The 115,343-nt window shown below is 44.5% G+C and carries 90 protein-coding genes, 1 tRNA gene and 3 pseudogenes (2 of these 94 cut by a window edge); 56 read left to right on the forward strand and 38 right to left on the reverse strand.

Features of this window, described 5'->3' with window-relative positions; genetic code table 11:
• Positions 1 to 269: the final stretch of a polysaccharide deacetylase family protein gene (locus NSU15_RS01100; protein ID WP_339288801.1), read on the forward strand. 646 nt of this gene lie to the left of the window's left edge; the window shows 269 of its 915 coding nt (coding positions 647-915); its start codon lies off the left edge, out of view; it ends in the stop codon at positions 267 to 269.
• A 37-nt stretch (positions 270 to 306) separates the two neighbouring features.
• Here NSU15_RS01100 and NSU15_RS01105 read toward each other — a convergent pair whose 3' ends face one another.
• Complete coding sequence (locus NSU15_RS01105; protein WP_042123381.1) at positions 307 to 723, reverse strand: hypothetical protein; 417 nt, start codon at positions 721 to 723, stop codon at positions 307 to 309.
• Positions 724 to 1,009: 286 nt separating this feature from the next.
• Between NSU15_RS01105 and NSU15_RS01110 the strand changes: the two genes are divergently transcribed.
• The 4 genes from NSU15_RS01110 to NSU15_RS01125 all read left to right on the forward strand — a co-directional run bounded on the left by NSU15_RS01110 (position 1,010) and on the right by NSU15_RS01125 (position 7,694).
• Complete coding sequence (locus NSU15_RS01110) at positions 1,010 to 1,387, forward strand: hypothetical protein (protein WP_339288802.1); 378 nt, start codon at positions 1,010 to 1,012, stop codon at positions 1,385 to 1,387.
• A 263-nt stretch (positions 1,388 to 1,650) separates the two neighbouring features.
• A complete protein-coding gene (locus NSU15_RS01115) occupies positions 1,651 to 5,955 on the forward strand; it encodes a bifunctional 2',3'-cyclic-nucleotide 2'-phosphodiesterase/3'-nucleotidase (RefSeq protein WP_339288803.1) in 4,305 nt (1,434 codons plus the stop codon).
• Positions 5,956 to 6,095: 140 nt separating this feature from the next.
• Positions 6,096 to 6,179 (forward strand) — tRNA-Leu (locus NSU15_RS01120).
• 120 nt (positions 6,180 to 6,299) lie between these two features.
• Positions 6,300 to 7,694 (forward strand): MATE family efflux transporter, encoded by a 1,395-nt coding sequence (locus tag NSU15_RS01125; protein ID WP_339288804.1) that lies wholly within the window; start codon positions 6,300 to 6,302, stop codon positions 7,692 to 7,694.
• A 57-nt stretch (positions 7,695 to 7,751) separates the two neighbouring features.
• Here the strand turns inward: NSU15_RS01125 and NSU15_RS01130 are convergent, their stop codons facing one another.
• The 4 genes and pseudogenes from NSU15_RS01130 to NSU15_RS01145 all read right to left on the reverse strand — a co-directional run bounded on the left by NSU15_RS01130 (position 7,752) and on the right by NSU15_RS01145 (position 11,614).
• Entirely contained in the window at positions 7,752 to 9,092 is a 1,341-nt protein-coding gene (locus NSU15_RS01130) for an FAD-dependent oxidoreductase (protein ID WP_339288805.1), read from the reverse strand.
• 175 nt (positions 9,093 to 9,267) lie between these two features.
• A pseudogene (locus tag NSU15_RS01135) lies at positions 9,268 to 9,521 on the reverse strand (SDR family oxidoreductase); the annotation flags it as partial.
• A 7-nt stretch (positions 9,522 to 9,528) separates the two neighbouring features.
• Positions 9,529 to 10,896, reverse strand: coding sequence for a HAMP domain-containing sensor histidine kinase (locus NSU15_RS01140; protein ID WP_339288806.1), 1,368 nt, complete (start codon positions 10,894 to 10,896; stop codon positions 9,529 to 9,531).
• Positions 10,874 to 11,614, reverse strand: coding sequence for a response regulator transcription factor (locus NSU15_RS01145; RefSeq protein ID WP_339288808.1), 741 nt, complete (start codon positions 11,612 to 11,614; stop codon positions 10,874 to 10,876). The genes NSU15_RS01140 and NSU15_RS01145 overlap by 23 nt, the downstream gene beginning before the upstream one ends.
• Before the next feature lie 159 nt (positions 11,615 to 11,773).
• Here NSU15_RS01145 and NSU15_RS01150 point away from each other — a divergent pair, with 159 nt between their 5' ends.
• Positions 11,774 to 12,433, forward strand: coding sequence for a hypothetical protein (locus NSU15_RS01150; RefSeq protein WP_042123397.1), 660 nt, complete (start codon positions 11,774 to 11,776; stop codon positions 12,431 to 12,433).
• Positions 12,434 to 12,559: 126 nt separating this feature from the next.
• Here the strand turns inward: NSU15_RS01150 and NSU15_RS01155 are convergent, their stop codons facing one another.
• Positions 12,560 to 13,498 (reverse strand): DMT family transporter, encoded by a 939-nt coding sequence (locus NSU15_RS01155; RefSeq protein ID WP_042123399.1) that lies wholly within the window; start codon positions 13,496 to 13,498, stop codon positions 12,560 to 12,562.
• A 140-nt stretch (positions 13,499 to 13,638) separates the two neighbouring features.
• On the opposite strand from NSU15_RS01155, the gene NSU15_RS01160 reads away from it, so the two are divergent.
• Positions 13,639 to 14,982 (forward strand): PLP-dependent aminotransferase family protein, encoded by a 1,344-nt coding sequence (locus NSU15_RS01160; protein WP_339291201.1) that lies wholly within the window; start codon positions 13,639 to 13,641, stop codon positions 14,980 to 14,982.
• A gap of 129 nt (positions 14,983 to 15,111) precedes the next feature.
• Here the strand turns inward: NSU15_RS01160 and NSU15_RS01165 are convergent, their stop codons facing one another.
• From NSU15_RS01165 to NSU15_RS01180, 4 genes are read right to left on the reverse strand one after another with little or no spacing between them, the layout of a single operon-like run.
• The gene (locus tag NSU15_RS01165; protein WP_339288811.1) at positions 15,112 to 16,209 is read right to left on the reverse strand and encodes a polysaccharide deacetylase family protein; all 1,098 of its coding nucleotides are present in this window, start codon (positions 16,207 to 16,209) and stop codon (positions 15,112 to 15,114) included.
• A gap of 21 nt (positions 16,210 to 16,230) precedes the next feature.
• Positions 16,231 to 17,535, reverse strand: a complete 1,305-nt coding sequence (locus NSU15_RS01170) for a 6-phospho-beta-glucosidase (RefSeq protein WP_339288812.1) — start codon at positions 17,533 to 17,535, stop codon at positions 16,231 to 16,233.
• Positions 17,525 to 18,538 (reverse strand): BadF/BadG/BcrA/BcrD ATPase family protein, encoded by a 1,014-nt coding sequence (locus NSU15_RS01175; protein ID WP_339288813.1) that lies wholly within the window; start codon positions 18,536 to 18,538, stop codon positions 17,525 to 17,527. Before NSU15_RS01175 ends, NSU15_RS01170 begins: the two co-directional genes overlap by 11 nt.
• Positions 18,539 to 18,569: 31 nt before the next feature.
• Positions 18,570 to 19,559 (reverse strand): LacI family DNA-binding transcriptional regulator, encoded by a 990-nt coding sequence (locus tag NSU15_RS01180; protein WP_042123408.1) that lies wholly within the window; start codon positions 19,557 to 19,559, stop codon positions 18,570 to 18,572.
• Between the two features lie 348 nt (positions 19,560 to 19,907).
• Here NSU15_RS01180 and NSU15_RS01185 point away from each other — a divergent pair, with 348 nt between their 5' ends.
• Positions 19,908 to 20,666 (forward strand): hypothetical protein, encoded by a 759-nt coding sequence (locus tag NSU15_RS01185; protein WP_339288815.1) that lies wholly within the window; start codon positions 19,908 to 19,910, stop codon positions 20,664 to 20,666.
• Here NSU15_RS01185 and NSU15_RS01190 read toward each other — a convergent pair.
• From NSU15_RS01190 to NSU15_RS01200, 3 genes are read right to left on the reverse strand one after another with little or no spacing between them, the layout of a single operon-like run.
• Positions 20,661 to 22,010: a Mur ligase family protein gene (locus NSU15_RS01190; RefSeq protein WP_339288816.1), complete on the reverse strand. Its 1,350-nt coding sequence runs from the start codon at positions 22,008 to 22,010 to the stop codon at positions 20,661 to 20,663. The genes NSU15_RS01185 and NSU15_RS01190 overlap by 6 nt on opposite strands.
• Positions 22,011 to 22,024: 14 nt before the next feature.
• Positions 22,025 to 23,239: a hypothetical protein gene (locus NSU15_RS01195; protein WP_339288817.1), complete on the reverse strand. Its 1,215-nt coding sequence runs from the start codon at positions 23,237 to 23,239 to the stop codon at positions 22,025 to 22,027.
• Positions 23,139 to 23,615, reverse strand: a complete 477-nt coding sequence (locus NSU15_RS01200) for a hypothetical protein (protein ID WP_052414414.1) — start codon at positions 23,613 to 23,615, stop codon at positions 23,139 to 23,141. Before NSU15_RS01200 ends, NSU15_RS01195 begins: the two co-directional genes overlap by 101 nt.
• A 429-nt stretch (positions 23,616 to 24,044) precedes the next feature.
• Here NSU15_RS01200 and NSU15_RS01205 point away from each other — a divergent pair, with 429 nt between their 5' ends.
• The 4 genes from NSU15_RS01205 (at position 24,045) to NSU15_RS01220 (ending at position 28,396) form a co-directional block, all read left to right on the forward strand.
• On the forward strand, positions 24,045 to 25,427 hold the full coding sequence (locus tag NSU15_RS01205) for an ABC transporter substrate-binding protein (protein ID WP_076116403.1): 1,383 nt from the start codon (positions 24,045 to 24,047) through the stop codon (positions 25,425 to 25,427).
• 161 nt (positions 25,428 to 25,588) lie between these two features.
• Complete coding sequence (locus tag NSU15_RS01210) at positions 25,589 to 26,431, forward strand: sugar ABC transporter permease (protein WP_042123416.1); 843 nt, start codon at positions 25,589 to 25,591, stop codon at positions 26,429 to 26,431.
• Positions 26,431 to 27,264: a carbohydrate ABC transporter permease gene (locus NSU15_RS01215; protein WP_042123418.1), complete on the forward strand. Its 834-nt coding sequence runs from the start codon at positions 26,431 to 26,433 to the stop codon at positions 27,262 to 27,264. Before NSU15_RS01210 ends, NSU15_RS01215 begins: the two co-directional genes overlap by 1 nt.
• Before the next feature lie 100 nt (positions 27,265 to 27,364).
• On the forward strand, positions 27,365 to 28,396 hold the full coding sequence (locus NSU15_RS01220; RefSeq protein WP_076116405.1) for a LacI family DNA-binding transcriptional regulator: 1,032 nt from the start codon (positions 27,365 to 27,367) through the stop codon (positions 28,394 to 28,396).
• Between the two features lie 393 nt (positions 28,397 to 28,789).
• On the opposite strand, the pseudogene NSU15_RS01225 reads toward NSU15_RS01220, so the two are convergent.
• The 7 genes and pseudogenes from NSU15_RS01225 to udk form a co-directional block, all read right to left on the reverse strand.
• Positions 28,790 to 29,902: pseudogene (locus NSU15_RS01225) on the reverse strand (endospore germination permease).
• Positions 29,903 to 29,923: 21 nt separating this feature from the next.
• Positions 29,924 to 31,138 (reverse strand): annotated as a pseudogene (locus tag NSU15_RS01230) (Ger(x)C family spore germination protein).
• Positions 31,139 to 31,168: 30 nt separating this feature from the next.
• The gene (locus NSU15_RS01235; RefSeq protein ID WP_339288821.1) at positions 31,169 to 31,399 is read right to left on the reverse strand and encodes a hypothetical protein; all 231 of its coding nucleotides are present in this window, start codon (positions 31,397 to 31,399) and stop codon (positions 31,169 to 31,171) included.
• Between the two features lie 24 nt (positions 31,400 to 31,423).
• On the reverse strand, positions 31,424 to 32,536 hold the full coding sequence (locus tag NSU15_RS01240; protein WP_339288822.1) for an endospore germination permease: 1,113 nt from the start codon (positions 32,534 to 32,536) through the stop codon (positions 31,424 to 31,426).
• 14 nt (positions 32,537 to 32,550) lie between these two features.
• The gene (locus NSU15_RS01245; protein WP_339288823.1) at positions 32,551 to 33,759 is read right to left on the reverse strand and encodes a Ger(x)C family spore germination protein; all 1,209 of its coding nucleotides are present in this window, start codon (positions 33,757 to 33,759) and stop codon (positions 32,551 to 32,553) included.
• Positions 33,760 to 33,762: 3 nt separating this feature from the next.
• The gene (locus NSU15_RS01250; protein WP_339288824.1) at positions 33,763 to 35,355 is read right to left on the reverse strand and encodes a spore germination protein; all 1,593 of its coding nucleotides are present in this window, start codon (positions 35,353 to 35,355) and stop codon (positions 33,763 to 33,765) included.
• A gap of 149 nt (positions 35,356 to 35,504) precedes the next feature.
• Positions 35,505 to 36,140, reverse strand: a complete 636-nt coding sequence (gene udk / locus NSU15_RS01255) for a uridine kinase (RefSeq protein ID WP_076116417.1) — start codon at positions 36,138 to 36,140, stop codon at positions 35,505 to 35,507.
• Positions 36,141 to 36,297: 157 nt separating this feature from the next.
• On the opposite strand from udk, the gene NSU15_RS01260 reads away from it, so the two are divergent.
• Complete coding sequence (locus NSU15_RS01260) at positions 36,298 to 37,410, forward strand: beta-eliminating lyase-related protein (protein ID WP_339288826.1); 1,113 nt, start codon at positions 36,298 to 36,300, stop codon at positions 37,408 to 37,410.
• Here NSU15_RS01260 and NSU15_RS01265 read toward each other — a convergent pair.
• From NSU15_RS01265 to NSU15_RS01280, 4 genes are read right to left on the reverse strand one after another with little or no spacing between them, the layout of a single operon-like run.
• Positions 37,384 to 38,700, reverse strand: coding sequence for a glycosyltransferase family A protein (locus tag NSU15_RS01265; protein ID WP_339288827.1), 1,317 nt, complete (start codon positions 38,698 to 38,700; stop codon positions 37,384 to 37,386). The two genes, NSU15_RS01260 and NSU15_RS01265, sit on opposite strands and share 27 nt — an antisense overlap.
• 19 nt (positions 38,701 to 38,719) lie before the next feature.
• Entirely contained in the window at positions 38,720 to 40,267 is a 1,548-nt protein-coding gene (locus tag NSU15_RS01270; protein ID WP_339288828.1) for a sugar isomerase, read from the reverse strand.
• On the reverse strand, positions 40,242 to 41,369 hold the full coding sequence (locus NSU15_RS01275) for a polysaccharide pyruvyl transferase family protein (RefSeq protein WP_339288829.1): 1,128 nt from the start codon (positions 41,367 to 41,369) through the stop codon (positions 40,242 to 40,244). The genes NSU15_RS01270 and NSU15_RS01275 overlap by 26 nt, the downstream gene beginning before the upstream one ends.
• Positions 41,366 to 42,397, reverse strand: a complete 1,032-nt coding sequence (locus tag NSU15_RS01280) for a glycosyltransferase (RefSeq protein WP_339288830.1) — start codon at positions 42,395 to 42,397, stop codon at positions 41,366 to 41,368. The genes NSU15_RS01275 and NSU15_RS01280 overlap by 4 nt, the downstream gene beginning before the upstream one ends.
• 227 nt (positions 42,398 to 42,624) lie before the next feature.
• Between NSU15_RS01280 and NSU15_RS01285 the strand changes: the two genes are divergently transcribed.
• Positions 42,625 to 43,851, forward strand: a complete 1,227-nt coding sequence (locus NSU15_RS01285) for a Zn-dependent hydrolase (protein ID WP_339288831.1) — start codon at positions 42,625 to 42,627, stop codon at positions 43,849 to 43,851.
• A 282-nt stretch (positions 43,852 to 44,133) separates the two neighbouring features.
• The gene (ald, locus tag NSU15_RS01290) at positions 44,134 to 45,267 is read left to right on the forward strand and encodes an alanine dehydrogenase (protein WP_076116432.1); all 1,134 of its coding nucleotides are present in this window, start codon (positions 44,134 to 44,136) and stop codon (positions 45,265 to 45,267) included.
• A gap of 636 nt (positions 45,268 to 45,903) precedes the next feature.
• On the opposite strand, the gene NSU15_RS01295 is transcribed toward ald, so the two are convergent.
• Positions 45,904 to 46,044 (reverse strand): hypothetical protein, encoded by a 141-nt coding sequence (locus tag NSU15_RS01295; RefSeq protein ID WP_339288833.1) that lies wholly within the window; start codon positions 46,042 to 46,044, stop codon positions 45,904 to 45,906.
• 158 nt (positions 46,045 to 46,202) lie between these two features.
• Between NSU15_RS01295 and NSU15_RS01300 the strand changes: the two genes are divergently transcribed.
• Positions 46,203 to 47,462 (forward strand): helix-turn-helix domain-containing protein, encoded by a 1,260-nt coding sequence (locus NSU15_RS01300; RefSeq protein WP_339288834.1) that lies wholly within the window; start codon positions 46,203 to 46,205, stop codon positions 47,460 to 47,462.
• A 78-nt stretch (positions 47,463 to 47,540) separates the two neighbouring features.
• On the forward strand, positions 47,541 to 48,269 hold the full coding sequence (locus NSU15_RS01305; protein ID WP_339288836.1) for a protein-glutamine gamma-glutamyltransferase: 729 nt from the start codon (positions 47,541 to 47,543) through the stop codon (positions 48,267 to 48,269).
• Positions 48,270 to 48,356: 87 nt separating this feature from the next.
• On the opposite strand, the gene hflX is transcribed toward NSU15_RS01305, so the two are convergent.
• Complete coding sequence (hflX, locus tag NSU15_RS01310; RefSeq protein ID WP_076116436.1) at positions 48,357 to 49,622, reverse strand: GTPase HflX; 1,266 nt, start codon at positions 49,620 to 49,622, stop codon at positions 48,357 to 48,359.
• Between the two features lie 490 nt (positions 49,623 to 50,112).
• Between hflX and NSU15_RS01315 the strand changes: the two genes are divergently transcribed.
• Entirely contained in the window at positions 50,113 to 50,916 is an 804-nt protein-coding gene (locus tag NSU15_RS01315) for a hypothetical protein (RefSeq protein WP_139328427.1), read from the forward strand.
• Positions 50,917 to 51,017: 101 nt separating this feature from the next.
• Here NSU15_RS01315 and NSU15_RS01320 read toward each other — a convergent pair whose 3' ends face one another.
• Both NSU15_RS01320 and NSU15_RS01325 read right to left on the reverse strand, forming a co-directional pair.
• Complete coding sequence (locus tag NSU15_RS01320) at positions 51,018 to 54,038, reverse strand: DEAD/DEAH box helicase (RefSeq protein ID WP_042123450.1); 3,021 nt, start codon at positions 54,036 to 54,038, stop codon at positions 51,018 to 51,020.
• Positions 54,035 to 55,678, reverse strand: a complete 1,644-nt coding sequence (locus NSU15_RS01325; RefSeq protein ID WP_339288837.1) for an SWIM zinc finger family protein — start codon at positions 55,676 to 55,678, stop codon at positions 54,035 to 54,037. The genes NSU15_RS01320 and NSU15_RS01325 overlap by 4 nt, the downstream gene beginning before the upstream one ends.
• Before the next feature lie 453 nt (positions 55,679 to 56,131).
• Between NSU15_RS01325 and NSU15_RS01330 the strand changes: the two genes are divergently transcribed.
• The 4 genes from NSU15_RS01330 to clpB all read left to right on the forward strand — a co-directional run bounded on the left by NSU15_RS01330 (position 56,132) and on the right by clpB (position 61,213).
• Positions 56,132 to 56,599 carry an Hsp20/alpha crystallin family protein gene (locus NSU15_RS01330; RefSeq protein ID WP_042123453.1) on the forward strand — a complete coding sequence of 156 codons (468 nt, stop codon included), beginning with the start codon at positions 56,132 to 56,134 and terminating at the stop codon, positions 56,597 to 56,599.
• Positions 56,600 to 56,779: 180 nt separating this feature from the next.
• Positions 56,780 to 57,787: a DnaJ C-terminal domain-containing protein gene (locus NSU15_RS01335; RefSeq protein ID WP_339288839.1), complete on the forward strand. Its 1,008-nt coding sequence runs from the start codon at positions 56,780 to 56,782 to the stop codon at positions 57,785 to 57,787.
• Positions 57,788 to 57,939: 152 nt separating this feature from the next.
• Complete coding sequence (locus tag NSU15_RS01340) at positions 57,940 to 58,509, forward strand: hypothetical protein (RefSeq protein ID WP_339288840.1); 570 nt, start codon at positions 57,940 to 57,942, stop codon at positions 58,507 to 58,509.
• A gap of 61 nt (positions 58,510 to 58,570) precedes the next feature.
• Positions 58,571 to 61,213: an ATP-dependent chaperone ClpB gene (gene clpB, locus NSU15_RS01345; protein WP_042123457.1), complete on the forward strand. Its 2,643-nt coding sequence runs from the start codon at positions 58,571 to 58,573 to the stop codon at positions 61,211 to 61,213.
• A 77-nt stretch (positions 61,214 to 61,290) separates the two neighbouring features.
• Here the strand turns inward: clpB and NSU15_RS01350 are convergent, their stop codons facing one another.
• The gene (locus NSU15_RS01350) at positions 61,291 to 62,994 is read right to left on the reverse strand and encodes a glycosyltransferase (RefSeq protein ID WP_042123459.1); all 1,704 of its coding nucleotides are present in this window, start codon (positions 62,992 to 62,994) and stop codon (positions 61,291 to 61,293) included.
• A gap of 204 nt (positions 62,995 to 63,198) precedes the next feature.
• Between NSU15_RS01350 and NSU15_RS01355 the strand changes: the two genes are divergently transcribed.
• From NSU15_RS01355 to NSU15_RS01385, 7 genes are all read left to right on the forward strand, one after another.
• Positions 63,199 to 63,330, forward strand: a complete 132-nt coding sequence (locus NSU15_RS01355) for a hypothetical protein (protein ID WP_283936234.1) — start codon at positions 63,199 to 63,201, stop codon at positions 63,328 to 63,330.
• A gap of 87 nt (positions 63,331 to 63,417) precedes the next feature.
• Positions 63,418 to 65,034 (forward strand): ABC transporter substrate-binding protein, encoded by a 1,617-nt coding sequence (locus NSU15_RS01360; RefSeq protein ID WP_339288841.1) that lies wholly within the window; start codon positions 63,418 to 63,420, stop codon positions 65,032 to 65,034.
• 70 nt (positions 65,035 to 65,104) lie between these two features.
• A complete protein-coding gene (locus tag NSU15_RS01365) occupies positions 65,105 to 66,055 on the forward strand; it encodes an ABC transporter permease (RefSeq protein WP_042123467.1) in 951 nt (316 codons plus the stop codon).
• A 4-nt stretch (positions 66,056 to 66,059) separates the two neighbouring features.
• Positions 66,060 to 66,905, forward strand: coding sequence for an ABC transporter permease (locus NSU15_RS01370; protein ID WP_042123469.1), 846 nt, complete (start codon positions 66,060 to 66,062; stop codon positions 66,903 to 66,905).
• 15 nt (positions 66,906 to 66,920) lie between these two features.
• Positions 66,921 to 67,940 carry an ABC transporter ATP-binding protein gene (locus NSU15_RS01375; RefSeq protein WP_042123470.1) on the forward strand — a complete coding sequence of 340 codons (1,020 nt, stop codon included), beginning with the start codon at positions 66,921 to 66,923 and terminating at the stop codon, positions 67,938 to 67,940.
• On the forward strand, positions 67,933 to 68,850 hold the full coding sequence (locus NSU15_RS01380; protein WP_231574002.1) for an ATP-binding cassette domain-containing protein: 918 nt from the start codon (positions 67,933 to 67,935) through the stop codon (positions 68,848 to 68,850). Before NSU15_RS01375 ends, NSU15_RS01380 begins: the two co-directional genes overlap by 8 nt.
• Positions 68,851 to 68,884: 34 nt before the next feature.
• Positions 68,885 to 69,334 (forward strand): hypothetical protein, encoded by a 450-nt coding sequence (locus NSU15_RS01385; RefSeq protein ID WP_076116450.1) that lies wholly within the window; start codon positions 68,885 to 68,887, stop codon positions 69,332 to 69,334.
• A 78-nt stretch (positions 69,335 to 69,412) separates the two neighbouring features.
• Here NSU15_RS01385 and NSU15_RS01390 read toward each other — a convergent pair whose 3' ends face one another.
• Entirely contained in the window at positions 69,413 to 69,598 is a 186-nt protein-coding gene (locus tag NSU15_RS01390; RefSeq protein ID WP_339288843.1) for a hypothetical protein, read from the reverse strand.
• Between the two features lie 268 nt (positions 69,599 to 69,866).
• Here NSU15_RS01390 and NSU15_RS01395 point away from each other — a divergent pair, with 268 nt between their 5' ends.
• Together NSU15_RS01395 and NSU15_RS01400 are read left to right on the forward strand one after the other, a co-directional pair.
• On the forward strand, positions 69,867 to 71,051 hold the full coding sequence (locus NSU15_RS01395) for a polysaccharide deacetylase family protein (protein WP_339288844.1): 1,185 nt from the start codon (positions 69,867 to 69,869) through the stop codon (positions 71,049 to 71,051).
• Between the two features lie 168 nt (positions 71,052 to 71,219).
• Positions 71,220 to 72,236, forward strand: coding sequence for an AI-2E family transporter (locus tag NSU15_RS01400; RefSeq protein WP_339288845.1), 1,017 nt, complete (start codon positions 71,220 to 71,222; stop codon positions 72,234 to 72,236).
• Positions 72,237 to 72,357: 121 nt separating this feature from the next.
• On the opposite strand, the gene NSU15_RS01405 is transcribed toward NSU15_RS01400, so the two are convergent.
• Entirely contained in the window at positions 72,358 to 72,747 is a 390-nt protein-coding gene (locus NSU15_RS01405) for a hypothetical protein (RefSeq protein WP_339288846.1), read from the reverse strand.
• Between the two features lie 254 nt (positions 72,748 to 73,001).
• On the opposite strand from NSU15_RS01405, the gene NSU15_RS01410 reads away from it, so the two are divergent.
• From NSU15_RS01410 to NSU15_RS01425, 4 genes are all read left to right on the forward strand, one after another.
• Positions 73,002 to 78,884: an S-layer homology domain-containing protein gene (locus tag NSU15_RS01410; RefSeq protein WP_339288847.1), complete on the forward strand. Its 5,883-nt coding sequence runs from the start codon at positions 73,002 to 73,004 to the stop codon at positions 78,882 to 78,884.
• A gap of 453 nt (positions 78,885 to 79,337) precedes the next feature.
• Positions 79,338 to 81,098 carry an adenylate/guanylate cyclase domain-containing protein gene (locus tag NSU15_RS01415; RefSeq protein ID WP_339288849.1) on the forward strand — a complete coding sequence of 587 codons (1,761 nt, stop codon included), beginning with the start codon at positions 79,338 to 79,340 and terminating at the stop codon, positions 81,096 to 81,098.
• Positions 81,095 to 82,834, forward strand: a complete 1,740-nt coding sequence (locus tag NSU15_RS01420; protein WP_339288850.1) for a FecR family protein — start codon at positions 81,095 to 81,097, stop codon at positions 82,832 to 82,834. Before NSU15_RS01415 ends, NSU15_RS01420 begins: the two co-directional genes overlap by 4 nt.
• Positions 82,835 to 82,869: 35 nt before the next feature.
• Entirely contained in the window at positions 82,870 to 84,339 is a 1,470-nt protein-coding gene (locus NSU15_RS01425) for a stalk domain-containing protein (RefSeq protein WP_339288852.1), read from the forward strand.
• Between the two features lie 60 nt (positions 84,340 to 84,399).
• Here NSU15_RS01425 and NSU15_RS01430 read toward each other — a convergent pair whose 3' ends face one another.
• From NSU15_RS01430 to NSU15_RS01440, 3 genes are read right to left on the reverse strand one after another with little or no spacing between them, the layout of a single operon-like run.
• Entirely contained in the window at positions 84,400 to 85,317 is a 918-nt protein-coding gene (locus NSU15_RS01430) for a metal ABC transporter substrate-binding protein (RefSeq protein WP_339288853.1), read from the reverse strand.
• Entirely contained in the window at positions 85,314 to 86,156 is an 843-nt protein-coding gene (locus NSU15_RS01435; protein WP_042184200.1) for a metal ABC transporter permease, read from the reverse strand. The genes NSU15_RS01430 and NSU15_RS01435 overlap by 4 nt, the downstream gene beginning before the upstream one ends.
• On the reverse strand, positions 86,149 to 86,895 hold the full coding sequence (locus NSU15_RS01440; protein WP_076116460.1) for a metal ABC transporter ATP-binding protein: 747 nt from the start codon (positions 86,893 to 86,895) through the stop codon (positions 86,149 to 86,151). The genes NSU15_RS01435 and NSU15_RS01440 overlap by 8 nt, the downstream gene beginning before the upstream one ends.
• 380 nt (positions 86,896 to 87,275) lie before the next feature.
• Here NSU15_RS01440 and NSU15_RS01445 point away from each other — a divergent pair, with 380 nt between their 5' ends.
• From NSU15_RS01445 to NSU15_RS01500, 12 genes are all read left to right on the forward strand, one after another.
• Positions 87,276 to 87,842 (forward strand): MarR family transcriptional regulator, encoded by a 567-nt coding sequence (locus tag NSU15_RS01445; RefSeq protein ID WP_231574209.1) that lies wholly within the window; start codon positions 87,276 to 87,278, stop codon positions 87,840 to 87,842.
• 27 nt (positions 87,843 to 87,869) lie between these two features.
• Positions 87,870 to 89,333, forward strand: a complete 1,464-nt coding sequence (locus NSU15_RS01450) for an aryl-sulfate sulfotransferase (RefSeq protein WP_339288855.1) — start codon at positions 87,870 to 87,872, stop codon at positions 89,331 to 89,333.
• Positions 89,334 to 89,345: 12 nt separating this feature from the next.
• The gene (locus tag NSU15_RS01455; RefSeq protein ID WP_339288857.1) at positions 89,346 to 90,377 is read left to right on the forward strand and encodes an ABC transporter substrate-binding protein; all 1,032 of its coding nucleotides are present in this window, start codon (positions 89,346 to 89,348) and stop codon (positions 90,375 to 90,377) included.
• A gap of 11 nt (positions 90,378 to 90,388) precedes the next feature.
• The gene (locus NSU15_RS01460; RefSeq protein WP_339288859.1) at positions 90,389 to 91,165 is read left to right on the forward strand and encodes an ABC transporter ATP-binding protein; all 777 of its coding nucleotides are present in this window, start codon (positions 90,389 to 90,391) and stop codon (positions 91,163 to 91,165) included.
• A gap of 18 nt (positions 91,166 to 91,183) precedes the next feature.
• On the forward strand, positions 91,184 to 91,960 hold the full coding sequence (locus NSU15_RS01465; RefSeq protein WP_042123488.1) for an ABC transporter permease: 777 nt from the start codon (positions 91,184 to 91,186) through the stop codon (positions 91,958 to 91,960).
• Between the two features lie 205 nt (positions 91,961 to 92,165).
• Positions 92,166 to 93,278 (forward strand): extracellular solute-binding protein, encoded by a 1,113-nt coding sequence (locus tag NSU15_RS01470; RefSeq protein WP_339288860.1) that lies wholly within the window; start codon positions 92,166 to 92,168, stop codon positions 93,276 to 93,278.
• Positions 93,279 to 93,369: 91 nt separating this feature from the next.
• On the forward strand, positions 93,370 to 94,293 hold the full coding sequence (locus NSU15_RS01475) for an ABC transporter permease subunit (RefSeq protein ID WP_339288861.1): 924 nt from the start codon (positions 93,370 to 93,372) through the stop codon (positions 94,291 to 94,293).
• Positions 94,290 to 95,093, forward strand: a complete 804-nt coding sequence (locus NSU15_RS01480; RefSeq protein ID WP_042123491.1) for an ABC transporter permease subunit — start codon at positions 94,290 to 94,292, stop codon at positions 95,091 to 95,093. Before NSU15_RS01475 ends, NSU15_RS01480 begins: the two co-directional genes overlap by 4 nt.
• On the forward strand, positions 95,090 to 96,133 hold the full coding sequence (locus NSU15_RS01485; RefSeq protein ID WP_339288863.1) for an ABC transporter ATP-binding protein: 1,044 nt from the start codon (positions 95,090 to 95,092) through the stop codon (positions 96,131 to 96,133). The genes NSU15_RS01480 and NSU15_RS01485 overlap by 4 nt, the downstream gene beginning before the upstream one ends.
• A 5-nt stretch (positions 96,134 to 96,138) precedes the next feature.
• Positions 96,139 to 97,014 (forward strand): alkaline phosphatase family protein, encoded by an 876-nt coding sequence (locus NSU15_RS01490; protein WP_339288865.1) that lies wholly within the window; start codon positions 96,139 to 96,141, stop codon positions 97,012 to 97,014.
• A 95-nt stretch (positions 97,015 to 97,109) separates the two neighbouring features.
• Positions 97,110 to 97,427, forward strand: a complete 318-nt coding sequence (locus NSU15_RS01495) for a hypothetical protein (protein ID WP_339288866.1) — start codon at positions 97,110 to 97,112, stop codon at positions 97,425 to 97,427.
• 112 nt (positions 97,428 to 97,539) lie between these two features.
• Positions 97,540 to 97,776 (forward strand): hypothetical protein, encoded by a 237-nt coding sequence (locus NSU15_RS01500; RefSeq protein ID WP_339288867.1) that lies wholly within the window; start codon positions 97,540 to 97,542, stop codon positions 97,774 to 97,776.
• A gap of 71 nt (positions 97,777 to 97,847) precedes the next feature.
• On the opposite strand, the gene NSU15_RS01505 is transcribed toward NSU15_RS01500, so the two are convergent.
• Entirely contained in the window at positions 97,848 to 100,160 is a 2,313-nt protein-coding gene (locus NSU15_RS01505; protein WP_339288868.1) for a UvrD-helicase domain-containing protein, read from the reverse strand.
• A 292-nt stretch (positions 100,161 to 100,452) separates the two neighbouring features.
• On the opposite strand from NSU15_RS01505, the gene NSU15_RS01510 reads away from it, so the two are divergent.
• The 3 genes from NSU15_RS01510 to NSU15_RS01520 are packed head-to-tail and all read left to right on the forward strand — an operon-like array spanning position 100,453 to position 103,054.
• Entirely contained in the window at positions 100,453 to 100,809 is a 357-nt protein-coding gene (locus NSU15_RS01510) for a hypothetical protein (protein WP_339288869.1), read from the forward strand.
• 32 nt (positions 100,810 to 100,841) lie between these two features.
• Positions 100,842 to 101,678 (forward strand): DUF6492 family protein, encoded by an 837-nt coding sequence (locus NSU15_RS01515; protein ID WP_042123503.1) that lies wholly within the window; start codon positions 100,842 to 100,844, stop codon positions 101,676 to 101,678.
• An 11-nt stretch (positions 101,679 to 101,689) separates the two neighbouring features.
• Positions 101,690 to 103,054 carry a sugar phosphate nucleotidyltransferase gene (locus NSU15_RS01520; protein ID WP_339291204.1) on the forward strand — a complete coding sequence of 455 codons (1,365 nt, stop codon included), beginning with the start codon at positions 101,690 to 101,692 and terminating at the stop codon, positions 103,052 to 103,054.
• 85 nt (positions 103,055 to 103,139) lie between these two features.
• Here the strand turns inward: NSU15_RS01520 and NSU15_RS01525 are convergent, their stop codons facing one another.
• On the reverse strand, positions 103,140 to 104,018 hold the full coding sequence (locus NSU15_RS01525) for a Cof-type HAD-IIB family hydrolase (protein WP_339288870.1): 879 nt from the start codon (positions 104,016 to 104,018) through the stop codon (positions 103,140 to 103,142).
• Positions 104,019 to 104,290: 272 nt separating this feature from the next.
• On the opposite strand from NSU15_RS01525, the gene NSU15_RS01530 reads away from it, so the two are divergent.
• Positions 104,291 to 105,532, forward strand: coding sequence for a DUF445 domain-containing protein (locus tag NSU15_RS01530; RefSeq protein WP_339288871.1), 1,242 nt, complete (start codon positions 104,291 to 104,293; stop codon positions 105,530 to 105,532).
• Positions 105,533 to 105,623: 91 nt separating this feature from the next.
• Here the strand turns inward: NSU15_RS01530 and NSU15_RS01535 are convergent, their stop codons facing one another.
• Entirely contained in the window at positions 105,624 to 106,757 is a 1,134-nt protein-coding gene (locus NSU15_RS01535) for a glycosyltransferase family 4 protein (protein WP_339288872.1), read from the reverse strand.
• Between the two features lie 182 nt (positions 106,758 to 106,939).
• Between NSU15_RS01535 and NSU15_RS01540 the strand changes: the two genes are divergently transcribed.
• Complete coding sequence (locus NSU15_RS01540; RefSeq protein WP_339288874.1) at positions 106,940 to 107,716, forward strand: YheC/YheD family protein; 777 nt, start codon at positions 106,940 to 106,942, stop codon at positions 107,714 to 107,716.
• On the opposite strand, the gene NSU15_RS01545 is transcribed toward NSU15_RS01540, so the two are convergent.
• Positions 107,709 to 108,524 (reverse strand): hypothetical protein, encoded by an 816-nt coding sequence (locus NSU15_RS01545; protein WP_042123515.1) that lies wholly within the window; start codon positions 108,522 to 108,524, stop codon positions 107,709 to 107,711. The two genes, NSU15_RS01540 and NSU15_RS01545, sit on opposite strands and share 8 nt — an antisense overlap.
• 280 nt (positions 108,525 to 108,804) lie before the next feature.
• On the opposite strand from NSU15_RS01545, the gene NSU15_RS01550 reads away from it, so the two are divergent.
• The 4 genes from NSU15_RS01550 to NSU15_RS01565 all read left to right on the forward strand — a co-directional run.
• Positions 108,805 to 111,006 (forward strand): PAS domain S-box protein, encoded by a 2,202-nt coding sequence (locus NSU15_RS01550; RefSeq protein WP_339288876.1) that lies wholly within the window; start codon positions 108,805 to 108,807, stop codon positions 111,004 to 111,006.
• Positions 111,006 to 111,629: a C39 family peptidase gene (locus tag NSU15_RS01555; protein ID WP_052414426.1), complete on the forward strand. Its 624-nt coding sequence runs from the start codon at positions 111,006 to 111,008 to the stop codon at positions 111,627 to 111,629. The genes NSU15_RS01550 and NSU15_RS01555 overlap by 1 nt, the downstream gene beginning before the upstream one ends.
• Before the next feature lie 121 nt (positions 111,630 to 111,750).
• Positions 111,751 to 113,706 (forward strand): type I pullulanase, encoded by a 1,956-nt coding sequence (gene pulA, locus NSU15_RS01560; RefSeq protein WP_339288878.1) that lies wholly within the window; start codon positions 111,751 to 111,753, stop codon positions 113,704 to 113,706.
• Positions 113,707 to 114,049: 343 nt separating this feature from the next.
• Positions 114,050 to 115,343, forward strand: the 5' portion of a protein-coding gene (locus NSU15_RS01565; RefSeq protein WP_339291206.1) for a glutamate synthase subunit beta. Its footprint extends 191 nt past the window's final position; 1,294 of the gene's 1,485 nt are visible here — the first part of the coding sequence; its start codon is at positions 114,050 to 114,052; its stop codon lies off the right edge, out of view.

The raw sequence follows: 115,343 nt of genomic DNA on the forward strand, positions 1-115,343 counted from the left end.
AATCCATTATCGCCAAGATGTATTCGCTACCTGATGGTGTTAGTGAAACCTATATTCATCCCGGAATAGACGATCAGTGGATGCTTGCAAATATACCACATTGGGAGAAGCGAGTCTGGGAATACCGTCTACCTTTTGATGATGATTTTACCTATGCGATTCGTGATGCTAATGTTGAATTGACGGACTATCGATATGTACAGGAGCATTTAAAGCGCCCACGGGTAAAATCTGCGGGAAGGCTTTTGAAGAATCTGATAAGTTCATGAGGATAAATAAAAAGACACCTTGAGGGGTGTCTTTTGACTATCCCATTAAACCCTTCAGTCCATTCAAGAATGGGGAAATCGATTTAATCATATTGTAGCCCATTTTCACAACCGGCATTGTTCTTTGGATCATCCCTACGAAGCCCATAATTCTACCGAATCCTGAAGCGCCTGAACCTGCAGCCTCGGCAGCCCCCGCAGCTCCTCCTCCCATTCCGAACAGTGAGCCAAATAACGGCATGAGTCCAGATACATTCGCCTTCTGGCGGGAGTGAGTGTGTCTTTTTGACTTTCTATTTTTACTTTTATTTTTACGTGGTTTGGACAGGGTCAATCCATCCTTATCGAGGCCAGTTATCCATCCTACATACGTGCGTCCATCATGAAGCGTAACACACACGGGTCTACCCTTGAGCTGTTCAGCTCGCTTGCGAATCTTTGCTCTGTTTGACATACGTGGATCACCTCATTGGTCTATTTAATTCTATATTACTCAGATATTCTGGTGTTGCTTGTGCTGGTTCATCATAAATTGGAAAAGAAAGTCCAAAAAATTGATGAAGAGAGGCTGTACATAAATATCCATCTCAGACTGGGACAATGCTAAGGTCATCGATTTTCATTTGGGATCTTATATTTGAGGGAATGGCTTGAAAGAGGACAATAGATAGATTAAAAGGAAAAAAAAGGTGTTCTTCCGCTTATAAAACCCGAATACCAATTAGCATGGGGGTGGGAGGATGTTATCTGCATGGATTGGGAGTATTACTTTTGCGGGAGCGGTGATTCTTTACATATTACTGTCTTTAGGATTACCTTATGGTGAATTTGCAATGGGTGGCAAACATAGAATCATGCCCTCACAGATGAGGATTGCGTGTGCGATCTCAGTTGTTATACAACTGATTGCAATCTTCTACTTACTGCAGGCAGGTCATGTGATTTCAATTGGTTTACCGTTTGATAGGGGCATATGTTATTTTTTCGCAGTCTATTTAATTCTCAATACCGTTATGAATTTATTATCGGACAGTAAAAAAGAAAGGCTTGTGATGACACCTTTATCTTTAGTCACTGCTATTTGTTTTGGGCTTACAGCTATCATGCATGGGTCTTGAGAAAGATATCATGAGACCAGGATTCGACGCATCTAGACTTTAAATTAGTGATTATTTTAGGACGCATCTGTATAAGATGTGTTTTTTTGTATGTCTAGAGACTCTTGATCTATTAAATTAAAACATGACTTAGGTCTTTCTTCACACGTTAATAAATTTAACATAGTTTTAAATTGATTTTACAATACTATGCTTTTTCGTTACATCTGTGTGATATAATATCACAGAAACTATGTAAAAATGATAGGGAGGACTTATAATTTATGGGATGGAAGACACGATGGAACAAGCCACTCGCTTCTGTACTGGCAACTGCAGTGCTTTCTTTGCAGGTGTTTGGAGGAATTGGTTTGGGTGCGACTTGGGGTACAGACAAAGCTGAAGCAGCATCCTCGGCTACAGCCAAGCTCCGGTTAATGAGTACCACAGACGTGCACACCAATGTCTACGGCTGGGACTACTTTAAGAATGCGGCCTCTACAACTGTAGGGCTCGATCGAACAGCTACGTTAGTTACTTATGCTAGAAGCGAATATCCTCTTAATAATCTTTTGCTCGACAACGGGGATCTGATTCAAGGTACACCACTCGGGACTTACATTGCAAACGAAAGTAAACTGATGGAATCAGAGACCAAGCTCCACCCTATGATTGCGGCTATGAATATTATGGAATATGATGTTGCCACTTTTGGTAATCATGAATTTAACTATGGGTTGGAATTCTTAAATCGTACTATTAAAGGTTATAGTAATAATCCATTAACTGGTGCTGATTTCCCTTATGTAAATGCCAATATATATATTGATGATAAAGATGGTAATCCAGACAATGACAAAAATGCTTTCGACCCTTATGTCATTATCGACAAAACAATAATGGACAGCGATAACCAACCTCAGGTAGTTAGGGTTGGTATACTAGGCCTTGTGACCCCTCAAATTATGGAGTGGGACAAGGTTAATCTGGAAGGTCGAGTTATTACTAAGGATATTGCAGAAACTGCAGCGAAATTTGTTCCTGCCATGAAGAACGAGGGAGCCGATGTTATCGTAGCAATGGCGCATACCGGCTTCGATGCAACTGCAGTTGCGGGTACTGATGCAGAGAATGCTATCAATCTGTTAAGTAAAGTTGATGGTATTGATGCGATTACCTTCTCGCACACTCACAAGGTGTTTCCGACAGGTGAGGATAAAACCCTAGACGCTTCTTTCAAAGATCCATTAACGGCATTGCCGTATAATAACGCTCAATCCGTTGTTGATAATGTTTATGGCCATATTAATGGTACTCCAGCTGTGCAAGCAGGTTATGGCGGGGGTTACTTGGGTCTGATTGATCTTAATCTGGTGCAGGAAGGCGGCAAATGGACAGTCGATAAAAAGAACTCTAAAGCTTCGACCCGCTCCATAGCCGATGCTAAACCGGATGCTGCCGTTGACGCTGCTGTGGCAGCAGATCACCAAGCTACTATTGACTATACAGGTCAAGAGCTAGGCGTTACTACTGCTCCGATGAACAGCTATTTTGCAATGGTTCAGGACGATCCTACCGTGCAAATTGTGACCAATGCCCAGAAGTGGTATGTAGAGAAGTATATTGAAAACAACCTTCCACAGTATAAAAATCTTCCGATTCTCAGTGTGGGTGCTCCTTTCAAGGCTGGACGTAACGGCCCATCGGAGTACACGAGTATTGAAAAAGGTCCGTTGACTATCCGCAGCGCAAGTGACTTGTACCTGTATGACAACACGCTAAAAGCTATTAAAGTTAAAGGCTCTGTTGTTAAGGAATGGGTTGAAATGAGTGCGGGTGCGTTTAATACCATCAAAGTGGACAGTGCAGCACCACAAAGCCTGCTTAATGACAAATTTGCTGTGTATAACTTCGATGTTATTGATGGCATTAAGTACACAATTGATGTAACCAAAGCTGCAAAATACACTCCTTCTGGTGAGATTAATGATGCCTTGTCGAGTCGTGTGAAGCAAATTACTTATAAAGGTAAAACTTTGGATCCGAACCAAGAGTTCATTGTTGTGACTAACAACTACCGCGCAAGTGGTGGAGGGAACTTTCCGGGTGTGAAAGGTTCAGAGATGTTGGTGGATTCACAAGATGAGAATCGCCAGATCCTCATGGACTACATCAGAGAAGTAGGTACCATTGATCCTTCTGCGGATGGGAACTGGTCTTTGGCTCCTATCTCGGACGATGTGAATATCACCTTTACTTCTTCACCAGAAGCGGCAAAAGTTACGCCAGCCAACATTACGGACACTGGTGCAAAAGATATTAAGGGATTTAGTATTTATAAATTGGCTCTCCCGGTTAAGGATGTAGAAGTTCACCTTCTGGGAATCAATGATTTCCACGGCCAACTGGATACAGTTTCTACAGTGAGCAATAAGAATGTGGGAACAGCCGCTATTCTTGCGACTTATCTGAAAGAAGCACAGGCTAAATATGATAACTCTCTACTCTTCCATAACGGAGACTCCGTAGGTGCATCTGCTCCAGTATCTTCACTTGAGCGCGATGAGCCAACGATTGAGTGGATGAACATGATGAGATTTGATGTGGGCTCCCTAGGAAACCATGAATTTGACCAAGGTGTCGATGCATTAATGACACAATTGAAAGGCGGTGTGGACCCTAAGAACAAGAACGTTACCCATAAGGGTACAAAATTTGATTATGTTAATGCCAATGCAGTGGATGCCAATACTGGTGATCCAATTATTAAGCCTTATGTAATCAAAGAAGTCGGTGGTGTGAAGATCGGATTTATAGGTCTTGTAACGAAATCTACGCCTAGTAAGGTTGCACCTTCTGGTACAGTAGGTGTACGTTTCCTCACCTCTGAAGAGGAAGTAGCAGCTGTTGAGAAATATGCGAAGGAGCTTCAATCTAAAGATGTTGAGACGATCATCGTGCTTGCACATGATCCGGCGACTACTAAAGATGGAGCGACTACAGGTGAAGCGGCTGATCTGGCCAAAGCGCTTCCTGCCGATTCCCCAGTTGACGTTATTGTTGCTGGTGATAACCATGCGCTGGCAAACGGAACGGTAAACGGTAAGTTGATTGTACAAGCCTACTCTTACGGTACAGCATTTGAAGATATTAAGCTGATCATTGATCCTAAAACAGGTCATGTGAAGGAGAAGTCTGCTGTAGTGACCTCCACCTTCCATGACGGCGTAACACCGGATCCGGAAAGTGTGGCACTGGTCAATACTTACCTTGAGAAGCATCCTGAACTTACTCAACCAGTGGGTACAACAGACGGAACTATCACTCGTACCGATGCTTACAACAATGAGGCTGCACTTGGTAACCTGATCGCTGACGCTATGCGTACTGCTGATTTCGGCGATGGCGCTAAGGCTGCTGATTTCGCTTTTATGAATCCGGGTGGTATCCGTGCGGATCTTCCAAAAGGTCCTGTAACCTTCGGCGATCTGGCGAAAATTCAGCCATTCGGCAATACGCTTGTGAAGCTGACGCTGACTGGAGCGCAAATCAAAACGTTGCTGCAACAGCAATGGAATGTAAAAGCTGATGGAACACCCGATATCAAAACGCTGCAAATTTCTGGACTGAAATATACAGCCAATATGTATCTTCCGGTAGCAGATCGCATTGCCAATCTTACGCTAACTAATGGAACACTAATTAATCCTACGCAGAAGTATACAGCTGTAGTAAACAACTTTATGGCTGCAGGTGGGGATAATTACAAGGTTCTGACTGAAGCTAGTGACTCATTGGCTGGGCCTATTGATTTGGACGTATTCTACGACTATATTGTGAACACATTTGATAGAAAAGAGATTAAAGCAGCTATTGAAGGTCGGATTGTTAACAATTTGAAGGGAGTAAATCCTACGCCGACACCTAGTCCAACGGCACCAACAACAGCACCAACAACAGCACCAAAACCAACAGCAACACCAGCGCCATCAACAGCACCAACAGCAACACCAACACCAGCGCCAACTACTGCTCCAGCAGCAAGCTTCAAAGATCTGGGTAAGGTAGCTTGGGCGCAAGAAGCTATTCAAGCATTGGCTGCTAAGGGCATTATAAAAGGATTGGATGCAAATACTTTTGCGCCAACTAAAACAGTGACTAGAGCAGAGTTTATTACAATGCTGGTACGCGCACTGAATCTGACGGGTTCGGCAACAACCAGTTCATTCAGCGATGTTAAACAAGGAGTTTGGTACACGGATTCTATCGCTATTGCGGTGAAGGCCGGACTTGTACAAGGATCTGGTGATGGTAAGTTCGAACCGGGTCGTCAAGTGACCCGAGAAGAGATGGCTATTATGATTGCTAATGCATTGAAGGATAAACTACAGCCGATTGATAAGAATGCAGCGCTGGGCAAGTTTGCAGACAAGTCCAGTATTGCTCCTTACGCTCAGGACGCAATAGCACAACTGACCCAATTGGGGATCGTTAACGGTGTTGAAGGTGGCAAATTTGCACCTAAGGGCATAGCTAACCGTGCTCAAGCGGCAGTCATTATCTACCGTATGCTTGAACAAGCTTCATAATCCGATAGTTCTTCTGAAAAAGTGTATCGATGATCCCAAATAGGGACTCGGTACACTTTTTCTTTTTACATTAGGTATTGCCCTTTGTGCTAATATATGATAATTTAGTTCTGCACTGCATGTTTGTTTTTATATTTTGTGCGGTCGTGGCGGAATTGGCAGACGCGCACGGTTCAGGTCCGTGTGGGTTAATCCCCGTGGAGGTTCGAGTCCTCTCGACCGCATACCTAAGTGTATATAAACTAGCTGTACTTTTGAATTGCTCTTCAACCTGAAGAGCCTTTTTCTATTTATAAGGATATTTCAAATTTGGATAACTCTAATGTAAAAGAAGTGAAGCGAAGATGGAACCTAATGTAAATGTCAATACGAAGCGAAGTGTGCGGTTTCTTGAGAAGTATTTTTCAGGAGAATCGTTAGATTATCGCCATATGATTGCTTTATTCATTCCTATTCTGGTAGATCAGGCCTTTATAGTGGGGCTTAATCTAGTGAATACAGCCATGATCAGCTCGTCCGGTGTGGCAGCTATCAGTGCGGTGAACATGATCGATTCCCTTAATCTTTTTCTCATTAGTGTGTTTATCGCGGTATCAACAGGTGGTACGGTTGTCGTAGCGCAGTATAAAGGAAGCGGTAATAGTCTTATGGTATCAAAAGCTACCGCAGGCGCCACTTCATCGGTTTCCCTTATGGCTTTTATTATTGGTATGTTTGGTATTCTTTTTCATAATCCGTTGTTGAACTTATTATTTGGAGCAGCTTCGCCCGAGGTAATGCACAACGCCCGAATCTATTTGATTGGGAGCTGTATCTCCTATCTAGGAATAGCTGTGGTAGAGGCAGTGTGTGGTGCTCTTCGGGGAATCGGAAGAACGAGAGCCTCGCTTGCGCTATCGCTCATTATGAATTTAGTTTACGTCCTCTTGAATCTCGTATTTATTAACCTTTTGCATATGGGCGTTCTAGGAATGACCATTTCTATAAATATAGCTCGATATTTGGGCGCGATATGCGCTCTGTATTATCTGTTCCGGATGGACAATGAACTGCATATTCGAATTCGTGACTTACTGGTGGTTCAATTCTCCATGCTCAAAAAAATAATGTTCATCGGTATGCCGTTTGCGGCGGAGCAGATGTTCTTTAATGGTGGTAAGATTCTGACGCAAGTCTTTATCGTCAGTCTCGGTACTTACGCGCTTGCTACAAATGCTATCGCCTCTTCCTTTGCGGGGATTATGCAAATTCCGGGCAATGCGCTGTCTTTGACGATTATTACAGTGGTCGGACAATGTATGGGAAGCAATAATGTTAAGGATGCCCGGAAATTTATTAAATCGTTTCTCGTAGCCTCTTCCCTTTCCTTTGTGGTGATGGGATTGTTAGTTATGCCTTTCTTCCATCCGCTAGTTTCGATGTTCCATCCACCTGCGGAGATCGTGAGAGATATCTTTATAATTGTACTTATCAATACAATCGTACAAATACCGCTGTGGTCTGTTAGCTTCATAACACCATCAGCGCTTAGAGCAGCAGGAGATTCCAAGTTTACATCCAAGGTGTCTATGCTGAGTATGTGGTTGTTCCGCGTAGTACTCGGGTATATCTTAGGTATTGTTCTGGATTTCGGTCTACTTGGGGTTTGGTTAGCTATGAACTGTGAGTGGGGAATTAGAGGATTCATATTTCTACGGCGCTTCATGGGTAAGAAGTGGGTTCAGCATCGTGTTATATAGAAAAAGTAAAAGACACCCCCCAAAGGGTGTCTTTTTGCTTCCCATGCATGTAGTGTTTTATTCTTTGATCTGTGAGAACAAATCATTCAAAGCTTCGCTCATTGTAGGGTGAGTAAAGATATGATCTCTCAAAAAGGTGAAATCTTGCCCGGTTTGTATAGCCATACTCACGATATTAATCACTTCACTGGATTCCGCACAGAACAATGTAGCTCCGAGAATTTTATTGGTTTTTGCATCCACAATAGCTTTTAGGAAGCCTTCAGTTTCGTTAATTAAGCGGGCACGTGGAATAGCTGCCGAAGGCAACTTCGCGACTTTAATTTCAAGTCCTTGTTCGGTAGCTGCTTCTTCACTAATTCCTACTCTGGATAGTGGAGGATCTATAAATACGCTGTATGGAACAGCGATGCGGTCATTTGTGGTATGGGAATGATCGCCGAAGAGATCATTTCGTACGATTCTATAATCGTCTAATGATATATAGGTAAACTGTAATCCGCCTTTGACATCGCCAAGAGCCCATATATGGGGAACGGTGGTTTTTAGGGAAGGGTCCACCTTAATAGCGCCCCGATCTGTAACTTCTACACCGGCTGCTTCTAGATTTAATCCCTCAATGTTTGGTTTTCTACCTGTCGCAACCAGTACAGCATCGACTTTCAATTCTTGAATAGCGCCATCTATCGAAAAGGAGATAACTGTTCCATCTTTAACATCCTTCAGTCCTATAACCTTTGCCTTCAGTTTGACCTCAATGTTCTTCTTGGTAAAGGTTTGGAGGACGGCGTCCGCGACATCGCGGTCTTCTTTAGGAATGAATTTCGAGGAACCCTCCAGCACCGTAACCTGTGAGCCGAATTGACTGTAGATCGAAGCGAATTCCAAACCAATATAACCACCACCAATGATGGCTAGTTTCGTTGGGAGCTCCTTAAGATCCATAATGGACGTGCTGGTATAAACGAACTTACTATCTTGTATCCCGTCAATCGTTGGAATGATGGTCTCAGCACCCGTATTAATGAAGATTTTGTCGGCGGTTAAGATTTTCGTCTCACCGGCTTCCTTCACTTGAACTTCGTGATCTGATAAGAAGGAAGCTTCTCCATTAATAACTTCTATATTCTCGTTCTGATTTAGATTATCGTAATTTTTCTGGCGTAGAAATGAAATCAGTTGATCCTTGTTATGGATTGCTTCTTCATAAACTTTGCCTTGATGTGCTTGGTAAGCTAAGGATTTGGTAGGGATGCAGGCGATGTTAATGCAGGTTCCACCGTACATTTCCTTAGATCGTTCAATAACGGCTACTTTCCATTTTCGATTAGCTAGTTCTGTGGCAAGGGTCTTTCCGCCTTTACCGAAACCAATAATAATAGCGTCGAACTTGTTCATTTGAATACCTCCGGGTTACACAGGGTGTTATAAATTATGCGGTAAATAGCATGTTATCTTTATTATTACCCTTAATTCAAAGGCTATTAAACGAATAATAAGGAGATTTAAAGACAAAAAAAGATCTCCTCTAAAGGAAATCTCTTAATGATCAATAGGCTGGCTGGCGTATAAATTAGCGTAATTTAATCGATCCGCCATCGGCCATGATTGTTTGACCCGTAATATAGTCGAAGTCTTCGCTCGTTAGGAGAACAGCAACACGGCCGATATCACTTACCAGCTCACCCAGTCTTCTTAAAGGGATCTTGGAAATCATGCTTTGGTAGTACTCTGGGTTTGCTTCTGCCCATCGAATCATACCGCGAATGGTTCTTTCAAATAAGGTCATGCGGCTTGTATGAAATAGAAGGTAGGATAGAATCCGGTTAGCTGTCTAGGTAGGAGAGAGTACAGGGAATCCCATGGTGATCACTGCACCGCCATCCTTACGGTTCCCCGCTGTAATCAGACCTCCGGAGCGCTCTACGATCGCACGGGAGATGGCAAGTCCTAGTCCGGATTCGCCATCTTTCCCTTTAACAAATCGGTGGAACAGGTATGGAAGCAGGTCTTCTGAAATGCCAGGGCCATCATCGCTAACGGAGAGTAGAACCTGGTCATCCTTAACCGAAGCATGAATGTAGATATGCTGATTAGCATAACGAGTTGCATTGGAAACCACATTAAGCAGTGCCTGCAATAGCTTATCTCTATCGGCACGGACCGTAAGCGGCTCGCAATCATCGTAGGATACATGCAGGGTCAGCCCTTTTTTCATCAAAAGAGGGTTCATGCGTTCAATGGTTTCTACAATTATATCGTCCAGTGAGAGCTCGCTAGTTCTAAATATATTCTCCTCACTATCCAGCTTCGCAAGCAGGGTCATTTCCGTAACGAGTTTCTTCAGACGACTACTCTCGCTCATAATGATATCCAGACCCTTATCGATCGCTTCCCCCTCGAAGACACCATCCTTAATGCCTTCAGCATAACCAGAGATGGACATCAGTGGGGTCTTTAATTCGTGAGAGGCATTCTGAAAAAATTGCTTCTGTACGTGGTTAAATCGATTCAATTCACCAGCCATGTCATATACCGACTTAGCAACAGCGCCAATCTCTCCACCAGCCTTGATCAGCTTAACCTCTGAGAAGTGGCGCTCTTTTACTTTTTTCAGTTCTTGCTGCAGCTTCATTAGAGGCTGGATTAGCTTTTTCGTGATAAACAGGCCAAATAGGAGCATAAATGCCCCTGCAGCACCGAAAACGATTAGCAGTCTTTTGAACAGAGCTTGTTCAATGCTTGTTACTGCGCTCATAGGTGTAAGCAGAGTTAGTGTGCCTATTGGCGTAGCCTTCACTTCTGTTATATATCTTGCATCTGTTCCATTCCAAATATTCTGGAGGTCAGAGGCTTGACCAGCGACAAACTGCGCATTGGATTTTACCGCGACGGAACTCATACTCGATGAGGTGGACAATACTTTTCCTGTCTCATCACTAAGGATAGCCTCGACGCTTGCAGTGCCTACAGAAGAAGGCATGATCACGGGCAGCGCATGGAGTTCAGTCTCAAAGTCGCCACTGTATGTGCTCCCCTCAACTATAGTGGCTGACATGGCAGAGCTAATGGTTCGCAGTTCCGCCTTTTGTGTTCCGACAAAATGATTAAGCAGCACAAAATGGATCACGACAGCGGTAATAGACAGGAGCAGTACCAATACAACGCTTAAGGCTAAATTAATCTGATGTGCTAGCTTCATCGATCTCCACTCCCTCCTCAATACGCATACGATAGCCATGTCCCCATACGGCTTCAATCGGCAGCAGATCTAGTTTTTTTCGCATCCGTTTAATTAAATGGTCTACGGCACGGTCGCTTCCGAAATAGTCATCTCCCCACACATGGGTAAGCAGCTCATCTCTTGTAAATGCGCGGTTGGGAGAGGCTGCGAATACTTTTAGGAGGGTGAATTCTTTACTGGTGAGTTCAATCTCTTTCCCATGCCAGAACACACGTCTTTCATCCAATAATAGCTGTAGATGTGTAACCTCAATATGCGTAGGTGTGAGGGGGTTACTACTTGCAGGTTCTATTTGAGTACTCATTTTATACCACCGTTGTAGCTGGCGTTTAATGCGGGCAACTAGCTCCCGAGGGCTAAATGGCTTGACTAGATAATCATCACTGCCTAGCTCTAAACCTAAAATTTTATCCACTTCATTATCCCTTGCGGAGATCATAATAATCGGCACTTCGGCTTCATTGCGAATTCGCCGACAAAATTCGTACCCGTCCATGCCGGGCAGCATAACGTCGAGTACCCACATATCCGGTGGGCTTGTCTGCCATAAGGTCCATGCTTCTTCAGCGCTGCCAAGACCAATCGTGCGGTAATTTTCTTTTTGTAAATAAGCTTCTACAAGATTACGTATATGTTGATCATCATCTACTACGGCAATGAGATAGTTGGTATTCATTTAGTTAACCTCCAGATTATTCTTCTGCAATTATATCAATCCAGAGGGGAGTAGAGGGGGCTGCCATCGTTTTTCCACAAATTAACCAATGTTATGCCACACCGATTTTGTAAGCTTGGACTTGTAAGATCATTCGAATCGACGAGGAGTGTTGTATTTATGAATCAACAGATGATATTTAAAAAGTTAGCGTTATCCGCCCTACTGGTATCCGCAGTTGCTGCACCGACTGCAGCGAACGCAGCTAGCGGAGCTCAGGATCAAAGTGGAAAAACAACGGCTGCAGCGGTGGTTACTCCAGCAACTAAGGGAACAATTGCTACTCAAGTAACAATCTTTGATTGGGTAGATCCCCTTGAACTGGCTAAAACATATGCACCTAGTACTCTAGAAGACTGGAAGAAGACCTTGGATCAATATTACAAGGCTGCTGGATTTAGTGTAACCGCGGTTTCCGAGCTAGTACCTTCTGAGCAGGCAGAAGGGGTTGTGTTCTCGAAAAATATTGCATCAGCCGAAGCGCTGCCCGTGAGTTATATTGAAGCTGGTCGCAATGTTGAGGTATTGCCTAATGATGAGAAGATGGGGAGTGTCGTCTCTACTTCTATTAAAGGTGTAGCTGCAATTGCAGCAGTAGAAGTGAGTGAAGCTACAATTTCAATTCAAGAGTTTAGCGAGGCTGATAAAGCCTTTTTCAAAGCCCAAGAGGATCTGAATAGTGCTGCTAAAACCAAAGATGCCACTGTGATTAAGGAAGCTTTAGCTAAGCTGCTGGATCAATATAAAGAGAAAATCGAAGCATTTGAAACAGCTAAGTAACAGCGATTAACGCGGCTGGATACAGAGCAGAGAGAGTGAAAAGGGAAGAATAAAAGACACCTCGAGGGGTGTCTTTTTTTACGTAAATGTAAGGATCGATCGAAGGTGTACTTTAGCAGGCTTTCTCTAGTCCAGCCCAATCTCGCCCTTTACTTGAAGCTTTGCCTTCTTGCGCCAGTTGACTCCGATCACCCCGGCGATGATCATCACCGTACCGGTCCAATGATACCATTCCAGCTGTTCATTCAGCAGAAGCACGCCGCCAAGAATAGAGACAACCGTCGAAAGACTGCCGAAGATGCTCACGCGTGAAGCCTCCATTCGGGATAAAGCGTAGTTGGAGAGGAAGGAGGTCACGAGGGATGAGAGTACGCCGAGATAGATCATGGAGAATATGAACTTAGGCTCCTGAAAAGGTGTGAAATATTGATTCAAGGTTCCTGCTGAACCATGCTTAATGATTGATAGACCATTGAAAAATATAAATCCGAATAAAGTAATCATATAAGTGAGCTCTTTAGGACTCCAAGTTCGTGTCAGCTTTCGGGCCGCAACATTATAGCCGGCAAGGGATAGCGCTGAGATTAGGATGAGTAAGACGCCCCAGAGACTAGAGGAAGAAATACTCACACCCGGTATGGCAAAGATAAGAATGATACCTGCAACCGAGATTAAGGTGGAGATCTTTTGGAAGCCGCTTGTAGTTTCCTTTAAGAACATTGCCGCCAAAATAATGGTGAAGATGGGCATGGTCGCCTGAATAATACCCGCTACAGCTGATGTTGTATGCAGAAGTCCAAAGGCTTGGAGCGTAAAGTACAACGCTGGGTATAGTAGAGCAAGTGGGATGACCACTGCTGCCTTGGATATTCCAAACTTCACCCGCCCCCACCCTGGAAAAGTAAATAACGAAGCGGCGAGAAAAGATAACGTGAAACGATGAGCTAATGTATCGAATGGGTCCGAGACGGTTAGTGCCATTTTTACAAATATAAAAGAAAACCCGACAATAACAGCATTCAAGACAGCAGCTACTATCGCTTTTTGAGTAGAAGATATATTCATCAGTAAGACCTCCAAAGTGTTGCGCGCATTTAGGACCGGTCCTGTTATGTTCTTTATTCTAAGGCTAGAATAGCTGTGCTACAATGAAATTATTGTTCATCTGTACCGGTACAAAATAGACTCGGAGGAGGGTGAAGGAGATATATAAGTATTCGGAATTAATTAATGATCTGGAATTACAAATCGCAGAAGACACGTACCGAGAGGGTGACAAGCTGCCCTCTATTCGGGAGCTGGCACTGCGTTATGATTGCAATAAGAGCACAGTTATTCGTGCACTCCAAGACCTTCAAGATAAACATTTAATCTACGCTGCTTCAAAGAGCGGATATTATGTTATGAAACGAAGTGGGGAGCGGAAAGAAGAAGGTGCGCACTGGATTGATTTTGCGGCATCTGCACCGGACCCGGATATTTTCCCGTATCTGGATTTTCAACATTGTATTAATAAAGCGATTGATATGTACCGTAAGGATTTGTTTATCTATGGAACGCCGCAGGGGCTGCCGTCTCTTATCCGTGAAATGCAGCGACAACTGGCCTCTTACCAGGTGTTTGCTGATCCGAAGCAGATTTTCATCACCTCTGGCGTGCAGCAAGCGCTTGGGCTCTTGACCCGGATTCCTTTTCCGAATGGCAGGGAGCGTGTGCTGATTGAACAGCCGAGTTACCCGTTATTTATGGAGTATTTGAAGACGTACGGCATCGAGACCGAGGGAATACAGCGTTCGGATGACGGGGTGGATTTGAATGAATTAGAGCGTTTATTTAAAACAGGCGAGTTCAAGTTCTTCTATACCGTTCCGCGGTTTCATAACCCGCTCGGTGTTTCCTATACTCGTAATCAGAAGAAGGCGATTGCGCAGCTTGCAGCTACATACGATGTGTATATCGTAGAGGATGACTACATGGCAGATTTAGAGCAGGATGCGAAGCAAGATCCGATCTATGCTTATGACAATACTTCACATGTTATCTATTTAAAAAGCTTCTCCAAGATCATATTCCCAGGTCTGCGCGTTGGTGTGGCCGTACTTCCCGAGGTGCTCTGTGAGTCCTTTAACCGATTCAAAAGACTGATGGATATAGATAGCTCTATGCTGTCCCAAGCTGCTCTGGAGCTGTATTTAAAAAGCGGGATGTTTGAGCGCCATCGTAAAAAGATGCGTTCCTGCTACGGAAAAAGGTCCATGCTCCTCCATGATTCGATCGTGAGTGAGGTAAATGTAGCCTCTGAACAGTATTATTCCTATCGTCCTGCCAGTCAGTTAGGTGTGCATACATATCTGAAATTGGCGGATAACCTTAGAGCAGAGCAAATAATCAAACGGCTGCAAAAAAAGTCTATTCGAGTGGAGATGGCGGATAGCGGTTACCTGCCCTATTTTGCTAAAAAAGAGAGAATCCTAAAGCTCAACGTGTCTAGTGTAAAAGAGCCTGACATTCCCTCTGGCATTGAACAGGTCATTCGAGAAATAAGATAAAGTAGCGGTAATAGAGGCTATGACTAACTTTGGAGGAAAAATAAAAAAGCCTGCTAAAGTAGCAGACTTAAGGGAATGCGTTATATGAACTTCTAATCTTTCTCTGGCAATGGATATGGATGATTTCTCTTACTGATCTTCTACTATCTCTGACTGCCAGCCTAACTGTCTGCACATCTCGCTCATTTTGCGAATATTGAGTCTGGCTTCAATCTTGGTTAAGCCCAGTCTCATCGAAGTATCCGCAGCCCAGCGAAGTAAGTACACCAAGGTGTCAGCCTGCGCTTCTTTAGCTGCATAGTCTAATAGTACAAGGGTATTGTCCACAACACCTGCGCGTACATATCCCCAGTAGCTGCCATCAAATTGCTGTATAGTAAACAACTCGCGATCCTCTATAACTCCAACCTCTTCTAGCGGACTTTCCAGATGCTCCAGCCACTCTTTTTCAGAAGTGAAATGCAGTGTATATTGCGGAATATTCCACTCGGTAGTCTGGGTCGCGAGGTCGGTAAGCTGCTTGTTATTTTCTAAAGGAACCCATTTTTCCACGGGATGATCTAACGCTGCCGGAACGTCTACAACGATTTTCCAAGGTCTGTAGTTTACTTCTACGCCAATGGACCCTAGGATCTCAGGTACGCCGACACTTTCCAAACCTCTTTGCTTGGCGATCCGAATAAGTGCTCTCAAGGTATCCGGTGAACCCTTTGCAACATCATTACTATGCATGACTACAATGGTTCCATTTTCAAGTGTAGGTTCAACTCTGGCAACGATCTCGTCTGCAGAAATACCTGACCAATCTCCGCAATCAACGCCTTCAATATCCAGATAACCACCCCATTCTGTCAGCCAATCCAGATTCTCTTCCCGGAATGAGCAGTATGGAAAACGCATGAAGTTTGGAGACGGAAGACCTGTTGCGTCCTGATATGCCAGCTCGGTCAGCTTCAACTGCTCTAAGAATACGGCCTTTGGCACTTGAGCCATTCGCCGATGATGATACGTATGCGGAGCAAGTACATGACCACGGGAGAGGATTAGTCTCGCCTTATCAGGATGCTGCTCCATCCATTCCCCAGTGAAGAAAAAGGTGCCTACAGCCCCTTCCTCCTCCAAAACATCCAGCCACAATTCAACGGGAAGTTGGGAAGGTCCATCATCAAATGTAAACGCGCATAGTGCTTGGTTGATATCGCCTTTCCAAACCGCTTTAGCTGACATATTGACGCCTCTTTTCTATGGTTATTTGGTAAAGAAGTTCGGCAAGAACTCTTTATTGGCCTCCAGCATTTCATCCAGCATACGTACCGCTACATCTACAGATGGAACGAGTGGATGATGTACCATGGCCTGAAGAGCAAGTGCACGGTCACCGGTTACAGCGGCATCAATAGCTAGTTGCTCATAAGTTTTGACCGCATGAATGAGTCCCTTAGCCATCGGTGGAATCTTGGTCAGTGGTAGAGGCAGTGGACCGTTCTTAGTGACAACACAGTTGACTTCGATACTTGCATCTTCTGGAAGGAAGTCCAGTATGCCACGGTTAGCAACATTCAGGGTCTGGATGTCGTTTGATCCGTTATGGAGCGATCTCATGAGATTAACGGCCGCCTCTGAGTAGAAGGCACCGCCGCGTTGCTCCAGCTGTTTTGGTTTCTCGCTTAACTCCAGATTGGCGTATAGCTCAAATAGCTCTTCTTCTACGCGCTTCACGACTTCAGCACGATTGATGCCTTGCTTAAATGATTCCATCTGCTCTTCGAGCATGGCATCTGTCATATAGAAATATTTCAAATAGTAGGAAGGGACGGCACGAAGCGATTGTAAGAATTCAGGATTCCACTCTCGGGCAGGTACGTTCTTAGCACTGTAACCTTCTGTGAGCATGTCATCCAGCTTATCTTCACCTTCAACATCGATCCGAGTAATCCAGTGCAAGTGATTCAGACCCACAAATTCGGCATAAACACGGTCCGCAGCTACGTTATATTTGGCGGATACTTGCTTGATCAGACCGATAGGTGCGTTACAGAGACCGATACTCTTTACTTTGGAGTATTTCAGAACAGCCTCAGTGACCATTCCTGCAGGGTTGGTGAAATTGAGCAGCCAGGCGTTAGGAGCCAGCTCTTCGATGTCACGGCATACATCCAGAATGACAGGGATCGTACGCAGTGCTTTCATCATTCCACCAGGGCCCGTCGTTTCTTGACCGATAACACCATACTTAAGAGGAATAGACTCATCACGTGCGCGGGCATCGAGCATACCGACACGCATCTGAGTGCTGACGAAGTCTGCGCCTTCGATAGCCTTCCGGCGGTCTGTTGTAAGATGAACTTCAATCGGAAGCCCGGATTTCTCAACCATACGTTTAGCGAGATTTCCAACGATATTCAGCTTGCGGAGTCCAGGTTCAATGTCTACAAGCCAGAGTTCACGAACAGGAAGCTCCTTGTAATGAAGAATAAAACCCTCTACCAATTCGGGTGTATACGAAGAACCCCCACCGATAACTGCGATCTTTAATCCTTGTTTAGTTGCCAAGATCAATCACTCCTGTCTTATTAGTTTGTTGAATAGATTCATAGTCTTGGAATCCCCGCATTTTGTTAAAGGCTTCATTACTAAGGACTAGACCGTCTTGGTCCATCGCGGACCATACGGCACCTACTACAGGTTCTGTGGTAAGGGTTACCACAGTTGCTTGTGGAGCTGCGGCTAGTACAGCCTTCTCAATTGGTCCGCGAATCCAGCCGCGATCTCCACGGGTTAGCAGACTTCCTGCCAGAACCACATCGAAGGTATCCTGCTCCATGCCAAGCTTGTGTATGACTGCAGCAGCGGATTTTCCTAACTCAACGCCTTGCCGATTTAGAATCTCCAAGGCTACGGCATCTCCCTCAGCGGCTGCTTCAAAGAGCAAGCGTGCAGCATGTACAGGCACCTGTTTCCAATGATCGAGGAAATCATTAAACATATCCGCTACTTCCTCATAACCTAGCAAATTGAGCAGGAGACCGGTCAAGAGTGTAGGTTGTTCTCGTCCATCCCAAGCTCTAATGACAGAGCGAAAGACTTCAATGTTGAGTGCACCACCTCCGCCGAAATCCCCGTACATGTAGTCGAAGCCGCCACACTGATAGTGCTCTCCTTTCGGGTTTCTGCCTGCCGAATTAGTGCCCGTGCCACAGATTAGTGCAACTCCATAAGTGCGAGTCGTCCCTGCGCGTAATCCGATCATCGTGTCACAGTTGATTGTGTAATTGATAAATCCGATCTCGCGTATCATTGGGTGGAGAATGGCATAATCAGCCTCGCGATCGGCACCAGCAAGTCCTAGATAAGTGTGCTTGATGTCTTCTAATCGGAGTCCGGCTTCTGAGAGTGCTCCGAATGTGGCTTCTCGAATACTGTTGGCTGCCTCCTGGGCGCCAGTCTGGTGGTTACCGTTACCGCTCTTGCCTTTACCGAGAACATTACCAAGTTCATCGCATAGCAGAGCATAGGTTTTAGTACCTCCACCATCGATCCCTAAGTAGTAAGTCAAAGGTCATCACTCCTAGTGTATGGTATAGAATCTACTTGACTGCGGTAGATTCGCGTACAATAATTTTGGGGTCAATCCGCACGCCGGCTCCACGTTTCATCTTGCCGGAGATGCGTCTGAGCAGCATATCTGCGGCAGCCAGCCCGATTTTATCCGAAGGTTGACGTATCGTTGTAAGATATGGATGAAGCTGTGAAGCAATGTAATGATCATCATAGCCAATTACAGCTACCTCTTCGGGTACTCGAATGCCAGCTTCCATCAATGCGTTGATGACTCCAAGGGCGATATTGTCATCACCAGCGAATACTGCAGTAGGTAATTGTCCTTCATTTAGCCAACGCTTGCAGGTATCATATCCCATTCCAATATCGAAATCGCCATGCACAATCTCAAATGGAGTGAGATTTTTTTCTTCAAGCGCGTGCAGGAATCCAGCGCGTCGCTCCCGCGTACTGCGGAACATCTCCTGTCCACAGAGATGAGCGATTGACGTATGACCGAGTGATAACAGATGACTGGTAGCCATATATCCACCCTTGAAGTTGTCGATCGTGATGGAGTAGGTGTCATTTTCAGGCTTCTGATTATCTATCAACACATAAGGGATACCTCGTCGTTTCAATTCCACAATATAATTATCCTCTTCCACTGGAGACAGTAGAATCAAACCATCTACCCGATCCTCCTGAATCAGATAATGGCTATCATCCGATTCAATGCCTTTTGAGATGGATATGGCTAGATAATAACCGTGTAGCGCCAACACCTCATTTAGTTCTTTGACCACTGCATCGAAGAAGGAATCCTGCAAGGTGGTGACGATTAGACCGATGATTCCAGTCTTGCCGCTGGCCAAGCTCCGTGCCGCTGCATTAGGACGATAATCCAGCTCTTTAATGGCATCTAACACCTTCTGACGATTGTTTTCTCGTACCGATTCGGCTCCGTTTAGAACCCGGGATACGGTTACGACGGATAATCCGGATTTCTTAGCAACATCAAAAATACTAACCTTCATTTTAAGTTCTCCTTGCTTAAATATAAGCGCTTTAACTTTTGTCCAGATTATGATTATTCTCAAGTTTAAATGTAGTCTGTATGCATCCAAAAGTTTAAGCGCTTTAACTTTTGGATGCGCTTGTTAAATTCATCTTAGAGGATGACTTCTAATTAATCAATACTTATTTTGGATATGAAAGCGATATCGTAATTTACTAATTTGTGTGTAAGTATGTCAAATATGATGACATTCATTTGTGATTTTCGAGAGCGAGCGCTCGTGCTATGATTAGGCTTGATTATATTTTTTTAGAATCGAGGAAACTGAGTGACGACTAGACCCTACCTAAAAATGATCCAGCATTCCGTGAAATCCAGAGGTATCAGCTTTGAGGAAATCACACCGAATTTCGTATATAGAGCGACGGATGGAGTTCATTCGTTTGTAATGGTAGACGCGGAGATTGGTCTAAACAGCAGCGCTTCTACGATTATTGCCATGAGTAAATCTCTAACTTATGATGTCTTACGCAAAGCGAATATTCCGGCTGTAGAGCATGTCTATTTAGCACATCCGGACTCCAAATTCAGCAATTTAGACCCTTATCCAATAGCTAAGGATTATTTCCATAAGTGCAATGGAGAGGCTGTTGTGAAGCAAGATAACGGGGCACAGGGAAATCATGTGTACAAAATTAATGAGATAGCCGATCTGCACGAAAAGCTGAATTTATTATTTTCTTTACAGCTTAATGGGGCGATAGGCCCTTATTATGAAGCAGAGATAGAGTATAGAATCGTAACTTTTAATCATCTGGCGCGAGTATTCCTTGGGAAAAAAAGAGTTCATTCCTGGAAGCACAATTTGATTAATGGAGCTGTTACGATTGAGGTAAGTGATCAGGCCAAACGAGAGGCGCTGGCAGAGCTTGCTTCCCAGACCTCTAAAGCGATGGGCCTTGATTTCTGTTCCATAGATATCTTAGAGACAAATCAAGGCCTCAAGGTCATCGAAGTTAATCATAAGGTTATGTTAGATGAGTATTGTAAGCAGAACCCGAGCGAAGTGCCAGCTCTATCTGATCTTTATCGGGAAGTCATTCTCCGGCGCTTTGAGAAGCTATAAGCCGATATCGTGCAGCGATTGCCCGAATAATCGTTTGGCATTTCCGATGAAGGTTTGTGTGCCGACAATTACAATAATCTCGGAGGACGATCGAGCTTTTATGTGCGTAAGAGCATCCTCCAAATAGGGAAACTCAGAGCTTTTTTCGATAAAACGCTTGGCAACACGGAGTGCATCTGTAGGAAAAGAAAGATGACTGATGTCAGGCTTTGTGACGATCAATTGCTCCGAGACCGTACTCATCACTTCGATAACCCCAAGGTAATCTTTATCTTTAGGAACACCGATGATTGAAGTTACATCTCGACTGCGGTCGGGATTGACTAGTTGGATAAGCTCAGCCAAATAGGCTGCCGATTCCTTATGAATCGCTCCGTCAATAATCGTTAACGGATCATGACAGATCACCTCACAACGACCCGGCCATTGCAGTTTTGCAAAACAATTGATTACGAGCTCCCTATCCAGAGGACCGCCTGTAATATCCTCACATAGCACGACTGCAGTGGCGGCATTTAGAGCTTGAAATTGCCCCAATAACGGGATCGTTAAGGACGGGTAAATCGCTTGATTTGTCCGAACATCAAAAGTAGTTCCAATGGGTGTTATTGTAATAGAGTCAGCCCAGAACTGCTCCTCATAGTACTGTACAGAATTGGAGGTAAGGTTCTCCTTTATAGTCGCTAGTATGCTCGACTTCTGCCTGCTGATATAGGCTTTTGTAGCCTTGTTTTTGACGATTCCCAGCTTATGTAGCGTAATGCTATTCAGGTCAGGACCCAAATTAGCTACATGTTCTTCCATAATCGGAGTAATGACCGCCCAATCATTTTTCAGGACATTCGTGTCATCAAACCTTCCGCCTCTTCCGCATTCAATTACATTGAAATCGGTATGATTCTCCTTGAAGTACAACGCCGCTATAGCTAGACCTATCCCAACAGGACCTTGATATTCATCAGCACTAAGCTGATTTTCAATCGTTTGGAATCCCTCGTGAACCACATTTCCTAATCGTACAAAATTCTCTGTGGATATGGCCCGCCCGTTAATCCGAATTCTCTCGTTGAAATCGACCAGATGAGGGGAGGTGAACAAGCCCACTTTATAGCCTAGGTGACTTAACAAAGAAGAGATGAATCTGGAGGTGGAGCCTTTACCTTTACTGCCTGTGACTAGTATGTATTGTTGATCTCGATCCGGACTTCCGACTAGATCCAGCAAAGCTCTGGTTAATTCCGGTCTTCTAACTTGTTCATCCAAAGTTTCTGTGATGTTGTTAATGGCTCTTAGATAAGAGCTATAGATCATATCTTCTACCTGGGATTGTGAAGTGAATTTCACGATTATCGCTCCATTTAGTTAATTTTTGCTCGTTCTTCAGATAGCGTCGTGTAGATGATTATCGGAAGCAGTATCAGAGAAATAGCAATGGTCAGAGCGATGCTCCAGTTCAAATCCTTATACAGCTGAACTACAGTAAACAATAAAGCGATTACGGGCAAGACCAACTTGTTTAAGTGTTTTAAGAATAGGGAGTTCATGCTTCTCTTTACGGTAACCGATGTGCCGATACTGGGGATTTCCAGTTCATTCCGTGACAAAGCGGTGATTCCGATAAATAAGTGGCTGTCGATAAATTTAAGCTGCTCATTCTCCTCATTTAGCTTGATCAGTTGGGCTATATGCTCAGTGTCTATATCTAAGATGGGGACGGTGATTGTTTTGTTGTTATAGGTGACGACGATTTTGTCGGTCTCTTCCATACCCAGCAGCTTTCTAACATTGGGATGAATTCGGCATAGATTTTGATGTTCATCAAAAGGGTAGGGATGGCCTACTCTTAGTGTAAGCTCTCTTTTGCCAATAAAAAGATTTCCTAATGCGGTTAAAGGCCGTTTGATTCCCAGATGTATAAGTTTATGTATGCCTGGCTTGGACTGAGGACTTGTTCTTGCACGGGTAATAATTAGTTGATCATCCTCAGTGGCATGAGTCTCAAGCAGCAACATGATATATCTGTTGAAATACAGGGCATTCGGCTTGGCTGTGTCATCTTCTTTTAAAGTTAAGTTTACCCGAAAGCCATTTTTAGGATTAATAAGCTCGACATGGTTCGAATATTTACGGACAAGCGTTGGACAGGCTTTGACATAAGGCTTGGCAATCTCGTCCACTTTAGGAATTCCCCGAAGGATCGTGCTGTACTCAGGTTTGGTAATGGTTAATCCTGTTAGTGGGCAGTTTCCTAGCTTGTCCTTTGCTCTTTTCGACAATTGAATACTGCCTCTTGGGATATCACTTTTAGATAAAAGCAAACAGCTAACCTGAGCGCCATTCTCTGCTTTAAGCTCGACAAAGATATGGTGGACTAAGCCTAATTCGACTAACTCATCGGGGTTTATTGTGATTTCTTCCCGAGCTGTATAGCTCTGTTTCTCCAGTATAGTGAAGGTCTGCTCGATATTTATGTTAGGCGCCTCCCAATCGATTGATGATTTGTTCGAGGGAATGAATGGTTTTTTGGAATAAATCAAATGAATTCGGGTTACGATAATTTCGATTAATTTCAATCTGAAAACCTTGAACTAACAATTCTTTAGCCGAATACGAAGTGATCGTTCCGGGATGAGATGCAGAAAAGGTATGGTTTTGATGAACATTGGTAATACCATTATTGAAAAAAATACGTACGACTTCATTTATATTATTTTCCTGTATGGATGTTCCGTGTAATGTGCCTAAATCAATATCGAATTCTCTGTCTTTAGAAGCACCATGCAAGTCTATAACAAAGTTAATTTGATGCTCTTTGACAATTGTTCCAAGCGCAGCTTTATATTCTCCCCCAAGGATGTAATTTGGGTCTTCTTTGGAGAAGCTATTGGAATAAATACAGTGGCAATCTGTGAGCTTGTGTAACAGCAGCGCTAGCGAACCTGTATACATGTCTGCAGGTTTTACAGCATGTTCTCTATAGTGGTTAATGGCATGCGGAGCAGATACAAGTACGGGAAGGGTGCCAACTTCAATGGAGTAAGAGGGCTCTACCCCAATATCGCCAAAATAATTATTATTAGAGAATTGTAACTCATACTTTTCGATCAGAGATAAGATATGATATCACCTATTCCTATTTATTTTGAATCTATTATAACGTCTGAGGATTTGTGATGGCGATTTTTTCTAATAAAGTGGCTATTGAAATGTTGGAAACGGTGTGCTAATATTTCAATTGAAAACGTTACCGATAAGGATACCAGAAAAAAAGCGATCGTTACTTAAGTGAAATGAAAACGCTGACAACATTCTCGGTGGGTAATTTCGGAGACGTCTTTAAGCGAGGTAATTTAATAACAAGTACGAGGGGGAAGAAAAATGAAGAACATTAAAAAATATCTAGGGCTCATGTTGGTTATGTCTATGGTAGTAGTCTTGGCAGCAGGGTGCGGGAATAAAGAAAACAATACTGCATCTAATGATGGAAACGCTTCATCTGGTAAAAAAGGATCGGTTTACTTCTTAAACTTCAAGCCTGAAATTGCAGAAATATATGAAAAAATCGCTAAGGATTACGAAGCAGAGACAGGCGTTAAAGTAAAAGTCGTAACGGCTGCTGCAGGTACTTATGAAACCAAATTGAAATCTGAGATTTCTAAGTCAGATGCACCTACAATCTTCCAAATTAACGGACCTGTTGGTTATCAATCTTGGAAAGATTATACCTTGGATTTGAAGGATACTAAGCTGTACAGCTATCTGTCCGATAAAAGCTTGGCTGTAACAGAAGGTGAAGGCGTATATGGTATCCCTTACGTAGTTGAAGGCTACGGTATCATCTACAACGATGCAATCATGAAGAAATACTTTGCCTTGGCTGATAAAGCTGTATCCATCTCTTCCACGACTGAAATCAATAATTTCGAGACCTTGAAAGCAGTAGTAGAAGATATGACTGCTAAAAAAGATCAACTGGGTATTAAGGGTGTATTTGCTTCCACTTCCCTCGCTGCTGGTGAGCAATGGAGATGGCAGACTCACTTGGCTAACTTGCCGCTGTACTATGAATTCAAAGACAACACTGAGTTTGATAACACCGTACTTGCGGGTTTAGCTTCTAAAGAAGTTGAATTCAAATATAACGATAAATTCAAAAACATTTTCGATCTTTACATCAAAAACTCTGTGACTAAAGAAGCGCTTCTAGGTAGTAAATCTGTAGCTGATTCCATGGCTGAGTTCGCACTGGGTAATGCAGCTATGGTTCAAAACGGTAACTGGGCTTGGTCACAAATCAATGATGTAGACGGTAACGTAGTTAAAGCTGAAGAGATCAAATTCTTGCCTATCTACACAGGTATGGAAGGCGAGGAAAAACAAGGTCTGGCTGTAGGTACAGAAAACTATTTGGCAATCAACAGCAAAGCATCTGCTGAGAATCAACAAGCTTCTATCGCATTCTTGGAATGGTTGTTCTCCAGTGAAAAAGGTAAAGCTTATGTAACGAATGACTTAGGTTTCATCGCTCCATTCAACACTTTCGAAGATAGCGAAAAACCAGCAGACCCACTGGCTAAAGAAGTGTCCGCTTGGATGGAAAAAGATCTGACTTCCGTAGCTTGGACATTTGCAGCATTCCCAAGTGAAGAGTTCAAAAATGTCTTTGGTGATGCGCTCTTGCAGTACGCTCAAGGTAACAAAACTTGGGATGAAGTTGTAACGATCTTCAAGGACACTTGGAAGGCTGAAAAAGCAAAATAATAAAGGCATGGAAAGATGATTGAATATCCCTCAGTTGTTATATAGATACAAGCTTAGTGCCACTAGGTTCCTTAGGGACTTCAGTGGCACTAAGCAACAATTCGAGTGAATTTGATTACATCTGTTTAATCATTTTCCATTCTGAGATAGGAGAAGACTCCATGGAAAAATCGATAAAAAAATATTTTGCTCTTTTTGCATTACCGACCATAATAGCCTTTGGAATCGCTTTTGTTGTACCATTTCTGCTAGGTATATATTTATCCTTTACAGAGTTTACTACAGTCAATGATGCTAAATGGATAGGTTTTGGCAATTACGTTAAGGCATTCTCAAATCAAGAATTCCTAAATGCGCTGGGCTTTACGGTTAAGTTTACAGTTCTATCGGTTCTTACGATTAATGTGTTCGCTTTCATTCTGGCGATGTTGTTAACTAGAAAACTAAAAGGCACTAACGTATTTAGAACTATCTTTTTCATGCCTAACTTGATAGGCGGTATCGTATTAGGATACATTTGGCAGTTGATCTTTAATGGAATCCTGTATAAATTTGGTGTTACTTTGACCTCAGATGCTACTTATGGATTTTGGGGATTAATCATCCTTATGAATTGGCAATTGATAGGGTACATGATGATTATCTATGTTGCAGGTATTCAAAATGTGCCTAAGGATATAGTAGAAGCCGCAAGAATTGATGGAGCATCACGTTCTAAGATTTTACGTAATGTGACCATCCCGCTCGTAATGCCGTCTATCACCATTTGTTTGTTTTTAACCTTATCGAATTCATTCAAATTGTTTGACCAAAACTTAGCATTGACCGCTGGTGCTCCGTCTAAGCAGACATCCATGTTGGCACTGGACATCTACAATACATTCTACGCAAAAACAGGATGGGAAGGTGTAGGTCAAGCGAAGGCCGTCGTATTCTTTGCTTTAGTAGCCTTAATCGCCTTAGTACAACTTGTCATTACTAGAAGAAAGGAGGTTGAGAACTAATGCAACAGACTAGAGCAAAAGACTACTCCATTTTCACTATTTTGTTGGTCTTGGCCATTGCGTTCTTATCTCCGATCTTTATTGTTCTAATGAACTCCTTCAAAGGTAAGTTCTACATTAGTGATACGCCTTTCTTATTCCCTAATGAAACTACTTTTGTTGGTTTAAAGAACTATACTAGCGGTGTAGCGAAGATCGATTTCTTTAGTGCTTTCGGAATGTCCTTGTTTATCACCGTGTGTTCGGTTGCTGTAATCGTGTTATTCACTTCCATGACCGCATGGTATATTACTCGGGTGAAATCAAAATTCACGAACTTAATGTATTACGCATTTGTGTTCTCAATGATCGTACCTTTCCAAATGGTTATGTTCACAATGACTAAGACAGCCAATGTGCTGCATCTCGATAATCCGATTGGAATTATCTTGATCTATTTAGGATTTGGCTCAGGGCTATCCGTCTTTATGTTTAGTGGATTTGTGAAGTCCATACCGCTTGAAGTTGAAGAAGCAGTTATGATTGATGGATGTAATCCACCGCAAGCCTTCTTTAGAGTGGTATTGCCCATCCTAAAGCCTATTGCTGTAACCGTAGCAATCCTAAATGTAATGTGGGTATGGAATGACTTCCTGTTGCCGGATCTGCTGATCGGTACTGAATACAAAACAATTCCTATTGCGATACAGTACCTAAAAGGCGGATACGGATCGATTGATATGGGAGCTATGATGGCGATGCTTGTATTAGCTATTGTACCGATTATCATTTTCTACCTCACCTGCCAAAAATACATTATTGAGGGTGTTGTTGCAGGAGCTGTGAAGGGTTAAATAGAATATGTCTGTAGAAGCAAGTAGGGTGCTTTTCTTGTTGAGTCTTCTCTTCAAGAATCCCCTGCTTTCTTATTTAACGTGCAAAGGAAAGGTAGAAATGGAGAGATTGACTATTATAGATATCGCCAAATTATGTGGGGTTGGCGTGACTACAGTATCCAGAGCGATAAATAATCATCCAGACATTAATGAAGAAACAAAAGCGATGGTTATGAGAGTCATCAAAGAGAACCATTATGTACCAAATAACAGTGCAAGAAATTTAAAACGTTCAGATTCGAAAACGATTGCAGTATTGATTAAAGGGATTTCTAACCCCTTTTTTAGTCCGATGATCAAAGTATTTGAAAAAGAGATTCAGCGAAAAAGATACTCCTTCATTCTGCAACGAGTTGATGAGAATCAAGATGAGATCGAAGTAGCGATTGAGCTGGAGAAAGAAAAACGTTTGAAGGGAATTGTGTTCCTGGGGGGATTATTCTCACACTCTCAAGAAAAATTACAACAATTAACGGTTCCATTTGTTCTTAGTACGATCGGAATGACGGAAGAGTTTGATCTAAGTGATTATTCTTCTGTTTCTGTAGATGACTTTAATGAAAGCCTTAAGATCGTCGATTATTTATGTAACTTGGGACATCAGAAAATAGCAGTCATTACTGCACCTGAAGATGATGTGAGTATCGGTAAACTGAGATATGAAGGCTATAAAAAGGCACTTTCAGATCATGGAATAGCTTATAATGAACGGCTAGTACGGCGGATGAAAGAAGATATTGATAGCTACAGTATGGAAAACGGGTATGTGGTTACAAAAGAACTGCTGGAGTCAGGGGAAGAGTTTACTGCTATTTTCACCTTATCAGATAGTATGGCCATCGGCGCTTGTAAAGCAATATTTGAAGCGGGTAAGCGAGTACCAGAAGACTACTCTGTAGCTGGTTATGACGGACTGGATATTTCCTTCTATTATAATCCCTCCATTACTACCATCAAGCAGCCGGTAGTTGAAATTGCGGAAGCGACAATTAAGATACTTTTTGATCTCATTAATAAGAAGGTAAATCACGCGCATCAGATTTTCCCTGCAGAATTAATGGTTAGAGAATCTACGAGGTCTATATTGTAGTGTCAAAAGGTTTATATGTTTAAGTTTATTTACGAATCGGGGTGGGGAGATAGAACCGCAAGAGATTAAACTTAATGATATCAGCAGCATCACTCGGTTTCTCACCGCATTCGGTGACCCTACTCGGATTCGGATTGTTACGTTATTAGGCAATAAAGGTCGCCTGAACGTTGGGGAAATAGCAGCAGAATTCGAAATAAGCAGGCCAGCGGTCTCGCACCACCTCAAAATCTTACGGGATGCTCGCATTGTTGACTTTAAGAAAAGGGGGCAGGAGGTGTATTACTGGTTGGCTCGTGAGAGGGTTACAATGAATTTTAGGACGCTTGCCGATTTGGCGTCGTCGTTTCATTATGGGGACTAAGCCAGCTTAAGAAATCGGCTTAGTCCTATTTAGTTTCGAGATTTAAGGTCCTTGTTGAGTACATTTCGAAACATCCCCACACCTAATAATACCAAGGGTAGAAATACACCGAAGGTTATAATATAGTACACCCAGTAATTATCAAATAATGTGTTGTAATAAGTGTAATTTGGAGCAATAAGCGGTGCTAGTGCAACAAGGATCATTCCTGTAGGTAGAGTTAGCACTCGAAACTCTTTTAGGTTTAATAATTGAGACATTCCTAGAACAAAAGCGTAGAAGTACAAGGTTACTTCTATAAATAAGGTTAACATCCACAATAGAGCTATCAAGGCTTCAACCCGCTCAAAGAACCCACCAACCGATATGCGTCTTGCTATGTTATAACTGGGATATATATCTCTGGTCGTTAAATCCGGACCTAGTACTAATACGGAAACAGTGACTGTCAGGAAGATGATAATCCCACCTAGGAAACAGCCCTGTAATAAGGATTTTGTTATTTTTTTTTGTTGATTTACATAAGGGAGGAACATTAGAAAGACAACGGGTTCTAAGAAGGTGTAAGCCGAAATGGAGATGGACCCTCTTAGCACTGGCTTTATTCCGTCCTCTAATATGGGCAGCATTCTGACAATTTCCATTTGAGGTATAATGGCCACCGTCAGGACCAGAAATAGGACTATAACCATGGGAGTAAAGATCTCACCCGTTCGTCCGATGACCTCAATACCGAGTCGTGTTGCCATAATGACGATCAGTATAAATAAGATTAGAATGGCCGGGATAGGAGTTCCAGGTAACATTTTCGAGGTCACGAAATCAACCACTTCCCGCATACTTCCTACTGCAACGATGAGAAAATACATTAAGGTCAAAAGGGATAGAATAGTCCCTAACTATTTTCCGAAAACTTTTTGAATCACTTGGATAAGCGTTAGTTTGGGGTATAACTTTGCAACTCTGCTATACATATAGATGGCTAATAAACCTACGACCATTCCAATTAAGGAAGAAATCCAGGCATTTTGTTTGGCGTAGTGTGTAGTGGAAGGAGGGATTACTAGAATGGAATCCCCGATGGTAAGGAGCATAACAAGAATAGTTAGCTGACGAGTACTTATTTTTCCTTTTTCGAGCATGGCCTCATTCACTCCAATGTATTACTTCATCTTTTCTAAGAAAGAGTTAGTCACTTTTCCTAACTGGCGAATCTCCATGTTCACCTTTACGTTTACTGGCAAGTTAACAAAGGTTTGATCCCAATTATCACTCAGTTTCTTCCATTCTTGCGGGTTGGAGCGATGGATGGCTTCACCAAATCCAAAAATATCACTTTTATATTCTTGTTGTACCTTCTTAATTGTAGTTTCGAATAACTTTATCACTTTCTGGTTGGCAATTTGATTTAATTCTGCGATGGTTTTTGGGTTCGTCAGTTCTAGATTGCTGCATTATACCTCGCCTATATCTGCTTCTAAATATTGATTAATACTGATAGCAGGTTTTCCTTCCTGCACGCTGCCTTTAACTTTGGAGTGAGCTTCAAATACCTCAAGAGATATCCTTTTCCCTTCAGGACAGTTGATGTAGAACACCGTGTTATTCACTTTGTTCGTTAAATAGTTATACACCTTTGATTCCTCTTGATTTAGCCAACCGATTAATTTGTCATCTTTGAATACGGCTAACCCTGAGTATTTTAATTGTGTTGGTGAATCTACCGTTTCAACATTCTTTGGGGTCTCCCCCACATCTATATTCCCTTGGATAACAACCCCTGTTAAAACTGGATCTTTACCCTTAGCTACAAGATCTGTAATCAAATCTCCTAGTGTTACAGTAGATGTAGGCGCCCATTGCTTCTCCGATGTTTCCAAACTGGAGAACAAGCGTACAGCGGGAATCTTTTCGAGGCTAGTTAATATTTTCAGAGCATCTTCTGCCTTGGCGTCCTTTGACACCACTATAAAATAATCATTTCGAGTTGCGGTATCCCTTGACATGAAGTCAAGAACGTCACGTATTCCCCCCCTAGCCAGATCCTCGCTGAGGACTAAGATCCGCAGATGAGAGATATAGATTTTACGTGGACTTACGGTTGTGATTTTCCTAAGGGCTTCATATACGGTTTTTCCGGTCGTTTTATAAAGGTTAACGGGTGATTGAGGGCTCCCCCCTTTTGATCCAGCGATCTGGCTGGGTAAAACCACTTGTGCAGAAACTTGAAACTCATCTCCGACCTTATCTATACCGATACCTACGGCAATCGCGAGATCATTCATTTCCTCTCGACTCCAGCAACCCGTTAAGCCTATTTGCATGAGCACAAGAAGGCAAAGCAGAAGTGATCTTCGTTTCATGGTGTATTCCTCCATTAGATCTCTCGGGGCTAGTCCGACTAATTGTTAAGATAACCAGGCATTTACCATGTCGGCTACAGGCTTATAGATGAACACCATCCAAGCCAACGGATTGGAGATCGAGATATTCATTACGTAAATAAGACTAAAGCAAGTTCCCAGCAATAGAAGAAATGAAAATACCCACAGCTCCCGGATTAGCTTTTTCCTCCACATAAGGGGTACTTCAATAGCAATAATAACGGCTACAATGATGAGAATCCCTACTATACCCAATATTAACAACCTCCCAACCAATCTTTAGTTCCGAGATGCCAAGTCTTTGCTAAGTGCTTTTTGAAACATGCCCACACTTAATAACACCAAGGGTAGAAATATCCCGAAGGTAATGACATAGTACACCCAATAATTATCAAAAACTGCGTTGTAATAAGTGAAGTTCGGGGCAATGATGGGAGCAAGTGCAACTAAGATCATCCCTGTGGGTAAGGATAATACCCGATAATCTTTTAATTTCAATAATTGGGACAACCCCAGAACGAAAGCATATAAGTACAAGGTTACTTTTATGAACAAAGTTAACATCCACTCTAAAGCGATCATGGCTTCAACCCGTTCGAAGAATCCGCCAACAGATATGCGCCTTGCGATGTTATAACTGGGATATATATCTCTGTTTGTCAGATCCGGACCTAATACCAGTATAGAAACGAGAAGCGTAATGAAAATTACGATACCGCCTAGAATCGCTCCCTTAAAGAAGCTCTTTGTTATTTTTCCTTGCTGATTTACATAAGGAAGGATCATCAAAAAGACAACTGTTTCTAAAAAGGTGTAAGTAGTGATGGAGATAGACCCTCTTAGAACAGGCTTTATCCCGTCCTCCAAAATGGGTAGCATTCTTACTATTTCCATCTGAGGAATAATAGCAAAGGTCTGAATTAGAAATAAGAAAATGAACATGGGAATGAAGATCTCGCTAGCTCTTCCAATGACCTCGATACCCAGACGGGATGCCATAATTGCGATCAGTATAAATAACATTAAAATGGCTGGAATAGGGGTTTCAGGTAACATTTCTGAGGTCACGAAATCAGCGATTTCTCGCATGCTTCCAACGGAAACCATAAGAAAAAACATGATAGCCAGAAGCGATACAATCGTTCCTATCCATTTTCCAAAAGTCTTTTGAATGGCCTCTATAAGCGTTAAATTGGGATAGGCCTTTGCGAACTTGCTATACGTATAGACGGCTAATAGACCTGCGATCATCCCGACTAAAGTGGAAATCCAGGCGTTTTGTCTAGCGTAGTGAGTAGCGGAAGAGGGGATTATAAGAATAGAATCCCCAATAGTAAGGAGCATAACCAATATGGTTAGCTGACGGGCACTTATTTTTCCCTTTTCTAACATGGCTTCGTTCACTCCTATTTATTTGTCTTCATCTCTTGCAAGAAAGAATTAGTTACTTTTCCTAACAGACGAATCTTACAATCCATCTCGATGTTTACCGGCATATCAACAAAGGTTTGATCCCAATTATTCCTCAGCTTCTTCCAAGCCTGCGGGTTAGAGCGATGGATGGCTTCACCAAATCCAAAAATATCGCTTTTGTATTCTTTTTGCACTTTCTTAATCGTATTTTCGAATTGCTCTGACACTTCCTTGTTGATGCTTTGTTCTAATTCGGTAATGGTCTTTGGGTTTGTCAAGTCTAGATCTTTACATTGTACCTCTGTTAAATCTGCTTCCATATGTTGCTGAATACTGATTTCTGGCTTGCCATTCCGCATGCCGCCCTTTATCTTGGCGTGGGCATCAAATACCTTATAAGACGCCATTTTTCCATTGGGACATTTTCTGACGGCGAGCGATTCCTTCACCTGATTGGTTAAGTAGTTATACACCTTTGATTCCTCTTGGTTTAGCCAACCAATCAATTTGTCATCCTTGAATACCGCTAGCCCTGAGTAATTTAATTGTGTTGGAGAATCTATGGATTCTACATTTTTTAGGGATTCTCCTACGGCTACACTTCCTTCGATGACAAGGCCCGTTAATACAGGATTCTTCCCCCTAGTTACCAGTTCTGTAATGAGTGTTCCTAAGGTCACCGTTGATGTAGGTGCCCAAGTTTTCTTTGAGGTCTCTAGGCTGGAAAACAAGCGTACAGCGGGAATCTTTTCGAGATTGGTTAACACTTTCAGAGCATCCTCTGCCTTGGCATTCTTTGCTACCACAATAAAATAATCATTTCGAGTTTCAGTATCTCTTGACAGGGAATCTAGGACATCACTGATTCCCTCTTTAGCTAAATCTTCGCCAAGGACTAATATTCGAAGATGAGAGATATAAATTTGACGTGGGCTTCTCGTTGTGATTTTCCTAAGTGCTTCAGTTATAGTTCTACCGGTTGCTTTATAAAGGTTAACGGGTGATTGGGCAATGCTTCCTTTTGAACCGGCGATTTGACTGGGTAACACAACTTGTGCAGAAACTTGATATTGATCTCCTTGTTTATCGAAACCAAGGCCTACAGCAATTGCAATTTTGTTTAACTCCTGTCTGCTCCAGCAACTTGTTAGGAATATTTGAATGAGAATAAGAACGCAAATCAAAAGCGATTTTCGTTTCATGATTTATTCCTCCGTCAAATCTCCCGGTTTTTGCGGGGGTGTACTTTTTTCCCGAACGATATTTTTTTGATTGATTAGCCTAGGGCGGTTAAACATAGCCCACAAGGGCATTCGGAAGAAGACATCCTTTTGATCGGAAAGATTATAGGGTGCTAACGGGCTCATGTAGGGAATTCCAAAGGAGCGTAAGCTGCACATATGCAGAACTATCGCAATAACCCCGATAATGATCCCGAACAATCCAAAGGATGCAGCAAGGAACATCATCGGAAAACGAAGCATTCTAATCGTCAAAGAAAGATCAAAGGATGGTAGCACAAAGCTAGAGATCGCCGTTATAGCGACGACAATAAGCATCGCAGCCGAAACAATACCGGCATCCACCGCTGCAGTCCCAATCACCAAAGTACCTACAATGGATACAGATTGGGCTATAGTTTGGGGCATTCGTACACTCGCTTCCCTTATAATCTCAAAGGCAAGTTCCATTAACAGTGCTTCAATAAATGCGGGAAGTGGCACGCCTTCCCGTTGTGCAGCCAAACTGATCAGCAGGGTTGTGGGTAGCATTTCCTGATGGAAGGTAGTAATAGCTACATACAAAGATGGGGCTAGTAGTGAAACAAATATACTGAAATAGCGAAGCAGCCGAACTAGGGTGCTTACATCGGCGCGTTGATAATAATCCTCGGCCGTCTGCATGAAGGATACGAATAAGGTAGGAACCGTCATTACTATAGGCGTTCCATCTACTAATATGGCTACTTTGCCCTCCATAAGCGCAGCTGCAATAACATCAGGACGTTCTGTATGATGGATCGTTGGAAACGGAGAGTAGGTTTCATCCTCGATTAATTCTTCGATATAACCACTTTCCAGAATGGCATCCACATCGATTCGATCTAAACGTGAATGTACTTCTTTCACAATTCCTTCACTAACAATGCCATTGATATACATAATAGCTACATCAGTCTGGGTTACACGTCCAATTTGCTGTGTTTCTAACCAGAGATTGGGGTCCTTTATTTTTCGCCGAATTAATGCAGTATTCGTTCGTAAGCTTTCTGTGAAGGCTTCTTTAGGTCCGCGAATTACCGTTTCAGTGGAGCTTTCCGTTACACCGCGGTCTTTCCAGCCTCGCATTCCAATCGTGAATCCTTTGGTGTCTCCATCGATTAAAAGAATCACATCTCCGGATAGTAGAGAGGTAAATAAAGAAGTGAATTCGGTCACATCCTTGATATCACCTACAGTGAGCATGTGTCTTTTAAAAAAGGAATAGTTGTCACCGTCAGCTTCCAAGGTTGAATCAGGAATTTCTAAGATAAGAGACTCTAGAATGAAGTCCTGAATAGCTTTACTGTCTGCTAGTCCATCTGTATAGAAAATAGCGGCTTTGATCTGGTGTTCTAAACCAATAACGAAATCTCTGATCACAAGGTCAGTGCTATGGCCAAGGGTTGTTTTTATATATTGAATATTATCTTGTAGGCTTTTCTTGATAGGTTCCTTAGGTAAATCTTTAATGGGGTCGGGGTGCCCTAATGAAGGCTTTTTAAAAGCTTTTGTTATCGTTCTGTTCAGAAATCCCATAGTTGTTATCCCTCTTCCGCAAGCTGCTGTAATATAGCTATTACCATAATGCGGTGGGATTATTCTTTGAATAATCTACTGCGGCTTGGGGGATGAACACACAAAAAAGCCGCCGAGATTCTCTCGACAGCTAGGGCAGAACTTGATATTTAAGAACTAGAGGATGTCCAATCATTCGTCAGGTGTTTCTCAGTTAGTATGGAGAGCAACTGGATACCGACTTCATTATGGCCGCCTTCTGGGATGATCAAATCGGCGTATTTTTTGGATGGCTCAATAAAAGCTTCATGCATCGGCTTAACCGTGCTTAAATATTGGTGATGGATCGACTGGATGCTCCGACCGCGTTCCTCGATATCCCGGAGTACCCGGCGGAGGATGCGCACATCAGGGTCAGCATCAACAAATACTTTGATATCAAGCATATCGCGGAGATTCTCGTCGGACAGAACATGGAGTCCTTCGATGATTACAATATTGTTTGGTTTCAGTTCTACGGTCTCCGTAGTGGAGCGGGCATGAACTGTGAAGTCATACACTGGTGCATATGCGGTTTGATCTTCTCGCAGACATTTAAGATGCTCGATAAGCAGCTCGTTGTCGAAAGCGAAAGGATGATCATAGTTAATGGATTCACGTTCAGCAAAGCTGAGGTGCGAATGATCCTTATAGTAGTTATCTTGAGATATGAAAGTTACCTTTCCCGTTCCAAGACGGTCAATGACGGAGCGGGCTACGGTTGTCTTTCCCGAGCCGGTGCCGCCGGCGATACCAATGATGAGCATGTGATTCAATAACCCTCCCTAAGATTGCCGTTGCAATTCCAATATTGTAGCACAGCGCTCATGTTTTTTCACCTTAGATCGGGTAAAATTAAGATGGGATTTTTTGAAATTCGTCTATATTAGGGACAAGGTAAATACGGAAGGGGCAATTCTACCAATGAACGGAAAAAAATCAGTGCAAGAAGCCTTTAATGAAACGACTTATCGAATTGTAGGACATGGGAATAGAGATGTTCAAGTCTTGAAGGAAGCCTTTGAAGCTGTAGAGAACAGTACAGCATCTGATATTTACGGATCGGGAAAGGTTATTGAGGAATTCCAGGCGGAGATGGCGGAGCTTTTGGGAAAAGAAACCGCAGTCTTCTTTCCGAGTGGAACGATGGCACAGCAAATCGCCTTAAGAATATGGTGTGATGAACAAGGCCTCAAGAGAGTTGCTTATCATCCTTTATGTCATTTGGAGATCCATGAGCAGGATGGGCTGAAGGAATTGCATCATATCGAGCCAGTCCTACTGGCAGACAAAGATCGATTAATCACCTTAGATGATGTAATACATATGAAGGAAGATATCGCTTGTCTGCTGCTTGAATTGCCGCAGCGCGAGATTGGTGGACAATTACCGGAGTATAAGGAGCTTGAAGCGATTTCTGCACATTGTCGTGCTCGCGGAATTAAGCTGCATCTGGATGGCGCAAGATTGCTTGAGACACTCCCCTATTACGGTAAGACAGCTGCTGAGATCTGCGCCCTCTTTGATAGTGTCTATATCTCACTATATAAAGGAATCGGGGGAATTGCAGGCGCGATTCTTGCAGGCAACGAGGACTTTACGAAGCAATCGAAGATATGGAAACGGCGGCATGGTGGCGACCTAATCAGTCTGTATCCTTACATCATTTCCTCTGATTACTATTACCGGCAAAGAGTAGATAAGATGCACAAGTATTATGATGGGGCCAAGGAGCTTGCTGCCTTAGTTAATCAATGCCGCGCTGTGACGACATTACCTGCTGAACCGGTCTCCAACATGTTTCATATGCATTTTCAAATGTCTCGGGAGAACATCGAACCGATTCTGTCTTCTGTATATGAGACAACAGGAATCGGTTTAAGCGCAGCGATAAGACCAACGGGAGAACATACTTCTTATTGTGAGATCAGTATTGGAGACAAGTACGCCGACATCCCTAAAGAAGAGCTTAAAGAATTTTTTCTGCTACTCGATAAGCTAATGCATGAATTATCTTCCGAGCAGCGATCGAAGTAACGAAATCCGTAATAATTGTTTTTTAATAAGCTTTGTACGGAAATCACTCCTTAATTGATTGTAGATCGGTGGGCAATGGGTGAGCGCCCAATGGTACATGAATTTAAAGTCTGTAGCGTCTTTCGCAGAATTTAATAAATAGTATGAGATCGTATCATACGCATTATGGCTAAACCATTCTGTCATTTCCTGCTCGCTATAGCCATATTTCTGAATGGCCATATTCTTAATCAAGAGTTTCTCCTCCAGATTCTCAATTAAGAATCCCTGACTCAGATGAAAGGTAATGTTGTCACCATGTAATCTATACACGCCGGCAAGGGTATCTATGAAGCCAGCATCACCGACCAACAGAGAGCGCAGATAAATAGAAGCATCGTTGACCATATTCATACTCAGGATATCCATAGCCATTAAGGCCTCGCGCTTAAAGACAGTTGTTAGTGTGGAGGAGGGCTTCGGATATCCTTTTTTCTCGAAATTCATGAAATAATCTTGCTTCTTAATAATTTTACTTAGCTGTAGGCTGCTGATCTTCAGTTGTTTTGCCTTTGAATATTCAAGAAACACATTAGCAGCCACAAATGAGATTTCGGGATGAAGATTGTGAAAGTCCACAGCCTTACTTAAATAGTTCATGTCAATCAGATAGTCGTCATCATCTAGGAAAAGAACATACTCGCCATCACCATGAGCGGCAAAGGCTGAACGGCGATTATTACCGGGTCCGCTATTCTTTTCGTTTCGCATGTAGATTACCTGCGGCTCATCTCCGAAGCTTTGCTGCATTAACTCTTCCGTCCCATCTGTAGAACAATCGTCGATCACTGTGATCTCTTTATGAGGATAGTCTTGCTTTAAGATGCTTTGGATCGCTTGGTATAGAAATGCCTTTCTATTGTAAGTAGTGATAATGACACTGACCTTGGGATAATCGGCAAAGGAAACGAGTACTGGGTCTGAACTAGCCGTATCTGAGGACTGATATTTGAATGCAACTAACCCATGGATTAACCCGTCGATCTCTTCTTGCACGATACTAAATTGCTCTGCTAAATAGAACCTTAATGCATCCTCCGAAGCTCTCCCTGTGAGATAAGCCTGGATCACCTCTGATAAAGTTTCTAAAAAGGCTTTGACTTGGGGATTTTGTTCTTTATCTATGATCAGACGACATCTTTGGAAGATTTCTTTATCATCCATATGAAGGGGGAATGAGTGGTTGATTTCATCATTTAGGTCATTCAGAAAGACGTAACAGGCTTGCTGTAAAACCTCGCTATGATCCATTTCGAGTCCTCCTGTTGTGTTATTTGGATAAACCACTTACCTCAGGCTGAGTATTAATTTTATTTTTGAGTTTATATCGATACTTTTTGAGATGTTCCCATGTATAGAGAAATACTTCCCGTTCCATTAAAGAGCCGATTACGAAATATACAGGCAAAATCACAAGTCCTAGCAGTACACCCCACAACATAAGTCCCGCATAGGAATGGATGGGGATATTGATAGCGCGAGAGATCAGAATAATGCCCACAAAAACCACTGCATTCGTTAGCCATCTTTTAAAGGTGACCCAAGCACTCCGATTCAGCAGATGTCTGCTAGCGTAGATCACGATATCTATGGAGCGGTATAAGAGGGCGGCTATAGTTCCCATCAGTACACCGTAAATTCCCATGAAGATTACAAATACAATGGAAGCTACCAGATTTATAGCTGATTCCAGAATGGAACGGTTCTGTGTGTTCTTGAAATGCCCGGCGATGGTAATCACATTATTGGAAGAAGCTCTGGCATTGGTTAATAATTTAATGACTACGAACAGGATCGGTAGCCACATATCGATGTAATTCACGTCATTTACTCCAGCGGTATACAACTTCATAAAAGGAAGAATTAGAATGTAAGCCACAGTCAGAATTGAGAAGATGAGCCCCATAAAGTAGACTTCGTAAGCATCATAAAATTTAATAAAGGCTTCTTTACTCTCATGAAAGCTCTGACCAAGAGCTGCCTTTACACTTCCGTTTATAGTTTGAACAATGTTATCTACAATCGTAAAAATCATGTTGTACATGACATAGATGCTAACGATCTTTAAGTTCGTAAATATAGTCAGGATCAGCACGTCGGTATTTCTAAACACCAAGTAGGAGATCTCATGAACTAACACGGAGTTTTTTTGACCAATGGCTGCATAGTCTGGTTTAAGATTTAGGTCGATCCATTTGTAATGCTTATTGATATAGATATAGAAGACAACGATTTGAAGTATGGTCAATATGAAATAGGATGCTTGCACTGCGATGATGTTAACACCTTGAAGTAATAACAGAATCCGAATCACATTGTTCAGAATATTAGCCACAGTGACAATAGAAGTTTCTACATAGCTTTTTCCCTCTGCAGCGAGCAGAACTTTGAATTTTCCTTGAAAATAATAATTAATCGCTCCGCCCATCCCTGTGAGCAAAATAATGAGCATAATCGATAATTTATCGATGTCAGAGGTGATCACTAATGGGTATATAACGGCAATTAGGAGGACGGCGAAGAAATAATAAATCCCTGTTTTTTTATAATAGCTGGAGGTAGCGGCCAGAATAGAGTTGATATGGGTCTTATCATCCGAAGCTACCGGCTTATATAGGGCTTGGATCGAAGCGGCGCCTACACCGGCTTCTAGCAGGGCCAAATAACTAATGATCTGTACAATCGAAGCGATTAAACCATTGGCTTCAGAGCCATAGTTAACCATAATCAGTCTGGGTATAAAAAAACCAAGGATGATCGTGATGAGCTGACTTCCGAGTCCAAAGGATAAGTTAAGAATGCTCCGCTTGGCTCTCATAACGTATCCTCCTTTCGTAAAGCGATAAATACGTATCCAGATGTTCGAAATGCCTTTCGGCATGTTTGGCTTGTGGCGTAACATCCATGTAGTGGGTAGTCATACTATCAAAAACCTGTGCAGGCTGTAGCTGCTCTAGTGTAGTGAAATCGGTATATAACCCTTTGTACTGGGCATCTTCCATTACATTGATCATTTTTTGGCTGTAAGCCACGGGAAACACTGGTTTACCCAACACCCAGCCCAGGATCATCGCATGGAATCTTGATGCTACTATGAAGCTGGAGTTGGCTAGAACGGCCAAGACCTCTTCCATATTCGTTTTATATAAATGCACTTGGATGGCATCCTCATAGGAGGAGCCCATAAGATTCCGGATTTCCTCAATCGCTAGCTGATCACCTTCATGTTCGCAAAATGACATGAAATGAACAGCGTAGCCTTTTTCAATGAAATAAATTGCGAGTTCTTTCATTTTTTCATAATAGAGGTTGTCAAAACCGTTCAGACCTTTAAAAGAAGGCTTAATAACGGATAAGACGATGTAATCCTCAGGTTCGGGTTGAAGATCTGGCGGGTTAAGCTGAAAAATAATATCTGGCGCTAAACGGACATGATCCAGATCCTCAAATAACTCATAAGAGTACTTTTCTCTAAAACAGATATCTGTATAGTCCTTAAAAATCCGCCTGTGTTCCTCATAATATTCTTTATCTGTATAAGGGCCGAAATTCGATCCTAATAAATAGTAGGGTTTATTCTTATTCCGTATGGCTTCAGCGTTCTTGAAATGCTCTTCCCAATGTTCTGCCTGCATAAAGATCGAGCCACCGATATGAACAACGCCATCGGAGCGATCGGCCATATATTTTTGCGCCAGATTATGTATCTTTAACCTTCTGCAAATAAAGGCAACGCCTCTTAAGAAGAGGGAATCAGAAGGATACACTTTCAGATTCTTGATCTCTTTGAAACACTGCTTGTATAAGCTTGGAGCACAGATTCTGAATTGGGTATCGGGATATCGCTCACATAGCACCTTAATGAACAAATCATCGCCCAAATTAAATTCGGTATAGGCATAGATCAGCATCTTTTTCATATTCTAGATTCCTTTCGCTTGAACCTGGATAAGCTTCTCTCCACAGAAATGAATCTGTGATATAGAAGCGGGGAGATTAAGAATGCTCGGATATAAAGGGCTAATCTTCGATCATTACCTCTATAACGTCTTATGAGTTCATACATTTCTTGATTTAGTTCAGGATAGGTATGATCAATGTCGCGAAGTAATTCCTGAATGCTTATGCCTTCTGTCCCATTAAGACAGGTTTTGAGGTTGAAAAAGTAATTCTCGATCAACTCGCGATTTCTTATATAAGGGGATATCATATCCAGCTTCTCAAAGGGATGGGCCTCGAAATAGGCATCGACCCGTTTGAATACACCGACGACATCAAATTTTTTCACATTATAGCTATTGGAAATTGAAGTGTTTCTTTGTAAATAAAACGATAATATATCCGGTAACGTAATGACTCTAGCCGCTCTGGATAAGGCTTTGTAGATAAATTCCTGATCTTCTCCATTTACACAGCGTTCTGTATATTTGAGTCCATGAAGGAGTAATAGATCCCGTTTATACGCAATGCTCCCTGTCCATATCCGCAAGCTTTTGTCCACAAAAATATGAGTCAGCGCTTCACTGCCTGTGATGTCACTATAATCGGAAGAGTAACTCAAAGTAGTGACTCCATCCTCTGAAACATGGCTATATCCCCAGCAAATAATCTCGGGGGCTGATACTTGAGTATGGGTATGAATAGTTCGGACTAAGTCAGTAGAGATATAATCATCTCCATCCAGAAACAACACATATTTCCCTTTGGCTTCTGCTAAGCCTCTATTTCTAGCCGCGCTAACCCCCTGATTTTCTGTTCGAATGACTTTGCAAGAAAAATCGGGGTAAAGGGAGAGGATATTATCTATCACGTTGTAGGTGTTATCCGTTGATCCGTCATCTACGATAATGACTTCGAAATGTTGTTCACTTTGGGTAAGGAGCGAATTAAACATAGGGGTTATATAATGCTCAATATTGTATACAGGGACCACAATGCTTAAATTCATGTGCTGGCTCCTTTCCTTAGTAGAACTGGATAAATAGCTATCTTAAGCTTACCCTCCGTATCAAAAGGTTGTATATACTACTTTAGTTTACTTATTGCTACCTCTATTTCGTTGTAACATCACGTGAATAATAATTATTACAGTATGTAAAATGACAATCATATCGATTGGTATAACATATATAGAAAGCCATAAAATCATGAACGCTCGAAGCGGAGGGACCTACAATGCAGCTGCAAAAAATATTCGTGAACGGTGAGAGATTAAAGAATACGATTGAGGCATTTGCGGATTATGGGCGTACAGATAACAACGGCGTGACCCGGTTATCGCTGACTGAAGAGGATCTTAAGGTTCGGGATTATTTTCGATCCTGTTGTGAAGAATTGGGGATGTCTGTGAAGGTGGACGATATGGGCACGATGTACGCTACGCTTGCGGGTGTAGAGTCTGGGCCTCCTATTGTGATTGGTTCGCATATGGATACTGTGAAAAAAGGTGGCAGATTTGATGGCGTACTTGGGGTAATCGCTGGACTAGAGGTAGTCCGCACACTCGTGGATCACGGGATAAAACCGAAGCTACCGGTGACCATTATGAATTTCACAAATGAAGAAGGCGCTCGATTTGAGCCTTCGATGATGGCTTCTGGTGTGCTGGCCGGCAAGTTCGATAAGGTGGAAATGCTGAATAAAAAAGATCCGGAGGGCATTACCTTTGGCGAAGCGCTGGAGGAGAGCGGATATAAGGGAGAAACAAGCAATCGAATTACTGAAGCCACTGCTTATTTGGAGCTTCACATCGAGCAAGGTCCCGTGCTAGAACAAGAAGAACAGTCGATTGGTCTGGTGGACTGTGTAGTTGGCATGGCCTGTTATGAGATTGAGGTGACGGGGGAATCGGATCATGCGGGCACAACGCCTATGGCGATGCGCAAGGATGCCTTGTTCGCTGCCACGGATCTGATCACAGCGCTGCGAAGCAAGCTGAGTGTGCTCGACTCCGAGTTGGTGTATACCATGGGCAGAATGAACGTGCTACCTAATATTCATACAGTTATTCCTAATAAAGTGATCTTCACCATTGAGGCTAGACATAAAGAGATGGAGATTGTTCGTGAGGTGGAAGCGATTATCCATGATTTGCCGGAGAGGCTGCTGGCCTGCGAAGTGAGTAAGACCAAGCTTTGGGGCAGAGAGACCGTCTGGTTTGACCGGGGTGTATGTGATTTAGTGGAGCAAGCGACACAAGCCTTGGGTTATTCTAAACGGAAGATCGCAAGTGGCGCAGGGCATGATGCTCAGTTCGTAGCCAGCTTTCTGCCATCCGCGATGGTGTTTGTACCTAGTGTGAAGGGGAAAAGTCATTGTGAAGAGGAGTTTACCTCCTATGAAGACTGTGAAAAAGGGGTAAATGTAATCCTAGAAACGGTGTTGTTATTACTGTCAAAGTAATACGTGTCACTAAACATAACATTCAATTATGGTAGTAGTGCTTTAATTTCATACAAAATCGTCAAAAAGACACTCTAAGCAGTGTCTTTTTTTATGAGATAATGATTAGGGTTGTGTTGGGTACCAAATGAACCTGAAGTTGATGGGCGGTTTAAGACGAATCCTTTGTGTAAAAACACAATGATGATAGATAATATTTTAATTTTTTACCAAAATGGGAATACTAAACGTATGTTATCATTCTTTACATAAGGGATCTACATTAGACGGGAGAGATGAATGATGATTATCGGAGTGCCTAAAGAAATTAAAAATAATGAGAATCGTGTAGCCATAACGCCTGCGGGTGTAGTTAGCCTTATTAAAGAAGGACATCAAGTGTTAGTGGAAGCCGGGGCTGGTGTGGGAAGCGGATTTCCGAATGAAGAGTATGCTTCTGCCGGAGCAAGGTTGGTTCAGGATGCAGCTACGGTCTGGAACTCTGCCGAAATGGTGATGAAAGTGAAAGAACCGCTGGAAAGCGAGTACCCCTATTTCCGTCCAGGCCTTATCTTGTTCACATATTTGCATCTTGCACCTGAGCCTTCTCTGGCCGCTGCACTTAAGGACAATGGTGTCTTTGCTATCGGATATGAGACGGTTGTTCATGAACGTACCTTGCCGCTATTAACACCGATGAGTGAAGTAGCGGGCCGGATGTCTGTTCAACTTGGTGCTCAGTTCTTGCAAAAAAACTATGGCGGACAAGGAATTCTTCTCTCCGGTGTTCCCGGGGTTAGTCGCGGGAAAGTTAGCATTATCGGCGGTGGCGTAGTAGGTACCAATGCTGCGAAAATGGCGATCGGATTGGGAGCTGATGTTACGATTGTTGACCTCAGTGCAGAAAGATTACGTCAATTAGATGATATTTTTGGGGCACAGATCAATACACTGATCTCGAACCCTTACAATATTGCCAAAGTGGTAGCTGAGGCAGATCTGTTGGTTGGTGCGGTGTTGATTCCGGGTGCAAAAGCACCGAAGCTGGTTACAGAAGAAATGGTCAAGACTATGAAGCCGGGGTCAGTGATTGTTGATGTGGCCATTGACCAAGGTGGTATCGTAGAGACGATTGACAGAGTGACAACACATGATAACCCTGTATTTATCAAGCACGGCGTACTGCATTATTCTGTTGCTAATATGCCGGGTGCTGTTGCCAAAACTTCGACGATTGCTTTAACCAATGTTACCGTTCCATACGCCCTGCAAATTGCCAATAAAGGCGTGATCAAGGCGATTCAGGAAAATGCCGGCCTAAGAAGCGGTGTAAATATCGCTAATGGAAAAATTACCTGCCAAGCCGTAGCTGAAGCACTTGGAGAGAAAAATTTTACGGTAGAACAAGCGATGGAGCAGACGTTCACGATGAGCTAAATAGATGCGTTCCAAATGACTGGTAATATTTTGGAACCAATAGACAGCGAATTCCCGCTATGGGAGTTTGCTGTTTGTTGTTTCTGGGGGAATACACCTGGCTAGCTTCTGTTTCGAAGTGGGGAGATCTGGTAGAAGTTTGCTGATGCAATTTAGGAGTTGGTTTTACCTCGTAAAGAGGTGGATTAGACCGGGTGGTTTTTTGCTGGTGAGCTGTTAAGTAACTAGATTGTATTGTCTGTGACTAGGTACAGTGGTTGTTGCTAAAGCGGTAATAAAGGTGGATAGACTACATAGAAGTTGGTTTGAATTCGATCAAAACTAGCAAGTTTCAACTATGTGTAGCCTGATTTGGCTAGTTACAGCTTGATTAGTTAGTATTTGTTTTTTTGCTACGGTGAGAGGTTTGTTGAAGATGATTTTTAGGGAAATCCTCCCTAAAAATTACGCGAAAATGGCTTAAAACGCTATAATTAGGGAATTTCTCCCTAAAAATACGAAGAATATGCCCAATAATAACCTGATCGGTTGAATATTAGGGAGTTTTTCCCTGATTAGTAGTAAACCAAGCCTAAAATACAGAATTTTAGGGAGGAATTCCCTAAAAACTCTAAAGGGGCTCTCTCGAGTAGCGGTTTATGTACTGTCGCGCCACTCCGTCACACCGTAACCCGCATCAACGTAGCTGGCAACTCCGTCCCATGCAAACCCGCAACCCTGTAACCAACGTAACCAACGTAACCAACGTAACCCGTAACTCAGCAACTCCGCTCTCACGGAAATCTATAACCTCGTAACTCCTCCACCCGGCGATCTCAAGGCCCGCCATCTAGCCCCCATCCCATTATCTTATAGTCAGCTACGAGCACGCATACTATAATAAAATCACTCTAGAATGCAAGGATCGGCTATTTTTTTAGGCAGGGGTGGGGCTAGTGACGGATAAGGATCCATTGTTTGATCGTTTCTTCGATAGTATGGAATCGTTGGCGGATGCGATTAGTGAATCTCTTCAATCTCAAGTTACGATTGAGGATAGCAATCACCATGTGATCGGATACAGCTCCCATCAATTTGAGAGTGACTCTGCGAGAATTTCAACCATTATCGGAAAGCGCGTACCTAATGCTGTCATTATTGGGTTGCGTAAGAAGGGGATTATGCAGCAGCTTGAGCACGCTACACGTCCGATCCGGATTCCTGCGGTCATGGAGGTAGGGCTTGGACCTCGTTTGGCTATTTGCATCAAACATCAGAAGGAAATTCTCGGGTACATATGGGTAGTGGATGCAGGCAATCTAGTTGAAGGGCACGCGGAGAATATTGTAGAGAAAGCGGCGGCCATCGTTGGTCGTTATATATTGAAGCAACGGGGTTGGAAGACGAAGCAGGAGAAGACTCAGGAGGATTTTTTCTGGAAGCTGCTTACCTCCCACTATGACAATGAAGCGAATATCAAGCAGGATGCAGAAGTTTGGTCGATTCTTTTGCCGGAAAAATATTATATTAGCGTGTTTGAGAGTGACAAAATTATCAATGATCATTTCATACTTCGGTTTCGGCAAACTATGGCCTCTTATCCGGGGCTGCAATTATTGTTTCTGACGGCGGAGCACAATCGGTTGATTATATTGTTTTCATTCAGCTTTCGCATGGAAGGAACGGGTGGGCTGTTTTCGTTCATGCATAAAATTATCGAGGATATGCGTAAAAGTGAGAGCTGTATGCTAGCTGCGGGCTGTAGTCTGGATTACACCGAATATATGTCGGCGGCTATTGCGTATTGGGAAGCGGGATCCATTCTGGAGATCAAGAAGCTGCTGCCTTTTCATGGCCGGGAGTTACTATTGTATGAGGATATTGGATTTTGGGCGTATATTCCGGCTATGCTGGAGCAAAAGCGCAGTCGAACCCGCAAAAGTCCTCTGCTCTATCCACTTAAAGAGCATGATCGCGATCATAAAAGTGATTTTCTAAAAACGATCGCCGTTTATTTATCGCTCAATGGAAATCTGAAGGAATCGGCCGCTTTTTTACATATTCATACCAACACATTGCTGTATAGATTAAATCGCATAGCAGAGATTACAGGTAAAAGCTTGAAGGATACTGGATACCGTACTTCTATTTATTTGGATATTTTGACGGAAGAGACCAGGCAGCTCAATCAATGGTTTGTTGAGGCGCGGGAATAAAATGAATTAAGCACCAACTGGGCAGTGAACACGTACAATAACCTATATTTAGAACCTATAACATTGGAGGGACTAAGCATGGTGAAGGAAGTTCGTTCACCCGATGCCCTTGACTTTGAACGGAAAATGAGAGAAAGCATCGTGGATTCGGCCGAAGGTTTAAATAATAGTGGAGCGGATTTTGCAACATTTGATGAGTCACGCGGTAATCCGCAATTTTGGACGCGTACAGATATCGGAGGACTTCAGCTGAATGCTGGCGTGGCACCTTCGGTTGGGGTTAAAGACATTTTTCGGAACGGACATTTATATGCCTTCGAATGCGCGACAGCGATGGTCATTGTTATGTACAGGGCGACAATTGAAGCTATAGGTGAAGAAGCTTTTAATAGGTATTTTAAGGATTTGTTCTTATGGGATTGGAACTACGACGAGAATCTACGCTTAGTTACGAATTATAATAAGGATCAGATGCTTCGGGGAGATGTTGTGTATTTCAGGAATCCAGATCATGCCCCTAGCAAGCCGGAATGGCAGGGTGAGAATGCTGTTAAGCTTGAAGAAGACCTGTTTTATGGCCACGGCATTGGGATAACCACTGCAGAAATTATCATAGACTCTCTTAATGAGGAAAGAGTGCCCGGAAGTAATGTTTCAGCTTTTCTTACGAATGAATCGATACATCCTGATTTTAATTATTTACAGAGATTATCTACAGATTCTGTCTTACCCATGGCGGAAAATAGAGGCTCCCAATACACTGTATTTTCAAGAATAGGGGTTCGAAGCTACATTTATAAAATCTAGAATCTAAGAAAGCACAAAGAAAAGCAATCTTCCTGCAAAAAAATCCCGGACCTCCGATAAGGTCCGGGATTTGCTGTGTTCGATAACCTAAAGCTCTGTAAAATCGTTGCGGAATTTCTCAAAATCAGATTTTCTGCATTCCAGCGCAAGCCGTGTGCCTGTTTCTTCATAGCTTGTGGATTGAACATGGGCATGCTCGTTAAAATAAGAGACCACATTGCCGCGATCGAACGGAATCAAAATTTCACACTGAACATAATCCGTAAAAACATGGCTGCGAATCAGATCTGTAAGCTCAGCCATTCCACTATTTTGTTTCGCGGAGAGATAGATGTTGTCCCCTTCAATATGCGGGTAAGGCAAGTCTGTTAGGTCAGCCTTATTATAGGCATAGATCGTCGGAATCTGATCAGCGCCGAGTGCTTTTAATGTCTCATCCGTGACGGCCATATGCTGCTGATGCTGTGGATCGGAAATATCGACTACGTGAATCAATAAGTCAGCTTCGGTCACCTCTTCGAGCGTGGAGCGGAAGGCTTTGACTAGATGATGGGGAAGCTGGCTGACGAATCCAACGGTATCCGTTAATAAAAAGGTTTTGTGATCCGGTAGCTCAATGCTCCGAACGGATGTCTCCAGCGTAGCAAATAACATATCTTTGGCGAACACTTGCTTATTAGAGCCTGGATGGAACGTCTCCACCATCACATTCATTAAGCTGGACTTGCCGGTATTTGTGTAGCCAACGAGACAGACAACCGGAACTTCATTCTTATGCCGCTGCTTCCGCTGAATTTGGCGTCTTGCCACTTGCTGTTGAAGCTCAACTTGTAACGCTGTAATCCGTTCTTCAATTCTTCTGCGATCCAGCTCCAGCTTCGTTTCACCAGCGCCTCTGTTCTTCAGCCCAGCACCACCGCCTTGTCTGCCAAGGGACTCCCGGAGTCCTGTTAATCGAGGCAACATATATTGCAGCTTGGCTACTTCTACTTGCAGCTGTGCTTCTTTGGTCTTCGCTCTTTCTGCGAAAATATTCAGAATTAGAATCGTCCGATCAATGACCTGACGATCCAAAGAAGACTCTAAATTGCGAATCTGTGATGGGGATAGCTCATCGTTAAAAATAACAATAGGAGCATCATGCGCTTCCAGAAGCGCTGATAATTCCTGGATTTTGCCTGTGCCGATATAGTGGGAAGGGTTGATCCGGCTTGCCTTTTGACTAAGTTCTCCGACAACCTCCAGGTCACAGGCGGCAGCCAAATTGCGCAGCTCCTCCATGGAATAGGCAAAGTTTGTTTCGTTTTGAAGCTGGACACCGACTATAATAGCTTTTTCTCGTAGTTGTTCCATATATTAATCATCCTCCAGTAGTAAAAAGTAAACGCAAAAAAACACAGGCCATCTGCCTGTGCTTACGGTTCGTTAGAGGACGTCAGAACAAATGTGTAAGGAGAAATCTCCATTACCACATTCGGGTCATCCATAGATATATCGAATTAAACAACGGCTGGGGCGTAGGGAAATGATAACTTAATCCCTTACGAGCAGCAGTTGGTTTATTGGCTTCTATGGAGTTAAATGGGTAGACCTATCCTGAGTCCTCTGCACATGGGCAGAGCTTTAGCGCTATTCAATTAGCCGCGCAAAGTTCTAACTCGGATAAAGTCTATCACACGTAACCCTCCGTTCATAAAAAGTTAAGTCGAGTTTACCATATCCTTTATTTGGTGGCAAATCTGTATTTTATGCTCGGTGAAGCACTTCTCTATTTTAATATCATCCAAGAATTCTAAAAAAAGATTGCATACCATATATATATAATTTGATATGAATAGGAGGTGTGAAGACATTGCCTGTCCTCTCTACAAACACCATCATTAATTTACCTGTCGACGGTACTCGTCCAATAGATCATGTTGTGATTAAAGTAGTTAACAATGGATTAGCTGGCGCGGCTTGTTATTTAACGGGTTTATCCAATAGTGCAAGTCCTCAGACAGTCTTTATTGAAGAATTATTTGAGCTGCAATATCGGGAAACGTTAAGCAGGACCTACGCTATTGTAGAGGAATTATTTCAATTTAATTTTGTATATTCACAGGAACAAATGAAGATTCAGATTTTTCTTGTGGATGTTAACGGTGTCTGGACGGATGTTAATCTGGAAGTGTTTCAAGTAAGCCGTATAACCTCGGAAATACGTGATAACGTATCCGTTACATCGACTGACTTTGCAGCGATCAGCTTTATGAGGAGCCCTGCCTTTACTCTTCCACAAGGTCTTGCGGCTGAAATCAGACCGGCAGCTTTAGATGTTCTGTCCAAAAGACCTGTGCGTTATATAGTCGTTGCAGGCGGGACACTGGATGGGACATTCGAGAATTTTCCTACACCAACTACGGATATTCCTGTTACGGATACGGCACTGCTAGTGAATTACACCTGCACTTCAGTCACTGGTGGAAAGGTTATTATGCAAGGTACAGGATCAGGGATCTCTGGTGCGTATGCGAATTTGGCCGTTAATTTGCTTAATGAGCGACTCTCTTACGAGCTTCAACATGAGCCAGTGACTTTGGTAGTTAACTCACTCTCAGGTGATGATGATCTTGCAGTCACCTTTAAAATGTCTGAGCAATGGTGAGCGCTCAATAATCTAGTGCTGAAGATAAATTCGGGTGATTGAAAAAAGGAACATCCGCGTAGATGCGAATGTTCCTTTTGATAGCGTTGCAAGCGGTAGGTTTAGTCTGTTAATCCTCGCCGCAATGTAAATAGGTCTTTCAAAGCTTCAGTAGACAGCTCGGTAATCCAGCCTTCGGAGCTGGAGATGACATTATCACTTAGCTGCTGCTTACTCTCCAGCATCTCATCAATCTTTTCTTCGAGCGTCCCGAGGGCGATGAATTTATGCACCTGCACATCACGTGTCTGGCCCATCCGATAAGCACGGTCTGTCGCCTGATTCTCAACGGCTGGATTCCACCAGCGATCGAAATGGAATACGTGGTTGGCTGCAGTTAAGTTCAGACCGACACCTCCAGCTTTGAGTGAAAGGATGAACACATTCGGCTGATCAGACGGTGACACCTCTGGACGTCTGGCCCTTTCGTCCGCAGAAGGGGCGGGCGTCTGAAATTGCTCAATCATTCGGTCACGCGCCTGTTTGGAGGTGCTTCCGTTCAAATAAAGGACAGGCTCTCCCAGCTCCTGCTGTAGAACAGCTTGAAGCATTTTCCCCATCCCTACATATTGCGTAAAGATGAGACAGCGCTCATCCTCTTCACGTAGCTCCTTCACCATATCCAGCAGTCTTTCGAGTTTAGAGGAACGGTTAATGAGTTGACTAGTGTCCAGCTTGTTGTCTGAATCAGTTTCAGGGAGGGCTTCCTTGGTCACGAGCATCGGGTGATCACACAGCTGTTTAAGTCCGGTTAAAGCTCCAAGGATGGCACCTTTGCGCTCGATACCTTCCAGCTTCTGCATACGTTCCAACAGTCCGTTTACGGTCTGATCATAGAGCGCAGCTTGTTCAGCTGTCAGATGAACATAAGTCTTCATCTCATTTTTATCGGGTAGATCGAGCTGGATATTAGGATCCTTTTTCTTGCGGCGAAGCATGAACGGCTTCACGAGATTCTGTAGGTCCGCCGTACGCTTCTCGTCACGTTCCTTCTCAATGGCATTACTGAACCGGTCGTTAAAGGCTTTGGCGGTGCCCAGATAACCTGGGGTTATAAAATCATAAATGGACCAGAGCTCCGATAATCTGTTCTCTATAGGTGTTCCTGTTAGCGCAATCCGGTGTAAAGCCGGGAAGCTGCGCACAGCTACCGACTGCTTCGTTTGAGCATTCTTGATGTTCTGTGCTTCATCGAGGCAAATCGCCGCCCAAGTGAATTCCTTTAGCAATTCCTGATCAAGGGCCGCAGTCGCATAAGAGGTAAGTACCACGTCCGCTTGCGAAGCAGCGCCATAGAAGAATCCTGCATCCAGACGGCGACTTCCGTAGTGAAGCATCACATTCAGAGAAGGCGCGAAGCGCTGCAATTCCTTCTGCCAGTTACCAAGTACAGAGGTAGGGCAGATGATTAGAGCAGGCCAGCCAGGCGGGTCGGTCTGGCGACGAGATGAGCTAGGATCGGTATTTTCTTTGATATGAAGTAAATATGCGATGAGTTGGACGGTCTTGCCAAGCCCCATATCATCGGCTAGACAAGCCCCCAAACCGAATTGACGCAGGAAAGTCAGCCAAGCATATCCTTCGTGTTGATAGGTGCGTAGCTCTGCCTGGAGTCCTGCGGGCACTGGAGGCTTCGGCCACTGTGAGCGTTGGCCCAGCTGACCAATGAGGCTGATCAAATGCTCGTTTAGCTCTACCTCGAGCCGCAGGCGCGCCGCATCCTCTTGAAGCTGCTCTTCTGTAGCCTCAGCATCAGCTTCCTCACTCGCTTGCAGCAAATGAAGCTGAAGCACATCTTGGAAAGACAAGCCTTGTGACTTATCCATTCCAGCCATGGCTCTTTGGATTTGTGCCAGCAGCGCGGGATCGAGCGAGACCCATTTGCCTTTGAAGCGCACGAGTCGTTCACCTCTTGCGACCAGCTCGGCAAATTCAGCTTCGGTGAGGTCGACGTCGCCGATGGAGATTCGCCAATCGAAATCGATGATCGAATCAAGGCCGAAGAGTGACTCGCCGCCGCTGCGTTTGTCCTCGCCGGAGCTGATCTTGGCGCGGAGGCGTGGTTTTTTCCGGCTGGCGGCTTCCCACCACGCCGGCAGCAGCACTTGCCAGCCTGCTTCCAGCAGCCGCTGGCTCTCGGCCGTCAAGAACCGCCAAGCGATGGCATCGCTGAGCGGTTCGGCCAGCACGTCGCCGCCCGCCGCGAAGCGCTCGGGCGGTAGACTGCCGCGGAGGCGCTCCAGCCATCCCGCGGCGCGTTCATGCACGTGGGCCGACCATGCTGTCGGCCACAAGCCGTGCGGCTCGCCGTCATCGGCGAGCCTGATGGGAACAAGCGCGGATTCATCGCGCTTGTCCTGGAGGATCAGCTGCAGCCGCCAAGGGGATTCATCCCCCTCCGGCTCCAGCAGCTGAAGTGCGGGCCGGAAAGGCGCGGTATCCGCCTTCCAGCCAATGGCGATAAGCCATGCAGCGGTATCCATGCCCGCTGCAAGGGCCCCGCTTCTATCGAATAGAAGCGGGAACTCGCTCCGGAGGTCGCCTGCCGCGGCCTCCGTGCTGTAGTACCTCTGCGATACGGCGGCGGAGAACGCCGCGCGTAGCCCGCGGCTAAATTCGCTGCCGCCATTTAGCGCCTCAAGGGCACCCTTGGCAGTGTCATTCTCCACTGCCACCAGCGCAAGAGCTCCCTCATCCCAAGTCCATTGCAACCTCCCGGTGCGGTAAGCGGAGATATCGGGAATATACTGTTTGTTCTCCAAACATATAGCCAAAAGTGGTGCAAGTTCAGTCAGATGAGCCGCCTCGCCCTCCCAGTTCCATTCGATATGCGACAGCAGCTTCTGCTCTGCAAAGAAGGGGATGACCTGCTCCGCAGGAAGAATTACTAGCTCTACACCTTCACCGGCCGGTTGAACCGTTAACTCCGTACCATAAAAAGACGCCTCATGCCAGGCGAATAGCCGCTGCTTAAGCTGCAAACCGGGCACCAGATCTTCTCTTTCATTCATTCCATATAGTAAAGCGTCGCCATACTGGCTTAATGCAAGCCGGATGGTCAGCGTGCGCAAATGCATGTTCATGGTATTAGCTTTCCTTTCCGAAGCTCCTCTTGCAGCGCGCGAAGTCTGCTGTGCCTAGTAGTGAAGGCAATAAGGAACTCTTCCCACCGTTCTTCTTGTTTCATTTTTTTATACAGCTTGGATAATCGCTTCAAAAGTTTCACAGCTGCCTTGTAGCTATGTCTATTTTTATCCAGCACAAATCTTTCAGCGGCCTGATGATAGAAGGGGAGTAGAACTTCGGGTGCATTTTTCTCCATAGGCTGGAGGTCTGTAACACGAAATTCAGAAGGCTGTTTACCGATGGACAGTTGATAATCCATCCATATATGCCATTTTTCATAGGTAATTAGCTTCTCTTCGTATACTTCGCCAGAGATAGGTAGCATAGTGGCTAATGTATTCCACATCTGCGGTTCAGCTTCAGGAAGGTGGCGAACAGCCTCTTCCCAGCTATTCGAATAGTTATTCAAATTATAGAGCCTGCTGCTTAGCAGTGGGCCGATCTGAACAAGCCAACTCACCAAGCGTGACCACTCACCTGCATCCAGAAGTGGAGAGGTGAAGCTCATAAGCTCATCGGGATGGAGACCCGGACGCTCGGCAGCCTTATTCAGCAATTCCCAAGCTTGTGGGTCCTTCTTCAGATAAAAATACATGCGGCTCTGGGCCAACAGCCATGCATGACGTGACAGGGAAGCGCCTAATTCACCTTCTGCTTGCTGAAGCTGTTTGATTTCATCTAGATAAAGCTTAGTTCCACCCGTATTCGGGTAGATCCAGTTTCTCCACAGCAAGTCATAGCAAAGTGAAAAAGAGGGCTGATCCCGCAAACGATCGCGCGACTCCGTCAACATCTCACGCCGTAAGTAGGCGAGCGTATCGATGATATGCGGCCATAGGTCGTATTCTTGCTCTTGCTCGGGAGACAGCGGGAGTGTGCTTTTTAACAGACGTGTGATTGCTTCCTGTAGCTCAGAGACCGCTACTTGCGTGTAATATCCGAGTGATGCAGTGAAGGCGACCTGACCCGGTAGATTGGCGGAAGGCTTAGCTAGCTTTTCTAAAAGAAAAAGATGGGCATGCAGAGTGAATAGCTTGTCCAATTCCGGAGATAAATTCGGCTTGGATTTAGTAATGGAAGATAACGCACGATCCACATATTCAGGATTGCGAGTGGTATGTGCCAGAGGGGTAATGCAGATTGCAAAATACTCTCGCCACTCCGTGAGGCCTCCCTCAGCGATCCGGCTGGCATGCTCTTTTAGCTGTTGCTGGTGTTTTCCATCTGCTCCGATAGGGGAGCTACTCGATGTTTTTGGGAGAAAGGACGCAGCCTTGGCGTTAGCTAGAACTTGTACAGATCTATTCTGTTGTTCGGCAAAACTGAGCAGTACGGCTGCCATATGCTTGCAATGACCTGAAACAGGGCAGTTGCAATGACACCGAGTGAAGCTGTCCAGATCAATCGTAACGCGGTAATCCTCTCTACCTTCAACAAGTGCATTGATCTTAGATGGCTCCGTCATAGTGAACGAACGAATCCGGCTTTGCTTATAATATTGGAACCCCCGTTTGAGGGTAAGGTCATCGAAATAATAGGCGACATTCTGGATGAGCTTACTCCACTGCGTATCATCCATAGTATAGGTTGGTTGCATACAATTGGTCTCCCGTAATAAAAATGTTCGTTATTTGAATTTCATTATATCATTTCTTTTTGAGTAGGATGTTTTGGGGTTGTAATGAATGCGAAGTTGCTGGCTTGTATGGAACCTAAGCTCTAAACATATACTAATCGTACTGCATTTTGAAATATAAGAACGTAAGAGTTTCAATGATTCTTATATTTTGGCAGAAACGATTATCATCTCTGAGAGGACGCCGAAGGCGGTTCTTTTTAGATAGGGGGTAATGGTTGATTTTATGTAAATCAAACAAAGGTCAAAAAAGGTCAAATCATTAAATATGTTTAAATTTGTAGCATTAAATCAGCTGATTTGCCTGAATTTGACCGAAAATTGGCTTAAATCGATTTTGTTATTCCTCTGGCAGGGGACTATAATAAGGTCATAGGTCAAATAAAGTCAAAGTCAATGAGAGGAGAATGGATAATGTTTGATTTGGTTCCTTTTGGTAAACGTAGAGATGATGCTTTTGGTATGCTGGCTAAGTCTTTGAATGATGTTTTTAACGATGATTTTTTTGCTCCGATCAAGAGCTCAACGATGTCCTTTAGAACGGATATTCGCGAGAGTGACCAGGCTTACCTGATTGAAGCTGAACTTCCTGGCTTTAAAAAAGAAGAAATCGACATTGATTATGCCAGCCCCTACTTGACGATTAAAGCGGTGCGGAAGGAAGAGAATGCCGAGGAGAACAAGGATCATCAAATTGTACGCAGAGAACGTCGATATGGTGAATATGTTCGCAGATTCTATGTTCAGGACATTGCAGAAGAAGAGATCCGCGCGTCTTTGAAAGACGGATTACTGAAGCTGGAAGTTCCAAAACGGCAAAAGCCGCAAGGAAAACGCATTGAAATTCAAGACGGAGATTCTAGCGGTTCGCAGTCTGAATAAGCATAATTTAGGCGGAATTAGTTTCCGCTTAACATCTTAGAGATTGGCAGCGGGCTTTTGATATAGTGTTATGAATAAAAGGCGCATTGTAGTGGAGGATTCCGGCTATGGTGCGTCTTTTCTCGGAATGGAATGATAAGTTAAGTTACAGGTAATAAAGCAATGAAAGGAGGAATCCGAGTGGCTAACAACAACTATTATGATGCTTTGGGTGTGAGCAAAACAGCAACCAAACAGGAAATTAAAAAGGCTTATCAAAAGCTCGCCAAGAAGTGGCATCCCGATGTGAACAAAGCTCCTGAGGCAGAGGCCAAATTCAAAAAAGCGGCTGAAGCCTATGAAGTGCTTGGTAATGAGGAGAGACGAAAGCTTTACGATGAGGAGCTGCTTTATGGGGCTCAGCGTGGTAGAGCGGGTGGAGGTGCTTCGAGCGGGGCCTCTTCGTGGGATTCAAACTTTGGTGGAGGCTGGAGCGGCGGAACTTATTCTACAGGGGGCTCTGGCATTTCGGAGGAAGATTTGTTTGGAATGTTTTTTGGGAATCGGGGCTCGGCGGATCGAGCTGGCTTTGATTTCTTTTCTAGTAGTGGTAGTGGCCGTTCGAGCAGCAATCCATGGGGTGAGGCGCACAGTACGACGCAGGCGCAGCTGGATATTACGTTGGAGCAGGCTTATAAAGGAGCAACTGTACGAGTACAGATTGGTGATAAAACTGTGGATGTTCATGTTCCGCCGAGATCTAGTGAAGGTACGATTTTAAAAATCGCGGGGAACGCTCAGAGTGGCATAGCTTCAGGCGGCGATATACTGCTGGCACTTCATATTCTTCCTCATGATATTTACGAGCTTCGAAATGGCGACTTATGCGGCGTAGTTGAAGTTGCTCCTTGGCAAGCGGTATTGGGCGGAGAGGTAAAGGTTCCACTACCTGGCGGCGGTGCTGTGAAGTTGAAGATTCCTGCAGGAATTCAGAACGGCAAAACGCTGCGCATCCCAGGCAAAGGTTTGAAGCGTGAAAATGGTACGAATGGTGATATTTTATTTGGTATTGAGATTATTATTCCTGAGACAACCAGCGAAGCGGAAAAGAACTTGTACCGTAAACTGGCTGAATCCAGCCGATTCGAGGCCAGAGCTAAACGCCAAAGCACCGGTACGCAGCGCCAAAAGTCTAAAGTGGGTAATTAATAGATAGGTAGAGGTAGAGTTGGTGAATATGGTGAATGGAATGCTAGCTGTAGGATAGTAACTTAATTAGAAACTAACTATAGAAGAGACCTGTGAGGAGTGTCGGGAAAAAGGAAGGCTAAAGTGTGGTGAAGTGTGCTGAATGCGGCTTAATGAGCGAAAAGAGGTACAAAAATACCCTAGAATGCGGTGAATGTGGCTCAATGAACGAAAAGAGGTACAAAAATATCCCAGAATGCGTCGAATGCGGCTCAATGAGCGAAAAGAGGTACAAAAATACCCCAGAAAGCGCTGAATGTGGGCTAATGAGCGAAAAGAGGTACAAAAATACCCCAGAAAGCGCTGAATGTGGGCTAATGAGCGAAAAGAGGTACAAAAATACCCCAGAATGCGCTGAATGTGGCTCAATGAGCGAAAAGAGGTACAAAAATACCCCAGAAAGCGCTGAATGCGGCTCAATGAGCGAAAAGAGGTACAAAAATACCCTAGAATGCGCTGAATGCGGCTCAATGAGCGAAAAGAGGTACAAAAATACCCCAGAAAGCGGTGAATTCGGGTTAATGAGCGAAAAGAGGTACAAAAATACCCCAGAATGCGCTGAATGTGGCTCAATGAGCGAAAAGAGGTACAAAAATACCCCCGAATGCGCTGAATGTGGCTCAATGAGCGAAAAGAGGTACAAAAATACCCCCGAATGCGCCGAATGTGGCGCACCAAATTAACTTATACCGGCCAAAACGGCCGATCCTATATATCATTCATAAATAGAAAGGTGAGAGAGCTATGGATTTCAATAAACTTACTCAAAAGCTGCAGGAAGCAGTGGCTGCGGCGCAGTCGCTTGCTTCAGACAGCGGACATCAGGAGATCGATAATCTCCATCTATTAAAAGCATTACTCCAGCAGCAAGAAGGCTTGCTGCCAAGACTGCTGCAAAAGATGAATGTCCCCGTAGCTGAGATGCTGCGCAGCACGGATGAACTGCTTGGGCGTAAGCCGAGCATCAGCGGGTCAGGAGCAAGCACGGTGCGGCGTTATGCCTCGCAATCGCTGATCCATCTGCTGGAGCAGGCGGAGAAGGAAGCGGCGAAGATGCAGGATGAATTTGTCTCTGTGGAGCATGCTGTGCTGGCCATGGTGTCGGATTCGAGCAGGGACAATCGTGAGCTACGTGATCTTTTTGTCAGTCGTGGCCTAACACGCGAGAAGCTGATGTCTATACTTGCGGAGATTCGTGGGCATCAGCGTGTAACGAGTCGGGAGCCAGAGGCTACTTATGAGGTGCTGGAGAAATACGGACGTGATCTGGTAGCAGAGGTTCGTGCAGGCAAGATCGATCCAGTCATCGGGCGTGACGCAGAAATACGCCGTGTGATCCGAATTCTGTCCCGTAAAACGAAGAATAACCCTGTTCTCATCGGTGAGCCAGGTGTAGGGAAAACGGCAATTGTAGAAGGCTTGGCTCACCGGATTGTACGCAAAGACGTACCGGAGGGTCTGAAGGATAAGACGATTTTCTCGCTGGATATGAGTTCCCTCGTAGCAGGCGCGAAGTTCCGAGGTGAATTCGAGGAACGCTTGCAGGCGGTGCTTAGGGAAGTTCGTGAAAGTAACGGCCGAATTATTCTTTTTATTGATGAGCTGCACACGATTGTAGGCGCAGGTAAAACTGAAGGCTCGATGGATGCTGGCAATATGCTCAAGCCGATGCTGGCTCGGGGTGAGCTGCACTGTATCGGTGCCACAACGCTCGATGAATACCGCAAGTATATTGAGAAGGACCCTGCGCTGGAGCGCCGTTTCCAACAGGTGCTGGTCAGCGAACCGGATGTAGAGGATACGATCTCCATTCTACGCGGTCTGAAGGAACGGTTCGAAGTCCATCATGGAGTCAAAATCCATGACAGCGCCCTCGTAGCTGCAGGAGTATTGTCTAATCGCTACATTACGGATCGTTTTTTGCCGGATAAAGCGATCGACTTAGTGGATGAAGCTTGCGCCATGATCCGTACAGAGATTGACTCTATGCCGGGTGAGATGGATGAAGTGACCCGTCGTCTGATGCAGATGGAGATTGAAGAAGCAGCACTTAAAAAGGAAACCGATGACGCCAGCAAACGCCGTCTGGAAATCCTACAACGTGAACTCGCCGATCTTAAGGAGAAGCAGCTTGGGATGACGGCGCGTTGGGAGAAGGAGAAGTCAGCGATTCAAGGCATCCGCGACCTCAAAAAACGGCTGGAGCAAGCCCGGAAGGATTTGGTCGATGCGCAGGAGGAATATGATCTTAATAAATCTGCCGAACTGAGCTATGGCATTATTCCTGATCTGGAGCGGCAATTGAAAGCGGCTGAAGAAGCGGCTCAGCAGGATCAGGATACTAGATTATTGCGTGAAGCTGTAACCGAGGAGGAAATCGCAGATATTGTATCGCGCTGGACGGGTGTGCCGGTTAGCCGGCTGGTTGAAGGCGAACGGGATAAGCTGCTACGTCTGGAAGAAACGCTGCATGAACGAGTTGTGGGCCAAGATGAAGCTGTCAGCTTGGTGGCTGACGCCGTACTTCGGGCAAGAGCTGGGATCAAAGATCCAAATCGGCCGATCGGTTCCTTTCTGTTCCTCGGTCCGACTGGGGTAGGGAAGACGGAGTTGGCAAAATCACTCGCGGTCTCTCTCTTTGATCGCGAAGATGGCATGATCCGTATTGATATGTCGGAGTATATGGAGAAGCACAGTGTTTCTCGCCTGGTCGGAGCACCTCCGGGATATGTTGGATATGAGGAGGGCGGCCAACTAACAGAAGCGGTACGGCGACAGCCATATACAGTAGTGCTGCTCGATGAAGTGGAGAAGGCGCATCCTGATGTATTTAATATTCTACTGCAGCTGCTTGATGATGGGCGGCTGACCGATTCGCAGGGCCGGATGGTCGACTTCAAGAACACGATCATTATCATGACCTCAAATATCGGCTCACCACATCTGATTCAAGGCACCGATGAGAAGGGTCAGCTTACGGAGGCGGCTAAGGACAGAGTAATGAAGGAACTAAGTGGACATTTCCGTCCGGAGTTCCTGAACCGGGTAGATGACATTGTGATGTTCAAGCCTTTGACCCTGGGCGAGATCGAGAAGATCGTGGACAAACTGGTAGACGGATTGCGTTTACGCCTTGCTGAACGGGAGATTGGTCTTCAATTAACTGAACCGGCGGTACGTTTTATCGCTAAGGAGGGTTTTGATCCAGTGTATGGGGCTAGACCGCTGAAACGCTTTATCCAGCGTAGTTTGGAGACCCGTGTGGCCCGTGCGATCATTGCTGGCGAAGCTGCAGAAGGTTCAGTGATTCAAGTAGATGAATCTGGCGGTGACCTGACAGTTACCATCATGAAGCCAGTAGGCGATGAACCACAGCGTGCTGAATAAGAGGTTCGTACGATGTAAAAATATAAGGCATCCACAAAGCCGTTAAGGTTTTGTGGACGCCCTTTTTATTAGTACACTCACTCCACCCAAGGTATTAAATGGGGGTGTTCATCCAGAATGGACAAGTATTGCTCCTTCCAGCCGTATTGGCCATCGGGATCAAGGAGCATGTAACGCAGATATTTTTCTAAACGGAATTCTGCCTTCGACCAACCTAAATGCTTGAGTCGTAAGTTGCTTAGCTGGTGGGGAAGCTCGAAAATATTTTCCGGAAATCGCCCACAGTGCTGTGGGGATTCATTCCATACATAGTTGAAGTCTTCTTTATAGCGAAGCAAAAAAGGACGGTAATTCAAATGAGAGCGCCAGTAAATATCTTCTCTGTAATGGGTGGCGTTCCATAAATCGTAGAGACGGAAGCAGAATAGATCGACCTCGTCAGCGTACAGTAACGTTTCAATATTTGCAGCAAAACTGGGTTCAAAGATTTCGTCTGCATCCAGACTCAGAATCCACTCAGGATTCGTCTTCAGAACCTCTTCCCACTGCTGCTTTCGCAGCTCAATTTCATTGCTGAATTTGGATATGGTATTGTGCACGAGATGAACGGGAATGCCTTCAAGGGCTTCCAAACAGATAGCTGCTGAATTATCCGTGCTGCCATCATCAATAATGACGGCCTCATCGATGTATTTGCGATGCTCCTCCAGAACCTGTCGCAGAAAGCGTCCACTTTCATTTTTCACAACCATGGTGAGGGTTAGCTTGGGCCGCTTTTTGGCTAGAGGGATTGTTTCCTTGGAACTTTCATTGTCTGGATTCTCTGTAATGTCTGTATTGGTTAGATTGTCTGGATTCTCTGTAATGTCTGTATTGGTTAGATTGTCTGGTGTGGAGGTCGACTCTGTCGTTATAGGCACATCATCCGTAGATAAATTGCTCGCTGCATCAGTGGAGTCAGCTTTGGTCTCCGTGGTTTCTTTGATAAAATCGTCAACTTTGCTCAAATCACTGTCTCTATACAAGTGTAGCGCCGGATAATGGGTGTCGACGAACAGGGGAATGCCAAGGGCTGCGGCACGAATGCAGAAATGGCGGTCTTCTCCCCAATAAGAAATGTTGCGAATTTGATTGTAGCTAACCCCGGCTTTTATCGCATGCTGACTAATCAATGTACAAGCCCCGAGTCCGCCTACTTCATAAATTCCGGGATTCCGCATCTTAGCTATGAATTCATGAAATCTGCGATTGATCTCTTCTTGTTGCAGTTTTTCGCCGGGCAGTAACTCCCATTGATTGTATTCGTCGTGCATCCATACCTGCGGCTGAAACATAGTTCCGGGCTGCCACTGCGTCCAGAATACCTCTGAGATAATATCCTTGTTCGCACCTATGAGATGTCTGAGGGTATCGGGATGGAGAATGAGATCAGAGTCAATCAGAAACAAATAGTCATAATTCAGGGTCTGGGCTCGGTTGATCATGAGATTCTTAAAGTTGGCTACTTTCCAGACTAAATCGGTACTCCAGAAGTGGGTAGTATCATTGCGAATATACGCATCATGAAAGCCGGAGCTCTGAAGATAAATATGATCACCCATGCTTTTGAATTCCTGGAGTAGCCGGGTTGATTCCTCATCATCATTATCATCTATCAGATGAAAATCCAGCTCAATATTGGCTACATTCAGACGAAGCAAGGAATTGAGAAATTCTTTTAAAACCGTAGGCTTCTGGTGGATCGGACTGCCGATCAATACACGAATCTTGGTTTCCGTCATTGCCGCCTCCTTGAGGGATGCCCCCTCTTTCCTTGGATGTATCCGTATGTTCTCAATATGTTTACAGGGGAGCGGCAATAATCCTTATTTTTCAAAGTTCTGTAAAGTAAATGAGTGTTAGATATATTAATTCGTAACAATCTGCTGTACAATAACCGAATAATTAGATACAGATGCCAACATGAACCGCAGAGGATGAGAGCAATGGGTAAATCACCGCTAAAAGTACAGGAGTTAATCAATCGAATATTAGGCATGAATCCTAGTGCGGATGTGTTCTGGTATGATGCAAATGGTGGTAGAATTATCGATTTCCTCAATATTACATTAATGTGAAATGCTATCCATTGTAATTCCTAGTATTCCGATATACAATATAAAAAACACAAGCAACGCAGAATACAGATTACGGGGGAGAAACTTATGCGTAGAGGATTATCTGGAGTTATTACTTTGATTTTGTTAACATTTTTGATTAGTGCGTGCTCCGGAGGGAACACCGCCACTTCCACAAATACAAATCAAACACCTGCTACTAATGATGGAACGACAACAAGTACTGAGCCAAAAGATGGAGGCAACTTGATTATTGGGGTCGCTGCTGATCCTGGTATTCTAAATCCGAACTATGCGGGTGACCGTGTCAGTCTTACGATTGACCAAGCGCTCTATGCTCCACTGTTCCAAGTAAATGATGGTAAGAAGACCTTCTACTTGGCAGACAGCCTGACACTGTCAGAAGATAACCTGACTTATACTTTGAAGCTTAAAGATGGTCTTACATGGCATGACGGAGAAAAGCTTACTGCTGACGATGTCGTGTTCACGATTGATAGCATCCTCGATGAGAAACAAAACAGCATGTTGAGAGCAAACTTATTCATCGGTGATAAACCCGTTAAGGCAGTTAAGGTGGATGATCTGACCGTAGAGTTCAAGCTTCCGCAGGTCAGCCCAGCTTTTGAAGCTACACTAGTGCAAGTATTCCCGATTCCAAAGCATATTTTTGAGAATGAGACGGATCTAGAGAAAAGCACCAAGAATGCTGCTCCGGTCGGATCTGGCCCATTCAAATTTAAAGAATACAAACCAGGCGAATATGTTACACTCGAGAGATTTGATAACTACTTCGGCGGCAAGCCACATCTTGATTCCGTAACATACCGGATTGCTAAAGATACGAATGCTGCAAATCTCGCACTTCAGAACGGTGAGATCAATATTAAATATCTAGATCCACAGGATGTTGGTACGATTGAGGCTTCGAATAATTTCGAAATCCTTCCTTATAGTGAAGGTCGATTGTCCTACCTGTTGTTCAATGCGAACAGCGATAGAGGCGCTCTTGCTAAAAAAGAAGTTCGTCAAGCCTTGTCTCTAGCACTAAGTCGTGATGAAATCATTCAGGCTGCTTATACCTCTAACGAGTATGCAGACCCGGCGAAGTCATTCTTGACTCCGGATGCATTGTTCTATACTAATGATGTACCTTCTTTCGATAATGATGTGGAAAAAGCAAAAGAGCTTCTGCAATCGGCAGGGGTTAGTGATCTGAAATTGAGATTGATTGTATCGAGCGGTAATAAAGCTCAGGAAGCCATTTCACTATACGTGCAACAAAAGCTAAAGGCCATTGGCGCAGAAGTTGAACTGCAAAATATGGATGCCTCGGCATATGGTCAGAAGTTCAGCGATATGAACTCAACAGATTTTGAACTTGCGATTGCAGGTTATATTATGGGTTACGATCCTGATGCTTACAGAATTTTGTATACTTCTACTGCTGACTCCAACTACACGCATTATAATAATGCTGAGGTTGATAAGCTGTTCAATGAAGGTGCAGGAGAAGCAGATGTGACTAAACGTGGTGAGATCTACAAGAAGATCCAAGAGATCATTGCTGACGATGCACCGATTTATCCAATTGCTAATACTAAGACTATTGTAGCTGTCTCCAAGAACTACGGCGGTCTTGAAGAAGCAGTCTTAAAGCCTGTCGTTATTTTTGAAGATTTATCGAAAATCTACCTTAAATAAAAACGGGAAAAAGTAAGCTGGGTTATCCAGCTTACTTTTTTACCGATACAGAACTGGGAGAATAAAACGTATGAGACAACTTATCGTCCGAAGATTACTGCAAACCCTGCCGATGTTATTCTTTGTTTCGGTTGTGTGCTTTGCGATGATTAAGCTGGCTCCGGGGGATCCGGTCTTATCCTTCGTTACGCCGAATATGCACGCAGATGATATTGAGCGCATCCGGCATAACCTTGGGCTGGATAAGCCAGCCTACATTCAATATTTAATCTGGATTAAAGAAATACTGCAGGGGAATTTCGGTTATTCCCTAGTGAATCATCAGCCAGTATTGGATCAAATTCTTGAACGCCTACCTGCAACCGCCGGTTTAATGGGTTCTGCAATCGGTCTTGCTGTTTTGCTGGCGATTCCACTCGGTCTTATTGCCGGGGCAAACCGGAACCGCTGGGTGGATAAGCTGATTAATTTCTTATCCTATGTTGGAATATCTGTGCCTTTGTTTTGGCTTGCCATTTTACTGATGTACTTATTCGCGATTAAGCTGCACCTGCTTCCTATTATGGGGATGCGAACGATTGGTGTGGAATCGGCGTTTGATGTATTCAAGCATGGTATCCTGCCTTGCACTGTGCTTGCTTTTGGGTTCCTCGCAGGTTATGTGCGATACATTCGCTCTAGTACCATTGGACAGCTAAAAGAAGAGTACGTGCAGATTCAATATGCTTTTGGATCTAACAAGACTACGATTTTGTTCCGTCATGTAATGAAGCATGTGTTGCTTCCTGTAATTACATTGCTCGGGATGTCTATGGGTGATCTGGTGGCAGGTGCAATTGTAACAGAAACGGTATTTTCATGGCCGGGTATTGGCTCTTTGGGGATGACTGCAGTAAAAGGGATGGATTACCCCGTGATTATGGGAATTACTCTATTCTCCTCTTTAATGCTGATCATCGGCAATCTGGTCGCGGATATTCTATATAGCTTCGTGGACCCACGAATTAAATTAACGAGGTGACCTCATGAATCGCAGTAAATGGAAAAGTGTTGGAGATGAGCTATTTACGAATAAATTGGGCGTCGCAGCCCTCATTACTTTATTCATCTTCACACTAGGCTCTATATTTGCCTTTTTATCTGGACATGATCCGAATGCGATGGATGTTCTGGCACGTCTGAAATCGCCGGGAGCCGATCACTGGTTCGGGACGGATGACTATGGCCGGGATTATTTTGCCCGCGCATTATATGGCGGCCGGGTATCACTGCTAGTTGGCTTTGCTTCAATGATCATTGCTACAGGCATAGGTGTGACGGTGGGCGTAATCAGCGGATTCTTTGGCGGATGGGTTGATAATCTTCTCATGCGGATGCTTGATGTAGTACTGTCCATTCCATCTTTCTTAGTTCTGCTACTGCTTAGCGTATTTTTGAAGCCGAGTGTAGGGAATATCATCATTATTATTGCACTATTAATGTGGATGAATATCGCCCGTGTCATTCGGGCGGAGACGATGACGATCAAAGAACGGGAATATGTACTCTATGCAAAAGCCTCCGGTCAGAGCAACTTCGGAATTATTTGGCGTCATATTCTTCCGGGTCTAGTGCCTGTTGTCATTGTAGGTGCGACGAATAATATCGCTTCGGCAATTATGATGGAGTCGTCCCTAAGTTTCCTTGGGTTTGGGGTACAACCTCCAAATGCCACTTGGGGCAGTATGCTTAACAATGCGCAGGGATATATCGCTCAAGCGCCATATCTGGCTTTGTTCCCTGGATTACTGATACTATTAACGGTACTGAGCTTTAATGTTTTAGGCGATATTTTGCGGGTAGGCTTTGAACCGAAGCTGATCCGAAGATAGGAGTGTGAAGACATCATGACGGAACGGCTATTATCTGTTGAGGATTTGAAGGTTTCCTTCCAGACTCGAGACGGAGAGAACCAAGCAGTTCGCGGCGTTAGCTTTCATATAGATGCTGGTGAAACGGTAGGAATCGTTGGTGAATCTGGTAGTGGGAAGAGTGTGACTGCCAAGGCGATTATGTCGTTGATTACACCTCCGGGTAAAATTATCGGTGGAAATATCAATTTCCGTGGTGAGAATTTATCGAACCTTTCGGAAAAAGAGTGGAGAAAGCTGCGCGGTAACCGCATAGCAATGGTGTTTCAGGACCCCATGACCTCTCTTAATCCTGTAAAAAAAATCGGCCAGCAGCTTACGGAGGTCATCCGTCGGCATCGCGGTTTAAATAAGCAAGAAGCGCTTAAAGAGGCGGCAAGCATCCTGCGTCAGGTAGGTATTAATAATCCTGAACAGCGGCTGCAGCAATATCCGCATGAGTTCAGCGGCGGGATGCGCCAGCGGGTCATGATTGCCATGGCTCTTTCTTGCCAGCCAGAGTTATTGATTGCAGATGAGCCAACCACTGCGCTCGATGTAACGATACAGGCACAAATTCTCGATCTTTTTAAAGAGTTGAAAAACAATACCAGTACCGCTGTAGCGCTCATTACCCATGACTTGGGTGTGGTAGCTCAGGTATGTACACGGGTTATCGTAATGTATGGTGGACTCGTGATGGAGGAAGGCACGGTGGAGGATATTTTTTACCGCCCGCAGCATCCTTATACGAAAGGTCTGCTTCGCTCGATTCCAAAACGTGACGGTAAGTCGCGTGAACGACTTGTTCCTATTGAAGGTACACCGCCGGATTTGCTGAATCCACCTTCTGGATGTCCTTTTATGGAACGTTGCCCTAATGCTTTTGCCCGCTGTAGTGAGCGTCCTCCGGTCATCGAATTATCGCCTGGTCATCGTTCGATGTGCTGGCTGGCAGACGGTGCGCAGGAGACTCCAGCCGTAGCTGGTGTTGAAGGGAGCGGTTCGGTTGAGTGATAATAAGATTCTAGTGGACGTAAATAATCTCAAGAAACATTTCTCTAAAGGTAAGGATATATGGGGGCGCGATACATCTGTGCTTAAGGCGGTAGATGGTGTAAGCTTTCAGATTCGTCAAGGGGAGACCTTTGGACTGGTTGGAGAGTCAGGAAGCGGCAAGTCCACGGTTGGACGCTGCTTGTTGCGATTATATGATTATACCGACGGTGAAGTGTCTTTTGACGGGCAGCCGCTGAGCAAGCTTGGAGAGAAGCAGCTAAAACCTTTTCGCAGACGCATTCAATCGATCTTTCAAGATCCCTATTCATCCCTTAATCCAAGCCTGAATGTACTTGATCTGATCAGCGAGCCTATGAAAATCCATGGGGTCCACGAAGGCGACGAACGTATAGAAGCGGTTGCGGCACTACTGGATAAGGTGGGTTTAAAAAGAGAGCATCTTTATCGCTTCCCTCATGAATTCAGCGGTGGGCAGCGTCAACGGATTTCGATCGCTCGAGCGTTATCTGTGAAACCTGAGTTTGTAGTGTGTGATGAACCGATCTCAGCGCTGGATGTATCTGTTCAGGCGCAGGTAGTGAATATGCTGGAGGATTTGCAGTCCGAATTTGGGTTGACCTACCTCTTTGTTGCGCATGATCTGTCGATGGTACGTCATATTTCGGACCGGATTGGTGTGATGTATGGCGGTCGTCTAGTAGAGGTAGCCGAAAGTGATGAACTGTACGAGAATCCTATTCATCCTTATACAAAGGCATTGCTGTCTTCCATTTTGGAGACGGACCCTAGACGGGCTAATCAAAGAATTATTTTAGACGGATATTCGGCAGAGTACGGCAGAGCTGAGACTTCTACATTGCAGGAAGTTAGTCCGGGCCATTATGTTGCCTATGATTTCACGGAATAAGTAGAATCTATATACAGGTACGGGAGGAATCAGGATGTCAGAGAATTTGAACCGAGTAAAGTTATCCCAGTGGGATGCGTTATTGGTAGAGTCACTTCGATCTTTAGGCTGGTCCAATGAGGATATTCTTCGTAAAGTGGCAGAGGGCGATTTGCCCGTTGACGAGAGTGAATACGAATTTGATTATAAGCAGTTGACCACTTTGCAAGCGGAGCAGCCAGAACTGTTCGAGCAAGCGGTGAAGACTGGCTATCAGATTAAATACAACACGATCCGCGGCATTCGTAGCTGGATATGGGTTGCTCTTGGTAAAGAGGGAGAGCTGGAGCTTGAAGAGGGTAAAGAAGCGGTAGAAGCGGCTTTGACTGTGGCTGAGAAGGAACGTCTGGCATCTGTATTATCTTTTGGTTGGCAGATCGAAAGCGGGACGAAGTCAGCAGATGGAGACACTTCAGTCTACCGGATTTCCCCGATTGCACACTAAGCTGAATAACTACAATAAAAAAACGATTGTTGCGAGGGAGGACTCCCAGTGCACAATCGTTTTTTTTATTGTGAAAATTTAATATACATTTACCGCTGGATAAGCAACCTCATATTGCGCAGCGTCAACCCAGGTTCCTGTTTTAAAATCTCTGCCCCGGATAAGTACTTTATCGCTATAGACTTCCACATAGAAGCCTTGGCTGCCCGTCTTATGCTTATCTTCGTTTGTCCAAAGGTAGGCGACGGAAGCAGCATTAAACATCGTTGTGGACGAGCTTGGGGAAGAGAATTACTTTGCAGATAAGAGAAGGTCCTAGACCGTCTACAATTACACATAAATGTACATAATTAAATATATAGCTCTCCATATGAAGGAGGTGTTCCTTAAGCCAGTTGAGACTTAGGGATCGCCTCCTATTTTTATGATAAGAAACAAAATAAGAAGAAAATGTAACCAAAAGTAGGTGGAACTGTCACCAAATATGTAGTTACATAGTGAATAAGATTTCTTTATTAAGGAGATTCAGAGATTGCATACGAAAAAATATATAATACTTTTAGTCATCGTTCTGCTAATAAGTCTTGTTGCTATTTTCAACAATCAACGTGAACCTTCGATATTGACCATAAATGTAAACGGTCAAATCATTAAGACAGTAGCTACTTATCCGGGCTCACCTGATGAACTAATGATTCCCAAGGCTGCTGCCGAACGGGCCCTTAACATGCATATTGACTGGCAGAAGCAGGGGCCGCTTCCGAAAGGTATCTACTATAAAGACCATGTAGCTGTGCTGATGTACCATCATCTGTCAGAGAAGCCAATGCCGCAGTTTCCTTGGATTTTATCGGCTGATCGGTTTGATGATCAAATGAACCTGCTGAAGCAGGAAGGGTTTCATGTGATTACGATGGAACAATATCGAGAATTTATGCTAAATGGCGGTACGGTTCCAGACAATGCGGTGCTGCTGACCTTTGATGATGGATATGAGAGTTTTTATGAGCTGGCCTTTCCTATTCTGAAAAAATACGGGTATACGGCAGTGAATTTCGTTATTGTCTCTACGATTGACCACCCCGATCCGAATAGTGTGCCGAAACTCAACTGGGAGCAGATGCGTGAAATGAAGCGTGACGGGATGGGGTTCTATAGTCATACGTACGATTTACACCATTATGGTATCGTGGATGCGGAAGGTGGGGGACGGCCTGCCGCTAGTGCCTTGTTATATATCGACGATGAAAATAGGAATGAAATGAATACGGAGTACTATAGCAGAGTTACTCGTGACTTGGCCAAGGCGGAGCAAAGGCTGAAGGAAGAACTGGGAAATACCGATTCAGCGATTGCCTTTCCTTACGGATCTTACAATGACCGGTTGCTATCCGCATGTGATTCACTCGGAATTTCGCTGACATTTAAAATCCAGGATGGAATAAATGCGAGAACGGACCGGAATGCCTCCCGAATCAACGGGGGAAGCCAGAGTCTAACCGCAGTCCAAACCCTTGAGCAGATCAAACATATAGATTCGCCCATGGAATTAACCTTGAATAGTCAAAAAGTAGCACTGATAGGAAGTGCACCCGAAATGAGGAAAGGGACCTTAATGGTTCCGTTTATGCAATTATGCAAGGATCTAAATATTGATCTCAATTACGATCAGAAGCGTCGAACCGTTAAGTTAATGCGCACAACGGGCGGTACATAAACGAATAAGGAAATGTATGGAACGAATATCATCTTTCCCTACGATCATTAGGAGTTTACAAAAAGTGAGAAATTTCGCCAATTTGGGCGAATCACTAGTTGCTATAAGTGAATTCCTTACTGTAGACTATAAATAGAGTACTAATTGGTAGGTGAATGGAGAGAACAGATGGAAGTATTTAAGCGTTATTACGCGAATTTAACGGTCCGGCGTTTTTTTATTTTGGGGCTGGTTGCCCTGCTGCTATTCAGTATTAGAGATATGCTTAATTTAGTACTGTTAACATTTTTGATTGCTTATGTAATGAATAGCTTTCAAGTGCTGCTTACGAAGCGGATCAATAAATATGTTGCAGTCAACAGTAAAGTCATTATTATTATTTTGTATTTAGCTCTGATTGCTCTGATCGTAGTGACTTTAGTGAATTATTTACCGAAGGTCTTTACTCAGATTAAGCAGTTAACCAATTTTCTGACCAGTTTAACCCCTGCAAACATTCCACAAAACGAAATTGCGCAGTATTTATTTGCCCAGCTTAAGGATTTGAACTATCAGTCTTATGTGAAAGATGGTCTTGAGTACGTCCTGAAAATAAGTAATTGGGGCACCAGCTTCGTATTATCCACCATTCTGAGCTTTGTCTTTATCCTTGAGAAGAACAGAATTGTCAGTTTCACTGCCCGTCTTAAAGAGAGTAAAATTTCCTGGTTCTATGTTGAGCTTGAGTATTTCGGCAGAAAATTCATCTCATCTTTTGGTAAAGTGATTGAAGCGCAAATTCTGATCGCGCTGTTTAATACATGCTTTACTGTGATTGGACTTTGGATCTTAGGCTTTCCGTATCTATTCGCCTTATCGATTATGATCTTCCTGCTTAGTTTGATTCCAGTTGTAGGCTTTGTGATCTCCTTAATACCGCTTTGTATTATTGGTTACAACATCGGTGGCATAGCAATGACGATATATGTATTGGTTATGATCGCCATACTACATTTTATCGAAGGTTACTTCTTAAATCCAAAACTGATGTCATCCAAAATGAATCTGCCTATGTTCTACACCTTTATCGTACTTCTCTTCTCTGAGCACTATATGGGTGTATGGGGTCTAATTCTCGGTATTCCAATTTTTGTATTCTTCCTGGATATACTGGAGATCACTAGGGATAACAAGATAGAGACTTAGGAATTCAGTTAAATAGCATCGAATATACAAAGAGGGTGATCCGATAGCCATTCCATGGCTTCGGATCACCCTCTTTATTTTGGCGCGGAGAAATGTTGTACGGCCACTGTATGTATCTTCCTTAGCCGAAAGAAGTGAGAACACTCTCCGTAACGATGTCCCTCAGCTCCGCCTTATGTGCTGCATACTGCTCAGCCGTAATACTTCCGGAAGCCAGCCGTGAATCTAGTTGTTCCGTTAGCTGAGCTACTTGTAGATTGATCACATCTTCAATATCCGTGTTTTGTTCTTTTGCAATATCTTGAAGTGACTTACCGTCATATAAGGCATCATACAAATCTTCATCAGTGGGCTGGTTAAGTGCTTTCAATAATAATTCGTCTTTATCCGCAGCTTTTACAGTGGACCATTGTGCAGGCGAACTTGCGTTAGCAGTAAGGCTGCTCCAAGCATTTCCAAAAGACATCACTATAACTACGGTTCCTACTATAATCACTCTTTTTATATCCATTAGAGTCCTCTTTTCTTATTTTACAAATAACATTTTATGGTTTCTGTTGAAAGTGTCTGTGATGGTTGTGGCTTAACTTGCTTCTATTATAACCCGGAAAGCTGAGCTGAAGCTTAAACAATATTTAAGATAACCTAAAGATTTAACATTGGAATAATATAGCGATAATACACCGGATGTATACTTTCCAGATGATCTCAAATGTATATTTATGCACTGGGTCACAATCAAACTTATGGGGAGTGTTCGGAGTTTTGAGAATAACAGCAAAAGCTAAACGTTTTCTATCCGGTGTAATTGCAAGCAGTCTGATGTTGGGGATAATGGTTCCAGCAGGATATGCTGATGAGCAACTGGATACGGAGCAGACATCTTCCGAATTAGGATTACATGTTGATGAACAGGATCAGCTACTTACACTTATGAGTCAAACAAACGTGACAACAGCTGTGTATGCGACACCTACCCATCCGGGCTCTTTACTTATTACTGAGGTTGTTCCGGATACTAAAAATGTAAAAGGCACCAATGGAACCTCTGTAGATGGTTATGAATTTGTTGAAATCTATAATAATACGGACGAGCCAGTTAACTTTAAGGATTATTATTTCTTTTATAATGACAATGATACTTGGACACCAAATGGAGATGCGGTCATACCGGCGCATGGGAATATCGTCTTCTGGATTATGAACGGCAATAATCTGAATGTTCCAGCCGAGGATTTCATCAAAAACTTTAATCCTTCAGCGACTCTTCAGGAAGGAGTAAACCTGTTCCGTATCAACGGTGGCGGTGGTATGGCTAACACTTCTCCGCGTAACTTACAAATTAAGAGTAAAGCAGGAGATGCTTTAATTGTCTCTGCTTCTTATGGGAAAGAACAGGTGAAGGAGAATAACGGTATATTCTATCAATTCTCTCAAGCAGACAGCTCTACAATGAGTCTCATGTCAAATTCGGGAACCGTTGCGGCTACACCTGGAACTGTAGAGCCAGAACAGCTTCCTAAGCCAGTGCCTGGAGACAAACAGCCGGTGATTGAACACCACTCGCTGAGCAGTGTAGATCCAGTTGATCTTTCCATCACCGCGAAGATTACGAACTTAGAGAATGGACCAGACGGAACGCTACCGGTAGTGAAGTTGCAATACGGCTCTCCTTCTCAGGTGAAAGATACGGTAATCACCATGACCTCAAAAGGCGAGGGGGAATATACGGCGGTAATTCCCGCGGCTGCGCTGGAAGAGCCAGAACTGCACTACAGCATCCGCGTGAACAATGTAACGGAGAACTATTCTGTTCATGTGAACCTGCCCGCGTTCGACACGAACAATGTGCCGAAGCTTCTAATTACAGAGCTGCTGCCGAATTCGACGAATGTAAAGGGAACGAGTAGTGACGCTTTTGAATTCATCGAGGTGTATAACAATACTGACGCACCGATTGATTTCAAGAACTACAAGATCTATTATCGTTATCCTGATAAAGGTAACGCTTCTGATGTGAAGTGGCCCTCGACGAAGGAAAGCTTTGTAATTCCTGCACAGCAGTCCGTGGTGTTCTGGATTATTAATAGTGCTAATAGTACATACACTGCCAATGATTTCAATACAGAATTTAACACTAATCTGATTGATGGTACGAATCTCTTTCTAATCAAAAGCGATGGGATGGCCAACTCTGGCCGCCGGGCAGTCGTAATCAAGAGTAATACGGAGAAGGAAATTTCCTCTGCGTATTATGATGCCGACCTTACCTATGATGGTGGAGCTAAAGGTGATGACACCAAAGAAAATAAAGCCCTTCTATACAAGTATCCTGTGAATGGGCAAAGCAAAATGCTCAAGATTAGCACAGGTTCAGCTGCTCCGTCACCAGGGCAGGTGGATGTAGCGCTGCTTCCTATCACACCGATCCATGTGGAGCCGGATACCGAGAATCCGACGGTAAATGATCTGACTGCTATAACGGAGATTGATCAGTCGATGAGTCTCGATTTGAAGGCTTTCGCGGATGACAATAAAGCCGTTACGTCCGTAGAAGTAAGAGTAGCTTCGGATAAGCAGCCTGATTTTGTCAGTCATAATCTTTCTCAAGATTTTAATGACAGTCTGTATCATTATAAATTGTCATCTGCTGATCTGATTGGTAGGAATGAAATACAGTATTATTTCGTCGTATCTGACGGCACGAATGAGACCGAATCTCCGGTAATGAAAGTGAAAATCACAGGTGGTCCCGATCAATCAGCGCTTCGTTTGAATGTGAAGGATGGACAATTCATTAATGGCTCTATGACGGTAAAAGGAACCTCTGCCACTGCCAAAGCTGATGAAGTGGACCTGAGCATCGACAATAAGGTGCTCGGCAATAACGAGGTATATGCCGCGCTTGAGAATGATGCTTACTTTGTATTTGATGCGAAGAATGTAGATTATTATTTCAAAAACGGTATCACCATGGGTCCAGAAGAATTAGGGGATGCGAGTATTCTGTACACCTTTATGGACCCGATTACTACGTATACGACATTAACCTTTCCGATCTCCTCTGCCGCTTTACAAGTAGGCAAGGATAATGTGATTTACATTCGGGCGGGCTCTAAATCATCGCCTTTTGACCCTCGTCCTGAGGAGAATAAAGATGATTTCGAAGTGAAGAATGTGCGCCTATTACTTGCAGACGGCACAGAAATTTGGGACCCTGCTTATGCAGAACGTGATAAAGAAATTAAGATGGGGGACAGCGCAGGTAAGCATGAATCCATCGGCTTCCGGTTCGATCTGAAATCGGATTTATTCCGTTCAAAGGCGTATAACTGGAACACTAAAGAAGTAACTGACGGAGAACATAAAGTAACAGTGACCGAAGGTGGATCCAAGGTATCTTCAAATGTGATTGTAGACAATACGCCGCCATCTATTAAAGCTTCGATTGAAGAAGGAAAAACTTATCGTGGTAATTTCATAATTACTGCTGAGATCAAGGATACTTACGCAGGTGTAGATAAAGTTAGCGTGAAGCTGGATGGCAATGTTATTGAACTGCCTTATGCTACTTCATCCGGAAAGCTGTCCGGTGGAGACCATGCGCTTTCTATCACCGCATTGGATAAGATAGGTAATCAGGTGGAAAAGGTAATTACATTCCATGTACCGAATGAAAATCCATTTGCACCACTCCTGATCTCACCTCAGAACTGGGAGATTGGTGTGGGTACGAATCCGACCTTGAAGGTTAAGGTTGAAGATCCTAACCAGGATAAGATGGATGTTACCTTCTATAGAGGCTTCAAGTACGATGGTAACCATCCAGAGCAAGGATTTACTGGATTTAAGAACGCATCCGATATAGAACCGCCGAAGCAATCCGTTCCTGCGGGCGAAGAAGCCCTTAGCAGTGACGAATACAGCAAAATAAGTGCAGTTGACGGACAGTACCTAATTAACGATGCTGTTGAGCAATTCCCATATCAGCGCTATGAAATTAAGCTGGATGAATCCGTGAAGGCTTCAGATCGTGTGGATATTGAATGGAAAGGGAATTCACTTCCAGGCCGTAAAGTAAGTCTCTACGCGTGGAGTCCTGCCGGACAAAAATGGATACAGTTGGATCATTTAATCGCTGGTACTGAGGATTTTGAACTGAAATCTACGGTGACTGCTGGAGATTATAGAAATGGAAATAGCATTGCGGTGATGGTTCAGGATGAGATCGCGTCCGTGGCTAAGACTGCAGCTACAGTAACGCAAGACACTTATGATTTTTCCTTTGTATGGATGTCTGATACGCAATATTATTCTCAAAGCTATCCTTACATTTACCAGAAAAATGTGAAGTGGATTGCTGACAATAAGGATAATTTGAATTTGAAATATGTTATTCATACGGGAGATGTAGTGGATAAGTCCTATCAAGAATATCAATGGGAGGAAGCCGATCGGGACATGAAGGTACTCGAGGATGCAGGTATTCCTTATGGTGTTCTTGCAGGGAACCATGATGTAGGTCATCAAACCGGAGATTATACGAAATTCTGGCAGTACTTTGGTGAATGGAGATTCAAGGACATGCCAACCTTTGGCGGTTCCTATGACAACAACCGGGGCCATTATGATTTGGTATCTGCGAACGGAAATGACTTCATTATCGTTTATATGGGCTGGGGACTGGCTGAAGAAGAGATTGAATGGATGAATGAGATTGTCGCTCGTTATCCAGAGCGTAAAGCGATTCTTTGTCTTCATGAATACCTGCTCGTATCTAATAACCGCGCACCGATTGCCGATACGATCTTTGAAAAGGTTGTGAAACCTAACAAGAACGTAATCGCAGCTTTGTCCGGTCATTATCATGATGCAGAGCTTAAGGTAGATGAGCTGGATGATAACGGAGATGGCATTGCGGACCGCAGTGTATATCAAATGCTGGCAGACTATCAAGGTGCCGAAGAGGGCGGACTTGGTTATATTCGTCTCCTTCAGTTCGATGTAGCTAACAACAAGCTTCGTGTGAAGACTTATTCGCCTTACTTGGATGATTATAATTATTATGATGAAAATGAGTTCCCGGGCAAAGATGAGTTCGTACTAGATCTCGATCTGCAGCCTGTAACCAAACGTGTAGCTACCGATTACATTGGAGTTAAGGTTTACAGTGATCAGACAATCGCGACCAATCAGCAAGTAGAGAGCGGTACGGAAACTCAGGTCACTTGGAGTAAGCTTAATCCAGAAAGCTACTACCAGTGGTATACAAAAGTCGAGGATGATAACTCTGGTAGTGTGCTTTCAGACATTTGGGGCTTCTACACTGGGAAAGAGAATGTAACACCGACACCAGAGGTGACACCAACACCGACACCAGAGGTATCGCCATCGCCATCGCCATCGCCAGAAGTGACCCCGACACCAGCACCAGGGGTGACATCGGCACCTCCAGTAGTTTTACCAGTGCCAACAGTGACTCCAACGCCTACAGCGACACCTGGAGCGGGAAAAGTAAACATTGAACTGGCATTAGGAAGTAATGGAACGTATACAGCTGATCCGTCAGCGTTGAAGAAAGTGATAGAAGAAGCTACGACAGGTGGGAACATCAAGATTAGCTTGGGCGGAGGAGCTTCGACTCAAGATCAGATTAAACTCGCACTTGATGCAGCGGCCGTTCAACAGGCTGTCGACAAGAAGCTGAATCTGAGTATTGTGTCTTCCAACGTTACACTGAGCGTACCAACAAGTTCTTTACCGGCGATTCCGGCCGGCAGTGACATGCTGCTACTGAGCGTTGATACAAATACGACAGCTGTACAAAGCAATGTCGCTGGAATGAGTCCATCCAAGGCTACCGTTACGCTGAACCTCAGTACATCAGCAGGAGGCAAAGAAACGGCTATCCACCAGCTTAAAGGTGCTGTTACGATTACCTTGACGCTGACTAAGGAACAGCTTGCCGAGATCAATACGGATTTTGCAGGTGTCTATTATGTAAATGGCAGCACGTTGGAATATTTGGGTGGAGTGTTTAAGGGTAATACCGTTACCTTTACAACAGATCATTTCTCTTCCTTCGCGGTACTGGAATACCATAAGCAATTTAGTGATACCGCTGGTCACTGGGCAGAGCCGTACATTTCCAAGCTGACGGCTAAGCATGTGATTAAGGGTATCGATGATACGCACTATGGTCCACAAGCGAATGTAACCCGTGCAGATTTTGTTACACTAGCCATTCGTTCACTCGGGTTGAATGAGATAAGTGAAACTACGGGGAATGGTGCTTTTGCAGATGTATCAAAAGACGCTTATTATGCATCATCGATAGACAAGGCTGTTCAGCTCGGACTCATCCAAGGCAGTGATGGCAAGTTCCGTCCTAAGGATGCGATTACACGTGAAGAAGCGGCGGTTGTCCTGCAGAAATTGATACAGTACAAAGCTGGAGCACAGTCTTCCGTTGCTGCTAATGCAAGCTTTAAGGATATGAGCAGCGTATCAGAGTGGGCGAAACAAGCGGTAAGTGAATTGAAAGCTAAGGGAATCCTTGATGGCAAGGGCGACAATAACTTCGATCCACGTGGCAAAGTAACCCGTGCTGAAATTGCAAAACTGCTGTATGGAATAATCAATTTATAAGAATAGTATGGCAAAGGCAGGCAGAGGTAACTCTGGTCTGCTTTTTGTCGTTTTATGTATTTCACCCCCGCTTTTTTTCTTGTAAAGTAGGAAATTCTTACTATTCATATGATTTTTCATATATAATATTTTTGAATAAATTTTTAATAGACTTTATCCGGCAGTCATTCTCCTTGTTACGGCACTTCTTCCAATTGGCGCAGGAATGGGTATTCATCCATGGGTGCTTGTATCCCTTATTCTGTTATCTACTGACCCCTTCTTCTTTGCTTATCCATCACTAACGTATCTGACCGCTTATTATAGTGCTGAAGGTAAATTCTTTACCTACAAGCATGCTCAAAAGATTGCCTTAGATTATGGATTTTTCGTTATATTACTAGCGATCCTATGTATTTCTTAATGGCGCTGGCTCAGACTCATTCCATAATACATAGATTGGAGAAACGAACCTTGAAAGTAAAGTTAGCACATATTTTGCTTCTGCTTACGGTGATTTTTGCGGTTCTTCTGTACAGAGGGAGTCTGGACTCTATTGATCATCTGTTACAAGATCGCGTGATGCAGCACGAGCGGTCTGTGGATACTACGATTGCTATTATCGGGATAGACGATCAAAGCTTGAAGGACTTTGGCAGCTGGCCGTGGAGCAGAAATGTTCATGCACAGCTGTTAGATACGCTCTCTGAGGGACATCCTGCTGTGATCGGCTTTGACCTGACGTTCCCGGTGGGCTCAGAAGATCCCGAGGCAGATACAGAATTCGCTGCGGCTGTCGCTCGGGCGGGAAATGTTGTTCTGCCCGTATATGGCACTTTTGCATCTAATACTGAACAAGGAAAAATTGAAGCGCTGGAGCTGTCCCAGCCGTTTGAAGCCTTGCGAGAGGCTGCGGCTGCAACCGCGCACATTAATACCATTACCGATACAGACCGTGTGGTGCGTAAGGCCCTTTATTCTTTTGATTATGAAGGGGAGTCTATTCACAGCTTGTCATGGACGGTCTATCAGAAATATCGAGAGGCGATGGGAAGCACTGCTGATCCGCAGAAGCTCCCGCTGGATGACTTTGGACGCTTTTATATCCCCTATTCAGGTGGCAAAGGCGCCTTTGAAGAGATTCCTTACTCAGCCGTGCTTAGCGGAGAGGTCCCACCTGATTATTTTGAGAATAGAATTGTGCTTATCGGACCTTATGCTACAGGGTTTAAGGATGACTTCTTAACACCGATTAGCGGAAAAAACACGTTATACGGTGTGGAAATTCATGCGAATATCATCCAGTCTCTGCTCGACGATAATTATAAACGAGTGCTGGACTGGAAGTGGAACGAAGTAGTGCTCTTGCTAGTTGCGCTCCTGGCGTATCTACTATTCCGTAAAGTGAAGATGCTGTATTCCTATGCGGCCATTGTGGTCATCATTGCGCTACTAATTTTTGCGGGTCGTTATTTCTATGATCAGGGTACGGTGATTTCACTAGGTTATGTGATTCCCCTTCTAATCGTTAGTTGTATTATCGTGATAGCTTTTCAATATTTAGAGGAGTTGATGGAAAAACGTAGAGTTACGGATATTTTTGGCCGATATGTTGCTCCACAGGTTGTGGATCAAATTCTCAAGAACGGTCAAGAAGGTCTGAAGCTGGGAGGAAGTCGCAGAGAGCTAACCTTGTTATTCGTAGATATTCGAGGCTTCACCCCGTTGTCAGAGGCTGCTGAACCGGAGGAGATTGTAGAGATTCTGAATGAGTATCTGGATCTGACCGCGGGTTGTATTTTTGAGTTTGATGGCACACTGGACAAGTTTATCGGGGATGCCACGATGGCGATATTTAATGCTCCATTGCTGCTAGAAGATCATCCGATGCAAGCGGTGAAGGCCGCGTGGGCGATGAAGGAGGGTTCGGCGGCGGTAGAACAAAAGCTGTTTGAACGCTTTGGCCTAGTAGTTAAATTTGGTATTGGGGTACATACTGGCCCTGCTGTATTTGGGAACATCGGCTCTAAGACACGGATGGATTATACAGCGATTGGAGACACCGTCAATACGGCAGCCCGCCTGGAAAGCAATGCGAAGCCGGGACAAATCCTCATCAGTGAGGCTACCTACGCTTTTGTAAAAGATAGAGTATCAGCCGTTTCATTAGGAGAGATCAAGGTAAAGGGCAAAGAACAGGGAATTAGTGTTTATGAATTGGAGGGGTTGAAATGAAATCATTGAAGCTTACACTATCATTTATTCTATTGTTCAGTATTCTTTGGCCGGCGGTTGTCACACAGGCGAAGGACAGCGTAAAGGTAGGGAAAATAACCGCGGTCTCAGGCAAGTCTGAGGTGAAAAAGAGCGGGGGAACGAAGAAATTTAATGCTTTTAAAGGAATGGCGATTACGCAAGGCGATACGATTATAACAGGCACTGACGGGCAAATCAGCCTTGACCTCGATGCTAACAAAGAAGTTACAATCGGAGCAAACACTACGCTTACCATTAGCCAATTAGTCGAAAGTGCAAAAGCGCTCGGCGGAAAGACAAGTCTGAAGCTGCAAAACGGGCAAGTCCTGATCAAGGTGAAAAAGAAGCTGGATGGCGACTCCCGTTTTGAGATTGAGACCCCGACGGCGATCATGGGCGTGATGGGCACAGAGTTTTTTGTTAGCGTTAATAGCCAAGGCAATGTAGTCCTTAATGCTGGGGGAGGAATTAGCGGCGATTATCTGGGAGTTCTGGAAGGAACAGTCCGCGTAATTCCGTCTAATGATCCCACACTAATTGAGCGTATGATAACAGCATCCCAACAGTTAATTATGGAGAATCAACAATGGACACAGGGGCAGCTGTCCCTGAATGCATTACCGCAATTTGCGCTAGAGCAGCATTTGAAATATCTGAACGAAGAAGAGATATTGGAATTCGAATCGGTTAAGAAAAAAATCGAGCAACTACTCGAGCAAATAAAAGCCACGATGCCCGTTCACTCAAGTCCGCCTATTCCAACCATTCCACCTCAGATTAACTATGATCTATCTAGTTCGGCTCCCTTAGATATGACAAGACCAACACCGCCGACGAGACCTACACCAACGCCGACGCCGGAACCAACGGCAACGCCGACACCGGAACCGACAGCAACACCGACACCGGAGCCGACAGCAACACCGACACCGGAGCCGACAGCAACGCCGACGCCGGAACCAACGGCAACACCGACGCCGGAACCAACGGCAACGCCGACGGAAACTCCAAATCCACTCGGTGCACCTGAGATAGACCAGCAGGAATTTAGAGAACATATCTATGACTATCTCGTCCGTGATAATGAGATTGTTTTGCCGTTTACAGTACCGTTAGATTTTAATATCGCAGATGACTCTAATCCTAATGCCGCCAGGGATGGTGTGAGTGTTACCTTAAATCAGAGTGAGGACACACTCGATTTAGGTGAGGTATACATTCGAGAGAATAAGCTTCACATTCAGCTGCGTGAATCACTTCCTTATAAGTCATTCGTTCAAATCAAGGTTAATGGTGGTTTGTTAAAGAATGCCCTTACCGGGGGGCAGGTACAGGAAGAGGTTCAACAGATAGCAGACGGCGGGTTTTACTTTGAAGGAGAAATCACTCCGAGTTATTTTAACCATACGGGTCCTATAGGTGAAGATGAAGCGCCGGAATTTATCATCCATTCGCTAGGTTATGATGTAGGGGAGATCAGATATCATTATGAATATGATCTTGGAGATCCATTTCCGCTAGAAGATACCGATTATGTACTGGATCGGAACGATGAGAATACCTTTGTACTTAAACTTACTCCGGCATTCTTGAATAGACTAACTCCCGAACCTTATATCGTTATCATTCCACTGGTGAGGGTTGAAGATACTGAAAACGGCCCTGTAGAGGTAATAATAGACAACCTCCAGATTAGATTGTCTTTGTTATTTTAAAGGTGCAATAACCTTCGAGAGGAGAAAATAACGTAATGAAAAAGGAAATTATCTCCATCGTTTGTGGATTAATGCTCGTAAGCGCAGTACCATCTAGTATCGTTACCGCAGAGGCAGTGCAGCCCACAAGCGGCAACGTTCAAGGAAGTATAGATCAGAACATCTCTTCTAACGCCGTACTCTCTCTTAGACAGCCATGGGGACTAACTGCTGTACCTGGCAGTAATGAACTCATCATCGTACAGTCCGGAAGCGGTACGATCAGCAAGTGGAGTAATGGAGCGCTACAGACAGTGGCTGGACAAGGTGCTGAAGGATATATCGATGGCAAGAGTGCAAAGGCTTTGTTTAATCATCCGACGTACACCGCTGCTGACAGTAAAGGCAATATCTATATTAGTGATACCGATAACCATGCCATTCGAAAAATTAAGGATGGAGAAGTGTATACCCTCGCAGGAACGGGAGTAGCAGGCTATAAAGATGGACCGCCTGATGTGGCGCAATTTAACGCGCCGGGTGGATTGGCAATAGACAGCAATGACAACATATATGTAGCGGATACACTGAATCATGTGATTCGCAGAGTTACACCAAAAGGTATTGTGACTACGTTTGCGGGTCTGCAGGGCAATAATGGTGCTTATTTGGACGGAGCAGTAGCTTCAGCCAAGTTCAATGAACCACTGGGTCTTGTATTCGATGAATCTGGCAATCTCTATGTAGCTGACAGTGGGAATCAGATGATCCGTTTAATTAAAGGCGGTAAGGTGGAGACCTTTGCAGGCAAAGCAACCCTTGTTGATCCAGTGACTGGCTATATGGCTGGAGGGTTCCAGAATGGAGAGCGTCTATCGGCGTTGTTCAATCGTCCTCGTGGACTAGCCTATGCCAATGGGGTATTGCTGATTGCAGATAGTCTGAACCATCGCGTTCGGGCTATCCAAAAGGATGGGAAAGTTATAACAGTTGCAGGGCAGGGGAACTCGGGAGATCAGGTTGGAGTATTGGATAAAGTAATGTTTGATCAGCCTTCCGGTGTTGCACTTGCCTCTGGGAAGCTGTATGTGACCGATACGCTGAATAACAAGCTAAAGGTATTGAATCTTGATCTGCAAGCCCTTAAGCCATTGCGTAGCGAGGCTGATCTGCTTGATGCAGTTCCACTGCTGCCAGCCGGTAAGAACATGCAAGTATGGTTGGATGGAGCGCAGGTGAAGTTTAATAGTGCTATTCAACCTCTTAAAGAGTCCGGAAAAATATATTTACCAGTTAGAGCGCTATTTAGCTCATGGGGAGCGGACATTCGCTGGGATGCGGCAAGCAAAGAGACGATGATTAGCAAAGGGGATTGGACACTCACCCTAAAGCCAGACGTAAGCCTTAATGTGCAAAACATAAAGGGTACTTTGTATGTGGCAGCCGATTATTTGCCGACCATTTCATCATTTATGCAGGTATACGATGAGGGCAGTAACGCAATTGTGCTGAAAAGTGGACAATAATCATTCAGTATATCCTTTAAATAAGTTTAGGCTGTCGAGAAAAATCTCGACAGCCTTTTTTTATGACGATAATCCTTCAACGACTTTATCAATATTCCATTTAATCATCTTAATGTATGTGTCGCCTTCTTCGCCTTTCTTAGCTAAAGAATCGGTGAAAATCTTAGAATGTATCGGTACACCCGTTTCGTTGGAGATGGTTTCCATTGTTTTCGGATTAACGCTCGTTTCCAGAAATAAAGCTGGCACTTGATTTTCATCAATAATGTTAATTATGTTTTTCATTTGTTCTGGCGTTCCTTGACTATCGGTATTGATTTCCCAAATAAATGCGGACTCAAATCCGTAGGCTTTTGAAAAATACTTAAATGCCCCTTCGCTTGTAACCAAAATACGTTTCTCCTGCGGGACTTTTTCTACCGCTTCTTTTGCATATTGATCCAATTCATTAAGCTTCTTAACATATTCTGATTGGTTATTCAGATAAAACTCTTTGTTGTCCGGATCTTTTTCGATTACATGTTTAGTGATGATATCTACATATTTAATAGCATTCTGAACATCAAGCCAGGCATGAGGATCTTCTTGAGTTTCTTTGCCTTTTTCTGTTAGGTACATTGGAGTTACTTCATCTGAGACTGCAAAAGCAACACCCTTTTTATTAGTGACATCAAGAAGGTCTTGGAACCACCCCTTACCCGTTTCCAGGTTCAATCCGTTATAAAAAACTAAATCTGCGCTAGATACTTTACTTGTGTCTTTAGGTAGTGGATCGTACATATGCGGGTCTGTTCCGATGGGAACCATGCTATAGACCTCGGCTTTTTCCCCTACAATGTTTTCGGTCATATCCGCGATAATGGAGTAGGTTGCAACAATCTTCAACTTGTCATTGTCTGCTTCTCCTTCACTAACATTTGAGCATGCGGTAAATAGTAAAATGAACATTGTCAAAGAGAGCATCTTTATTGTTTTCATCCTTGTTTAACCCCTTTTCTTAGAAAATTATTTTTGGGCGAGATAATAAAAGATATAGCAAACAAACTTACGCCTACTAGAACAATGGTGGCACTTGTAGGTAAATTGAATCTAAAGCTAATGATCACACCTATAATTCCAGATACAGCGCCGATGGTAGAAGCCAGGATAATCATATGGATCAGCTTATTCGTCCAAAGATAAGATGTAGCTGCTGGAATAACCAGCATTGCAATCACAAGCACAATTCCAACTTGAGATAATGAGGATACGGTAACCACGGATAGCAGCATCATCAATAAATAATGATAGAACCCCGTTTTTAAACCAAATGCTTTAGAGACGACAGGATCAAACGAACTAATTAACAGCTCTTTATACAACAATGAAATGATGGCTATAACAACAAGCATGATAATAAATGACTGCATTAATTCGGACTGCGGGACGGCTAAAATGTTACCAAATAAAATGTGAGTTAGATCAAGCCCGCTTTTGGCAAACGTGATGAGGACAATCCCCAGTGCAAAAAAAGAGCTGAGAATAATTCCGATCGAGGTATCACTTTTGATATTGCTGCGACTTGTTATGAATTGAATGAGGATGGCTGCTAAAAGTCCAAACAATGAAGCTCCCACAAGAATGTTGATCCCTAAAATATAAGATAACGCCACACCCGGTAATACAGCATGAGACAAAGCATCTCCCATTAATGACATTTTTCTGAGTACAATAAAACTTCCTAAAACCCCTGAAACAATGCCAAGAATGATAGCAGACAATCCGGCGTTAAGCGCATAGATGGGAATGTTTAATAACGATGAGAAATAATCAATCATTATCGGCGCCTCCCATCCCTTTGATGACCAGATTACCTAAGGAGGCACCATAGGCACTGAGGATATTCTCCGGAGTAAACGTGTCTTTAACGTCACCAAAAGCAATAAGCTTTTTATTGAGAATGATGACTTTGTCAAAATATTCTTCGACTTCATGTAAATCATGATGAACGATCAATATGGTTTTCCCTTCTTCGCGAAGCTGTTTAAGCAGTTTTACAATAATTTTCTCACTGACTAGATCTATGCCGACAAAAGGTTCGTCTAAAAAAAATACATCCGCTTTTTGGGCAAGCGCTCTGGCAATAAAAACTCTTTGTAGTTGTCCTCCAGACAAATTACTAATTTGTTTATTCGCAAGGTCACTTATATCTACCATGGCCATACATTCCTCGACGCATTGCCGCTCTTGTTTACCGGGGCGCTGAAAGATCTTCAGGTTTGGGTAAGTTCCAGTCAGTACTGTATCCTTCACCGTGATTGGAAAAGTAAGATCGATGTCATTTTTTTGCGGTACATATGCGATCTTACGCTTATACTCAGAAATGTCTCTTCCCTCTACCCTCACCGTTCCGCTTCTTTTCTTAATTACTTCTAACAATGACTTAATGAATGTGGATTTCCCTGCTCCATTTGGCCCGATAATTCCGACCGTATATCCAAAGGGAATATCAATATTTACATTTTCTAGCGCTGAATTACCGAAGTAATCCACGTTTAGGTTTCTAATTTCAATCATTAAAAAGCTCCTCGTCTTGAAATTCATTGATTTGTTTCCTGTTGGAAACATTTATTTCGATTATCTAATTTGTTTCCCTAGGTAAACATTTATTCTTAGGTACAATATATTTAACAATGGGCAAAATGTCAATGAAAAAGCTTAAATTTTATGCGATTTTAAGTTGGAACAAGTACTCGATTTGTGCCATTATGGATGTGATTTTTTTAGTATTTAAAATACATACTTGACAGGTAGGAATAAAGGGTTATATGATATCACCAATAGTTAAACAGTAATTAAATGAACAGTGAAATAATTCATCCGAGCTGATTGGACCACCAAAGGCTCCCGTACTTTCCCTTGTCAGGGACTTGTGCTGGGAGTCTTTTTTGTTGGCTATGGAGAGAGATGAGGTAGGCATGAGCGATACGTATTGGAGACAGCTGGAGGAGACGGATTGGGGATTTCGCAAGGTGGTTCGCAGATTCGTAAAGGAGCGGGATAAGGTCACTGTGGAAGGGATCTCCTTACCAGGCATGCTGATTCTGCACAAAATCATTCGTGAGGGTGAACAGCGGCTTGGGGATTTAGCGGATGAACTGGACTTTACGTCAGGTGCGATCACCGCTTTGAGCGATAAGCTTGAGACAGGCGGATTTACTGTACGCAGACGTAAGGAGGGAGACCGCAGGACGGTGATGCTGGACATTACAGATAAAGGCCGGGAGATGGCGGAGCTTAACAGCAACATTGGGGAACGATGTATTTCGCTTCTGTTTGAGGGGTTTACGGAAGAGGAATTGGCACAGCAAAGTCAATTCTATCAGCGGATCATCAGCAATCTGGAGGGATTCTCAGAAACCTTGCTGAAGCTGGCGAAGGAGAATGCGGAGACCGAGTCTGCACCGAACCTTGAACAGAAGCCACGAGCAGTCACAAAGAAAAGTAATTATCTTAGCTATTAAAAAAATCAAATGTAGGAGAGATGAACTATGGGACATTCAACCATATATCCAACTGGGGCAACTGTATATAATCCGGGCAAGGCATGGAGCGGCTATACCGTATTTCAAGCAGGTGAAGAAGGTGTTGTACTGATAGATATGAACGGTAAAGAAGTGCATTTATGGAAGGGACTGCTCGGGTTTCCGGCTAAAATCCTCCCTGGTGGTTATGTGCTAGGCAGCACAGGTAGAAGAGATCCCAAATTTGGCATTCAGGATAATGTAGATCTGGTGCAGGTCGATTGGGACGGTAACATCGTGTGGAGATATAACAGCTATGAGCATATAGAAGATCCGGGTTATGAACCGCTCTGGTATGCCCGCCAGCATCATGACTATCAGCGCGAAGGCAATCCAGTGGGTTATTTTGCACCAGGGCTAGAGCCAAAGGTAGACGGTGGGAACACCCTAATCCTCGCTCACAAAAATATTTACAACCATCAAATCTCCGACAAGCAGTTGCTGGATGACACGATCATCGAAGTGGACTGGGAAGGAAACATCGTTTGGGAGTGGGCTCCAAATGAACATTTTGCAGAGCTTGGCTTTGATGAAGCGGCCAAAAACGTTCTATTCCGTGATCCTAACTCACGCTCCTTCGGGAATCTGGGCGGGGGTGTAGGTGACTGGTTGCATATCAACTCAGCTTCCTATGTAGGACCTAATAAATTTTATGATGCAGGAGATGAGCGTTTCCATCCGGATAACGTGATCTGGGATGCACGGGAAGCGAATATTATCGCAATTACAGATAAGCGTACTGGAGCTATCGTTTGGAGAATCGGTCCAGATTACTCATTACCGGAATTGAAGCATATCGATTGGATCATTGGCCAGCATCATGCACACATCATTCCGAAGGGCTTACCGGGAGAAGGCAACCTACTCGTATTTGATAACGGTGGCTGGGGTGGTTACGGCCTTCCGAATCCATCTTCACCCTTTGGGCAAAAAAATGCACTCCGCGACTACTCTCGAATTCTAGAGATTAATCCAGTGACACTCGAAATTGAATGGCAGTATACCGCGGCAGAAGCAGGCTTCTCCGTTCCGACGGATTCTTACAAATTCTACAGTCCTTATATCAGCTCAGCACAGCGGCTTCCGAATGGCAACACCTTAATTACAGAAGGATCTAACGGTAGACTTTTCGAGGTTACGCCAGAGCATGAACTGGTCTGGGAATATATCTCACCGTATAACGATTCCAGAAATACAAACATGGTTTACCGTTCCTATCGTGTGCCTTATGCGTGGGTACCACAGCTGGAGCAGCCGGAAGAACAAGCGATTGAGGCGATAGATGTCACGCAGTTCAGAGTACCAGGGGCCGCGCCTAAAGGTTCGGATTCTGTAGTAAGTGTGGCGACTACCCTGCCGTTTGTTGAAGGGGCTGCTTGTGTGGCGACAACAGATGAAGGTAGCAGCCGCAAAGCCAATGAACAAATTTAAGGGGGTGTCGTTGTGAAAAATTCATGGATCAGCTCAAGCTTCCTGCTCTTATCCTTAACCGTTGTTATCCTTTTATCAGGCTGCGGCTCCAAAGGTGATGCGTCGCCGGCTAAAGATGGAGCGGTTAGCGGCAAAGTAGAGACCTTGAAGATTAAAATCGCTGACATCAATACGAATCCAACTTTTCGTGTGGCATTAGATAAAGGTATCTTTGCCAAACACGGGGTAGACGCTGAACTAGTCAACTTTGGTTCCCCGGCAGAAGGTGTAAATGCACTCTTCATTAAGCAGGTAGATGTGGCTTTCGGGGTAGATTTCCCCCTGCTGAACGCAGTGTCGAAAGGAGATTACGCGATCATCGCTTCAGCGGGTCTGGCGACAGATGAAGCTTCTACAGAATGGAAGCTGTTCGTACAGGATAATATCAAGACAGCTGAGGAATTGAAGGACAAGAAGCTGAGCTTTATTCGTGGAACCTTCATTCCGTACCTTTGGGATGAATATTTGAAAGAGCATCAACTTGCATTAAGTGATGTGGAGCTGATAGGACAAGGAGCATTTGATGAATCTTATATCGCTTTGAAGCAAGGGGCTGTGGATGGGGCATGGTTCTATGGTTCCGTTCTTAATGATAAGCTGGGTGCCCTTGCAGGTGTACATGAGCTGACGGATATGTCCAAAACAACCGTACGATTAGGAATGGGCATTGTAGCAGGGAATGATTTTATAACAAAAAATCCTGAGGGGATTGCGAACTTTCTCGCAGCAGTGGATGAAGCTGGGGTCTATGCACAGGCTCATCCCGATGAGGTTGCTGATTTAATGTACGAGGAAGTGAAGCAGCCTAAGGAATCCACGATTAAAGATCTTCCGAACAATCCGTGGGCCCTCGGATTCACGCAGGCGGCTTATGACAGTCTGACTAAGCAGAAGAAGTATATGGTCGACACAGGAATCATCGAGAAGGATTTCGATCTGGATAGCAAGCTGAATCTTGAACCATTAACCAAAGCTTTGCCGGAAGAAGTCACGTATAAGAAATAGGAGGGTTCAAAATGTCATTGCCTGCTAAGCAGCACACCATTCATATTGAGCAGCTTCGCAAGAGCTACAGTGAGCCAACCGCCGGAGACGTTCATTATATTATTAAAGATGTGGATCTCATAATCAAAGGCGGAGAGTTCTTCGTTCTACTCGGTCCAAGTGGCTGCGGAAAATCGACGCTGCTGAATATGATCGCCGGATTTGTTTCCAAATCTGGCGGTAACCTTCGGGTGGATAACGAAGAGGTAAATAAGCCTGGCAGAGATCGGGCAGTTGTGTTTCAACAAGCGGACTCCTCTTTATTCCCTTGGCTAACAGTTCGAGAGAATGTGGAGTTCGGACTGCGAATGAAAAAAATTGCAAAGGCAGAACGGCGCACGATATCGGATAGGTTTATCGGGCTTGTAGGTCTGAACGGGCATGAGGAGAAGTTCCCGAAGGAACTATCAGGAGGGATGAAGCAGCGTGTTCAGCTGGCACGGGTGCTCGCCAATGATCCGGCAATCCTGCTGATGGATGAGCCCTTTGGTGCGCTTGACGCGATGACTCGGAGGACAATGCAGAAGGAGCTAGTAAATATCTGGCAACAGACGCATAAGACAGTGATTTTTGTAACCCATGATATTCAGGAAGCTTTGCTGCTGGGGGAACGGATCGGCATTATGTCTGTAGGGCCTTCCTCTAATATCACGGACATTTATGACAACACGTTGCCTTATCCGCGGGACATCGCATCACTGGAATTTTACTCGCTATACAATCAAATTCAGAGCCATTTCGAAGAATAGGATAGGGTGGGACAGATGATGAAATGGGTAGAAAAGAAATGGGTTTCTGTATCTATACTATGGATTGCCGCACTCTGCATCTGGCAGCTTGGGGCGGTGATCTACGGTCCTGATGTGATCCCTGGACCGTGGAGTACGCTCCAGGGTGGCCGGGAACTGCTGGAAGACGGCACCTTGATGCAATATATCGGCATTAGCTTTTACCGGGTGCTTATTGGCTGGGTACTCGGCAGTTTAATGGCGATTCCCGTAGGATTGGTAATTGGAAAGGTGAATGTGATTCGTATCTTTGCAGAGCCTTTTCTGAACTTTATCCGTTTTATCCCGCCGATTGCGTTCATTACATTGTTTCTAGTGTGGTTTGGCATTGGAGAGCAGTCGAAGATTGCGTTGATTATGTACGCTACCTTTTTTATCGTGGTGCTGAATACCTTAACCGGTGTAATGTCTGTGGAGGAGGATAAAATCCGCTCAGCCCGCAGTATGGGCGCCAGTGAGTGGCAAATCCTGATTCATGTAATCGTTCCGGCGACGATACCGTATATTTTTACAGGCATCCGGTTAGCGATGGGAACGTCGTATATGGCAATAATCGGTGCGGAAATGATTGCTTCGAACGAAGGTGTAGGTTATCTGATTTGGAATTCACGGTTATTCTTTCGTACAGATTGGATTTTTGTAGGGTTATTCTGCCTTGGCTTTATGGGCTTTTTCACGGATCGGTTATTTGGGTGGTTCGGTAAGAAAGTGCTCTATAGATACGGCGTGGTTAGTGTCGCGGCGCGTAGAAGGTAGTGTAACTTTATTTAATAAAATAATGTAAACACCAAAGCTGCCTGTGGAAATCAGGTGGTTTTTTGGTATGTCTTACTTTTTATTTACAAATATTCCTATCCTCCTTAATGTCACGAAAATAGTACACGCCTATACTGCAATTGGGTGCCTAACAGTTGGAGCATAGAGAAGCCCGCAAATAAGAAATAGGAGTGAAGGGGAAATCATGAAAAAAGGGATCAAAAATCAATTATCGATGGGTCTAATGTTATCCTTGCTCGTCCTGTTGCTTGCTGCTTGTGGAAATTCGGCCAAGGCTGAGGAAACAACGAATGGAAATGCTGGCACCAAAGAGTTAAGTCTGACCGAGATCGAGAATAAAGCTAAAGAAGAAGGCAGTGTTATCAGTGTGGGAATGCCGGATTCCTGGGCGAATTGGAAAGATACATGGAGTGATATGAGTAGTAAGTATGGTCTTACACATTCAGATACGGATATGTCGAGCGCGGAGGAAATTGCCAAGTTTGATGCAGAAAAAGATAAGCCAACGGCTGACATTGGAGATGTAGGGATCGCTTTTGGAACGGTTGCCGTAGATAAAGGAGTAACACAGCCTTATAAAACGTCCTACTGGGATGAAATCCCCGATTGGGCTAAGGATAAAGACGGAAATTGGATTGTCGGCTATCAAGGCACAATTTCTTTTCTGACGAACACCAAGCTTGTGGCTAATCCACCGAAGAGCTGGGAAGATCTTAAGAACGGCAGCTACAAAATCATCGTTGGCGATGTAACCAAAGCTGCTCAAGCTCAGATGGCTGTATTGGCGGCAGCAATTGCCTTTGGCGGTGATGAGTCGAACATTGAGCCGGGGATCGCTTTCTTCGAGGATTTGGCTAAAAAAGGACGTCTCTCCAATGCAGAAGCTTCCCTTGCCAATATCGAAAAAGGGGAAGTAGAAGTTACCCTGCTGTGGGATTTCAACGCTTTGAACTATAGAGACCAGATCAACAAAGATGGCTTCGCGGTAGCCATTCCGAAGGAAGGCAGTGTGGTGAGCGGTTATGCAACGATCATTAACAAATATGCACCGCATCCTAATGCTGCGAAGCTGACTCGTCAGTACATCCTTAGTGATGAAGGACAGATTAATCTTGCCAAAGGGTACGCTCGTCCGATCCGTGACAGCGTAACGCTGCCGGATGATGTTGCGGCTAAGCTGCTGCCAAAAGAGGAATATGTCAATGCTAAGCCTGTTGGTGATTACAAGGTGTGGGAAGAAACGGCGAAGACCATTCCGCAATTATGGCAGGAACGTGTGCTTGTGCATTTGAACTAGAATTGTTCTTCCCTAAAAAAAGAAGCAGGGCGCCTTCGTCACGATGCCGTAAGGCGCCCTTGTTCTATTCCCGCGACAAGGAGTGAGGAAGTTGAAACAGAAAAGCCGCGGTGTGATTCTGGCACTCATTCCGTTTGCACTGATGGTGTTGGCATTTCAGCTGGTACCTGTATTGTCCATGCTGACGGGAAGTTTCCAAAAGGCAGACGGAACTGGGTTTACGCTAGGCAATTATCTGCATGCACTGCAAAGTGCCTATTACATGCAGGCAATCAAGAACAGCTTGCTAATCTCTTTAACTTCAAGTCTGATAGGGATCATTGTCGGACTTTTTTGTGCATATTGTATTACTCGGTTCACTCCAAAGGTAAGGGACAGACTCTTAATGCTGTCGAATATGACCTCTAACTTTGCGGGGGTCCCGTTAGCTTTTGCATATATTATTTTGCTCGGAAATAACGGGGTGTTTACGCTTTTATTCAAACAGTGGGGCTGGAGTGTTTTTGCCGACTTTGATTTATATAGCTGGTCTGGTCTGATTCTGGTGTATGTCTATTTTCAGGTTCCGTTAGCCTTACTGCTCTTATATCCGTCTTTTTATGGCATTCGTGAGCAGTGGAGAGAGGCGGCGTCCTTGCTGGGGGCAGGACCGTGGCAGTTCTGGAAGACGATTGGGCTACCGATTCTAACCCCGGCGATATTTGGCACGCTCGGAATTCTTTTTGCCAATGCAATGGGCGCTTATGCCACGGCTTACGCATTAGTTGGCGGGAATTATAATCTGCTGGCGGTACGTATCGGTTCTCTGGTTGCTGGGGATGTGGTTACTCAGCCTGAAATGGGGAGTGCGCTTGCTGTATTACTCGGTCTGACTACGATTTTGGCAGTTTATTTGAATCATCTGATGGTTCGGCGCACGGAAAGATTTGGAGCTAAAGCGCTCAGTAAATCGAATGTAAAAGCCAAATCTTCTCGGCGCTTATGGACAGCAGCCAGTGAGGAGGCGCGGCAATGAATATACGTAAAGCGGGCTTTGCTCCGCGTACCTTCATGCTAATGCTCATGGCGTATTTATTACTTCCACTGCTGGCAACCGGTATTTATGCCTTCGCGCAGGACTGGCAGAATACCTTGTTGCCTCAAGCATGGACATTAAATTGGTTCGGAGAAATGTTTAAGGATATTCGTTTTTTGGAGGCGCTTTGGACCTCCCTGTATTTATGTCTGATCAGTGTGGTACTGAGTCTGGCCGTGATGCTGCCAGCTGTTTTTGTCATCACCATTTATTTTCCGCGTTGGGAGAACTTTATGAAGGTAATCGTTGTTCTGCCTTATGCGGTGCCCGGTGTAGTGGCTGCGGTGGGTCTTATTCGTACCTATTCCTCTGGTCCCTTGGATATCGCTGGAACAGCTTATTTATTGGTGGGAGCATATTTTGTAGTCATCCTTCCCTATATGTATCAGGGCATTCGCAATAGTCTGTTGACCGTTAACGCCGTGGAGCTGCTGCATGCTGCAGAATTGCTTGGAGCCCGCCGCAGAACGGCTTTTGTGAATGTGATTTTGCCAAATATCTGGCCTGGGGTTATCGTTTCGACCCTTTTATCATTTTCTGTTCTGTTTGGCGAATTTGTTCTTACCAATATGCTAGTTGGCGGACATATTCAGACAATTCAGGTATATCTATATCAAAGAATGGGCGAAAGCGGGCATTTAGCCAGCGCGATTGCGATCTCGTATTTTCTGTTTATTCTAGTCCTTTCGATGGTACTGATGAAGCTTGGCAAAAAGATGGGGGGAGGCGTTAAGGGATGAACGATTATCTGAAGCTGCAAGGTATACGTAAAATGTTCGGTGATACCTGTGTGCTAGACAATATAGATTTAGAGATTCGCGAAGGGGAGTTCGTGACGCTGCTGGGGCCCTCCGGTTGTGGGAAAAGTACGTTACTTCGCTGCATAGCTGGCCTTTCGGAGCTGGATGGCGGCAGAATTCTTCTGGAAAATAAAGATCTGGCAAATCTGCCGCCCCGTAAACGCGAGGTGGGGATGGTGTTTCAGTCTTATGCTCTATTCCCTAATTTGACAGTGAGCCAAAATATTGAGTATGGAATGAAAATGCGTGGAGTATCCAAATCCGCCAGACGTAGCCGCTGCGAGGAACTGCTTGCTTTAGTTGATCTGGAGGAGAAGCGGGATGACTATCCGCAGTCACTCTCCGGTGGACAGCAGCAGCGTGTAGCGTTGGCCCGTTCTCTAGCCGTGCAGCCCAAAGTATTACTGCTGGATGAACCCCTGAGTGCACTCGATGCCAAGATTCGCAAGAATCTACGTGCTGAAATTCGCGATATTCAGAAGCGTTTTAACATGACGACCCTATTCGTTACGCATGATCAGGAAGAGGCGCTGATCCTATCAGACCGTATCTGCATTATGAACGGTGGGCGAATTGTTCAGGATGGAACACCGGAAGGACTGTATACGGCGCCGCGGACAGAGTTCGTTGCCCGGTTCATGGGCAGTTATAACGTATTGACTCGGCCTGAAGTGATGGCGCTGTTCCATGGAATAGATAGTGGGATGGACAGCTTTGCCATTCGTCCCGAAGCCGTAACGCTGCTGCATGAGGGAGCGGGTCAACAGGAGGCTGCTGCCGGAGCGCAGCTGGTGAATGGAATGATTAAATCGGTGTCTGTGCTTGGAAATATCATTCGATGTACGGTTGAGGCTGAAGGAATCCGCTTAACGGTTGATCTTTTAAATGATGGACGCTGGCTGCGGGTTGGAGAAGGGGAGAAAGTCACATTGGCGCTGAACCCTTCCGAGCTTTTACATTTAGAGCGAGAAGGAGCGTGAGTAGAATGTCGGAAATGACCAATAAACTCATTGTGGTTGTCTTGGATGGACTTAGATATGATGCTGCTCGCAAGTACATGGGGTATCTGGAGCATCTTGTGGAGCAAGGCTCCTTATCTTGTTATCGAGTGCAGTCAGAATTACCTAGTCTATCACGCCCGCTTTATGAAGTGCTCTTAACGGGTACACCCGTGTCCAAAAATGGAATTACGGCCAACCATATTGTGAGACCAAGCCATGAAGAAAGTGTATTTCATCTGGCAGTGGGCGCTAATTTGCGTACAGCTGCTGTTGCCTATCATTGGGTCAGTGAGCTTTATAATTCGGCCCCTTTTGATCCGCTGGCTGATCGTCATCAGCATAATGTGATGAAGCCGATTCAGCATGGGAGCTTTTATTTCGAGGATCACTATCCTGACAGCCATGTGTTTGCCGACGCTGTGTATTTACGGAGTGCTTATGATCCGCATTTTCTATACATTCACTCCATGAATATAGATGATGCCGGGCATCGTTATGGCGGGGAGAGTAAGGAATATGAGCTTTCCGTGCGTAATGCCGACGGTCTGCTGGCCACTGTTTTGCCCATTTGGATGGAGCAGGGGTATAAGATTCTGATTACGGCCGATCATGGAATGAACGCAAACGGGCACCATGGAGGGGTCACCTCTTCCGAGCGGGATGTGCCGTTATATACGTTTGGAGTAGATGTGTTGTCTTCGGAAAAAGAGGATCAAGTAATTCCCCAGTTGCGGTTAGCTCCGCTAATGTGCCATTGCTTGGGGCTTGCTCCTTCGGCTGCAATGAGCAAGGAAGGCTTGCCTCCTTTTGTACAGAAGCAATTACATCATGAAGGTGCTGAGCCCTTGCCACTGGGATAAAAATTATAATAGGCAAGCACAATAAAAATCATATACGAGGAATCTGGATTTTTGTATAATAAATAGTATATTTTACCTATTTGGGAGGTTGTCTATTGAGTGCTGCTAGAGGTATGAAATGGATTACAGGCTCGTTTGAAATTATTTTGGCGATTCCATTTCTGGGTGCTACTATTGTAGTGTTCAGTGGGTACTCTGTACTGGGATTTATGTTTATTCTTCATCTAATCACTTTGATTTTATCTTTAAAGAACAATGAATCTATCTATGGTTCAGTGCTCGGAATTGTAACTTCTTTATTGGCTTGGATTCCACTTGTGGGATGGGCACTGCACTTGATTACAGGGATTTTGTTGATGGTAAGTGGCGGACAGAAGACCCGTTATCCTTCGAATCATAACTATCCACAATAATTAAAATCAGCCTAATACAGCCCGATTCGGACGTTTGTCCGGTCGGGCTGTATTCATGTTATAATGAGGGCACATTTTAGCATGAAGCACTTACGAAAGGAGGCACATCCATATGGAAGTAACAGCACAAGATGTAGCGGAATGGATGGTTAAGGAAATTCGGTTTACGGGTACCTTGTATCAGACCGCGGCGATTGAATATGTAAAAGAGAATTTTGGGGAACAATTTGTATTTGTGAATGAGAATGGCAATGCCTCACTGTCCAAGGAAGTAAAGAAAGCTTTCCGAAAGCTGCACAGCGGCAAAATCGCGTGGGATCGCGATGGATTTTTGTGGGCGTGGACTTAAGCCGAAACATGGCGTTATATATCAAAAAGCAAGTTTCCAGGGAAGAGGAAACTTGCTTTTTTTTGTGAGAATCATACTGGAACTTCTCTCTGATCCTTTGCCATAGGCGAGCTACATAGAGGGCAGGGCTTCGAGGTTAGATGGTCCTCGGCTCCACCAGCTTTCATGCGTGTCCAACCAGGACAGCTGCTGCCCGTGCAATTCCATACCGGAACGACATGGGTTTTTGTTGTGGTTGTTCGGCTGGTCGGCAAGGCTCTTGTCGTCACTGTTCTTGTTGTTACTGCTCTACCCACCGTAGTTGCTGCTGTGGAAGAAACAGCTGAACGAAAGGCGGATAACATGAAGCGGGAAACCTCCGCTTTTTTACCGCGATGCTGTGCAGGTGAGCTGATAAACAGCTCCTCTCGGGCTCTCGTAACGGCCACATACGCCAGTCTCCGTTCCTCCTCCAGCGCGGCTAGGCTTGAAGCTCCGCTGCTTCCGGCAGCAAGCTTGCGATCTTTTAACCGGTCACCCTCCAGTGCAGAGCTATGCGGAAGAATCCCCTCAGACGCTCCAATTAAAAACACAACAGGGAACTCTAGCCCTTTTGATTTATGAATGGTCATTAGTGCAATCCGGTTGCCTTGCTCTTTAGTACCTGGTTGGCGATTATGCTCGTTACGCTCCGTGACATTATCTATGAAACCAAGAAAGGCAGGGATGCTGTCGAAACGCGCCGCGGAAGATTCTAGCTCATCTAGCATTTCTTTTAGCGTCTCGCGATGTAAGGTTGCTTGATGCCGTTCATTCGCTTCGATGAAATAATCGTAGAATTGGGTACGAATCTGCCGAATTGCTTGTATTGGGGTCAGTTCGCGTATATTCCGGATTAGATCAAGCCGATCTCTTAGCTTAGTTCCCTTGAAGTCTTCCATGCCAGGCATAGACAATAGGTGGATTAACGGTCCTTGTTTGGGCTGTCTAGCCTCCATCTGGCGGATGTGATTCATGCCTTTTTCACGATTCATATATAACGTCGGCAGGATGTTCTCCATTGCTGCAAAATTCCGCCGATTCACGGAGAGTCGCAAATGATCCAGTACCGGAGAGATCAGCCAGTGCTCGTACAATAATTGCCCTTCTCCGTAATCAATATAGGGAATATCGCGTAAAAGGAGCAGTTCGAGAACGGCCCGATTACTGCTCGACGCCCGGTACAACATGGCGAAGTCACTATATTCTCTTTTGCCGCTAGAGACCTCGTTTAAAATATGCTCGATCATCTGCTCCGCTTCTTCATCTGCAGTTTGCGGACGCATATATCGTGGCTGACTTCCACTACCTTTTGCGGCTTGCAGGGTTTTGGAGCGTCGGCGTGTATTGTGCCGGATAATGCCGTTGCCAAGTCCCACAATAGCTGGGCCTGAGCGGTAGTTGATATCGAGAGTAATAACCTTTGCTCCCGGATAGAGTTTTTCGAACTCTAAGATGAACTCACTGCGCGCTCCGTTGAAGGAATAAATCGTCTGGTCATCGTCACCAACCACCATTAGATTATGCTGTGGGTGAGCGACCATTTTGACAAGTTCGTACTGCAAGGCGTTCGTATCTTGAAACTCATCGACCATCACGTACAGATATCTCATCTGCAACTCTTGCAAAAGCTCCGGACGCTCCTTCAGCATCCGATAAGCGATTAAGAGGACATCATCGAAGTCGATTTTGAAATTGTCTAGTTTCCATTGTTCGTATATTTCCAGAATGGATTTCATTTCTTTTTCGGCGGTGGTGCCTTCTGGCAGATCTTCCACGGCGCCCATGTTCATTTTGCAGGAAGAGAGCAGTGAGAGTAGGGTTTCCGGTGGATAAGCATCCTTCGGCAGTCCGAGCTCACGCATGATCTGCTTCAATAGGATGTGCTGGCGCCGTGTCTCACTGAAAATCTCCTGCTGCAATCCCTGTCTGCGCAAGAAAAACAAGAAAAAAGAATGGAACGTACGAGCCTGTAGCCGCGCGACGTCAGCTGTGCTGACTCCGGGGAGCAGGGCGATTCGTTCGCGCATTTCTGCCGCGGCTTTACTCGAGAAAGTCAGCAATAGCAGCTGACTCGGCGAGACGCCGCGCACGGACAACAAATAACCGGTTCTGCAGATCAGAACCGAGGTTTTGCCGGAGCCTGCGCCGGCCAGTGTCAGCAGCGGCCCTTTATGATGCCGCACTGCGGCAATCTGCGGGCGGTTGAGCAGGATGCCGCCTTCCTCCAGCCTACGGAAATAAGCGGAGTCTCCCTCTTCCCGCTTCACCAGCTCCTTGCTGGTCTGTGCTGAAGCTACAGCTGCCTGCGGGATGCGTTCGCCGGTAGCACCCAGCGGGATATTATGAAATAAGAGCTTATTCAATAGATTCACCTTCATATATTTCTGTATAGAGTGAGCTCAACAAAACTAGTTAGAGGATGGTTGAGTCCATCTTAAAATGTGCCGTTTAAAATATGCTATAAATTTAGCCAATCTACAATATACCATCCCAGCGTTTTTGCTGCACAGAAAAAAATGCTGGATATTGTGTGGGTGAAAGGTGGAGTTTGGCTGTGTGAGTGGAGCTCCAATGGGCAAAATGTACGGTATAAATCGTGTAGAAATACTGGAATTGGGGGCTCTATGTGCGGTATAAATCCGTAGAAAAGCTGGAATGGGCTTCATAAGCGAAAAGATGGGGATAAATGCCCTAGAAGTGAGCGGATTGGGCTGTATGGGCGAAAAGAAGGGTATAAATCCCCCAGAATTGAGCGGATTGGTCTGTATGGGCGAAAAGAAGGGTATAAATCCCCCAGAATTGAGCGGATTGGGCTGTATGGGCAAAAAGAAGGGTATAAATCCCCCAGAATTGAGCGTAATGGGTTTTATGTGCGAAAAGAAGGGTATAAATCCCCCAGAATTGAGCGGATTGGTCTGTATGGGCAAAAAGAAGGGTATAAATCCCCCCCCTTGTCCTCTCTTAAGTTTACAGTGTAGCCCATTCCCTTTCCTTATCATCCTCATATCCTAAAGCAAAATCATGATATGGAGATGACCGTACGTATGCCCTCACCCAATAAGGTCCGCATAAGACATGCCGTTACCATAGATGTGCTTATTCCGGCTATCGAGAAGGATTTGGCTACCCTCCCTTATGTTATTGACGCTGTCCGAACTCATGTTAAGCATCCGATAGGTCGAATACTGATTGTTGCGCCAAAAAAGACACGGATATTGGATTTCTGCCGAAAAAAGGGCTGTACCTTTGTCGATGAGAATACAGTCCTTCCGATTACTAAAAAAGATATCCATTACCGTTCACGGAAATGGGAAAGATCCGGTTGGTTGTTCCAGCAATTGTTGAAGCTGAATGGTGACAAGCTGTGTACGGCTGACTATTTTTTAGTCATCGATGCAGATACGGTCTTAATCGCTCCTCATCGTTTCCGTGAGAAGGGAAAGACGATTTTTTACAGCCGTAATTGGAGTCAGCCTCAGTACTTTACAACCTATAGGAAGCTAATGGGTAGGAGGGCGGCATCTGCTTCATCTTTTGTGACGCATTATATGCTGTTTGAGCGCAGCCAATTGGCTCAAATGAAAAGAGAGATTGAAGTGAAGCATCAGAAGCCTTGGTATTCGGCGATTTTACACAGTATGGACCGCACTAAGCAATTTGCCTTCTCTGAATTCGAAACCTATGCGAACTACTTGTATTCGAAGAATCGTGGGGGCATGAGGATTCAAAAAGCACGTAATAAAGGTCTCCATATGAATGCAGGCCAGCTGTCCAAACAGAAGCTGAACGAGCTGGCGGAAAAGTATAGATCGTTGTCTTTTCATAAACGAAAGGGATATGTGAGAACAACGAGCAGTAAGTCCGGCACAGGGGGGCGATAGGCTTGCAGATCGTGCTCCTTTCAGGGGGATCGGGAAAGAGGCTGTGGCCGTTGTCGAATGAAATCAGGTCAAAGGCATTCTTGAAACTTCTTCCAACAGAAAATGGCGGTATGGAGTCGATGATTGAGCGAGTATGCAGAGGGCTGGATGAGGCAGGATTGCTGGATTCAAGCTGTATTGTAACCCATAGCAGTCAGGTGGAGATTACTCGCAAATCTGTGGGGGATCAGGTTTCCTTATTGGCGGAGCCGCAAAAGCGGGGAACCTTTACTGCGGTTGCTCTGGCGGCGAGCTATTTGCACTCCGTGAAGAAAATAGATTTGGAAGAGATCGTAGTGGTCATTCCGGTGGATTCATATGTGGAGGCTTCTTTTTTTAAACAGCTTCAGCAGTTTCCCAGTGTGCTGTCCGAATCACAAGCGGATATTGCCCTGATCGGTGTCACGCCTGAATTTCCATCCACAGAGTTCGGGTATATTTTACCCGGTGAAGGTTCGAGCGATATGTCCTTTCTAAATGTTAAGCAGTTTGCAGAGAAGCCAGACGAAGAGACGGCGGCAGGGTTCATTTCCCATGGAGGACTATGGAACTGCGGGGTGTTTTCCTGCTCACTAGGCTACCTGCTCTCAAGTATGATGGAACGGAGCCTCCCAGTTGATTACATGGAGCTATTGAAGCGTTATGACGAATTGCCAGAACGAAGTTTTGACTATGAGGTGCTGGAACATACACGGCGAGCGGTAGTTATCCCTTATACCGGAGTCTGGGCCGATATTGGCAGTTGGGATGCGCTTACCCCTCATTTGCAGGAAAAGGTAATTGGCAGGGGTAGCATTTCTGAGGATTCAAAAGGAACCCATTTGGTGAACGAGCTCTCTTGTCCCGTGCATATCATCGGAGCTCCAGGATTAATCGTGGCGGCAGGTCCAGATGGCATTTTGGTTGCTGGAATCGAGCAGGCAAAACGGATTAAGCAGAAGCTGGAGGGGCAAGCTGCAAAGCCGATGATTGAAGAAAAGCGGTGGGGAAGCTCTCGCATCCTGGATTTCTCACGAACAGCAGCAGGAGTTGAGGTCACGACCTCCAAAATTACCATGTTGGCAGGGAAGCACACTAGCTATCATTTTCACAGGCATACCAAAGAAATATGGTCTTTTCTTTCTGGGAATGGAGAGTACCGTATGAACGGCGTTCTTCATGGGGTTGCTGCCGGAGACACGGTCATGGTACCTGCTGGATCGAGACATGGTTTGCGGGCGCTTACCCCGCTAGAATTGATTATTATTGAACTGGTGGCATTTCCTGAAGTGGGGGATTATGTACGTGTTTGTGCTGAATGGGAGGGGGAGGACAACTCCCTTGATCATTTGGGGTGAAATAGGTATGGAAGAGAGGCACAAACAGCACCGTGAGCATAACTGCCCACGGTGCTGTTTGTGTACACGCAACGTAACAAAGGAATCACTTTTGAGATTCTCTGCTCAGATTCAAAAGATGGTCAAGTCCTACCGCCACTCCATCTTCCTCATTGCTGACGGTAACGAATTCAGCCATTTCCTTGAGTATCGGAGCTGCATTAGCCATGGCAATTCGGTAGCCAGCCACCTCGAACATCGGTTGATCATTATAGCTGTCACCCATTACGGCTACATCCTTTAGTGGGATTCCATAATGGGCGGCGAGCATAGCTACACCGGAGCCTTTGTTGGCATCTTCGTGGTTAATCTCGATATTGTTGACATGGGAGGCTGTGATAATGAGGCCAGGGATCGCGGCAAAGCGGGTGGAGGCTTCTTTGAGCAGTTCACGGTTTAGAGAAAAAGCTAACGTTTTATAAATGACGTTTTCCTCTTTGCTCCAGATCTCTTCCATACTCTCTACGTAAGTTACCGCTGCTTGTTGAAACTGCTGATCGATCATTGCTTTTAGCAGCCAGCTGACTTCCTCTGGGACTTCTTCTTCACTTAATGCAGATAATTTCTCTAATCTAACCCGTTTATTTAGTTCTACATATACGTTGTCCTCTGTGTATACTTCGTAATACAAATCCGGAATTTCATTCATCCAGCGTAACGCAGGAATAATGTCTTCCTTATTCAGCGGTGTACTTGCTGCGAGCGTGCGGTCAGACAGTGTGACTACTGCGCCATTCAGACTGACCACAGGGCATTCCAGATCCGCTAGCCGTAGCTGTCGTTCCGCATCCATAAAAGAGCGTCCCGTAGCAATAATTACGATATGACCTAAATTTTGAGCCTTTATAATCGCCTCGCGGTTCTTTGGGCTAATTTGTCCTTCTTCGTTCAGCAATGTTCCATCCATATCTAAAGCAATCAGCATAGTGTATGATCTCCTTATCCAGTCTTAGTTGTCCCCTTCGCGGGCCAGTGAGAACGTTACTTGTATCTTATCATTAATATTCTGAAAACCAAAAACACCTTTTCATTCATTTATAATCGTATATTTTTAGAAAATAGTTCAGTCGTGGTACAATAGTTGTCAAACTAATCGACTAACCGAGTCTATCGTCAGTTCATGTTCGTGGGACGTGATCCGCCGATATTTTTCCTGCGTAAGGACATCGGTAGCTGTATATGTAAGGGGGACTAATCGTGAGATCCAAAAACTTGGCCACCATGTCACTAGCTTTTATGGCATGTGGGTTTCTGATTACACTATTTCTACCTGAAAATCTCGCTGTGATTCTACTAAGAGGTGGATTTGAGGCCGGGCTGGTCGGGGGGATTGCCGACTGGTTCGCAGTAACCGCGTTATTCCGCCATCCGCTGGGGTTACGTATTCCACATACCTCATTGCTGCTCAAGAATCGCGATAAGATTATTCAGTCGTTAATTACTGCTATGGAGACTGAGCTGCTGAACAAAGAGAGTATTGAGAACAAGCTACGCAAGTTTGGCATTATGTCTATGGGTTCCAAGCTGCTGACGAAGTTCTTTAGTAAGAAGAAGGCGAGAGCCCAGATCCTAGAGCAGCTTAGCGAATTTGTGTCACGTCTTCCGGTAGAGAAAGCTGTACCTTTTCTTCAAAAGGCAGCTTCCGATTATATTCGTGAAGCGGAGCTTGGGGTTGCAGCTGATAAAATTGTTACTAAATTAATGAACGATGGAAAAGATGTAGCGGCTCTGGATTATGCGCTGGAAGGGGTGTCTAACTGGAGCGGTCGTCCTGAAACGAAAGCTATGCTGGGTAAGATCGCCAGTGAGAAACTGGCTGAAGTGAAGCTTGGTGGACTTAAGGGGATGGCTTTTCAGGCTTTCGTTGGGTTTATGGATGCGGATATGCTTGGTGAAATGCTGCAAGGCATGCTACAGTCGGGTATTCGCGATTTTCGTGAAGAGGATAGTCCATATCGTGAAGAGATCATTCGAGAAATTCGGGTGGCGCTGTTCCAGATTGTTAATGACGAGGCTAGAATGGCTTCTGTAAAAGAATGGGCACTAAATGAGCTTGAGGGAGAAGCGGCAACCGCTTTTCTGCATACTCAATTGGAGAACGTACGTAGCAAGGCACTCTCCTTGTTGGGAGAGGATCGGGCAGCTGGTGGACGCAAGCTATTTGCACTATATGCTCTGCTTGTGCGCCGTATTAGCAAGGAACAAGAGTGGATCGGCAGCTGGGAGGAGCGGATTCGCGCTTCATTAATTGCATTTGTAGAGGCTAACCACTACCGAATCGGTCTTTTGGTGAAAGAGAATCTGGATAGCATGGACGATGCTAGTCTAGTGAATATGCTGGAGGATAAAGTAGGTAAAGATCTTCAGTGGATTCGTGTGAACGGTGCCTTATGCGGTTTTGTTGTAGGGCTTATTCTTACAGTTGTTCAATTTATTTAACTCAAAGTAGTCCGTCTCCAGTGATTGGAGGCGGACTACTTTTTTTGAAATATAAGACATAAAGTATAAGTTTCGCACCATACTTTATGTCTTATATTTCCCGTTTATACTTGTAGGATTCTATTGTTGTACTAATGTATCTCTGATAAATGCGTTCCAAATCAGTTGCTGTACGGTGCCAATTGAAGACCTCAAGCGCATCTGCTCTTCCTTGTTTCCCAATGGTTGCTGCTAACTCCGGATTCCGGCCTAGTCGCAGCAAATATCTAGCGAAGGGCAAGGCCTCGCGATATCGTTCCACCAGATAGCCGTTATGGCCGGAATCGATAATCTCACGGATACCGCCATTGCTAGAAGCGATGACGGGCAGTCCCGAGGCCATAGCCTCTACATTAACAAGTCCAAAGGATTCATGACTCTGAGAAGGACATACAAAGCAATCAGCGGCTTGATAAAGGGTATGAATATCTTCATGAGCTACATTTCCGAGGAAAGAGACGGGTACTCCCAGCCGCCTTGCAAGCAGCTTTAGCTGACGCAAATACGAAGGGTTGCCTTTGCCTGCAATTACAAGATGAACGGGAAGATGTTTATTTAAATGGTACATAGCGCGTATCAATATGGGCACCCCTTTGCGGGGAATGACTCGACCGACGAATAAGACGGTAAAGGCCTTCGGGAGTCTGTAAAGTCTGCGAAGATGGTATTTTTCCTGTATGCCTACAGGAGTGAATCGATCAAGATCTGCTCCGAGCAGGACAATACGGATTTCATTGCTTAATTGAGGGAAGCGGTGAGTCAGTCTTCGTTGTAGAGAGTGGCTGTTCGCAATAATCAGGTCTGCTCTTGCCAGGGCCCTAGCAGTCTTATCTGTGTCCGGTGTGAATGTAAGAGAATGCAGAAATAGAAATACCGGAAGATGAGGGAGCCGTTTCTTTACAGCAGACATAAGATGGGGGCGATTATCAATCTGAACGATATCAAATGACTCATTCTGAATATAGTCTAATACCGAAGTACGATAATGGACGGGAGTACTTGCAGGCAACCGAATGATTCTGACCTGCTCTAATATTGAGGCATCGGGCAGTCCCGGAGCTCTTCGGCTCACAATGGTAACCTTATGTTTCTCAGCCAGCCGTCTGGCAATGGCCCAAATGCAAATTTCTACTGAACCGTCTCCCGGAACCGGGAGCCGTTCCGGCGCAATAATACAAATATGCATGGTTCATGCCTCCTCTGATCCGCTAATGGTTATCCTCTTCCCACCATATGCAGCTTTAGTATCTGGAGATACATCTGAAAGCGGAGAGGGCGTTCAACCCATGCCATTCATATTGCCGATGCATAAAATACTAAGGCTAAGCAAGGCTGTGATCATTATTTGAGTGATAGGGGAGAGGGCAATTGGGAACGAAGTCAAAGTCGGCGTTGACCAGCAAATGGATTAAAACCAAGGTGCTCATGCAAAGTTCCGAGATTTCACCGCTGATTCCAGAGACTGTAAGGTTTAGTAAAGCTAACTTAAAGACGATGCTGCTGAAATATGGGATGATTTACGTTAAGCCGGAACGTGGTACTTACGGTAATGGTGTGATGAAGGTTGAACAGAGTAAGGACTCTCATGGAACAGAATACAAATACCAAAGTGGAACAAAGATAAAAACGTTTGGAGTCTATGACACCTTTTATTCATCACTTAAGAAAGCGACACGCGGACGTAGTTACTTGATTCAGAGAGGAATTGTTTTACTGAAGCATGGTAAGCATCGCTTTGACATCCGTGTGATGGTCCAGCTCAGTCCGCGTGGCAAATGGGAAACTACCGGATTGATTGGCCGAGTAGCTGAGAAAGGCAAGATTGTTACCAATTATCATAACGGTGGTACGCTAATGTCTATGGAGAAGCTGCTGTCGCCTTATTTGAACGATGCTCAGCAAGCTCAGATGCTTAAGATATTGAGAAAGCTAGGTGAGGATACCGGACGTTTCTACCATAAGAAATATCCTGGGTTTAAACAGATTGGTGTAGATGTAGGATTAGATAATCACATGACGCCTTGGATTATTGAAGTGAATACTAGCCCGGATCCGTATATTTTCAAACATCTTTCTAATAAAAGCATGTACCGCAAAGTGATGGCTTATCGCAGAGCAAATGAGAAGAAGAAGACCGTTAGCTGATTTGTTTCTTTGTATTCGCTATAACAAGGGAAACCTTTTGTTCCAGCTCAATTATTTTTTGTTTGTGGGTTGCGATCTGACGATAACCAGAGACCAGTGAAGATAGGGATTGGGTGGTTAGCGTAAGATTTTGTTTACGAATCGCTGCTTTAAAGTCCGTCCAATCTGCTGAGACACGTTTGTTTAACGAGGTGATCACGCTCTTGTTAGATTTGATCGTGATTTGAGGACTTTCAATGCCAGCTAAGGTTTTGCGAGCTTCAGCTATCTTTTGGGTACGTGTTTTTTTCGCAGCGTTTAGCTGATTCTGCTTATCGCTGATCTCTTGGCGTGCCAACTGAACCAAGATCTTCATAGCGTCACCTTGGGCACGCAGTACGGTATTCAAGGTCTTATCCTTAAGAGTCTTGGCGATACTAATTCGCTTGTTAAGCGCACTATACTGATCAAATAAGGGCTGATAGCGTTGCTTACAGCTCTTAACGGAGGCTTCCAAGCGGTTCACTACTTCAAGATCGATCTCTTTCATTTGTTGACGTACAACAACTAGCGACTGCTCATTGTTGTAGTGGAGGATTCGAATTTGCTCCTCGCGCTGATCATACTGCAGCTTTAAGGTGGATAAATCATTGTAAAGAGAAGTCAGCTTAACCCTGGCAGGACCATCTGCCGTTGCGGCCGTCAGATCAAAAGCCGCTTTAACAGAGGGGGTTAATTCTGTTGTGGATGCAGCAATAGCTCCAGATGATGTGCTTAGCAGTAGCAGGATCGCCAGCAGTAATAAGGGCACCGACTTTAATGTTTTCATTTGTTCTCCTCCTATTGTCGTAACCTAATGGCAACAAAAAAAAGCACCCGTAGCAAAGGCAAAAGCCTTTATTACGGGTGCTTCCAGCGTAATAGGTCACGAACGATATTATTATGTTTAATAATAGTTTGCCCCAGGCCATCCAGTCAATATTTAAAATTAAACTATTCCCTATTCAAAATGATACGCAGGGCATTTCTATACTCACTTCTCTTATCGTATACTGAACTTAGGATGGAATAAAGGATGCAACGTTCGCAACAAAGGAGGTCTGGCGTAGATGGATAACGCGGTAGAATACAGCACAATGTTGGAACATGCATTTATGAGGTCGCCAGAGGGAATAGCCGTACTGTCTTTGAACGATGGTAAGGGCAACTGGCTAAAGGTCAATCCGGCTTTTTGCAATTTACTTGGCTTTACTGAAGCTGAGTTTCTTGCTGGGGCTATTTTTGCAGAAATGGAAAATAGACAGACGTCTTCGAAAGAGCTTTCCTATAGATTGGTGATGGACGAGCTTCAGAATTCTCCAGCAGGGAGCTGGAAGAAGGAAGAATGCTTTTACAAAGGGGATCACCCGGTATGGCTTTCCCTGACATTCTCAGGATTTGGAACAACAGGACAAGCCCCTTCGTGTATTATTGTGTACGCCGAAGATATTACAGACCGAAAGATTGCAGACCAACAAATGGAAGATCAACGAGATCTAGAGGAACAGATTTATCAAAGTGAACGTAATTATAGATTGATGTCCGAGAATTCGCTGGATTTAATCTCGCGTCATGCAGTTGAAGAGCGCAAACAGTTCGAATTCAAGCTTCAAGAGAATGAACAGCGCTATAAATCCTTATTTGAATATAATCCTTCTGCTGTGTACTCCATGAATTTGCAAGGGGATTATTTAACAGCCAATGCGAATCTGGAGAAACTGACAGGGTATTCGCTGGAAGAACTGATCGGAATGTACTTTGGTCCCGTTGTGCATGAGAAGGACATGGAGAAGACGCTGTATCATTTTAACTTAGCCGCTAAGGGCTATCCTCAAAGCTATGATCTGACACTTATTCATAAAGAAGGCCATTTTATAGAGATTAATACCACTAATATTCCGATCATTGTAGACGATCAAGTGGTAGGCGTATACGGTATTTCCCGTGACATTACGGAACGTATAAGATATACGGAACAAATCGAAAAGCTAAGCAATGAATACACCCTTATTTTAAATGCGGTTTCGGAGGGTATTTTTGGACTCGATATGGAGGAGAAGGTGACCTTCATCAACCCAGCAGGTTTGCATATGCTCGGCTATGAACATGATGAGATTATGGGTCATACCTATCTAGATCATATTCAGCAGACAGCGCTTGATGGGATCCATTACCGGCCAGAGGAGTCGCCATTAATCAAAGCCATTAGGTCAGGGCGATCTTACCAGAGCAAGGATGCAGTCTTATGGCGTAAAGATGGCACGAGCTTTCTTGCAGAGTACCAGGTAACGCCTCTTTTTGATAAAGGTGAATCTAAGGGTGTTGTAGTCGTGTTCAGGGATATTACAGATGAGAAGGAGATCATTCGTGCCAAGGAATCTGCGGAAAAAGCGGACCAGGCTAAATCAGAGTTTCTGGCCATTATGAGCCATGAAATACGCACGCCTATGAACGGCATTGTGGGGATGATTGATCTGCTTGCCGAGACAGAACTAGATGAAGAACAACGTGAGTACACAAATATTATTAAGGAGAGCAGTAGCTCTCTTCTATATATTCTGAATGAAATTCTCGATTACAGTAAAATTGAGGCCGGAAAAATGATGATCGTACATGAGCCCGTGCATCTTCGAGAGGTACTGGACAGTGTAACGGATCTATTTATGGCTAAGGCTTTGGAAAAAAATCTTGAGCTGTCTTACAGCATGGCACCAGGAGTTCCTACGTTCATTATGGGAGATGCAGGACGATTACGTCAGGTATTGGTTAATCTGGTTAGCAATGCGATTAAATTTACTGACCGAGGCAATGTCTGTATTTACGTGGAGCGGAATTTGTCCGTGGTTTCAAAGAAATCGACTTTGAAGTTTAATGTCAGAGACACGGGGATAGGTATTCCTTTAGAAAAGCAGCATCAGTTATTTCAATCATTCTACCAGCTGCACTCCTCGTTTAATCGTAAGTATGCTGGGACGGGTTTAGGACTAGCCATTTGCAAAAAGCTCGTCGAGCTGATGGGCGGAGCCATTGCGGTGGAGAGTAGCGAAGGAGAGGGCTCTAATTTCTATTTCACGCTACAGATTAATCCTGAAAGCGGAGATGAGAGTGATGAAGAAATAGTTGCTCAGACAGAGCAGAAACCCGCTCAGGAAATGGAATCAGGATTTGATTTAGAGGTACCTATGGATGCTGGTGAAAATGTGATTCTACTCCCGGAGGGCAATGCCCTTTCAGCTTCTAAGCCGATTTCTTCAAAAGGAGAAATGTCCTGATGAAGCATAGAAACTCCAGTCTCAGCAACAAACTACCGGCGGATCCATACACACAGTGGGAGGCTGGGGTTTCATCTCCGTCTTCTGCTTGTGGACCTGCGACAATGGCAGCTTTAACCGAGTATTGGAATACCCAGCTAGGAATGGACTTTATTCGTGGCACAGGTCATTTTCACTCCAAAGCAGATCATATTAATTACATATACAGTCATCACGGAGGAACCCCTTTAGGCATGAGTACACGTCGTTTTGTAAAGGGAATCACAGCTTATATCAACGCTTCAATCTCGCCAGAGGGGGAGTATAAGCTATCTATCTCTACTTTTAACGATTTCGATGTGTATAAAGCGGAGATTGATGCAGGTCGACCAGTCGCTGTTAAATTTGATAAATGGTTTAATTTTCGGTGGAGAGGGAGCTTTGCTTACGACTACCACTGGGTATTAGGTATAGGATATGAGGTGCCTGATAACGGGGATCGTCCAATTCTCATCATTCAGGATAATGGTGTGAGGTATAAGGACGGAAGAATTGCTCTTTGTAAAGAACGGCGCATTCCATATTATTCGAATAAAGACATCATTACGATGGTAGGTTTGAATATCTTAGAAACACCTAGTTAATCGCGATCTGCTAAGGGAATTCCTCTGGAAAAATGATCTAATTATTTTGAGTCCAAACGTTTGCACAAATGCGAGGATCATACTATAATCCAGTTAATAACTGGAAAAGGGGATAGGTGCTTTGTCCGTACAAAAGGAAATGAAGGAACCCATTTATTATGGTGATCCTGCGACTACTAGGGGTATTTCTGTTTTTGCTCAGGAGTTTGATCAGTTGTTCAGCTACGACGGCGATGATCTGGGACTGACCTATTCACCGGCCTGCTCATCATTTTGCTTGTGGGCTCCTACGGCTCAGGAGGCAGAGCTAGTAATCTATGATTCATGGCAGGGAGCGGCGGAGAGCAAATATGCTATGATTCGCGATATCCGGGGAACGTGGAGAGCTACAGTTGACGGTGATCTGGATGGCAAATTCTATACTTACCGAGTGCGTTTAGGTGAACAGTGGAATGAAGCAGCTGATCCTTATGCACGGGCTGTTGGCGTGAACGGTGACAGAGGCGCTATTCTAGATTTGCGCAAGACAGACCCTGAACGTTGGACGGAAGATAAGCCGCCGTTTGAGGATCCTGTGGACGCCATTATTTATGAACTTCATTTGCGTGACTTATCCATTCACCCGGCGAGCGGGATGACTCATAAGGGACAATATCTCGCTTTGGCGGAAGAAGGAACCCGCGGACCTGAGGGTATTCTAACCGGACTTGATCATATCGCAAATCTCGGTGTAACCCATGTGCAGCTATTGCCTATTTATGATTATTCTACAGAGAGTGTAGATGAGACGAAGCTGGATGAACCTCATTTTAACTGGGGTTATGATCCGAAGAATTATAATGCTCCTGAAGGCTCCTATGCTACGGATCCCTATATGCCCGGACTACGTATTCAAGAGCTAAAAACAATGATTCAAGCGCTTCATGATCGTGGCCTCCGTGTCATTATGGATGTTGTTTACAACCATGTGTACGATGGATATCGCGTGAATTTTACTAAACTGGTTCCAGGCTATTATTTGCGATATAAACAAGATGGAAGCTTGTCGAATGGCTCAGGCTGTGGGAATGACGTGGCTACAGAACGCTTGATGATGTCCCGCTTCATTGTGGAGTCCGTGGTCTATTGGGCTAAAGAATACCATATCGACGGCTTCCGGTTTGATTTGATGGGCTTGATGGATGTTGATACGATGCGGGAAACTCGGCGGCGTCTGGATGGAATAGATCCATCCATCATGACGATTGGTGAAGGCTGGATGATGGGAACAGAGCTGCCGATGGAACGGCTCGCTCATCAGAAGAATGCCTCCCTTATGCCGGGAATCGGACATTTTAATGATGACTTCAGGGATGCGATTAAAGGAAATATCTTTTTGTATGATCAGCCGGGCTTCATCAGTGGAATGATGGGTCTGGAGCCTGCGATCAAGGCGGGGATTGCGGGAGGAATTGACTTCAGCCCAGGAATTAAGCAATTTGCCGAAGAGCCTCAGCAGAACGTTAATTATGTAGAGTGTCATGATAATCATACCTTATGGGATAAAATCGTATTGTCCACCGAGGGCGAGACGGTCGCTCAGCGCCGATCCATGCATAGGCTGGCTTCTGCGATAGTGTTCATGAGTCAGGGGATTCCTTTTATCCATGCGGGTCAGGAATTTATGCGCACCAAGAACGGAGTGGAGAACAGCTACAAATCCTCGGTTGAGATCAATCGTATGGACTGGGAATTGTGCGCTGCGCATCAGGAAGAAGTGGCGTATATGAAGCAGCTAATTGCACTGCGTAAAGCTCACCCGGCCTTCCGTATGCGAACCGCAGATGACATTCGGAAGCATTTGGTTTTTGAAAAAGCACCGGCAAGTGCAGTAGCTTATACACTGCGTGGCCATGCTGGAGGAGATGCAGCGAAGCATATCTACGTTCTTTTTAATGCGAATGCTGAACAGACCGCTGTGGTTCTGCCGCAGCTTGGAGAGTGGAAGACCATCTTTGGCGATGAACTTGCGCTGGATCTGACAGGGAATAAGTTAACTGTAAATGGGATTGGGACAGTAGTACTGACAGTGAAATAGATAGTCTTTTATAAGATCAATATTGAAAAGCATGCGGAGTAACGTACTTTAATCAGGTACAGTACACTGTGTGCTTTTTTTTGTTTTTCTATTTTCTTAATTTGATTGTTTCATTTTACATAAAAAGGTGACATTACTCATTTTCGATGACGATATTGGATGTTAATATGAAGGCATTTACTTTGACGCTTTAGAGTGGCATAAGCTTGACCTCAGACAAACATAGAGCGTATTTATCTTTTTCAACGGTTTAGAAAGTATATATTGGGGTCCCTGCAAAGTACCTGTGTACGCAGTGAAGAAAGCTTCACTTTGTGGGGATATTTTAGAGAGGATGACAGAGATGGGGAAAGCAACCGGATTTTTAGAATTTGAACGGCAGACGCCTGCGGAGTGTGAGGCGCTTGAGCGGATTAAGAATTGGGATGAATTCTCGATTCCTATGGAGGAAGAGAAGCTGCGTGAGCAAGGTGCGCGTTGTATGGACTGTGGCACACCATTTTGTCATGTAGGACGTCTGTTGTCTGGTATGGCTTCCGGTTGTCCTCTGCATAACTTGATTCCGGAATGGAATGATATGGTCTATCGTGGAAACTGGGAGATTGCGCTGAAACGTCTGCACAAGACCAATAACTTTCCTGAATTTACTGGACGTGTGTGTCCGGCGCCTTGTGAAGGTTCTTGTACGGTGGGGATGAATGGCAAGCCCGTTACGATTAAATCGATTGAAAAAGCGATTGTAGATAGAGGTTTTGAAGAAGGTTGGATTGTGCCAGAGCCGCCGCTTTCCCGCACAGGTAAAAAAGTAGCTGTAGTGGGTTCAGGTCCAGCAGGCCTTGCTTGTGCTGCTCAGCTTAACAAGGCAGGGCATACGGTGACTGTGTATGAACGGGCAGACCGGATTGGCGGTTTGTTGACCTATGGTATTCCGAACATGAAGCTGGATAAAAAGACGGTGCAGCGCCGGGTGGATTTGCTTGCGGCTGAAGGGATTACATTCGTGACTCATACAGAGATTGGGCGAGATATCTCGGCTGCACAGCTTAAGGCGGAGCATGACGCAGTAGTCTTGTGTGGCGGGTCCACGCAGGCACGTGATCTTCCGATAGAGGGTCGAGAGCTGCGCGGAGTTCATCAGGCTATGGAGTTTCTAACGTTGAATACTAAGAGCTTGTTGGATTCAGAACTTGCTGATGGCGAATATCTGTCTGCGGCAGATAAGGATGTAGTTGTAATCGGTGGTGGAGATACTGGCACGGATTGTGTAGCTACGTCGATCCGCCACGGCTGTCGTAGTGTGATCCAGCTTGAGATTATGCCACAGGCCCCACTGACGCGTCAGCCTAGCAACCCGTGGCCAGAATGGCCAAAGGTTCTTAAAGTTGATTATGGACAAAAAGAAGCGGAGCAGTTGTATAAAGAAGATCCACGTCGATATCTTGTTTCGACAAAACGTTTTATCGGCGATGACGGTGGATATGTGCAGGAGCTGCATACGGTACGAATTGAGTGGACTCGTAATGAACAGGGACGGATGGTTCCGGTTGAAGTACCCGGCAGTGAGGAAGTGCTAGAGGCGCAGCTAGTACTGCTCGCTTTGGGATTCACAGGCCCCGAAGAGACTGTACTAGGCGAGC

The organism is Paenibacillus sp. FSL E2-0201 (genome assembly GCF_037963325.1).
Lineage (GTDB): Bacteria > Bacillota > Bacilli > Paenibacillales > Paenibacillaceae > Paenibacillus_AQ.

Coding starts and splice junctions, on each gene's coding strand:
- NSU15_RS01105 (WP_042123381.1), bottom strand. CDS start 723: ATGTCAAACAGAGCAAAGATTCGCAAGCGAGCTGAACAGCTCAAGGGT.
- NSU15_RS01110 (WP_339288802.1), top strand. CDS start 1,010: ATGTTATCTGCATGGATTGGGAGTATTACTTTTGCGGGAGCGGTGATT.
- NSU15_RS01115 (WP_339288803.1), top strand. CDS start 1,651: ATGGGATGGAAGACACGATGGAACAAGCCACTCGCTTCTGTACTGGCA.
- NSU15_RS01125 (WP_339288804.1), top strand. CDS start 6,300: ATGGAACCTAATGTAAATGTCAATACGAAGCGAAGTGTGCGGTTTCTT.
- NSU15_RS01130 (WP_339288805.1), bottom strand. CDS start 9,092: ATGAACAAGTTCGACGCTATTATTATTGGTTTCGGTAAAGGCGGAAAG.
- NSU15_RS01140 (WP_339288806.1), bottom strand. CDS start 10,896: ATGAAGCTAGCACATCAGATTAATTTAGCCTTAAGCGTTGTATTGGTA.
- NSU15_RS01145 (WP_339288808.1), bottom strand. CDS start 11,614: ATGAATACCAACTATCTCATTGCCGTAGTAGATGATGATCAACATATA.
- NSU15_RS01150 (WP_042123397.1), top strand. CDS start 11,774: ATGAATCAACAGATGATATTTAAAAAGTTAGCGTTATCCGCCCTACTG.
- NSU15_RS01155 (WP_042123399.1), bottom strand. CDS start 13,498: ATGAATATATCTTCTACTCAAAAAGCGATAGTAGCTGCTGTCTTGAAT.
- NSU15_RS01165 (WP_339288811.1), bottom strand. CDS start 16,209: ATGTCAGCTAAAGCGGTTTGGAAAGGCGATATCAACCAAGCACTATGC.
- NSU15_RS01180 (WP_042123408.1), bottom strand. CDS start 19,559: ATGAAGGTTAGTATTTTTGATGTTGCTAAGAAATCCGGATTATCCGTC.
- NSU15_RS01200 (WP_052414414.1), bottom strand. CDS start 23,615: ATGTATACAGGTTCGCTAGCGCTGCTGTTACACAAGCTCACAGATTGC.
- NSU15_RS01205 (WP_076116403.1), top strand. CDS start 24,045: ATGAAGAACATTAAAAAATATCTAGGGCTCATGTTGGTTATGTCTATG.
- NSU15_RS01210 (WP_042123416.1), top strand. CDS start 25,589: ATGGAAAAATCGATAAAAAAATATTTTGCTCTTTTTGCATTACCGACC.
- NSU15_RS01215 (WP_042123418.1), top strand. CDS start 26,431: ATGCAACAGACTAGAGCAAAAGACTACTCCATTTTCACTATTTTGTTG.
- NSU15_RS01220 (WP_076116405.1), top strand. CDS start 27,365: ATGGAGAGATTGACTATTATAGATATCGCCAAATTATGTGGGGTTGGC.
- NSU15_RS01240 (WP_339288822.1), bottom strand. CDS start 32,536: ATGTTAGAAAAGGGAAAAATAAGTGCCCGTCAGCTAACCATATTGGTT.
- NSU15_RS01245 (WP_339288823.1), bottom strand. CDS start 33,759: ATGAAACGAAAATCGCTTTTGATTTGCGTTCTTATTCTCATTCAAATA.
- NSU15_RS01250 (WP_339288824.1), bottom strand. CDS start 35,355: ATGGGATTTCTGAACAGAACGATAACAAAAGCTTTTAAAAAGCCTTCA.
- udk (WP_076116417.1), bottom strand. CDS start 36,140: ATGCTCATCATTGGTATCGCCGGCGGCACCGGCTCGGGAAAGACAACC.
- NSU15_RS01260 (WP_339288826.1), top strand. CDS start 36,298: ATGAACGGAAAAAAATCAGTGCAAGAAGCCTTTAATGAAACGACTTAT.
- NSU15_RS01265 (WP_339288827.1), bottom strand. CDS start 38,700: ATGGATCATAGCGAGGTTTTACAGCAAGCCTGTTACGTCTTTCTGAAT.
- NSU15_RS01270 (WP_339288828.1), bottom strand. CDS start 40,267: ATGAGAGCCAAGCGGAGCATTCTTAACTTATCCTTTGGACTCGGAAGT.
- NSU15_RS01275 (WP_339288829.1), bottom strand. CDS start 41,369: ATGAAAAAGATGCTGATCTATGCCTATACCGAATTTAATTTGGGCGAT.
- NSU15_RS01280 (WP_339288830.1), bottom strand. CDS start 42,397: ATGAATTTAAGCATTGTGGTCCCTGTATACAATATTGAGCATTATATA.
- NSU15_RS01285 (WP_339288831.1), top strand. CDS start 42,625: ATGCAGCTGCAAAAAATATTCGTGAACGGTGAGAGATTAAAGAATACG.
- ald (WP_076116432.1), top strand. CDS start 44,134: ATGATTATCGGAGTGCCTAAAGAAATTAAAAATAATGAGAATCGTGTA.
- NSU15_RS01305 (WP_339288836.1), top strand. CDS start 47,541: ATGGTGAAGGAAGTTCGTTCACCCGATGCCCTTGACTTTGAACGGAAA.
- hflX (WP_076116436.1), bottom strand. CDS start 49,622: ATGGAACAACTACGAGAAAAAGCTATTATAGTCGGTGTCCAGCTTCAA.
- NSU15_RS01320 (WP_042123450.1), bottom strand. CDS start 54,038: ATGAACATGCATTTGCGCACGCTGACCATCCGGCTTGCATTAAGCCAG.
- NSU15_RS01325 (WP_339288837.1), bottom strand. CDS start 55,678: ATGCAACCAACCTATACTATGGATGATACGCAGTGGAGTAAGCTCATC.
- NSU15_RS01330 (WP_042123453.1), top strand. CDS start 56,132: ATGTTTGATTTGGTTCCTTTTGGTAAACGTAGAGATGATGCTTTTGGT.
- NSU15_RS01340 (WP_339288840.1), top strand. CDS start 57,940: ATGAGCGAAAAGAGGTACAAAAATACCCTAGAATGCGGTGAATGTGGC.
- clpB (WP_042123457.1), top strand. CDS start 58,571: ATGGATTTCAATAAACTTACTCAAAAGCTGCAGGAAGCAGTGGCTGCG.
- NSU15_RS01350 (WP_042123459.1), bottom strand. CDS start 62,994: ATGACGGAAACCAAGATTCGTGTATTGATCGGCAGTCCGATCCACCAG.
- NSU15_RS01355 (WP_283936234.1), top strand. CDS start 63,199: ATGGGTAAATCACCGCTAAAAGTACAGGAGTTAATCAATCGAATATTA.
- NSU15_RS01360 (WP_339288841.1), top strand. CDS start 63,418: ATGCGTAGAGGATTATCTGGAGTTATTACTTTGATTTTGTTAACATTT.
- NSU15_RS01365 (WP_042123467.1), top strand. CDS start 65,105: ATGAGACAACTTATCGTCCGAAGATTACTGCAAACCCTGCCGATGTTA.
- NSU15_RS01370 (WP_042123469.1), top strand. CDS start 66,060: ATGAATCGCAGTAAATGGAAAAGTGTTGGAGATGAGCTATTTACGAAT.
- NSU15_RS01375 (WP_042123470.1), top strand. CDS start 66,921: ATGACGGAACGGCTATTATCTGTTGAGGATTTGAAGGTTTCCTTCCAG.
- NSU15_RS01385 (WP_076116450.1), top strand. CDS start 68,885: ATGTCAGAGAATTTGAACCGAGTAAAGTTATCCCAGTGGGATGCGTTA.
- NSU15_RS01390 (WP_339288843.1), bottom strand. CDS start 69,598: ATGTTTAATGCTGCTTCCGTCGCCTACCTTTGGACAAACGAAGATAAG.
- NSU15_RS01400 (WP_339288845.1), top strand. CDS start 71,220: ATGGAAGTATTTAAGCGTTATTACGCGAATTTAACGGTCCGGCGTTTT.
- NSU15_RS01405 (WP_339288846.1), bottom strand. CDS start 72,747: ATGGATATAAAAAGAGTGATTATAGTAGGAACCGTAGTTATAGTGATG.
- NSU15_RS01420 (WP_339288850.1), top strand. CDS start 81,095: ATGAAATCATTGAAGCTTACACTATCATTTATTCTATTGTTCAGTATT.
- NSU15_RS01425 (WP_339288852.1), top strand. CDS start 82,870: ATGAAAAAGGAAATTATCTCCATCGTTTGTGGATTAATGCTCGTAAGC.
- NSU15_RS01430 (WP_339288853.1), bottom strand. CDS start 85,317: ATGAAAACAATAAAGATGCTCTCTTTGACAATGTTCATTTTACTATTT.
- NSU15_RS01435 (WP_042184200.1), bottom strand. CDS start 86,156: ATGATTGATTATTTCTCATCGTTATTAAACATTCCCATCTATGCGCTT.
- NSU15_RS01440 (WP_076116460.1), bottom strand. CDS start 86,895: ATGATTGAAATTAGAAACCTAAACGTGGATTACTTCGGTAATTCAGCG.
- NSU15_RS01445 (WP_231574209.1), top strand. CDS start 87,276: ATGGAGAGAGATGAGGTAGGCATGAGCGATACGTATTGGAGACAGCTG.
- NSU15_RS01450 (WP_339288855.1), top strand. CDS start 87,870: ATGGGACATTCAACCATATATCCAACTGGGGCAACTGTATATAATCCG.
- NSU15_RS01460 (WP_339288859.1), top strand. CDS start 90,389: ATGTCATTGCCTGCTAAGCAGCACACCATTCATATTGAGCAGCTTCGC.
- NSU15_RS01465 (WP_042123488.1), top strand. CDS start 91,184: ATGAAATGGGTAGAAAAGAAATGGGTTTCTGTATCTATACTATGGATT.
- NSU15_RS01470 (WP_339288860.1), top strand. CDS start 92,166: ATGAAAAAAGGGATCAAAAATCAATTATCGATGGGTCTAATGTTATCC.
- NSU15_RS01480 (WP_042123491.1), top strand. CDS start 94,290: ATGAATATACGTAAAGCGGGCTTTGCTCCGCGTACCTTCATGCTAATG.
- NSU15_RS01485 (WP_339288863.1), top strand. CDS start 95,090: ATGAACGATTATCTGAAGCTGCAAGGTATACGTAAAATGTTCGGTGAT.
- NSU15_RS01490 (WP_339288865.1), top strand. CDS start 96,139: ATGTCGGAAATGACCAATAAACTCATTGTGGTTGTCTTGGATGGACTT.
- NSU15_RS01500 (WP_339288867.1), top strand. CDS start 97,540: ATGGAAGTAACAGCACAAGATGTAGCGGAATGGATGGTTAAGGAAATT.
- NSU15_RS01510 (WP_339288869.1), top strand. CDS start 100,453: ATGGGCTTCATAAGCGAAAAGATGGGGATAAATGCCCTAGAAGTGAGC.
- NSU15_RS01515 (WP_042123503.1), top strand. CDS start 100,842: ATGCCCTCACCCAATAAGGTCCGCATAAGACATGCCGTTACCATAGAT.
- NSU15_RS01525 (WP_339288870.1), bottom strand. CDS start 104,018: ATGCTGATTGCTTTAGATATGGATGGAACATTGCTGAACGAAGAAGGA.
- NSU15_RS01535 (WP_339288872.1), bottom strand. CDS start 106,757: ATGCATATTTGTATTATTGCGCCGGAACGGCTCCCGGTTCCGGGAGAC.
- NSU15_RS01545 (WP_042123515.1), bottom strand. CDS start 108,524: ATGAAAACATTAAAGTCGGTGCCCTTATTACTGCTGGCGATCCTGCTA.
- NSU15_RS01550 (WP_339288876.1), top strand. CDS start 108,805: ATGGATAACGCGGTAGAATACAGCACAATGTTGGAACATGCATTTATG.
- NSU15_RS01555 (WP_052414426.1), top strand. CDS start 111,006: ATGAAGCATAGAAACTCCAGTCTCAGCAACAAACTACCGGCGGATCCA.